The organism is Pseudomonas sp. AF32, from assembly GCF_022342325.2.
Taxonomy (GTDB): Bacteria; Pseudomonadota; Gammaproteobacteria; order Pseudomonadales; family Pseudomonadaceae; genus Aquipseudomonas; species Aquipseudomonas uvaldensis.
On sequence record NZ_RQJK02000008.1, the window covers coordinates 57,045 to 172,387 of the forward strand.

The window sequence follows — 115,343 nt, forward strand, 5'->3', positions numbered from 1 at the left end:
AGGTCCCCTGAGGATTTGTGCATTGAGGGCTATCCGCATACCGGTTCCCTGTCGGCGATTACCTCGCCACTGTGTCGTTCGATGCGTTCCACCAGTTGCTCACTGGCCTGGCGCCAGCTCAACCATTGCCATTGGTCCAAGGGGCGGGCGGCCGGAAATACACCGCTGTGCTCCATGCCGATGATCAGGTCCGCCAGGCTTTGAGGATCTCCGAGATCGAAATAGGCCATGAATTCACCTCCGATTTCGCGGAACACCTCGATGTCGCTGCCCATCGCCGGAAGTCCGCGCTGCATGGCCTCGACCAGCGGCAAACCAAAGCCCTCCACATAGGACGGAAACACCAATGCACTGGCCTGCAGGTAAGCGTGTTCCAGGCTCTGGTCCGAGGCGCTGTTGAAAACGAACAGACGTCGACGCAGTTGTGGATGGCGACGGATGCGTTCGATCAAGGCTTCGCACTTCCAGCCGATCTTCCCGATGATGCACAGCCGCGCCTGCGAGCCGACAGCCCAGGCCCGTTCGAATGCATCGAGCAGGTAGGCGTGGTTCTTGCGCGGTTCAATGGTGCTGACCATCAGGAACACCGGTTCGGGCTGCTCGAACAGGCGCTGTAGATCCCGGTCAATGGCGCTGTCGGCGTCCAACAGGTCCAGCTCGCTGCCCAGGTGGAAGTAGTCGAACCAGCGCTCATTCACGCGCTGTTCGCCGATGCGGCGCACCATTTCCTGGCGTACCTGGTCGCGGATGGTGGCGGAAATGGCGATATAGCCGTCAGCCGTGCGGGCGATCCAGTCGAACCAACGGTTGAACACCTTGACCAGCCCTTCGTCGCAGAACTGCGGATGGGTCAGGGGTATCAGGTCGTAGATCACCGAAACGATCCGGATGCCATCGCGCTTGAGCTGCTCGGCCAGTGGAAAGAAGTCCGCATGCCAGGAGGAATCCAGCAATACCAAAATGTCGCCGGCTTGGTGCTGCAGCGGCTCGATGCGTGTTGGGGCCGGTTTATGCTTGAGGAGGCGATCGATCAAGCGAATCGGAATGCTCAGGCAGCCGAAGGCAAACAGCCTGCAGCCGATATACAGCAGGCGTCGGGCCCATCGCGACTGACTGAAAGGACGTCGAGACTCCAGGGTCCGCTGCCGGAGCCAGAACAGATTGACTGCCTGTTCGAGCCGTCCGCGCAGGCTGACCAGATCCAGCCCTTTGACCGGCAACGGTGCAAGGCTTTTTACTTTGTACAGCTTGCCTCTGAGCATCACGACGGGAAGGCATTCGCGCTCCTCGTTCGCCGGCAGTTCGCGGATGACATTGCGCACGACTCGCTGGATCCCGGAATTGGCTTTCGGGTTTTCATAAACATAAGTGCACTCCACCAGCAGGCGGGTCATGGCAGCTCCTTTTGCGGTAATGCTTCGACGGTCGGCAGTGCCTGGCGTTGGATGCTGGTACGGGCCTGAAGCCAGGAACAGCCGACAAAGTCTTCCTGGCGATTGTTGATGACGTGGAACACCAGCCCGTAGTCGCGCCACTCGAAGTTGCGGTCCAGATGCGAATCCAGACGCGACAGGCTCAGCGCAATGGAATAGTTGCCTTTGCCCAGGCGCATGTCGAAACTGAAACGGAAGGTGACCTGTTCGCCCGCCGTAAGGTCGGTAACGGCCTGGTCCTGACGATGGGTGTTGATGCCGTACATGGGCTGACCGAGGCGATCCTTGATCAGGAAACCCAGCACCAGCCGTTCGATATCCTTGCGGACTTCAACACGGACCTGCAAGACCATCGGCTGGCCGACTTCAGCCACTTCCACCGGCTGTCCATGGCTATTGAGCAATTGCACATCCAGAATGCCGGCTTCGCCGGTACCGGAAATGGTGCGTACCTGGCCGTTGGCGAGCATTTCCTGGCGGACCACCTGGCCTTCGCGCTGAGCCAGCATGGCGTTGTAGTAGTCCATCACTTCTTCCGGCTTGCCGCGCATGGCCATGCGCCCGTGTTCGAGCAGGATGGCGGTGTCGCAGATCGATTGGATCGCCGAGCGGTCGTGGGACACGATCAACAGCGTGGTCCCGGCCTTGCGGAAGCTGCGGATGCGTTCGAAGCTTTTGTGCTGGAAGTACGCATCGCCCACCGACAGGGCTTCGTCGACGATCAGGATATCCGGGCGCCGGGCGGTGGCGACGCTGAACGCCAGGCGCATCTGCATGCCACTGGAATAGGTACGTACCGGCTGGTCGATGGCTTCGCCGATCTCGGCAAACCCTTCGATCTGGGGCATCAATGCTTCGATCTCCTCGACCTGCATCCCCAGCAACTGGCCCGCCATGAACGCATTCTGGCGGCCGGTGAAATCCGGATGAAAACCCATCCCCAATTCCAGCAGCGCGGCCACGCGTCCTTGGATCTGGATATGCCCGCACGTGGGTTGGGTGGTGCCGGTAATCATCTTGAGCAACGTGCTTTTGCCCGCGCCGTTCACCCCGACGATCCCCACGGCTTCCCCGGGCTGGATCTCGAAATCCACGCCCTGCAGGACCCAGTGCAACTGATGGCGTTGCCGGGAAAACGGAACCAGCCATTCGAACAGCCGGCTCCAGCGGTTCGGATACTGCTTGTAAGCCTTGCCCAGGTTACTGACGCGTAGCTGTCCCATCAGAGTTCATCCACCATTTCGCCGCCGCGTCGACGAAACATCTGCAACCCTGTGAAGCACAACAGCAAGCCGATGATCAGCAGCGGCGCCAGCGAACTCCAGACGGGCCACTGGTTGTACAGAAACAGGTTCTGGTAGCTCTGCATCAGCGCCGTCATGGGATTGAGTGCCAGCAATTGCTGGACCGAGGGAGGAAGGATTGTCATGGGGTAAACGATCGGCGTGAGCCAGAACCAGAATTGCAGACAAATGCCAAACAACTGCCCGACGTCACGGAAAAACACATTGAGAATCCCCAGCAACAAGCCCAGCCCGGCGGCGAACAGCATCTGCAGGATCAGCAATGGCACCAACGCCAGCAACGCCATGCTTGGCCAACGGCCGGAGATCAGCAGGAAACCGAGAAACAGCCCGAGGATGATCGCAAAATTGATCCCCGCATTGAGCAACACGATCAATGGCAGGCAAATCCTGGGAAAACTGATTTTCTTCAGCAGATTGGCGTTTTCCAGGAACATCCCTTGGCTTCGGGTCGTGACGTCCGCGAAGAAACCCCAGGTGAGCAAACCGGCGCAGAGATAGACGCTGTAGGCCATGCCGTCTTCCACACCCGGAAGACGCGCGCGCATGATGTGGGAAAAGATCACGGTGTAGACGAGGATCATCGACAGTGGATTGAGCACCGTCCACAGCGCGCCGAAGAGCGAGTTGCGGTAACGGGCCTGGAATTCACGCTTGACGCTGCCCAGAATGAAGCCGCGATAGCTCCACAGTGCGTGATGCAAGGACAGCAGCATCAGACGGCCCTGCCATAGTGATCTTCGAAGCGAACGATGTCGTCTTCGCCCAGGTACTCGCCGCTCTGGACCTCGATGATCACCAAGTCGATCACGCCCGGGTTCTCCAGCCGGTGGCGGTGCCCGGCGGGGATGAACGTGGATTCGTTCTTGGCCACCAAATGGGCTTCGGAGCCATTATTGGTGACCTTGGCCATGCCTTCGACCACCACCCAATGCTCGTTGCGATGGTGATGCATCTGCAGCGACAGTGCCGCGCCGGGCTTGACCACGATGCGCTTGATCTTGAAGCGCGGTCCTTGCTCCAGCACAGTGTAACTGCCCCATGGTCGGCTGACGGTGCGATGCAAGCGGTAGGATTCGTGCGCTTTGTCCTTGAGCTGGCGTGCCACGCTGCGTACATCCTGGGCACGGTCGGCGTGGGCAACCAGGACGGCGTCGGCGGTGTCGACGATGATCAGGTTTTCCACACCCAAAGTGGCCACCAGTCGCCCTTCGCCCTGAACGTAATTGTTCCGGCTGTCAATAAACAGGGCTTCGCCACTGACCCGGTTGTTCTGGGCATCGGCGGGCACCAGCCCGGCGACGGCGCTCCAGGAGCCGATATCGTTCCAATCGAAGGAGGCGGGAATGACCACGACGTTACTGGAGCGTTCCATCAAGGCGTAGTCGATGGAGATGTCTGGCATTTCGATGAAATGCGCTGCGGACAACTCCTGCTGCACACAACCTGAAGTTTCCACCGCGGTGCTGGCCGCCACGCATGCTCGGGCTCGCTCGAGCAGTTCGGGGGCGTGGATCTGCAGCTCCGCCAGCAGCGTCTTGACCGAAAAACAGAACATGCCCGAGTTCCACAGGAACCGGCCGCTTTCCAGATACTGAGTGGCTGTCTGCAGATCGGGTTTTTCGACGAAGCGCACTACCTTGGCCGCGCCTTTGGTATCCAGGGGGTTGCCCCTTTCGATATAACCGAAACCGGTTTCCGGCGTGGCGGGCAGTACGCCAAAAGTCACTAGATGGCCGCCTCTGGCCAGTTCAGTGGCGTGCTCTACCGAGGTCTTGAAAGCGGCTTCGTCGCGGATCAGATGATCGGCGGGCATGACCATCAGGATGGCATCGTCGCCATGCAGGGCTTGTACAGCGAGCGTCGCCGCGGCGATGGCCGGGGCAGTGTTACGGCCCGTCGGTTCGAGCACGAAGTGCCCGCGATGGCGCGTCAGTTGGGCGCTCTGATAGTGGTCGCGGCTCTGGAAGTAGTACTCGCGATTGGTCACGGTGACGATGTCACCCCGGCCTTCGAACAGGCTGGCGGCGCGACGGTAGGTCTTGCCCAGCAATGACTGGCCATCAGGCAGGTGCATGAACGGTTTGGGATGTCCTTCGCGAGATACCGGCCACAACCTCGTCCCGGCACCGCCGGAGAGAATCACGGGAATCAGCATGGCCTACTCCTTGGCGACACGTTTCATGTCCGCATCCATCATCATGCGAATCAGGGTGTCCAAATCGGTCTTGGGCTTCCAGCCCAGCACCCTCTTTGCCTTGGCCGGGTTACCAAGCAGCACTTCGACCTCGGCCGGGCGGAAAAACGCCGGGTCGATCTTCACAAAGTCACGGTAATCCAGGCCCACATGTTCGAAGGCGATCCTGCACATCTCTCGCACGGTCGTGGTAATACCGGTGGCGACGACGTAATCGTCGGGTTTGTCCTGTTGCAGCATCAGCCACATGGCTTCGACGTAATCGCCGGCAAAACCCCAGTCACGCTTGGCATCGATATTGCCCAGACGCAGTTCTTGCTGCTTGCCCTGCTTGATGCGGGCTGCCGCGTCGGTGACTTTGCGGGTCACGAACTCGATACCCCGCAAGGGCGACTCATGGTTGAACAGAATGCCGCTGCTGGCATGCAGGCCGAAGCTTTCGCGGTAGTTGACCGTAATCCAGTGTCCGTACAGCTTGGCCACGCCATAAGGGCTGCGGGGGTAAAACGGGGTTTGTTCATCCTGCTGCTCGGCCTGGATCAGACCAAACATCTCGCTGGTAGATGCCTGGTAAAAGCGAGTGCCGGGGCTGAACTGGCGGATGGCTTCGAGCAGGTGAGTCACGCCCAGCCCGTCGACGATGCCCGTGGTGACAGGTTGATCCCAGGAGGCGGCGACAAAGCTCTGGGCGGCCAGGTTGTAGACCTCGTCCGGGGCTGCCTTGATGACTGCCCGTTGAACCGAACAGGCGTCGGCCATATCGCCATCCAGGTAAACGATGGCGTCTTCAATACCTGTCTCTCGCAAACGCCAGCGCGAATCGCTGCTGCGTCGAGCCACCAGGCCATGGACTTTATACCCTTTGTCGAGCAACAACTTGGCCAGATACGCGCCATCCTGGCCGGTTATCCCTGTGATCAATGCACTTTTCATTCTTCTTGTACTCGTATCTCCCAGTCGGCCAGGATCGACCGCAGGGATTGTTGTGTTGTTGTTTCAGGTGTCCATCCAGTGGCTTGTCGGAGCTTGGCAGGGCTGCCACAAACGCGTCGTTGTTCCGCACGGCGAAGACGCTCGGGATCCTGGATCAGTTGCACATCGACCTGGGCGAGATCGCCCAGGTATTCGATCAGGCTACGAATGCTCTGCTCGCGGCCCGAGCAGATGTTGTAGATCTGTCCTGGCGTGCCGTGCTCCAGCAGCGCCAGATAGGCGCAAATCACATCGTCGACATCGAGAAAATCGCGGGTCACGTCAATGTCCCCTACATGCAGACGGGGCGGCTGCAGGCCTTGCTTGATACGACTGATCTGTCGAGCGGCACTGGCGATGACAAAACTGTCTTTTTGCCCTGGACCGATGTGATTGAAAGGCCGCGCCACGATCACGGGCCAGCCTTCGCTCATGCCCCATTGCAAGCTCAGCAGCTCGGCAGAAAGCTTGCTCACGGCGTAAGGGTTGCGTGGCGCGGGCGGGTGCAGCTCGGTAATTGGCAGTTGGTGGTCACCGACCTGGCCATACACATCGCCGGTGCTGACATACAGGAATGTTCCCTTGAATCCGCGGGCCTTGAGCGCCTGGAGAAGGTTCAAGGTGCCGAGCAAGTTGATTTGCAGGGTGCGTGCCGGATCGCGAAATGCCTCGGGAACGAATGTCTGGCCAGCGAGGTGAATGACGGCATCGGGGATTTGGGGCCAGAGACCCTCCAGGGTCCTGCTATCCGTGAGGTCGTAGCGAGTGCCCACGGGCATCGCCTGCCACGCGGAATCGGCAGCATCGAGACGCGATTTGATATGACGTCCCACGAAACCGCCCAGGCCCGTAACAAACAGACGTTTTTTCAAGCATCAGCCCTCTTGAGGCAAAACTTCGTCTATGACCGGTTTAAGTAGGAACTGTCCGTAAGTTCGAAGAAAACGTTCCTTAAAACAGTCAAGATGAAGTGTTTTGTAATTATTTGCTTATCAATCTGTGCCATTTCCGCGGCAATTTCAACACTGCAAGACGTGACCGGTCAGTTCTCATATTTATAGGCGGTTTATTCTCGCCGGGCGGTTCACGAACCGCTGGCGGATGTGTTTAGAATGCCCCTCGTCATATGGCTCGCCTGGGTTCGATTTCGGGTCGGAAGGCAGAGCGAAGGTCACTAAAAACAAGAACAAGACGGGTGCGTGGACGGTCGGCAAGCTCGGCGCGATCTACCATCCTCATGAAAGGAAGTTGCCTGGATTGCGACTCCTGATGGGATGCCATGAATTTCATTCTTTACTCGGACGTAAACGACCGCTCCATCAGCCAGAGCCTTGGCCGCCCTGAATACAGCTATTACTTTGTACTCAAGGCCTATCGCCCTGTGCTCGAAAGCCTGGGTCGGGTCCACGTGGTGGCATCGGTGGCCGAAGTCGATCCGCTGTATCAGGTACTGCAACAGGCAGGAGAGGATTGCCTGTTCCTCTCGTTTTCGCCGCCTCACAAGACGCCCACGAACCTGCAATGTCCGATGGTTTGCGTAGTGGCCTGGGAGTTCGACTCGATTCCGGCCGAGCACTGGGATGGCGATCTGCGTCATGACTGGAGCCACACGCTGGCCCGCCATGGTCGGGTCATTACGCTGTCCAGTCATACGGCCGAGGCGATTCGCAGGTCGCTGGGCGAGGATTTCCCGGTGCTGGTCCTGCCGACGCCCCTTTGGGAACGCTTCGCGGCGATTCGTGAACAGTACCCAAGTGCGCCGGTCAATCCCGGCACCGTTCTGCAGATCAGGGGGTGCATCATTGACAGCCGTCCCCTTGGCCTGTCGGCCGACGGCTTGATCGCGCCGCTCATTGAAGAAGAGCCGGTGGCGGGGCCCGTTGTCGCTGAACCGCCGTCACCTACCTGGCGACGTCGTGCATTCATCAGTCGACATTACCTGCGCGAAATCATCCGCGCCTTCTCCGCCGGGAACGGGCAGGGGCCGCTTTGGCTGATCAAGCACAACCTGTTGTGCTGGTATCGCGAAGCGGTTCGCGACCTGGTACCGGTGCCTGTACGCATCGTGGCGAGCAGGGCCCTGAGGGGACCTGGTACGCCCACACCTCCTGCTCCACCCGAACATCCTCAGGCGGTGCTGCCGGATACCAGCCAGGTCGTTGAAACCGAGGTCAGTGGGGTGGTGTACGTCAGCGTGTTCAACCCCGATGACGGCCGCAAGAACTGGCATCACATCATCACAGCATTCTGCTGGGCTCTGCGGGACGTCGAGGACGCCACGCTGGTGTTGAAAATGACCCAGAACGATCTCTCGACCTATTACGTCGAGTTGCTCACGGTGCTGTCCCAACTGTCGCCGTTCAGTTGCCGGGTCGTGGTGATGCACGGGTTTCTGGAGGACGAGCAGTTTGCGCGGCTGTACGGTGCGGCGAGTTTCTACGTCAATGCCTCCCGTTGCGAAGGGTTGTGTCTGCCCCTGATGGAGTTCATGTCCTGCGCCCGACCGGCGATCGCGCCGGACCACACGGCGATGCGTGACTACATCGACCCGCAGGTCGCCTTTATCGTCAAGTCCAGCCGTGAGCCGACCATCTGGCCGGAGGACTCGCGCATTTTGTACAGAACCCTGCGCCACCGCCCCGACTGGGGGTCGTTGAAGCTTGCTTACCAACAGAGCTACGCCCTGGCCCGACACCAGCCCGAGGCCTATCACGCCATGGCGGCGGCCGCTAACGAGCGCATGCGAGGCTATTGCGGCTTCGATCCGGTACAGCGTCGTCTCGCGGATTTCCTGGCGCTGCCGGACTGCGACGATTTGCTGCCGGACGTGATCGAGGCGGGGGCCGCCTCATGCTGATCATCATTTATTCGGAAACCAACCAGAGCAACATCCTGGAAAATCTCGGCAAGCCTGAATACAGCTATTACTTCGTGCTCAAGGAGTTTCGCCCGGTGCTGGAACGCCTGGGACGGGTGGTCGAGGTGACACGGCCGGACGACGAAGTGGATCGGCTCTATGCCCAATGCCAGGAACACGGCGAAGGGTGTGTGTTCCTGTCGTTTTCTCCACCCCACCGCACCGCTGTCCACTACGCCTGTCCCACGGTGCCGGTGTTCGCCTGGGAATTCAGCACCATTCCCACCGAGAGCTGGCAGGGTGAGCCCCGGCATGACTGGCGAACGGTTCTTCGTGCGACCGGCATGGCGATCACCCATTCGAGTTTTACCGTCAACACCGTTCGGGAAACGATGGGCGCGGATTTCCCTGTCGTCGCCATCGCCGCGCCGGTCTGGGATCGCTTCGCTGCCCGCGGTGCGATGCTGGCGCAAAGGCCGACGGTCGAGCACATGCGTCTGCAACTGCACGGCCTGTTGATCGACAGCCGCACCACCGACCTGCGACCCTACGGCCCGCCGTCCCATCGGGCTGGCACCCCCGTGACGCTTGACGGCCCGGCGCAGGACTGCGAATTGCTGCTGGACGGCGTGATCTACACCTCGGTGTTCAACCCGTACGACGGTCGCAAGAACTGGAAAGACATGATCAGCGCATTTTGCAGCACGTTTCGGGATGTTCCCGATGCGACACTGGTGCTGAAGCTGACTCATCACGATGTCGCCGAAGCGCTCAATGACATGCTGCACCACGTCTACAAGAACCAGTCGTATCGCTGCCGCATTGTGCTGATCCACGGGTATCTGGCGGATGCGGATTACGAGCGACTGGTGGAGGCCACCCGCTATGTGGTCAACAGTTCCTATGGCGAAGGGCAATGCCTGCCATTGATGGAGTTCATGTCTTGTGGCCGGCCTGCGATCGCGCCGCGCAATACGGCGATGGCCGATTATATCGATCACGACAATGCGTTCGTGGTGGATTGCACCGAAGAGCTGACCGCCTGGCCTCATGACCCTCGCGCCGCATTTCGCACCCTGCGCTATGTCACGGATTGGGACTCGCTGTGTTCAGCCTATCGCGCCAGTTATGACGTGGCGAAGAACGACCCCGAACGCTATCGCCGCATGTCGGCCCAGGCAGTGCGCAGCCTGGAGAGATTCTGCAGCCAGGCTAACGCCGAGCAGCGTTTGCGAGGCTTTTTGGAGCAGTTGCCCGAGCGTACTCGGAACGCGCAGCAACCATGATCCAGCGATTGCTTACCTGGTTCAGGCCCCCCGTTGAACCCCCTCCGCCAGCGACGGTGGCTGTTTCGCCTCGCGATGTGGGGCTCTACGATGCGATGCTCGATGGCTGGTTTCGCAGCGAAACCGGCGAATTGCTCGAGGGGTTCGCAATCACCGCCGACGATACTTTGCTGGATGTCGGGTGTGGCGAGGGGGTGGCGACGCTGTTCGGTATGCGCCAGGGGGCGTCGGTGATCTTTACCGACAGTGAGTACGACAAGGTGCGCGACCTGGCCCGTCGGGTCGAAGACCATGCCAGGACGAGCACAACGTCATGCCTGGGATTGGTCAGCAACAGCCTGCCGCTCCCTTTGGCCGATGGTTGCGCGAGCAAGATCGTGTGCATGGAAGTCCTCGAACATATCGACCAACCGGCGCCATTCATGGCCGAACTGGTGCGAATGGGGCGTCCGGGGGCACAGTATTTGCTCAGCGTGCCGGCGCCGGTGGGCGAGCGCTTGCAGCAAGGCATCGCGCCGCCGGCTTACTTCCAGGCTCCCAATCATGTGCAGATCTTCAGCGCCGAGCAGTTTGCCGCGCTGGTGGAGGACGCCGGGCTGGTCATCGAACACCGCCAGGCCAGCGGCTTTTTCTGGGTCATGAGCATGATCTTCTTCTGGGCCAGTGAACGAGCGGCCGGGCGTGCGCTTGAAGGCGCCGTTCGCGACCGAATCCAGGCCCCGTACCCACCGCTGATGCAAGCGTGGGCAAGCGCCTGGCAGTCCCTGCTGGCGCAACCCGATGGCCTGGCCATCAAGCAGGCACTCGATGGGTTCATGCCCAAGAGTCAGGTCATCATTGCCCGTAAACCCGACCTTGCATCCGAGGGGCAGTCGTGAACAGCAAGCGAATCATGGACATCGAGTTGCTGCGTGCCGTTGCCGTGATCGGCGTGCTGTTCCATCACATACAAGGCATGCCGTTTCCGGGAGGGTGGCCAAATCTGTCAGCCATGTCCGGTAGCTTCCAGCTATGGTGGGGCGTGGACCTTTTCTTCGCGATATCGGGCTTCGTCATCGGTCGTAGCTTGATCCCACAACTGCGCGGTTGCGACAGCTCCGGGCAATTCTGGGCCGTCACGCGTGCGTTCTGGATTCGCCGGGCATTCCGTTTGTTGCCGTCGGCCTGGCTCTGGTTGCTGTTGGTGTTGCTTGCAGCGTGTTTCTTCAACCGCTCCGGTGCGTTCGGTAGCGTGCAGGCCAACGTCCAGGCCACCCTGGCCGGTGTCCTGCAGTTTGCCAACCTGCGCTTTGCCGACGCGTTCATGCGCTATGAATACGGTGCAAGCTTCGTGTACTGGACGCTCTCGCTGGAGGAGCAGTTCTATCTGATCCTGCCACTGTTGGTGTTCGTTTCGCGTCGGTACCTGGTCTGGGTGTTACTGGCGGTGGTGCTGGTGCAATTCTTCACCTGGCGTGCGGTGTGGCTGTCGGTCATACGCACCGATGCCCTGGCCCTCGGGGTGTTGCTGTCTGTGTGGAGCCTGCGTCCCGGTTATTGGCGATTCGAGCCCAAGTGGCTGCGCTGGCCGGGGCTTGGCGTGGTGCTGCTGGCAGGCCTCGGTAGCATCATGGCCTGGCTTGCCACCGAGCAGTTCAATCTGTCGTTCTATCGCCTCGGGGTCATCGCCGCGCTTAGCGCCGTACTGGTCTGGGTCGCGTCCTACGACCAGGATTACCTGCTTCCCCGAAGCCCGCTGAAAACAGCGCTGGCCTGGGTCGGCAGCCGTTCCTACGGGATCTATCTGATCCACGTCCCGGTATTTTTCCTGCTGCGCGAACTGTGGTTTCGTTTTGCACCCTGGGGGTCGCCGGACATGTCCAGCCATCCCTGGCTGGCCCTGGCCTGTGGTTTGTCGCTGATCGGACTGCTGAGCGAACTCAACTACCGGCTGGTGGAAATGCCCATGCGTAATCGTGGCGCTCGACTGGTCGAGCGCCTTCGAGTCGCTCGTTCTGTCCTTCCCGTCTCTGGAGCCCCTTCATGCTGAGCCTTCTGAAGAAACTCACCACGGGCACGTCCGCGCCCGCAACGCCAGTGGCTGACAAGGTCGATCCTTATATGCTGGGGCTGCACGATGCGATGCTCAGCGGCTGGTTCAACCAGCAGAGTGGCGAGCTGTTCACCGGCTTCCCCGTGACCCCTGAGGACACGCTGCTGGACGTAGGCTGCGGCGATGGGGGCAACGTGCACTTCTGCGGCATGCGTGGAGCGAAAATCATCATCGCCGACATCGACGCCGCAAAAGTCGAGGCCACGCGCCAACGCTTGAGCGATACGCCGGCGCGAGACATTGAATGCTATGTGACTGACTGCAATCCGCTGCCCATCGCCGATGGCACGGCTACCCGCGTGGTGTCCACCGAAGTGATCGAGCATGTCGACGACCCGGCGCAGTTCCTTGGCGAACTGGTACGCGTCGGCCGGCCCGGTGCGCTGTACCTGTTGAGTGTGCCGCACCCCAGCTCCGAGGAATTGCAGAGGGACATTGCCGCACCGGAGTATTTCCAGAAGCCCAATCACATCCGCATCATCGGTGAGGAGCAGTTCAAAGCGATGGTCAGCGAGGCCGGCCTCGAAGTGTTGAGTCATAGCCAATATGGCTTCTACTGGTCGATGTGGATGCTACTGTTCTGGGAAGCCAAGGTCGATTTCAGCAATGCCGATCATCCGCTGTTAAACCACTGGGCCGACACCTGGCAGGCGGTGCTCAATTCGCCCCGAGGCGCGCAGATCAAACAGGCCCTGGATGGGGTGGTGGCCAAGAGTCAGGTGATCATCGCGCGCAAGCTTTGATCGCTGTCTGATTCCTCATAAAATGCCGCGGGGTGCCGGTACGGTTCCCCCCTTGGTATCGATGCGACGCGCAATGCAGTGAATCCTCATGACCTATTTATCCCGGCTGTCGCTGGCGCTCGCCGTTTTACTTTTATCGGGTTGCGAGCCACCTCCGGCTCACCCCCTCGATCAGCAGCTGTACATCTGGCAACGCCAATGGATCCCGGCCCACGGGCCGGCGCTGCGCCAGAGTCGCGAGGATTTTTCCGGACTGCGGATACTGGCGCTGCAGGCTTTTCCACAGGCGGGCTGGAGCCGGGCGCGGATCGATGCGGCGTTGCTCAGGGCTGATGGTCGACCGCTGATTGCCGTGATTCGGTTGGACGGCCAGCTCAGGACATTGGATCAGGACGAGATCGTCGCGCAGATCCAGCAGGTCCTGGAGGACTGGCGGGCCCAAGGCCTGGTGCCGACCGGGGTAGAGATCGATCACGACGCCGGTAGCGCACGACTGCCGACTTACCGGACATTCCTGGCCCGGTTGCGGCAAACCCTGCCGGCCGACCTGAAGCTGAGTATCACCGCGCTACCAGCCTGGCTCGACAGCCCTGCGTTGCCCGGCTTGTTGGAAACGGTGGACAGCAGCGTGCTGCAAGTTCACGCCGTCAGCGATCCGCGGCAGGGACTGTTCGACCCGAAACAGGCCCGGCGTTGGGCCGAACGCTGGAGCCGTGTGACCACGCGACCTTTTTATCTGGCCTTGCCGGCCTACGGTGTGGCGCTGTTGAGCCAGGAGGATGGCGCGGCGGTGGTGGAAAGCGAGGTGCCGATCGACCAGGGCGGCGAGCGCAAGGAGTTACTGGCAGACCCGCAACAAGTGGCCGGGCTGACCGCCGGCCTGCGGGCCGATCCGCCGGAACACCTGGCCGGCTTGATCTGGTTCCGCCTGCCCTTGAATGGCGACCGGCGTGTCTGGAGCCTGACAACCCTGAGTGCGGTGGCCCGGGGAGACAAACTGGAAGGCCGCCTGGGTCTGGAGCTCGAAGAGAAGGGCGGTTTGTCCGATATCCGCCTGGTTAACCGGGGTAATCTCGACAGCCCCTGGCCCCGGCGCCTGACGCTGGCCGCCGATGGGTGTGATGGTGTCGACGCCCTCGCTGGTTACACGTTGCAACAATCTCCCGGACTGCTTACCTTCACCCGCATTCAGGAAGGCCGCCTGGCCGCCGGTGCCCAGCGTCCTGTTGGCTGGGCGCGCTGTACAAAAATTGAACAAGGAACTTTCAATGTCTACCCCTAAGTGGCCTCGTTTTCTGCTCGGCCTGAGCCTCAGCCTGCCGCTGAACGTAGCATTGGCCTGCGGTCCGGAATTTCCCGTGCGCCTGCTGGACAACCGTGCCCAGTCGCTGAGCGAATTGCCCGAAGGCAGCTTTCGCTTCGAGGTCAGTCGCCTCGGCAAGGCCATCGCCGGGCTCAAGCCGGCCAGCGAGGCGACGCTCAACCCGGACTACAACTATGACGATCAGCCTGCCTACGTCGTTCAGCGCGACCAGGCCGAACGGATTGGCCTGACTCCGCCGCAGCAAGCGGTGGTGGAACGGGTTCGGGCGTTGAACGATATCGAACAGGTCGCTGCCGAAGCCGCAAATCTGCCTGCCGAGCTGCGCCTGTATGCCATCGGCGCGGCGGCGTTCAATCTCGGTGACCATCAACAGGCGGCGCAGGCCTTTCAGCAATTGCTGGCATTACCGGCCGACCAGCGCCCGCTGCGCAGTACCTGGGCCGCATATTCTTTGGGCCGGTCGTTGTTCGCGATGAGTACCGAGGCGGGACGCGGCGAGCCGGCGACGTTGCGCGAACAGGCGAGGGCGGCGTTTCGCCAGGCCCGCGAGCTGAGTATCGGCGGCTTCAGCGACCCTCTGGAACTGGGTATCGCCAGCCTTGGCGAAGAAGCCAGGGTGGCCTATACCTCCGACGACTGGGACAGTGCCATTGAGTTGTACGCGAGCCAGCTCCTGCAAGGTTCGCAGGTCGGCTACAGCTCGTTGTTGTACCTGGCGGTCGATCTGGCGGCGCAGCCGGACGAGCGCCTGGATTCGCTGCTTGAAAGCCCCGGAGTGCAGCGACTGCTGACCGGTTATCTGCTCAGTCGGGTCGGCTGGTGGGATGGCGAGGAGCCGTCAGGGGAAAAGCGCCTGGTCCAACGGCTGCAAGCCAGCACCCGTGGGAGCCTGGACAACGCCGACCGGCTGGCGGCGGTCAGTTATCAGCACGGCGATTACGCCAGCGCCAAGGCTTTCGTGGATAAGGCCGGCGACACTGGGTTGGCGTGGTGGGTACGGGCCAAGCTGGCGTTGCGCAACGCTGATAAAGCGGCGGCGGCAGCGGCCTATGCCAAAGCGGCCCAGGCTTTTCCCCAAGAGGAAACGTGGGGCGGTCGGCGCAACGCGGATTGGGATTACGAGGTCATACAGCCCAAGTGCCGGATCGAGGGCGAGAGTGCGATTCTGGCGCTGCAACGGGGCGACTATCTGCAAGCTTTCGATCAGCTTTATCGTGGCCAGAGCAATTACTGGTACGACGCCGCTACCGTCGCCGAACGGGTGCTGACGGTGGATGAGTTGAAACAGTACGTCGATCAGCAAGTCCCGGCCCCGCCGCCGTTGAGCCAGCAGGACCGTGACAATTACGTGCCATTGCCGGTGGCCGCGAGTCTGCGCAACCTGTTGGGTCGCCGCTTGCTGCGCGAAGGACGCTACGACGAGGCACCGGCCTACTTCGATAACACCGATCTGCAGGAGAAGGCCCGGACCTACGGCCAGTTGCTCCAGCAGGCCGAGTCCAAGTGGTGGCCGACTCGCCGGGCCGAGGCTTATTTCAATGCTTCCTGGATAGCGCGCCGATGGGGCATGGAACTGCTCGGCTACGAGATGGCCCCGGACTATGCGTCCTTGGGGGGCAGCTACAGTCTGGAGCCTGTCGAGCTGAAGGTCGGGCCGCTGGTGGCCGAGGGTGAGGTGCAACGCCAACAAGCCAGCGCCGCCCAGCCAGACATGCGCTATCACTACCGTTTTGTCGCCACGGCGTTGGCGAGTCGGGCGGCGGACAACCTGCCCCATACCAGCCAGGCGTTTGCTGCGGTGCTGTGCAAGGCTGTGGGGTACAACTCCAGCCTGGAAGATCAGAGCGCGTTGTATCAGCGGTATGTGAAGGAAGGGCCTTACGTGACCTGGGCCGGGGATTTCGGTCATCAGTGCCAGGAGCCGGATTTCCGCAAGGCGGACAAACGCTACGCGACCCAGGCCCTGGAGTCGATTCGTTCAACACTTCGGCCCTATAAGCTCTGGCTGCAGGCCGGCGGTGTGGTGCTGGTGATCGCGGTAGCACTGGGGCTGATCGGTCGGCGCCGACGCAAGAACCCGGTGTAACCAGCGCGAGGTGAGTATTCCGGTTGTGGAAGCGGACCTGCTCGCGATAAAGCGATCGCGAGCAGGTGTTGCCGGGAGTTAACTCCGCTACATCTGCGTCGCCATTCCCTCCACGTTCATCGCCGCCTGGCGTAACGCCTCCGAGCGGGTGGGGTGTGGGTGACAGGTCAGGGCGATGTCTTCGGCCGAGGCGCTGAACTCCATGGCCACGCAGTATTCCCCAATCATCTCACTGACGCTGGGACCCACCAGGTGTACGCCGAGAATCTGGTCGGTCTGCTCGTCGGCCAGCACCTTGGCGAAACCTTCGGTCTCATGATTGATTTTCGCCCGGCTGTTGGCCGTGAATGGAAATGTACCCACCTTGTAGGCGCGGCCTTGGGCCTTGAGCTGTTCCTCTGTCTTGCCAACGCTGGCCAGTTCCGGGCGGGTGTAGATGACACTGGGAATCAGCTCATAGTTGACCTCACCGGCTTTGCCGACGATCTGTTCGACGCAGGCCATGGCCTCGTCTTCGGCCTTGTGCGCCAGCATGGGGCCGGACGTCACGTCGCCGATCACCCAGATGCCGGGCGCTTCGGTGCGATGGTGCTTGTTGGCAAGCATGCCGCGTTGATCGGTACTCAATCCGACATTTTCCAGCCCCAACCCACGGGTGTAAGGCCGACGGCCGATGGCGACGAGCACGTAGTCGGCCTCCAGTATCTGCTTCTCGCCGCCGGTTGCCGGTTCGACTTCCAATTGCACGCCATTTGTCGAAGTGACGGCGCGGGTGACCTTGGCACCCAGCTTGAATTGGATGCCTTGTTTGCCCAAGGCTCGCTGCAGGGTTTTCGCGGCTTCGACATCGGTGCCAGGGCAAATGCGATCCAGGTATTCGACGACCGTTACCTGGGCGCCCAGCCGCCGCCAGACCGAGCCTAACTCCAGACCAATGACGCCCGCGCCAATCACCACCAGATGTCGCGGCACTTCGCTCAGGGAGAGAGCGCCAGTGGAGTCGAGGATGCGCTGGTTATCGATCTCCACCCCCGGCAAGGGCATGGGTTCGGAGCCGGTCGCGATGATGATGTCTTTGGCGCTCAGCTGGGTTTTGCCGCCGTCGTTGCCGGTGACGGTCACTTTTCCCGGACCGTCGATATGGCCCCAGCCTTTGATCCAGTCGACTTTGTTCTTGCGAAACAGAAATTCGATGCCTTTGGTGAGGCCGGCTACGCTTTCGTCTTTCTGTTTCATCATTTGCGAAAGATCGAGGGTCGGACTGACCTGGATGCCGAGTTTGGCGAATTCCTGACCCGTGGCCGCTTCGTAGAGTTCCGAGGCGTGAAGCAAGGCTTTGGATGGCATGCAGCCAACATTCAGACAGGTGCCGCCCAGGGTGGCCCGACCCTCGACGCAAGCGGCCCTCAAGCCCAGCTGGCCGGCCCGAATCGCCGCATTATACCCGCCGGGCCCGCCGCCCAGAATGACAACGTCATAATTGCTCATCTCTGCTCTCCTGCCCGGTCATAAAAATTACGTTCGTAATATGAGCGTGTTCGACAATTACGGTCAAGGCTTCAAAAGAGGTTCGTGGCGAACAGTCATGAAGAAAACAAAACAGAAATTTCACAGAAACCGTTATAGGGTAACGTTCTATAACGAAGCGGCCATGGTTTTGCCCACAGGCCCGATTTTGATCCCGTGAACGCTGGGGTGATATGCAGATCGATTTAGGTGACGAAGGGGGGAGGGCGGACGGATTACCGCGCTTCCAGCGAGCGCAGTTCCAAGGGCGGCGCTTGAAAAGTATGGCCTTGGTGCTGGGCGTGCTGGCAGGCATGGGCCTGGTGCTGGCATTTTTTATCGGACTGTTTGCACCACACTCGTTATGGTCGGCATTGCTGGTAAGCCAGTGCGCGGCCTTGCTGGTGCTGGTGGCGGGTTTGCAATCGGCCTGGTGGGTGACGCAGTGGCGTACCCGGGTTTTATCGCCCGTCGCAGATAGCCCGACCGCTGTACCGGAGCCCGTGGAAAATCCTGGCTGGTATGAACGGTTGCTCGAAGGTATCAGCACCCGTTGCGGTCGCCTGCTGGGTTACATCGGCGCGCCCACGTTGTGGCTGATTGGTTGGGCTGCGTTGGTGCTGTTGATTCTGGAGCAAGCCTGGAATCTGGAATTGCCGCCCGCGACGCTAGGCGTCTCAGCCAGCGTCGGCGCGATATTTTCTTTATTGCTGGCGTTCGGTCTGCTGGTTTTCGAACGCCAGTTGGGACAGCAATCCATCCTTGAGTGGCCTGAGGCACCGCCGCTGGCGCAACTGACTCGGCTGGCAATCATCGTCCTGGTGTTATGTGCGCTGTGCCTGTTGTTCGCCACGCAAACGTCCCTTTGGCCGGTTCGCATGGCGGTATTGGTAGGAGTGTTGCCGGGAGTGGTGGCGATCGAGTTGCTACTCAGGGCCTTGCTGTCGTTGTTCAGTCCACGCCGGGACTCGCTGGAGCCAACCCTGCTGGCTCGCAGTGTCATCGCCGACCTGCTGCGCTGGCCGCCGCGACCCTTGCAGGCGTTACAGCGTGAGTTATACAGCCGTTTCGGCATCGACCTGCGGCAGGCCTGGGCTTTGCGCTACATGCGTCGCGCCTTTTTCCCGGTACTGGTACTGGTCTCGCTGGTGGGTTGGCTGTTGACCGGCGTCCATGAAGTACCGATGCAGGGCCGCGGTATCTACGAGCGATTCGGGGAGCCGGTGAAGGTCTTCGGCCCGGGCCTGCATATCGGGTTGCCCTGGCCGTTGGGTCGGGTGCTGAATGTCGAATATGGGGTGGTGCACGAATTGGCTACCAGCGTGGGCAATGAACGCACGCTCGTACAAGCCGAACCGGCGGAGGGGCCCGCCCCGGAGGTTGCCAACCGGCTGTGGGACGCCAGCCATGTGAACGATAAATCCCAGGTGATTGCCAGCCGCCGCGCCGACCAGCAGAGCTTTCAGATCGTCAATATGGATGTGCGCTTCATCTACCGCATCGGCCTGGATGACGCCGCGGCCCTGGCGGCGACATACCACAGCACCGATGTGCCCGCGCTGATTCGTAGTACCGCCAGCCGGATCCTGGTGCACGAGTTTGCCTCGCGCACGCTGGACGGTTTGCTGGGCGCTGACCGTATCAGCCTGGCCGATGAGATCGGCCGTGCGGTTCAAGCGGATTTACAGGCGCTCGATAGCGGGGTGGAAATCCTGGCCACGGTGGTGGAAGCGATTCATCCACCGGCAGGTGCGGCCAATGCTTATCACGCTGTACAGGCGGCCCAGATCAGTGCCCAGGCGCTGATCGCCCGGGAGCGCGGCGCTGCGGCAGAGCAGACCCAACAGGCGCAATTGCAGGCCGCCATGGCGTATGACCAGGCTCAAGCCAAAGCCCATGAAATCAATGCCGCCGCCCAAACCGGCGACTTGCGCTTCGAGGCAGAACGCAAAGCCTATGTCAGCGCAGGTCACGCGTTTGTGCTGGAACAGTACTTCACCCAACTGATCCAGGGGCTGGGCAACGCCAGGCTGTTGATACTCGACCATCGCCTGGGCGGCAGCTCAAACGCGCCGACCATTGATCTGCGAACCTTTACGCTACCCGCGGACCCTGCCTCGCCGCGTAATCTTGTCCAGCCAGGAGCTGCCCATTGAGTCCTTCTTCTCACGGTCATCACGACCACGTCGGTCACGATCACGGCCATGCCGGCCATCATCACGGGCATCATCACCATCACGGCGACCCGCAGCATGCCGGGCCATTCCCTTGGCGGCGGATGGGCTGGGCGGCGCTGCTGGTGGCGTTTGCGGTTGCGGCGGCAAGCCTGGTGCAGGTGCGCTCGGGGGAAGCTACCGTCATCACTCGTTTTGGTAATCCGGCGCGGGTGTTGCTGCAACCGGGACTGGCTTGGCGTTGGCCGGCGCCGTTCGAGGCAGCGATTCCGGTGGATCTGCGGCTGCGCACGACCTCCAGCGGTCTGCAGGACGTCGGGACCCGCGATGGATTACGCATCATCGTACAGGCCTATGTAGCGTGGCAGGTTCAGAGCGAACCGGACAACGTACAGCGCTTCATGCGGGCGGTGCAGAACCAGCCGGACGAAGCTGCACGGCAGATTCGCACCTTCGTCGGTTCGGCCCTGGAGACAACCGCTGCCAGTTTTGATCTGGCAAACCTGGTCAACACCGATGCCGGCCAAGTGCGGATCGGCGATTTCGAGGCGCAATTGCGTCAGCAGATCGAGCAACAACTGCTCACCACCTATGGCGTGCGAGTGCTGCAGGTGGGCATCGAACGATTGACCTTGCCATCAGTAACGTTGACCGCCACGGTGGACCGCATGCGTGCCGAGCGTGAAACCATCGCTACCGAGCGCACGGCCATTGGCAAACGCGAAGCCGCACAGATTCGCTCCGCAGCCGAACGTGATGCGCGAATCGTGCAGGCCGATGCTACGGTGAAGGCGGCTGATATCGAGGCGCAGTCCCGGGTTGAAGCGGCGCAAATTTATGGCCGGGCCTATGCCGGCTCGCCTCAGCTCTACAACGTGCTGCGCTCCTTGGACACCTTGGGAACCATTGTCGGTCCCAGCACCAAGCTGATCCTGCGTACAGACGCCGCCCCGTTCAAAGTGCTGGTCGATGGCGTGCCTGTCATGGAACCCAAGGGTGGAACACAACGATGAGTAGCGTTCCACGTGGAACAAACGAGTTGTCCAGCCCATGGATTCAGGCGGGACGCTTGGCTTTTCTGGCGCTTTATGCAGTAACGGCCCTGGCCGCTGTGACTTGGGTTTTCTCCAACGTGCGGCAGATTGACCCCCAGGACCGCGCCGTGGTGCTGCACTTCGGCGCGCTGGACCGGATTCAGAACGCCGGTCTCCTGATGGCCTGGCCTCGTCCCGTGGAACAGGTGGTTCTGCTTCCGGCGGCGGATAGGGTTCTGGACAGGCGCGTGGAAACCTTGCTGCGCTCGGACGCTGCGCTACAGGCGGATCGGGTCGCCAGCTTCGCCACGCCGGTCAGCGATGCGCTGGCCGGTTCGGGTTATTTGCTGACGGGCGACGCAGGGGTAGTGCAGCTGGACGTGCGCGTTTTCTATAAGGTCACCGAGCCATATGCCTTCGTGTTACAGGGTGAGCATGTGTTGCCGGCCCTGGACCGTTTGGTCACCCGTAGCGCCTTGGCATTGGCCGCCGCTCGGGATCTGGACACTATTCTGGTGGCTCGTCCGGAGTTGATCGGCAATGACAGTCAGGCCGCCGAGCGCCGCGAACGCCTGCGGGGCGATCTGGTTCAAAGCGTCAACCATCGTCTGGCCGAGCTGGCCTCCACGGGGCAGGGGCTGGGGATCGAAGTGGTGCGGGCCGACGTTCAGTCGAGCCTGCCGGGCCCTGCAGTGAGCGCGTTCAATGCGGTGCTCACCGCCAGTCAACAGGCCGATAAGGCAGTCGCGAATGCACGAACCGAAGCCGAGAAGCTGACCCAGACGGCACGACAGGAGGCTGATCGGTTCCTGCAGGTCGCCCATGCCCAAGCCAGTGAGCGGCTCGCCAAAGCCTCGGCCGATACCGCGACGGTGCTCAGTCTGGCAAACGCTCAGGGCAGTGATCCGCAGATGTTGCTGCGCCTCTATCGCGAGCGTGTGCCCGCCATTCTCCGTCAGGCCGGTTCAGTGACGACGGTCGATCCTAAAGACGATTCCCGCCTGATCATTCAGGGAGCTGAACAATGACCCCACATACCGCCGCCGCTCCGATGCTGTCTCGTGCCGAGCAACGTACCGCTGCGCGGCAACTGACCCTGGCCATGGTCGCCTTGGGCTTGCTCGCGTTGGGCCTGGTGTGGCGAGGATGGTCACCGGAGCAGACAGGCGTCAGCCAGTTGCTGTTGGGAGTCGCCTCGTTGTTGGTGGCCGTGCCAGTGATGCGTTCAGCCTGGTACAGCCTGCGCTATCCGAGTCTGCATGGAATCACCGATCAACTCATCGCCTTGGCCATGCTGGGAGCGTGGGCCACCGGCGACCTGATGACCGCCGCGCTGTTGCCAATCATCATGATATTCGGTCATGTGCTGGAAGAACGCAGTGTCATCGGCTCCCAGGAAGCGATTCACGCCCTTGGTCAATTGACTCGTAGCCAGGGCCGCAAGGTGCTGGCGGACGGTTCGATCGTCGATGTCGATAACGCGACGCTCCTGCCGGGCGATCTGGTGGAGGTCCGGGCGGGAGACCGGGTGCCTGCGGACGGACGCGTGGTATCCGGCCAGGCGAGCCTGGACACCGCTCCCATTACTGGTGAATCGGTCCCGCTGGAGGCGGTGGTGGGCACGGAAATCTATGGTGGCGCGATCAATCTCGATGGGTTGCTGCGCCTTGAAGTGACGCGTACCGGCAACGACTCGACGCTGGGCAAGGTCATTGCCCTGATGCAGAACGCGGAACGTTCCAAGCCCCCCATTACCCGTTTGCTGGAGCGTTATGCCGGCAGCTATCTGGTGCTGGTGCTGATGCTGGCTGCGGTGACCTGGTTCATTACCAATGATGCCCAGGCGATGCTGGCCGTGCTGGTAGCCGCGTGTCCATGCGCGCTGGTGCTGTCGGCACCGGCGACAGCGATCGCGGGCATAGCGGTGGCGGCGCGTCATGGCATCCTCATCCGCAGCTCGGCTTTTCTGGAGGAACTGGCGGACCTGACGTCACTCGTCGTGGACAAGACCGGCACACTGACCTTCGGTGCCTTGCGCCTCAAATCCATCGAAGGCGACGAGGATCCAGCCTTTTTGCTGCCGTTGGCTGCCAGCCTTGGTTCGGCCAGCAGCCACCCGGTCAGCCGTGCATTAGCGGGACTGGTGGAACAGGAGAAACGGCCTTCGCTGACACACATTCAAGAACGGCAAGGTTTGGGTGTGGTCGCGATGACCTCGCAAGGCGAGGCGGCACTGGGCCGACCGGAACTGTTCGAGCGGCTGGGAATCACGACCTCGCCAATCCCCAACCATGATGGCCCGATTGCCGGCCTGGCTCTGGATGGGAAGTTCCTCGCCTGGCTGTTGCTGGCCGACAGCGTCAAGCCGGAAGCGCAAATGGCCCTGGGCGAATTACGGGCGCTGGGCCTGGGGCGCCAGTTGCTGTTGACCGGTGACCGCGAGAGTGTGGCGAATGCCCTGGCGCGGGATATCGACATTAGCGATGTACAGGCCCAAGCGTTGCCGGAAGACAAGCTCAAACGGGTCATGGCGGAGATCGATCACGGTTTCCGTCCCATGGTCGTGGGTGACGGCATCAACGACTCCCTGGCGCTCAAAGCCGGAGTGGTCGGGATCGCCATGGGGGCGGGCGGTGCGGACATTGCGCTGGCGTCCGCCGATGTGGTGCTGATTGGCAGCGACTTGAGGCGGCTCGGTACCTGCGTGCGACTCAGCCGCCAATGTCGCCGTACCCTGCAGGTCAACGTGATCATCGGCCTGGGCTGGACGATGGCCATTGTTGCCTTCGCGGCCTTTGGTTGGCTCGGCGCGGCAGGGGCAATGGTCGCGGCGTTGCTGCATAACCTGAGCACTCTGCTAGTGTTAGGTAATGCCGGGCGCTTACTGCGGTTCCATGAACCTCTATCGAAAATTTCACCGGAGGCAGGCGAGTAGAACTGCGCGACCGACATGCAATCAAGGGTGGAAGAGGGTGCGCACCAGGGCAGTCCCCGGCGCAGGAGCGGTTTCGGGAGGTAATAGAAAAAGGCTATATATTCGATAGGCAGCTATTTTTCTACAATGGTCTACCCTCATTTCAGACGTCTGAAACAAGGGGGATATCTCATGCTCGCGCAACTTCCACCGGCCTTACAGAATCTGCATCTGCCGCTTCGGCTCCGGCTCTGGGATGGTCACGAATTCTCGCTGGGCGCCGACCCCAGTGTCACGATCGTGGTCAAGGACCCTCAGATGGTCGCGCAATTCACGCACCCCAGCCTGGATGCACTGGGAGCGGCTTTCGTGGAGGGCAAGCTCGAGCTTGAGGGCTCGATCAACGAAGTGATCCGGGTGTGCGACGAACTGAGCCAGGCGCTTGTGGACGAAGACAGCGAGGACCTGCCGGTGCGCTCGCTCCACGACAAGGAAACCGACGCCAAGGCCATCTCCTACCATTACGACCTGTCCAATGCGTTCTACCAGCTGTGGCTCGACAGCGACATGGCTTATTCCTGCGCCTATTTCGAGACGGGCAGCGAAACCCTTGAACAGGCCCAGCAGGCAAAATTCCGCCACCTGTGCCGCAAGCTGCGTCTGCAGCCGGGCGACTACCTGTTGGATGTGGGTTGTGGGTGGGGCGGCTTGGCGCGCTATGCGGCGCGTGAGTTCGGTGCCCGGGTCTTTGGTATCACCTTGAGCAAGGCGCAGTTGGAGCTGGCCCGGGAGCGGGTCAAGTCCGAGGGCCTAGAAGGCCAGGTGGAATTGCAGTTGCTCGATTATCGGGATCTCCCCCAGGATGGACGGTTCGACAAGGTGGTAAGCGTCGGCATGTTCGAGCACGTTGGTCACGCGAACCTGGAGCAGTATTGCAAAACACTGTTCGGCGCCGTCCGCGAGGGTGGGTTGGTGATGAACCATGGCATCACGGCCAAGCACACCGATGGACGTCCGGTTGGTCGCGGTGCGGGTGAATTCATAGAGAAATACGTCTTTCCCAATGGCGAGCTGCCCCACTTGGCGATGATCTCTGCCCATATCAGCGAAGCGGGCCTGGAAATTGTCGACGTGGAAAGTTTGCGTCTGCATTACGCACGCACACTGGATCACTGGAGCGAACGGCTGGAAGATAATCTGGAGGCCGCTTCGAAGGAAGTGCCGGAGCAGGCCCTGCGAATCTGGCGTCTGTACCTGGCCGGATGCGCCTATGCGTTCGCCAAGGGCTGGATCAATCTGCACCAGATCCTGGCGGTGAAGGCTCATGCGGACGGCAGTCATGACTTGCCATGGACCCGCGATGACATTTACCACCCTTGATCGGACGCGTTCTACAGTATCGGGGAAATGAGCCGGGCGACCCGCATGCCGATTTTCTGCAGGCGATGGGTTTCCCGGCTTTCCTGTTTGGCGATTTCATGAGCCTGGGCGAAGTCCGCCTCAAGCATCTGCTCGACTTGCGTGGCGAACGGAATATCCACCGTTAACAGCATCACTTCGAAATTCAACCGGAACGAACGGTTGTCCAGGTTCGCGCTGCCGATGGCGCTGATCTCACTATCGATCAATACTACTTTCTGATGCAGGAAGCCTGGCTCGTAGCGGAACACCCGTACGCCCGCCCGTACTGCTTCAAACGCATAGAGGCTGGAGGCGGCATAGACGACCTTGTGGTCGGGTCTGGACGGCAACAGGATGCGCACGTCCACACCGCGCAACACTGCCAGGCGTAACGCAGCGAACACCGCTTCGTCAGGAATGAAGTACGGCGTTGTAATCCAGACCCGTTCGCTCGCCGCATGGATCGCTTCGACAAAAAACAGGGAACAGGTTTCACAGGTATCGGCCGGCCCACTGGCAAGTAACTGGCAGAGCACACCGTCCTCTGGATAAGCGTCGGGCAGGATCAAAGGCGGCAGTGAACGAGCCACCCAGAACCAATCCTCGGCAAACGACTCTTGCATGCTTGCCACCACTGGACCGCTGACCTGGACATGGGTGTCCCGCCACGGCGCGAGGGGCGGCATTTCTCCCATATATTCATCGCCCACGTTATGGCCGCCGACGAACCCCAGGACACCGTCCACGACCACGATCTTGCGATGGTTACGAAAGTTGACCTGGAACCGGTTGAGCCAGCCGCTGCGGGTCGCGAAGGCTTTGACGTGAACACCGCCGTCGCGCAGGGCCTGGACATAGCGATGGGGCAGGGAATGGCTGCCGATACGGTCATAAAGCAGATAAACCGCTACGCCTTCAGCGGCCTTCTTCAGTAACAAGGATTGGAGTCGCTGGCCCAGGTGATCGTCATGGACGATGAAGAACTGAACCAGCACGGCTTCCCGAGCATTATCGATGGCCTGAAAGATGGCCTCGAAGGTGACATGACCGTTCACGAGCAAGCGTACCTGATTGTTTGCCAGGCAAGGGGTACGTCCCAATTTGGGCATGGCGCGTAATGAGGCGTACGCCTGGGAGGCCCGTGCGGCCAACGCCTCTTCGACCCATGGACGCCAGTTAAGCTCGGAGACGGCCTTGCGCATCTCTTCGTTGGCTTGTCGGCGCGCCTGGATGTATCCGTCGAAGGTACTGCGACCGAAAATCAGATAGGGGATCAGTGTCAGGTACGGGATAAATACCAGTGACAGAGCCCATGCAATCGAGCCTTGGGCGGTTCGCACCGTCAGCACTGCATGAACCGCGGCGATGGAACCCAGCGTGTGAAGCAGCGCAATCAGGTAACCGAAAACATGCGGGCCGAAATAGTCCATCGGGTTGCCTTGCTCCTGAATTCCAATTGCTTAACAGACCATGTTCCAGCACGAATGTCGCTGATTAATTCAGCGGTGCCAAGCGTGAACCGAAGCCGACGGACGACGTCTAACGGCCACCTGTCCTCTGGAGTTCTTGCAATGAATGTTCGTCTGCTGGGTTTGGCCTTGGCGGTTGGCTTGTCTGTTCCTATGGCAGCTCAGGCGCAGATGCTTCAGCCAGGTTTGTGGGAGCTGACGACGAGCAATATGAAAGTCGATAACCAGAATCTGCCGGACCTGCAACTTATTCTTGGGCAGTTGCAGAACCAGATGACCCCGGAGCAACGGGCGATGCTGGAAAAACAAGGCATTACCATGGGCGGAAAAGGGATTCGGGTATGCCTGACTCCTGAGCAAGTCCAGACCAATGACATCCCTTTGCAGGATCCGCAGTCGGGATGCAAACAGCAGATCACCGAGCGCAGCGGTAATCAGTGGAAGTTTCGTTTCAGTTGTCCGAGAGCCCAGGGTAACGGTATCGCGATATTCCAGAGTGATCGTGAGTTCACTACCAAGGTCAACGGCACGTTCAACGCCACCGGTGTCCAGCAGAACGGTAGCCTGGATACCCGGGCCATCTGGTTGGGACAGGATTGCGGAACGGTCAAGCCAAGGGCGTGACCGTTAACAGACGGCGAGGTGCTTCACCTCGCCGGTTCTCGAAGCGTTGGCTCAAGGCTGTCCCAACGCGTCGTACAGGGTCTTCAGGTTGTATTCGAACAGCCCGATAAAAGTGCTGGCCGGCCCGCTGGCAGCGAGGGCATCGGAGTACAGTGTGCCACCGATCCGCGCGCCGCTTTCGTTGGCTATCTGCTTGAGCAGGCGCGCATCCTTGATGTTTTCCATGAACACGGCTTTGACCTTCGCCTGGCGGATCTGGGTGATCAGTGCTGCGACTTCGGCGGCCGATGGTTCACGCTCGGTGGATAACCCTTGGGGCGCCATGAACTCGATGCCATAGGCCTGACCCAAGTAACCGAATGCATCATGGGAAGTCACGATCTTGCGATTGCCCGGTGGCAGCGACCCGAACCGGGCCTTTGCTTCGGCAAGCAAGGCGTAAATCTTTTTCAGATAGGCCTGACTGTTGCGCTCATAATCCGATTTGTTTGCCGGGTCGGCGGCTTCCAGAGCCTTGCTGATGTTACGCACATAGAGCTCAGCGTTGGCCAAGTTGTGCCAGGCGTGGGGATCGGGCACCGTCTCGCCGTCTTCGTCCAGCGAGCGTGGAATCACTCCATGACTGGCACTGATTACCGGCGCACTGGTCTCGGTACTGGCGACCAGGCGATCCAACCAAGGCTCAAAGCCCAGTCCGTTCTTGATGATCAATTTTGCACCCAGTAGTGCCTTGGCATCATCGGGCGTGGGTTCGTAAGTATGCGCATCGGCGTCCGGCCCCACCATATTGATGATCTGGACATGCTCGCCGCCGACCTGCCGGGTCATATCGGCGAGGATGCTGAAACTCGTGACTACCTGTAGCTTTTCGGCGGCGGACGATGACAGGGACAGCAGCAGACTGAACAGCACGAGCAGAACGCGCATCGGGGGATACCTCATGGGGATGTGAGCAAAGGCGGGCGGCGCAACAAGCCATGCACCGGACCGAGTACCACGGACAACAGGTACAGCGCGCCGGCCACCAGCACGATGGCCGGTCCACTGGGCAGCGAAAAGTTGAAGGACAGCAACAGGCCGAATCCTACCGAGAGGCAGCCCAGGAGCGCCGCGACCAGCATCAGCGTCGGTAGGCGACGACTCCAGAATCGTGAAGCCGCTGCCGGAAGCATCATCAGGCCCACAACCATCAGTGCGCCAATGGCCTGGAATCCGATCACCAGATTCAGGACCACCAGGGTCAGGAATACGCCATGGGCCAACGGGCCTAGCCGGCTGATGGTTTGCAGGAACAGCGGATCCAGCGTGTCGAGCAGCAGGGGGCGGTAGATCAATGCCAGGGTCCCCAGGCTGATCGCCGAGACCCAGAGCATGCCCTTCAGTGTTGATTCATCCACCGCCAGGGCTGAACCAAATAACAGGTGCAGCAGATCAAGGCGCTTGCCTGCCACTCCAAGGATCAGCACACCGGCCGCCAGGGAAATAGGATAGATCGCGGCAAGACTTGCATCTTCCCGCAGACCGGTGCGACGGGTGATCCAGGCAGCTAATCCGGCCATGCCCAGACCTGCGCCGAGTCCTCCCACGGTCAAGGCGGGCAGGCTCAGACCGGCAAACCAGAATCCCAGAGCGGCACCGGGCAGTATGCCGTGAGCCACGGCGTCTCCGATCAGGCTCATTCGACGCAGGATCAGAAACACGCCCAAAGGGGCGGTGCTGCATGCCAGAACCAAGCCGCCGAGCAGGGCTCGCCGCATGAATACGAAATCCTGGAAAGGCTGCCAGAAGTGAAGGGCAGAGTGCATCAGGCCACCCTTGTGCAGGGTGGCTGAGCGATCAATTCGTGGCTACGACCCAAGGTACAGCCCGACTGTTTCACCACCAGCGTGTGAAGGATGTGCTGGCGCACCGCGGCCAAGTCATGGCAAACCACTACGAGCGTTCGCCCCTCGGTGTGCCAGTCGTGGATGTGTTTCCACAACAGTGCTTGGCCTTGTTCATCGAGGGCAGCATGGGGTTCGTCGAGAAGTAAAAGCGGTGCCTCCGTCAAACTCAGACGTGCAAGCAGGGCGCGTTGCAGTTCGCCTCCTGACAATGCCATCAGCGGTCGATGCTCCAGGCCGCACAGCGCCCAATCTTCCAGCACGGTTTTGAGTCTCTGGCTTCGCAGCACAGGCGCGTCTCGACGCCCCCAGGCCCCGGCGGCCACCAGCTCTTGCAGGGTGATGGGGAATTGTCGATCCAAATGTTGCTGCTGTGGCAGGAATGAAACCCCACCGCGATGAGGAACGCCCAGTCGGACTTTGCCGAATAGGGGTTTTTGCAACCCTGCGATCACTTTCAGCAGGCTGCTTTTGCCCGAACCATTGGCGCCGATAATCGCCGTCAGGCTGCCGGCAGGACGTTCCATATGCAGTGCAGGCGTGAGCGGTCTTCCCGGCGGTCCCCAGCACAAGGCTTGGCAGCTGATCATGATGGCTCCCGCCCCCACCGACTTTCAGCGACGGCATCATGAGCATGAAGGCTCTCGGCATGAACAACGCGAACGTCGAGCCCGACGATATCGTCTGACCGTCGCAAGGCCAGGCTGAGCCGCCTGGCAGCATCTTCACAAAACATCAGGTTCTGGCCGTTGGCGAGGGCGAATGCCTGTTCGTCGGCACGCTTGACTGCAGTTTGCACCGCGGTACCGAGTGCCGCTTCGGCTTCGTCGATGAGTAACAGCAACGGCAGTTCAGCGACGCCCTTAGCCAGACGTACGTTCAGTGTGGCCGTGCTGCGCTGGCTATGAGGCGTCGCCACAACGCCTTTGGCAGAGCCCAGCCATGCAAGGACGTCTTCGTGCTCAAGGGCTTTATTGGCAAAGTCGGTCACAAACTGCTGTTGAATTAGCTGACGGGCGAGTGCAGCCGAACAGGGGCAAGTGGATGAGTAGGGAATGTCGACACTGAGTTCCACGTGGAACATCTGATTTTTTAGATGGGCGCTGATGCTGACTGGGTAGCGTTTCCAGCCGCTCAGTGGACTGACAAGGGCCGGTCTTCTCAGTAGCCATTCGGTACGAATGGTCAGTGCAGCGGATTGGGAAAGGCCTTCATGACTGTCCAGGAATTGCTGCAAGATACGCTGCAGCAAGGGCGGTGAGAGTGTCTCTGTCTCTAGCATCTCCAGCGCAAGGTACAAACGTGACATGTGAATGCCGCGGGCCTGTTCGTCGTCCAGGCTGACACTTGCATCAGCCGTCGCACTCAGGCGTTGACCTTGGATCAATACCGGTACTGCAACGCCATGCATGCCCACCCAATCGAGAGGCAGAGCTTGGTGGGAAGCCTGCGCGGCAACGTCCGGCAGCGGCAGCGTTAACGCATTCATGAGCGTGGTCCATCGGGGAGTCGGATTTTATGTTATGTTATAACACCAAATCCTGCCAGACCTTTCATGAAGAGATTTTTATTTCTGTTCCACGTGAAACATCACTCGCCGACTTGGCAGCCGCTAACCCGTCCGCAGACGAATTTACCGGCAGTGCCGCCTGAACTGGAAAAGCGGTTAAGCGTCGTCCAGCCGACACGTCTGCTGTAGCCAATCCAAGTCTCGCCATCGGATGCCAGCCCGGTAAAAAAGGTCAACTGTCTATAGCGGCTGGTAGTTTGCGCCCAGTAGCGACGTCCTTCCGCTTCAAAGCCTCGAATATAGATAGTGCTTCCAGCCGTCATCACGCTGTAGGCGTTGCCTTGCCTGTCAACGCACACCAGCAAATTCGCGCTTCGTGTGCAGTCTGCCAATAAGGCTTTGCCTTGGGCCATCGCAAAGGATGAAAAAAGCATCAGCACGGCGCAAGGGAGTAGAGCTCTGACGAAACGGCGCATAGAGAAATTCTCAAGATGGGCATTCCAAGCTAATATGAACGGAATCGTTATACTATAACGTTGTTTAATGATATCACGCAGCCTGGCAAAACGAGTCGCTGCAACGCTGATACAGCGTTCAGCAGCGACCGCCCCGATGAGGATATACCTAATGCCCAATCGCCTTCCCGTTACAGTGCTGTCCGGATTTCTCGGCGCCGGCAAAAGCACCTTGCTCAACTACGTTCTGCGCAACCGTGAGAAGCTGCGTGTCGCTGTGATCGTCAACGATATGAGCGAGATCAACATCGATGGCAGTGAGGTCCAGCGCGACGTCAGCCTGAGCCGTGCTGAAGAAAAGCTGGTGGAAATGAGTAATGGTTGTATCTGTTGCACGCTGCGCGAGGACCTGCTGGCTGAAGTCGGGCAGCTTGCCAGGGATGGGCGCTTCGATTACTTGCTGATCGAGTCCACCGGCATTTCCGAACCCCTGCCCGTAGCAGAAACGTTTACGTTTCGTGACGAAGAGGGCCGTAGTCTGGCCGACGTCGCCCGACTGGACACGATGGTGACCGTGGTCGATGGTGTGAATTTTTTGCCCGATTATCAGGCAGCAGAGAGTCTGGCAACGCGAGGTGAAACCCTTGGCGAAGAAGATGAGCGCTCGATTACGGACTTGCTGATTGATCAGGTTGAGTTCGCCGACGTGATCCTGATCAGTAAGATCGACCTGATCGGTCGCCATGAGCGGGAAGAATTGATCGCGATCCTGACCCGTCTGAACCCCCGGGCACGGATCCTTCCCATGGTGATGGGCCAGGTGCCGCTGGAAGAGATCCTCGACACTCGCCGTTTCGACTTTGAACGTGCGGCCCAGGCCCCCGGATGGCTACAGCAATTGCGAGGCGAGCACGTCCCTGAAACCGAAGAATACGGCATTGCCTCGACAGCCTACCGGGCACGACGCCCGTTTCATCCGCAGCGTTTTTTCAGCCTGATCGACCGTCCATGGAGCAACGGCAAACTCCTGCGCTCCAAAGGTTTCTTCTGGCTGGCCAGCAAGCCGGAAGAGGCGGGTAGCTGGTCACAGGCCGGAGGTCTGTTGCGTCACGGATATGCCGGGCGTTGGTGGCGATTTGTTCCAAAAAGCCAGTGGCCACGGGACGAGGAAAGCATTGCCGCCATCATGACGAACTGGATCCCGGATACGGGTGACTGCCGCCAGGAGTTGGTCTTCATCGGCCAAGGCATTGACTTTGACCGCCTCACCGCAGCCTTGCATGCCTGCCTGCTCACTGACGAGGAAATGGCCTTGGGAATCGAGGGTTGGCGGCTGCTGCCGGATCCATTCGGTGCCTGGCATGACGAGGCTGCAGCGTGATGTCGGGCCTCTGCTTGAAACGCGCACAGATTCGCCAGGTCCAGGGCGATACCCCTGGAGTTCTGACGCAGATCCTGGAGGATGGCGTCAATCTGGCCGTCTGGCAGCGTCAACTTCCGCTGCATATCAGCGACTTTGCCGCGATGATGCTTTCCATGGATCAGTCGCTGGCGGAGTCATGGGTACTCGATCTGCCGGAGGAGGACTCCCAGCCGGAGCTGAACGGTTTGGCTGCCGGTTTCAGTGATCTGCACGGTTACGAAGGGTTCGTGGCCGACGTCACTTGGCTGGTCGGTGCGTTTGCTTGTTTGTTGGGCGCCCAGCGTGTCGGTCTACGCCTGCGAATCCTGGACAAGGCCATGTGCCCGCGCTTTCACGTCGATCACGTACCGGTGCGGCTCGTCACTACTTATGCCGGCCCTGGCAGTCAGTGGCTGGCGGAAGGCGCCATGGTCCGCCAATGCCTTGCCCGCCCTGAGGCGGAGCCCCGCGATCCGCGGTTGATCCAACAGTTTCGTAGCGGTGACGTGGCCTTGCTCAAGGGTGAGAAGTGGCAGGGCAATGAGGGCTTCGGTCTGATTCATCGTTCGCCGGAGCCGGCTCCGGGGGAGCGTCGGTTGATTCTGACACTGGACTGGCTGGCATAGTGGCCTGTGTGGCTAATTCGTGCACTCAAATTAACCTACAGGCCACTAGGGTTTGAGCCAGGTCCCTTGGTTCTTTCCTTCACAGAACGGTTGGAGATACGCCGCGTCGCCGGCCACGCCGTAATAGTGAATATCCTGGCGGTAGGGCATATTGGTGACCTGAGCGTTGCTGCAGACGCCGAACGCGCCGCCAGGACATTGATCGACGTATTGCACATCGACTTTCTGTCCGGCAAGGCTTGGCTGGCAGAATCCGTCGGCGAAGAGCTTTGGCGGAATACTGCGGTTCTGCTGACATACCTTGACGTCGAGCCGTTCCGCCTGGCTATGGACCACGCAAGCCTGGGCCAGTACCTGGTTCGAAGTCAGTGCCAGTAATAACCAGACAATCATCCGCATTTTCACCTCCATCGAAAGCTGTCGATCATGTTGCAGAACATTCCCACCCATGTCGTCGCAGGGCCCTTGGGGGCTGGCAAGACCAGCCTGATCAGGCAATTGCTCGCCCAGCGCCCCGCTGACGAGCGCTGGGCGGTGCTGATCAACGAGTTTGGCCAGATCGGACTGGATGCCGCGCTACTGACCCAGGCGGCCGATGGTATCGCACTGGGGGAAGTTGCCGGAGGCTGTTTATGTTGCGTCAACGGGGCGCCGTTTCAGATCGGTCTCGGTCGTTTATTGCGCAAGGCGCAGCCGGACCGTCTGTTCATCGAACCTTCAGGCCTGGGTCATCCGGCGCAACTGATGAGGCAATTGCAGCAAGCACCCTGGCTCGGGGTGCTGGCGGTACAGCCATGCGTGCTGGTGCTGGACGCCCGGGCGATGGCAGACGGCAGACTGTTGGCTGATGTGCAACGACAGGCGCTCGCCACCGCCGGACTGCTGGTACTGAACAAAGCCGAGCGCCTCACAGACGACGAACGTGCACGCGTCATCAAGCAGCTACCGGCGATTCCATCGTATTGGACGCAGCAGGCTGCGTTGCCCATCGACCAATTGCCGGGGATGTCCGCCCGGGGAAGCGGGGCTGTGGACAACTTGGATGTACCGACGGACGTGGGGCAGCTCCCGGCAATCTGGAGCGATCCGACGTTGCCGATCTGCCTGCATGGGCCGCAGGAAGGAGGCTGGAGCATTGGCTGGCGATGGCATCCGAGCCAGCGTTTCGACACGCAGGCATTGACCCGATGGTTGGAGGGCGAAAGCTGGCGACGGGCCAAGTTGATCATTCACAGCGCCGACGGTTGGGTTTCAACCAACGCCCTGGAAGGCGAAGCGCCGCAATGGCAAAGCAGCGAGTGGCGGCAGGACTCCCGGCTCGAATTGATTTTCAGCCAGCCGCAAGAAGTGACCATCCTGCACAGTGGCCTGGCGAACTGCCGACGGCCATGAGTCATTCCTGATTCAAGGCTTCCACTTGTTGTGTTCCTGTCGCCACTGGCTTAATTCGATGACTTCGGCCCGGTGCTTGGCCTGGACCGGTTCGGCCAGTGTCTGTGGCGATTCTTCGAACGGCATCGGGTACGGCGCCAGTTCGATCTGCGCGCTGTGGGCGCCGAACTGGGTGATGGTGCCCGAATGGCGCGATTCGCCGGTGACTGTGAATTCGAAATTGTAGATTCGCGCCAGGCGCCTGCGCCCGCTGGCATCCTTCACGAATCCGATCTTCTTCAGCGCAACGTTGCCGTCCAGCAGTTCGATTTTCAGGTTGGCGCAATGCTGCATGACCCTCGCCAACGCGCGTTCGCGCAAACCGTGGTTGTGCCACAACCAGGCGCCACCGGTAGCCAGCAGCATCAGCACGAAGATATTTCCAAGAGTCAGCATGAACGAAGTGCTCCAACAAGTTGCTATCAGCTTAACTGTGTCGCCGGTCTGTCGTACAGGCTGTGTTTAGTCGCATACTGCGCGGCTTGAATTTCAATCGTTTTACGGAAACCTTCCCCATGAAACGTACGCCTCATCTGCTTGCCATTCAGTCTCATGTGGTATTCGGCCACGCCGGCAACAGCGCCGCCGTGTTTCCCATGCAGCGGATCGGGGTCAATGCATGGCCGCTCAATACCGTGCAGTTTTCCAATCACACCCAGTACGGCCAATGGGCCGGGGACGTCCATGCGCCCCACCAGATACCGGCCTTGATCGACGGTATCGCAGCTATCGGTGAGTTGGGCAATTGCGATGCGGTGCTCTCCGGTTACCTCGGAAGCGCGGCTCAAGGGCGGGCGATCCTGACGGGCGTGTCCCGCATCAAAACCGCCAATCCCAAGGCGCTCTACTTGTGCGACCCGGTCATGGGGCACCCGGAGAAGGGCTGCATCGTGGCGCCCGAAGTGAGCGAATTCCTGCTGGAAGAGGCCGCTGCGGTGGCGGACATCCTGTGCCCGAACCAACTGGAGCTGGACAGCTTCTCGGGTCGAAAGGCGCAATCGTTGCTTGACTGTCTGGGTATGGCGCGTGCGTTGTTGGCACGCGGTCCGAAAGCTGTGCTGGTCAAGCACCTGGCTTATCCCGGCAAGCCCGAAGACAGCTTCGAAATGTTACTGGTGACCGCCGAAGGCAACTGGCATCTGCGCCGGCCATTGCTGGCATTCCCGCGTCAACCGGTGGGGGTGGGCGACCTGACGTCAGGTCTGTTCCTGGCGCGGATACTGCTGGGCGACGGCTTGGTGGCGGCGCTGGAATTCACCGCTGCGGCGGTGCATGAAGTACTGCTGGAGACCCAGGCTTGCGCCAGTTATGAACTGCAACTGGTTCGCGCCCAGGATCGGATCGCTCATCCACGGGTGCGGTTCGAGGCAGTACCCATCAGCCTCTGATCACACCGATCCCTGTGGGAGCGAGCCTGCTCGCGATAGCGGTTCATGGCCAACCTCAAGGTTGGTTTGGAGCCTTTATCGCGAGCAGGCTCGCTCCCGGACATCAATTGACCCCGTCCTCTTTGATCTCCTGATAACGCTTCTCCAGTTCCTGGCGAATCTGCCGACGCTGCTGGGCTTGTTTGTAGCGGCGCTTGGCTTCGCTGTTCTGTGGCTGTAAGGGCGGTACGGCAGCGGGTTTGCGCTGGTCATCCACCGCTACCATGGTGAAGAAACAGCTATTGGTATGGCGGACCGAGCGCTCGCGGATGTTTTCGGTCACGACCTTGATGCCCACTTCCATCGACGTGTTGCCGGTGTAATTCACCGACGCCAGGAAGGTCACCAATTCGCCGACATGAATCGGCTCGCGAAAAATCACCTGATCCACAGACAAGGTCACCACGTAGCGTCCGGCGTAGCGGCTGGCGCAGGCATAAGCGACTTCGTCGAGGTACTTGAGCAGCGTGCCACCGTGGACATTGCCAGAAAAGTTGGCCATATCGGGGGTCATCAACACCGTCATCGACAGTTGGGCGTTTCCGGGTTCCATAACGTTCTCACGGTCAAGGCAGCAATTAGGGAGGTGCACCTCTGCGGGCGCTGGTGGTGGCCTGTGCGACCTGTTGCAAACCCACCGATATCGGGACGCTGCGCCTGTGGCTGCCGTCACGCGCCGATGGATCTGTTTCCATATATTGCACCGTCTTTTTGTCGGAAGTCGCGGTGTTAACCTGCAAAAGCCCATCGCGAGGGCATTTCCTACAAGGGAAACGGACTTATCCAGTCATCGACAGGGAGCCTCATAGATGCATGCCATCAATTTCATTCAAGACCTGGCGATCATCATGCTGGCAGCGGGGTTGGTGACGGTTCTGTTTCATCGTCTCAAACAACCGGTGGTGCTGGGCTACATCGTGGCCGGCTTCCTGATCGGCCCGCATACGCCGCCGTTTGGCTTCATCCATGACGAAGACACTATCAAAACCCTCGCTGAGCTCGGGGTGATCTTTCTCATGTTCTGCCTTGGCCTGGAGTTCAGCCTGCGCAAACTGTTCAAGGTAGGCGCGACGGCATTCATCGCGGCGTTTCTCGAAATCGTATTGATGATCTGGATCGGTTACGAAATAGGCCGCTGGTTCAATTGGAGCACCATGGATTCGCTGTTCCTGGGGGCGATCCTGGCTATTTCCTCGACCACCATCATCGTCAAGGCGCTCAATGACCTGAAGATGAAGAACGAGCGCTTCGCCCAACTGATTTTCGGCGTGCTGATCGTCGAGGATATTCTCGGCATCGGTATCATCGCCTTGCTGTCGAGCATAGCGGTCAGCGGCACGGTGAGCTCCGGCGAGGTATTTTCCACGGTGGGCAAGCTCTCGCTGTTCATGATCGTCGCGCTAGTGATCGGCATTTTGCTGGTACCCAGGCTCCTGGCTTATGTGGCGAAGTTCGAGAGCAACGAGATGCTCCTGATCACCGTGCTGGGCCTGTGTTTCGGCTTCTGCCTGCTGGTGGTGAAGCTCGAATACAGCATGGTGCTCGGCGCTTTCCTGATCGGTGCGATCATGGCCGAATCCCGGCAACTGGTGAAAATCGAGCGATTGGTCGAGCCAGTGCGTGACCTGTTCAGTGCGATTTTTTTCGTGGCCATCGGCTTGATGCTCGATCCGGTCATCCTGCTGCAATACGCCTGGCCGATTGCGGTGATCACCGCAGCGGTGGTGTTGGGCAAGATGCTGTCCTGCGGCCTCGGTGCCTTTATCGCCGGCAATGACGGACGCACCTCACTGCGGGTGGGGATGGGCCTTTCGCAGATCGGCGAATTCTCCTTCATCATTGCTTCGCTGGGGATGACCTTGCAGGTCACCAGCGATTTCCTCTACCCGGTTGCAGTCGCCGTTTCTGTACTGACCACGCTGCTGACGCCTTACCTGATCCGCGCCGCCGATCCGTTATCCGTCAAGCTGGCGACGGCGATGCCGAAACGGCTGACGCGTGTGCTGGGGATGTATGGCGAGTGGCTGCGAAGTATCCAGCCCCACGGTGAAAGTGCGCAGATCGCCTCCATGATCAGGCGAATCCTGCTACAGGTCGGCGTCAACTTGGCGCTGGTCATCGCTATCTTTGTCTCGGGCGGTTATTTCGCCGAACGGATGTCGGTTTATATGCAGGCCTGGATCAGCGATCCGAGCTGGCAGAAGGCGTTGATCTGGGGCGCAGCGTTGCTGCTTTCGCTGCCGTTCCTGATCGCCGCGTACCGCAAGCTCAAGGCGCTGTCGATGCTGCTGGCGGAGATGGGCGTGAAGGCTGAGATGGCCGGGCGTCACACTCAGCGTGTGCGTCGAGTGATCGCTGAAGTGATTCCACTCCTCTCGTTGCTGGTGATTTTCCTGCTGTTGGCAGCCTTGTCGGCCAGCATTTTGCCGACCAACAAGCTGCTGGTATTGATTGCCGTGGTGGCGATTGCGGTGGCGGCCTTGCTCTGGCGCTGGTTTGTACGCCTGCACACCAGGATGCAGGTGGCCTTGCTGGAAACCCTGGACAATCACAAGGAGTCGTCCGGGCATTGACCGGCTGCTTCGGGTATCAGCTCTCCAGCCAGACGTCCCGTGCCCAGTGCCAGACGGATTCCCAGGTTTCCTCGGCGATCAACTCGTCCTCGGCCTGCCACAACACCACAGTTCCGTCTTCTTCCACGCAATAGTAGTCGTCGCCGTCCTGGCAGATCGGGATCAGGCTGCGATCCACGCCGGCATCCCAAGCGTTGGCGGCGACTTCGGGCAGGTAGGTGTGGGAGTGGGGGTCGGTCACGGTGACCGGCTCCAGGCTGCCGTAGACGACGTCGCTGACGGTCAGCAAAAACTCTCTGAAAACGAACGGGATATCGATGAACAGTTGCTCTTCGATCTCGACCAGCAAGTCCTCGTCGGGCAACTCCAGTGGAACCGGTACCGGTTCGTTGGCTTCACGCAATTGTTCGATGATTTCTTCCACGTCCGGGGATCCTCTTTCTCGTTGGCGCGGTTTTACATGAGGCGGTTTATACAGTAGCTCGCTGTAGATGCAACCGCGAAAATAGAAAACCCCGGCCTGAGCCGGGGTTCCTTTATTTCAACCTGCGAAACGCGCAAAGGTTCAACCGTTCTGGCGGATACCTGCCACCAGCCAAGGCTGGTTTTCGCCTTGGGCACGCTCCATGTTCCAGCTCTCGCTGAACGCTTCGCCCTGGTCGAAGCGGGAGTCCTTCGACACGCCGCTGAAGGTCAGAGTGGCGACGGTCTTGTCGGCACGATCATCGACACCGTCCAGTTGCACATGCAGGTTATCGATATAGGTGGACTGGTAGCCATCACCCAACTCGGCCCGTTCACGCTTGAGGAACTCCAGCAATTGCGGAGTCACGAACTCGGCGATCTTGTCCATTTCGTTGCCGTCCCAATGCTGCTGCAGGGACATGAAATGGCTGCGTGCGGCTTCGATGAAGCGTTGTTCGTTGAACCAGGCCGGTGCGTTGATGACCGGACGGGCGGCCACCGGAGCGGCCGAACCACCGAAGATCGAGCCAGCGGAAGGCTGTTGATTGAATACTTCACGCTGCATCGGCGCATGACCGGCCGGAGCGAATTGCTCCTGCTGCTTGCGACGACGGGCGGCAATGAAGCGAAAGACCAGGAAGGCGATAACCGCCATGATCAGGATGTCGAAGATCTGCATGCCCTGGAAGCCGTCGCCCATGAACATGGAAGCGAGCAGACCACCGGCGGCAATGCCGGCCAGGGGGCCGAGCCAGCGCGATGCGCCGCTGGCCTTGGTGGCGGCGCCAGCGGCACCGGCAGCGCCCGCAGTGGCGGCGGTGGACCCGGCCGCAGAGGACGGCGCCATCTGGCTGGTCTGGTGAGTCGGGGCCGCGCCCGAGCTTTTACCACCGCCAAAACGCTTGGCGGCATTGGCGTCGACGGCCATCGTCAGGCCGATGCACAACGCCATGGCGATGCTAAGAAAACGTTTCATATAAAGGCATTCCCATTTGTGAGTAGCACGCGCGCCATGTTGCACAGGTGAATTGTTACTGGCTAGCGGCAGAGTGTTTCGGGCTTTTACCTGACAGCTCAGGTTCAGCTTCAGGTGCGCAAGAGGGCTTGTTCGCTTTGGGTTGTAGGAAAGGGAGATAAGTTCGGTCAGAGAACTGAAGGCAACTTTAAATGTGGGAGCGGGCTTGCTCGCGAAGACGGCGGCACATTCAATCGCTCTACAGGCTGGCCCACCGCTTTCGTGAGCAAGCCCACTCCCACATAGCCTAGATAGCCTCGAGCTTGGCATACCCCAGCATCAGCCACTTGCTGCCTTCGCTGAAGTTCACCTGGACCCGGGCCTGAGCTCCCGCGCCTTCGAAATTGAGGATCACGCCATCACCGAACACCGAGTGCCGCACCGCCTGGCCGAGGGTGAAGCCGGTTTCCGGGATGTCGCTGCCGCCAAACAGGCTGCTGGAGCCGGTTTGCTGGCTGCCCCCGAACGGACGGCTGACGCTGTTGGACAACCGCACTTCCTGGATCAGCCCTTTCGGTACTTCACGTACGAAACGCGACACTTTGTTGTAGGTTTCGCTGCCATACAAACGACGGGTTTCAGCGTAAGTGAGCACCAGGTTCTGCATGGCGCGGGTAATGCCGACATAGGCCAGGCGCCGTTCTTCTTCCAGGCGTCCCGGTTCTTCCAGGCTCATCTTGTGAGGGAACAACCCTTCTTCCATACCCACCAGGAAGACATAGGGGAACTCCAGGCCCTTGGCGCTGTGCAGGGTCATGAGCTGGATGCTGTCTTCGTGTTCCTCGGCCTGGGTATCGCCGGCCTCCAGGGAGGCATGGCCCAGGAAGGCCGAGAGTGGTGACAGGTCGGCGTCTTCTTCGGTGTTCTCGAAGTTGCGCGCGGCGCTGACCAGTTCTTCGAGGTTTTCTACCCGAGCCTGGCCTTTTTCGCCTTTTTCCGCCTCGTGATAAGCAATCAGTCCGGACTGTTCGATAACCGTCTGGGTCATCAAGTGCAGTGGCATTTCCCCGCACTTGGCCGCCAGCTCGTCTATCAGGTCCATGAAGGCCTTCAGCGCGCCGGCAGCGCGACCGGTCACACCCTTGTTGGCGACCAGTTGGCGCATGGCTTCCCACATGGAGACATGGCTGTGGCGTGCATGATCGCGAATGGCTTCGACAGTTTTTTCGCCGATGCCACGGGTCGGCACGTTGATCACCCGCTCCAGGGCGGCATCGTTGCCACGTCCCTCGATCAGGCGCAGGTACGCCATGGCGTTCTTGATCTCGGCGCGCTCGAAAAAGCGCTGGCCGCCGTAGATCCGGTAGGGGATCCGTTCGCGCAGCAAGGCCTCTTCCAGGACCCGCGACTGGGCGTTGGAGCGATACAGGATGGCGATATCGCTGCGGGCGAGGCCGGTTTTCAGCGCGCTCTGGATGGTTTCCACCACGTAGCGGGCTTCATCGTGTTCGTTGAATGCGGCATACAGGTTGATCGCCTCGCCTTCGCTGCCGTCGGTCCACAGCTCCTTGCCCAGGCGTCCGGTGTTATTGGCGATCAGCGCGTTGGCAGCCTTGAGGATACCGGCGGTGGAGCGGTAGTTCTGCTCCAGGCGGATGACCTCGGCGTCGGGAAAGTCCGCCGAATACTGATGGATGTTTTCGATCTTGGCTCCGCGCCAGCCGTAAATCGACTGGTCGTCGTCGCCCACTACCATCAGGCTGTCGCCACCCTTGGCCAGCAGGCGCAACCAGGCGTATTGCACGGCGTTGGTGTCCTGGAACTCATCCACCAGGACATGCCGGAAGCGCTTCTGATAATGCTCCAACAGGCCCGGATGATCGCGCCACAGGTCCAACGCGCGCAGCAGCAGCTCGGAAAAGTCGATGACCCCGGCACGCTGGCACGCGGTCTCGTAGGCTTCGTAGATGCTGCGCATGGTCGCCAGGAACAAGTCGCCGCTGGCTTGAATGTGTTGCGGACGCAGGCCTTCGTCTTTCTGGCCATTGATGAACCATTGGGCCTGGCGTGCCGGCCAGCGTTGTTCGTCCAGGCCCAGCTCGCGGATCACTCGCTTGACCAGCCGCTGCTGGTCGTCGCTGTCCAGGATCTGGAAGGTCTGGCTCAGGCCGGCTTCCTGCCAGTGCGCCCTCAGCAAGCGGTGCGCCAGGCCGTGGAACGTACCGACCCACATGCCGGCCGGGTTGAGGCCCATCAACTGCTCGATGCGATGGCGCATCTCGGCAGCGGCCTTGTTGGTGAACGTCACCGACAGGATCGAATGGGGCGAGGCGTTCTCGACCTGGATCAACCAGGCGATACGGTGCACCAGCACTCGGGTCTTGCCGGAGCCGGCACCGGCCAGGACCAACTGACGACCCACGGAGGCGGCTACGGCCTGGCGTTGGGCATCGTTGAGGGAGTTCAGCAGAAGGGAGAGATCATCGCGCATCGGGGCATTCTAGGGCGCGACGCCACCTCGGGCAAACCAAGCTTTGCGGCAGCCGATAAAAGACCGGCAGGGGATGACCGGTCAGTCATGGGCCAGGGCCGTTGCCGGGGCTCGTTCGGCGCCTTGGCCGTTCATTGAAGCAGCGAGTTTTTTGCGTATTTTTATGAGCTACAGCAGTGTGGGATGGCCCCGTGCTTGTGTATGCTCGTGGTCGCTTCGGGTTCTCCGTGCCCTCGTGATAAGAACAAGAACAGTGCCTATGACCCTCAATTCCGATCTGGCAGGCCCCTGTGTGGAACCACGGATCATCTGCAAGCAGTACGCCACGGAGATGGCGGTGGAGCGTACACGGTTGCTGTACCAGGGCTCGCTGCTGCCAACGTTGTTCATGCTGGTCAACGGCCTGGTCTGCGCAGTGCTGTTGTGGGAGCCGTCGCGCTATTTCCTGGTCACTGTCTGGCTGGTCTGGTTGTTGTCGCTGGTGGCCCTGCGGGTGATTCAGGTGGCGGCCTTCGACTCTGCGATGCCAAGCCGCCAGGCACACCCCATGTGGCTGCGAATGTTTTTGCTGGGTTCGGCGATGACCGGACTGACGCTGGCCGGCGCCGGCATCGCCCTGGTACCGGCCGACAGCTTCCAGCAGCAGGCCTGGGTGTTTGGTCTGATCGGCGCGGCTACCTTGTCCGCCAGTGTGGCCTATGCCGTGAGCCTGCCGGCGTTCCTGTCCTTTACCTTGCCCTGCCTGTTGCCGGCGATCGGCTTCCTTTTCCTGGGCGATGATGCACAGCAGCACGGTTGGGGTTGGCTCGGGCTGGTGGTGCTGGTTTCGTTGAGCGTGGTGGCCTGGCAGGTCAACCGTTTGATGCAAAGTGGCATGCTTCGACGGTTTCAGAATCAGGCGCTGATCGAGCATTTGCAGCAAACGCAAACCCGTAGCGCCCAGCTCAACGAGGCGTTGGCCAGGGAGGTGGAGCAACGTCGTCTCGCCGAGGAACAGTTGCGCGCCGCCCAGGTTGGCCTCGAAGCGAGGGTGGCTCAGCGGAGCCTTGAGCTGGAGGTGGCCAGCCAGGCCCTGAGCAAGAGCGAAGCCCGCCTGGCGTTGGCCCTCAAGGCCAGTGAGCTGGGGCTCTGGGACTGGAACCTGCAAACCGATGAAGTCCACCACACCCAGCTCAAGGAGCTGTTCGGACTGGAGCGTGAATACGTCACGGCCATGCTCAGCCATCTCACGCCTCGCCTGCATCCGCAAGATTTGCCGGCACTCAAGCGGGCTCTGATCGAACACCTCAAGGGCCGCAGCGAGGATTACCAGATCGAATACCGCATCCGCCACAGCGATGGGCACTGGGTCTGGATCGAAGACCGTGGTCGGGCCGTGGAGCGCAGCGCCAGCGGACGGGTGTTGCGCATGGTCGGTACCCGACGGAACATCAGCGCCAGTAAAGAGCTGGAGCAGCAGCAACAGTTGGCGGCCACGGTGTTCGAAGCCGCCAGTGAAGGCATCGTGATCTTCGACCCTAATTACGCATTGCTTGCCGCCAACCAGGCGTTCACTCGGGTTACCGGTTTCAATATCGATGACATGCTGGGACGCAATGTGGTGGATCTGCCCTGCAGCCGGGATGCGCGTCGGCACTATTCGATCATTCGCCAGGCCCTCAAGGCACACGGCACTTGGCAGGGCGAGCTGGTCGAGGCACGGGCCAACGGCGAGCTGTATCCGCAATGGCTACAGCTGAATATTGTGCGCGATATTCGAGGAAATGTTAGCCATATCGTGGGCTTCTTCGCGGATCTTTCCGCCCGGCGCCAATCCGAGGAACGGATGCGCTACCTGACCCACTATGATGATCTGACAGGACTGGCGAACCGTTCGCTGTTCCGTGAGCGCTTGCATGAGGCCCACCAGCGTGTGCGGCAGGGAGCGCGGCGCAGCCTGGCCTTGCTGCATATCGATCTGGATCGTTTCAAGTTGCTGAACGACAGTCTGGGGCATGACATTGCCGACCAGTTATTACAGAAAATCGCCCGGCGGCTGATCAACGCACTGCCCGAGGCCGATACCATCGCCCGGCTGTCGGGCGATGAGTTCGGGGTGCTGTTCGATGCCTATGGCAATCTTTCGAGCCTGGCGCGGGTGGCGACCCGTCTGTCCGCCAAGTTGCGCCTGCCGCTGACCATCGAAGGCCATGAACTGGTAGTCAGTGCCTCCATCGGCATCAGCCTGTTACCCGACAACGCGCGCGAGGTCGCGACACTGGTCAGCCAGGCGAACATGGCCATGCAACATGCCAAGCATCTGGGAGGCAATAATTTCCAGTTCTACACCGACAGCCTCCAGGCCAGCACGCTGGAGCGCCTGCAACTGGAAAACCAATTGCGCAAAGCCCTGGAAGAGCAGCAACTGAAGGTGTTCTACCAACCCAAGCTGTGTCTGGAAACCGGTCGTTTGAACGCCGCCGAAGCCTTGGTACGCTGGGATCATCCGACCATGGGCCGGGTGCCGCCCGCGGAGTTCATCGGTTTGGCCGAAGAGACCGGGCTGATCGGACCGATTGGCGAGTTCGTACTGCGTCAGGCCTGCTGGCAGGCCTGCGAATGGCAGCGCCAGGGGCTGGCGCCGATCAGGGTATCGGTGAATCTGTCGGTGCATCAGTTACGCCAGGGCAAGTTGGTCAGTCTCGTGCGGCAAGTGCTGGAAGAAACCGGTCTGGCGCCTCAGTACCTGGAACTGGAGCTGACCGAGAGCCAGTTGCTCGACAGCGTCGAACACATCATCGCCACCTTCCAGCAACTGCGTGATCTCGGGGTCAAACTGGCGATCGACGATTTCGGCACCGGCTATTCTTCCCTGAGCTACCTCAAGCGTATCCCGGTGGATTACGTGAAGATCGACCAGGCATTCATACGCGGGTTGGAGGAGGGCGGTGAGGATGCCGCGATTACCCGGGCGATCATCGCCATGGCTCACGGGTTGTCGCTCAAGGTGGTTGCCGAAGGCGTTGAGCGGCAGGGCCAGCTGGCATTTCTCAAAGCCGAGCATTGCGATGAAGTCCAGGGCTACCTGGTCAGCCGCCCGGTCGAGGCGCAGAGCCTGGCTGTGCTGTTGAGCGGCAGCCCTGGCGATTTATGGCCCACCTCTGCTACATGACGCGCATGCGGCATGGAATCGGGAGATCGAGTTACGCATTGGGCGGGCAAAAAGGTAATTCATGTAGTATAACTACAAGCTTGGCTACATCATCGCTGCTTCCTGGCACCTGCCAATAACGCCGCCAATAACAAGAGTCCAGCCCCTTGAACCTGTTGCAACACATCGCCCAGTCACGCCACCTGCTGCGCAAATCGGAACTGAAAGTCGCCGATCACGTACTGCTCGATCCCGCGGCCGTGATGCACAGCTCCATGGCTGATCTTGCCCACAGCGTCGGCATCAGCGAGCCGACGATCGTGCGTTTCTGCCGCGCCATCGGTTGCTCGGGCTTCCAGGATCTGAAACTCAAGCTTGCACAAAGCCTGGCGGCCGGTGCGAGCTTCGGTCAGTTCGCGATCCATGAAGACGACTCGGTCGCCGACTACAGCCTGAAGATATTCGACACGACCCTGCATACCCTGATGGAGGTTCGTGAGAAGCTCGACCCGGTGGCCTTGCAAAAAGCCGTCACGGCCATGTCCCAGGCCCAGCGTGTCGAGTTCTATGGCTTCGGTGCATCGGGCGCGGTGGCGGCCGATGCGCAACACAAGTTTTTCCGTCTGCTGCTCACGGCAGCTGCCTATTCCGACCCGCACATGCAGGCGATGTCGGCGGTCACGTTGAAACCCACCGACGTGGCGATCTGCATTTCCCAGTCGGGTCGCTCCAAGGACCTGTTGATCACCGCCAACCTGGTGCGTGAAAGCGGTGCCTCGCTGATCACCTTGTGCCCGAGCCAGACGCCATTGGCCGAGCTCTCGACGGTAAACCTGGCCATCGATGTGCATGAAGACACCGAAATCTACACGCCCTTGACTTCGCGCATCGCGCACCTGGTGGTTATCGACGTGCTGGCAATGGGTGTCGCCATGGCCCGCGGTCCGAGCCTGGTCAACCACCTCAAGAGCGTCAAGCGCAGCCTGCGCAGCCTTCGGCTGTCTCCCAAGTCGGTGAAGGCGCTGGACGACTGAGTTCCATATCATCAGGGCGCGCGCTTGTGGCGAGGGGATTTATCCCCGCTGGACTGCGCAGCAGTCCCAAGCTTTTCTCCGGTGTATTTATTTTGCAGGTGTGGCGTTCTCGGGTGAGGGCTGCTTCGCAGCCCAACGGGGATACATCTCCTCGCCACAGATTTAACCCTCCAGAAGGATCTCATTCCCTTAATTCATCGTTCTGTCACCCGTACGCCGCCAAACCGTCATCCCGCGCGTTCATCTTGAAATTCCCGTATACGTCTTGGGAGTCTCGACATGACCCAGTCCTACGAAGAACGCAGCGCCGTCAAAACCCGTCGTCAGCAGGAAGACCAGCGCCGCATGGCGTTCCGTCGTGCAATCGAAGACCGCTTTGAACAGCGCCAACTCCTGGCCGAAATCAGCGAATTTCCTGACGCAATGGAATTCAATTACTGGCAGGCAACGCCGGTGGCTTCCCGTCGAAACGCTCAACCAGGCCAATGATCTGAGCCCGTTCGCCGCGAACGAACGCCAGGAAGGCGTGGGCCACCGGCGACAATCGTTTCGCCCTGGCCTGTACCAGGCACCAGCTTCGATACAGTGGCAGTTCCTCCACCGGCAGCTCGATGAGTGCGCCAGAGGATAGTTCGCGGCTCACGGCGTGGCGTGTCAACAGCGCCACGCCCAGTCCGGCCACTACGCATTCGCGTTGGGCCTCCGCTGAGGCGACTTCCAATGTCTGGGTGAAATGCACCCGCTTCTCCTTGAAGTATTCTTCGCAGGCCAGCCGCGTGCCGGACCCTGGTTCGCGCAACAGCAGCGTGTAGGGCTCCAGGTCCTGCAAGCGCAGCGGTCCCACGTGGCACAACGGGTGGTCCGGTGGTGCGACGGCCACGATTGGATTGTTGAGAAACGGCAGGAATTCCAAGCCCATGTCCTGGGGCACCATGGACATGATCACCAAGTCGTCACGGTTATCCGAAAGCCGGCGTATCACCTGGCCACGGTTGACCACTGTAAGACTCAGGTTGACCTCCGGATGCTGGCGCTTGAACGCGGCAAACAGGTGCGGCACGAAATATTTAGCGCTCGACTCCACCGCCAGCTTCAATTGGCCTTGCAAAGAGCCCTGCATGTCCGACAGCTGCATATCGAGATTTTCCAGACGCCCGAAGATGTCCCGGCTGGCGCGTTGGAGGGCTTCGGCGGCTTCGGTCATGTAGAGTTTTTTGCCTACATACTCAAACAGCGGCTGGCCGATCAGCTCTTCAAGGGACCGAATCTGTAGGCTGACGGCAGGTTGTGTGAGTGACATTTCGTCGGCTGCACGGCTGTAGGACCTCAGGTCGCACACCTCATTGAAAATCTGCAGTTGACGCAATGTCATACGCATCAATGACTTACGCACGATTCAGCTACCTCGACCCAAAACGATTGGCTTAACTATAAGTCCTGGTTTATGCATGACCCAATAATTATTCATTTTTGTTAATCAACGGCCAGTACTAGTGTGGAGCTGCGACCGATTGTTACATCTGGTCACGCGTCGGCCTGATCTTCAGGCCGTGGTATCACCGGCTCAAGGGAACCTCCAATTGATAACAAAGATCCTGATCGCCAACCGTGGTGAGATTGCCGTCCGCATCGTGCGTGCTTGCGCCGAGATGGGCATCCGCTCGGTCGCGGTCTACTCCGACGCTGACCGTCATGCCTTGCATGTCAAGCGTGCGGACGAGGCCCACAGCATCGGCGCCGATCCGCTGGCCGGCTATCTCAATCCGCGCAAACTGGTGAACCTCGCCGTGGAAACTGGCTGTGATGCGTTGCATCCTGGTTATGGTTTCCTTTCGGAAAATGCCGAGCTGGCCGACATCTGTGCCGAACGTGGCATCAAATTCATCGGCCCTGCGGCGGAAGTCATCCGGCGCATGGGTGACAAGACCGAAGCGCGCCGCAGCATGATCAAGGCCGGTGTCCCGGTCACTCCAGGCACCGAAGGCAACGTGTCGGGCATTGAAGAGGCGTTGGCCGAAGGCGACCGGATCGGTTATCCGGTGATGCTCAAGGCCACGTCCGGCGGTGGCGGTCGGGGTATTCGTCGCTGCAACAGCCGCGAAGAACTCGAGCAGGCCTTCCCCCGCGTGATTTCCGAAGCCACTAAGGCGTTCGGTTCGGCGGAAGTGTTCCTGGAAAAGTGCATCGTCAATCCCAAGCACATCGAAGCGCAGATCCTGGGCGACAGTTTCGGCAACGTGGTGCATCTGTTCGAGCGCGACTGTTCGATTCAGCGTCGCAACCAGAAGCTGATCGAAATCGCCCCCAGCCCCCAGCTGACTCCCGAGCAGCGCGCCTATATTGGCGACCTGTCGGTGCGCGCCGCCAAGGCCGTGGGTTATGAGAATGCTGGCACCGTGGAGTTCCTGCTCGCCGAGGGCGAGGTGTACTTCATGGAGATGAATACCCGGGTGCAGGTGGAGCACACCATCACCGAAGAAATCACCGGTATCGACATTGTCCGCGAGCAGATCCGCATCGCTTCCGGACTGCCGCTGTCGGTCAAGCAGGAAGACATCCAGCATCGCGGTTTCGCTTTGCAGTTCCGGATCAACGCCGAGGACCCGAAAAACAACTTCCTGCCCAGCTTCGGCAAGATCACTCGTTACTACGCCCCTGGCGGCCCGGGTGTGCGCACCGATACGGCGATCTACACCGGCTACACCATTCCACCGTTCTACGATTCGATGTGCCTGAAACTGGTGGTCTGGGCGTTGACCTGGGAAGAAGCCATGGACCGTGGTTTGCGGGCTCTGGACGACATGCGCCTGCAAGGGGTCAAGACCACCGCCGCGTATTACCAGGAAATCCTGCGCAACCCGGAATTCCGTAGCGGCCAGTTCAACACCAGCTTCGTCGAAAGCCACCCTGAACTGACCAACTACTCGATCAAGCGCAAACCCGAAGAGCTGGCCTTGGCCATCGCCGCCGCCATTGCCGCCCACGCAGGCCTGTAAGGAACCATGACAATGTCCAAGAAGATCCACGTAACCGACACAATCCTGCGCGACGCTCACCAATCGCTGCTTGCTACCCGCATGCGCACTGAAGACATGCTGCCGATCTGCGACAAACTCGACAAAGTCGGCTATTGGTCGCTGGAAGTCTGGGGCGGCGCGACATTCGACGCCTGCGTGCGCTTCCTCAAGGAAGATCCGTGGGAGCGCCTGCGCCAACTGCGCGCCGCGCTGCCCAACACCCGTCTGCAGATGCTGCTGCGCGGCCAGAACCTGTTGGGCTACCGCCATTACAGCGATGACGTGGTCAGGGCGTTCGTGGCCAAGGCTGCGGTCAACGGCATCGATGTGTTCCGTATTTTCGATGCGATGAATGATGTGCGTAACCTGCGGGTCGCCATCGAAGCGGTGAAGGCTGCCGGCAAGCATGCCCAGGGCACCATCGCCTACACCACCAGCCCGGTGCATACCATCGACGCTTTCGTGGCCCAGGCCAAGCAGATGGAAGCCATGGGCTGCGACTCGGTCGCCATCAAGGACATGGCCGGCCTGCTGACGCCATACGCCACGGGCGAGCTGGTGAAGGCGCTGAAGGCCGAGCAATCGTTGCCCGTGTTCATCCACTCCCACGACACTGCCGGCCTGGCTGCGATGTGCCAGCTCAAGGCCGTGGAAAACGGCGCCGACCATATCGACACCGCGATCTCCAGCTTCGCCTGGGGCACCAGCCATCCGGGCACCGAATCGATGGTGGCGGCCCTCAAGGGCAGTGAATTCGACACCGGTCTGGACCTGGAGCTGCTGCAGGAGATCGGCCTGTATTTCTACGCCGTGCGCAAGAAGTACCACCAGTTCGAAAGCGAATTCACGGCGGTGGATACCCGTGTGCAAGTCAACCAGGTGCCGGGCGGGATGATCTCCAACCTCGCCAACCAGTTGAAAGAGCAGGGCGCGCTCAACCGCATGAACGAAGTGCTGGCGGAAATCCCGCGCGTACGCGAAGACCTCGGCTTCCCGCCGCTGGTGACTCCGACTTCGCAGATCGTCGGCACCCAGGCGTTTTTCAACGTGCTGGCCGGTGAGCGCTACAAGACCATCACCAACGAAGTGAAGCTCTATTTGCAGGGCGGCTACGGCAAGGCGCCGGGTGCGGTGAATGAGAAACTGCGTCGCCAGGCCATCGGCAGCGAGGACGTGATCGACGTGCGTCCGGCCGATCTGCTCAAGCCGGAAATGACCAAGCTGCGCGGTGAAATCGGCGCGCTGGCCAAGTCTGAAGAAGACGTTCTGACCTACGCCATGTTCCCGGACATCGGTCGCAAGTTCCTTGAGGAGCGCGAAGCGGGCACGTTGACGCCGGAAGTGCTGTTGCCGATCCCCGAGGCGGGCGCTGTCAGCTCTGCCGGCGGCGAAGGCGTGCCGACCGAGTTCGTCATCGACGTGCACGGCGAAACCTACCGCGTCGACATTACCGGCGTCGGTGTCAAGGCCGAAGGCAAGCGTCACTTCTACCTGTCCATCGATGGCATGCCGGAGGAAGTCGTCTTCGAACCGCTCAACGAGTTCGTCGGCGGCGGCAGCAGCAAGCGCAAGCAAGCCACTGCACCGGGCCACGTCAGCACCACCATGCCGGGCAACATCGTCGATGTACTGGTCAAGGAAGGCGATGTGGTGAAGGCCGGCCAGGCGGTATTGATCACCGAAGCCATGAAGATGGAAACCGAAGTGCAGGCCGCCATCGCTGGCAAGGTCACCGCCATCCATGTGGCGAAGGGCGACCGGGTCAATCCGGGCGAAATCCTGATCGAGATCGAAGGCTGATCGAACAGCCTCGATGCAACGTTTAACCTCGGGGGGGCATGTGCTCCCCTTTTTTTTATGCCCGTTTTTTCTGCAGCCCCCTGTAGGACGGAGCCTGTGGCAAAGCTTGCCCGCGATAGCCGCGCCTCGGTACAAGCGGGATCCGAGTCGCTTGCATCGCGAGCAAGCTTTGCTCCCAGAGGGATGAAGGGAAATGGATCAGAACATCATCCGCCACTGCCCCATCAAGGCATGGCTGCGGTTGTCGTTACCCGTTTCACCGTTATAACCCACCCCCAGCGTATGCCTTGGCGAGATCGTCAGGTCCAGTCCTGCTTCGAGAAGCAAGCTGTCACGATCCAGCTCGGTGCCTTCAACTGTATAGGCGTCTCCCCCGGCTACCAGGCTCTGGCGGGCGCTGCCCGTCACATCGCCGTAGATGTGTTTCCAGCCGACATTGAGGCGGGGCGTCAGCTGTACGCCTTGATCAAGGGCAAAGGTACGGGCGAGGCGCAGGCCCAGGGTGCTGTTGTAATAGTCCTGGGTCTGGCCGTCGACTTTCAATGCCGCGTCGCCACCTTTTTCCGTATAGCGGTCGCGTTGATAGCGCTGGTAACCCAGGAGGGCATAGGGTTCGGCCACCAGAGGGGCGCTACCCAGGTTGTAGCCGATTTGCCCGAACACCTGCTGGGTGCTGGCATCGTAACGTCCCTTGAGACGGTCGCTGAAACCGTTGAAAGCCACGTGACGCTTGGTACTGCCGTCATGGTCGCCATAAACGGCGCCCAGGCGCAGGGCCCATGGCCCGCCCTGACGCAAGGCGTAGGCGCCCAGGTACCAACTGTCGAGTTCGCCGTCGAATCGATAACCGTCCAGGCGTGTTTGCGTCTTGCTGCCGATGATTCCCAGGCGCCATTCAGGACTGACAGCCCAATCGGTTCCCAGCATCAGGCCCTTCGTTGAATGTTTCAGGGCCTCGCTTTCCCATTGCCTGCCAACCACGCCGCTGTTGCCGATGGCCTGGACCCAGACCTGACCGTCGGGAGGCGCGCTTCCCGGCGTTTGTCGACCCATGGCGGAAAGCATGCCGGTGCTGATCGGGGCGATGCTGTTCAGGGTGGCATTGGCCAGGTCTGCCGTGGGAGAGCCGGTCAGTTGGTCGATGGCATCGGCGGCGACGATTCGGTTGCTGCCCAGCAGGGCGGTGATGGCGGCGTTGGGCTTGGCAACGGGTTGTGCGGCGTGTGACTGGTTGACCGCTGCTGCTGGTGCGGCGGGGGCTGTGATGGGGGGCTTGGCGGGTTTGGGTATCGGTACAGTTATTCTCGTTTTGTCGACAGGCGCCTGTGCGACGGCCGGCGTCTGCACCGGCCTGGGCTCCGGTGCTGGGACGACTTGCGGTTCTCTGGCGTTCACTGCGAACTCCCGCCCGTTATCGGACGTTGCCCCCGCGTCGAGTGGAACGTCGTTGCGGGCGTAGATCAGATTCACCTGTGTCGCCTCGTAACGGGGCGTCGCGGTCATGTAGGCAAGCTCATTGACGACGTTTCCGAATTCACCCTCGACCCTGGAAGCCTTGATGACGGTGTGTTCGCGGGTGTCGAGGTATTCCCCCGCTGCGGCATCGATCTTTAACGTTGCGTTGTTGAGCGCTGCGGTGCCTTCGACATTGATCGTGGCGCTGTCCCCGGCAGGGTTGACGCCGTAGACCAGCACGGCGGTTTCCGACAGTGAGAAATCCCTCATCACCGAGGGGGCGCCAGTCGTTGGACCGACTTCCAGGATTCCCCCCACATGCAGGTCGCCCACCGTTCCTTTGCCGGCGAACCAGGCGTTTTCGCGCACATCGACACGGCCGCTCACCGTGCCCGAATTCGTCATCCGGGCACCGGGCTCGACGGCCACGCCGTGTGTCACGGTCCCTTGATTGTCGAACCCGCCGAGGACCCCGACCTGACCCTGTATCCGGCCGGTATTGAGCAGCGTGGTGTCGGGCTCGATCACGCCCCAGCCATTGAAATCACCGGTGTGCTCCCAGTTGCCGGCGGTGACATGCAGAGCCTCGAAATTAATGGCTTTATCCAATTGGGGGTACTTGGCGGCATCCAATCGCAGGACGTTGGCTCCACCGCCTCCGTCCAGGACTCCAGGAAACCTCCCGCCGGCACTGATGATGACCAGGTCGTTGGACTTGTTCCATATCGCATCGCCCTTGCGCGGTTTTTTCGCGTGGGTGCGCTTGGTGTCCGCGGCGTTTGCGATTGCTTCGAGGCGCTCTTTCTGCGCAGCGGTCGTGGAGATATCGGCAGGCTGCTGGGCCAGGGAAATGTCGGCGAAGCCGAGTACCAGAGCAACCGCCAGGGCAAGGTGTTGGGGCGGGTATAAGTGTTGGGTAGGCATCGAATGTGGCCTCTCATGGGAAGAAGCCGCACTTTAGAAATTCCAACCCTGGGCGCGATGCCGGTAGTTTCCTCGTTTCTGGCGGGACATGAGGGAGGCGATACGTAGGCTGGATCGGATTGCGTTCAAGTCATTGCCGGTTGACTTCCATGGCGTGAGGCGTTGCCCTACAGCCTGATCGGACCTGTCTGTTTGACCACCTGGAAATCTTCAACTCCGCTTGAGATACGCCTTCCCGTAATGCCGCTCCATCCGCGCCTGGATCAGCTCCAGGGCGATGGACATCAGCCAGTAGATGATCGCCGCCGTGGTGAGCATTTCGATGTAACGGTAGCTGGAGCGGCCATAAGACTGCGCCAGAAACATCACCTCCCAGACGCCCATCACCGAAATCAGGGAGGAGTCCTTGAGCATGGAGATGAATTGGTTGGTGGTCGGCGGGATGATGGTACGCATGGCCTGGGGCAGGGTGACACGCCAGAAGATCACGGTGTCGCTCAGGCCCAGGGCCAGGGAGGCTTCGCGCTGTCCATGAGGCACGCCGAGGATGCCGGCGCGGAAGATTTCGCTCAGGTAGGCGCCGTAGTTCAGCGACAGGGCGATCACGCCGGCGGCGATTGCGCCCGGAACCACGCCCAGTTGTGGCAGGCCGAGGTAGATCAAAAGGATCTGGATCAGCAGGGGGGTGCCGCGAAAGAACGATGCGTAGAAGCTGGCAATGCCGAACGCCACGGCGCTGCGGGACAGCCTTGCCAGGGCGGCTGCGAAGCCCAGCAGTGACGAAGCGATGATCGAACACAGGCACAGGAACAGGGTTAGCGCCGCCCCTTGCAGAAATCCATTGGGTGCCAGGTGCAGGCCGACCAGGTTTGGCAGCTTATCGAGGATGATGGAGAACTTCAGATCGAAGGTCAGGAAAAAACTCGCGAACAGCACCAGCATGGCGGCCCAGGTCAGGTACAGCCGTGTGCGAAAGCCGAAGATTTTTTGCAGGCGCGACTGAGCCACCGCTTGCGGTGGCTCGGAAGGGGACGGGAAAGAGGTCATTGGGTGATGTCGGCGCCGATCCATTTTTGCGAGAGTTTGCTCAAGGTACCGTCCTGTTTCAACTGCGCGAAGACTTCACGCACCTTGCTGTTCCACTGGGCGTCGCCCTTTTCGATGGCCACCGAGTTCGGTTCGGAATACAAAGGCTCGCCCGCCAGCTTGAAGCGCTTGTCTTCGGTCAGGCGTGGCTGGGCGGTCACCAGGTTGGTCAATACCGCGTCCAGTCGCACCCCGGCGCCCAGGCCCAAGTCCTGGAAGGCCACGTTGTCGGTGTCGTAAGGGGCGATCTGCACGTTTTCGAAGGGGTAGCTCAACTGAGTGTCTTCAGCGCCTTCAATCACCAGGTTCTTGTTCAGGTAGCTCTCGTAGCTGGAGGCACTGGTCAGGCCGATTTTCTTGCCGCTCAAGTCCTTGGCGCCATGGATGCTGTCGTCCTTGGCGTTGACCACGATCACCGCTGGTGAAGCGTAGTACTGCACCGGAAAGTCGAAGACTTCGGCGCGTGCCTTGCTCGGAGTCATGGAGCAGATGCAAATGTCGTAGCGGCCGCTCCAGTGCCCGGCGGCGATCACGTCCCAGGACGGCGTTTCCAGGCGCAATTTCACGCCGAGTTTCTGCGCCACCGCCTTGGCCACATCCACATCGAACCCGTCGAGCTGGTTCTGCTCATTCAGGAATGAGAAGGGCGGGTAGCTTTCCATCAAGACGCCGACCAGTTCCTTTTTCTGTTCGATGCGGTCCAGCGTTGCACCGGCGAACGCTTGCGATGTGGCGGCCAGCAGTGTCAGGCCGAGGGCCAGCAGTGGTTGAAGTTTCATGTAAGGCCCCTGGCTGAAAATACAGGTTGTGGTTAACTAAAGAGTGCGTATTAAATAGTTATAAGAACGGCTCCGGTAGTGAGTAATTTTCATAAGCTTATGAGTGAATCGCATATGGGCTCAGCAAAGACAGTCATTCTGGATGGCGGCATGGGCCGCGAACTGCAACGCCGGGGCGCGCCGTTTCGACAGCCCGAGTGGTCGGCGCTGGCCCTGAGCGAAGCGCCCCAGGCGGTCGAGGCGGTGCATGCGGCTTATATCGCCAGTGGTGCCAACGTCATCACCAGCAACAGCTATGCAGTCGTGCCGTTTCATATCGGCGAAGCGCGTTTTGCCGAGGAAGGCCAGGCATTGGCGGCGCTGGCCGGAGAGCTGGCGCGGCGGGCCGTGCAGGCGTCCGGCAAGGCGGTACGGGTGGCCGGGTCCTTGCCACCTTTGTTCGGGTCTTACCGGCCCGATCTGTTCGATGCGTCCCGCGCGAGCGAATTGCTCACGCCTCTGGTGACCGGACTGGCCCCTCATGTCGATCTGTGGCTGGCCGAAACCCAAAGCTCGACGGTCGAAGCGAAGGCGATTCACGCCGGCCTGCCAAGCGACGGCAAGCCGTTCTGGTTGTCGTTTACCTTGAAGGATGAAGACACCGACGAAGTGCCACGCCTGCGTTCCGGCGAGCCCGTGGCGGACGCGGCAGCGGTGGCGGCGGAACTGGGCGCTGAAGCGCTGCTGTTCAACTGCAGCCAGCCGGAGGTCATCGGCGCTGCGATCGATGCCGCGCGGGAAACCTTCGAACGCCTGGGTGTGAAGATCCACATCGGTGCCTATGCCAATGCATTCCCTCCACAACCGAAGGAAGCGACGGCCAACGATGGCCTGGATCCATTGCGCGACGATCTCGATCCGCCGGGCTACCTCCAGTGGGCGGCCGACTGGCAGAAGCGCGGCGCGAGCCACCTGGGCGGTTGCTGCGGGATCGGACCGGAGCACATCGCGGTGTTGGCGCAAAAGCTGGCCTGAACCCTTAAGCAGACATGGCGGCTTACATTTTCCCGCCGCCGCGATACATATGTATGTCATCGCTGATCGAACGAGGCGATAGGTTCCCGGTTCCTCAACAACAACCGGGACCTCTCCTTGAAACCCATCAGCCTGTTACCCAACGGTATTCGTTTTCAGCCGCACACATTCGCCGATCAATGGCTCGGTCAATGGGGCCTGACCGGTGATGCGCAGGTTCAAGTCACTTATCAGGAAGTGACGACAATCGATTCGGCCGCCGAAAGGAAAACCGCCTGGGTTCCATTGCGCAGCGCCGTCACCCAGGGTTTCCTGGCGGCTCATCAAAGCCGGGCCTCTTCTTCGGCGTTTTCGCCCCGCGACGGCTGGGCCTATCCCCACCGAAGTCACATGGCCCTGGACTACTCGTCGCTACGGGCCAACGGTAAAGCCCTTTCGCAAGAGGTCTTGCAGCAATTGCGAGCCGGCATTGCGCCCGGTTACCAGGGCATCGGACAAGCCGTTGTCACCGAGGTGGATGCCCAGGGCAATCTGCTCGGCGCCCGTGAAAAAGAGCAACTGCGACAACTGGGACTCCTGGATGCCAATCAGGTGAAGCTGGCCCGATTGTTCGCCGCGCTTCCAACGTTCGACACGGTGCTCAAGAACCTGCTGGTGAGCAGGATCAGGACGAGGATGCCCGAAGGGAAATTCCGAGCATCGGCACTCAAGCACTTGGACCCGGATCACTGCTATGTCAATCACTTCACGGTCGACTCGACGGGGCAGCGTTCGCTGATTTCCTCGCAACGCTTTACCGACGTCCTGCTGAGCTGCCTGGCATCGGATACACCGCCCACCTACACGGTCGCTGGCGTGGGCTTCTTCGCTCGTCCGGATGCGGTGGAAGAAGCCGACAGCCTGCTGACCAGCCCCCTGGACCAGAAGACCGCGGCGACCATGGAGTCGGTTTTCCACATCGCTCAACCGGTGACTGACGAAAGCCTCAAGCGCCAGTTCCTCGATGACCTTATCGCGTTTCGCGCGAACAAAAGTGTAGGGGCCACACTTGGTACGCCACCCCCATCCACGGCAGAAGCGGCGCTGGCTCATTTGTTGAGCCGACGTTTTCTGTATCTGTTCGATCTGTACAAGGCCGATCGGGATCCGACCCTTCAACTGACCCAGAGTGAGCGCAACGTTCGCAACGACGAAGATCGCCTGCTTGACCTCATCACGACCCATCCTGCCATGGCGGACCGAAACCGCCTGCTGCGGGCGCCCATTCCCCATGCCTACGCCGTCATGCTCGACATGGGGGCCGCGACGCCCCGTAAATGGCCGGGTGCAATGGTGATCAAACGGGCCGATCAGTCTTTCTTGTTCCTGTATTCGCTGGAAGGCGGGATACAAAGGTTCCGCTCCTTCCAGGAACTGATCCAAAAAACGGAACCCGTCTTCGAGGGACAAAAGCGCACGATCAGGGATATCTCCTCTGAATTGTCAGGGCATGTCTTCGAAACAGCGGCCGATGACCTGCTGCGCTGGCAAAGCACTGCACTGGACGCCTATCTGAGTGCTTCGGCAACCGAATTGCTCACCTTGCCCGCCTTCGCCCTGGGTGTGGACGATGCGCTCGAGCTGCCCATGCTGTCCCTTGCCGGCCCCCTGGCTGTCCGGCAGGAGACGCTGGTTGAGGACAATCGCCCCGACTTCTTCAAAGCGGCGAGTTCATCGCAGAAATCCCATTATCGCAGTCTGGAACTGCGGGTATTGGAAGCCGCGTATTCGTGGGCAAGCGGCGATATCAAGACTTTGCTGCAGTTCACTCGCCAGAAGATCAGGCAGTACCTGCAAAAAACCGTGCACCCGGCCATAGAGCCTGATCCGGACCAGACCCTGGTCACGTTTTTCTATGGGCAGCGGGCCAACCCGAGACAGTCCCGTGTTACCAGCCTGACCCAGTTGCTGTTGGACAACCTGCGGCCGTCCCAGTACCCGAACGCCATGAGGGAAGTGCTGAGCGCCTACCTCTTCGATGCGGACGGCGATCGCATCCGCAACCCGGCCAACGGCTATTTCATCACCTTAAGCGGGCGCGAACTCGCCAGGATGGTGACGAGCATCGATGCCGGTGGAAGTTACGAAGCCATGCTCAGGGAGGAAATGAACAAGCCTGCCTACAAGAAGGCCTGGCAGGCAGCATATCTGGCCAATCTGAAGTTCAAAGGCTATGAGGCTTCGCTCAAGGGCGACGCAGTGTTCAAGGCTCAGGTGGTCGACCCGGCATTCAGCCCGCCCAAATCAACGAAGCAACTCTGGCTCTGGCTGGAGGCTGTCCTGCGCTCGCCCTCGACAGGGACGCGTACGCCAGTAATGGGCCGCAGCGTGCACGTCTATGGTCTGGTGTTGGGTGGCAGCATAGCCGCCGCAGGCCGGCACGCCCGTATGGGCAATGCGGTCAGCATCAACGGCGTGCTGGTGTTTTCCGACCAGGAGGGGCCGGATATCAAGGGCACCGTCGGTGTCTATTTCCCCGACAGTCCCGAGGGCGAGGATTTCCATGAGTTCGCCGACCTGAGCGATGGCATTGCCGGGCTGTTGCCAAGGGAAGAGTGGCAGGCCTATTTCCGTTCGCGTATCTCTACGAACGACCCATCACAGATAAAGCGTACCCTGGGCCAACAGGGTGGTCGTCCGCTGATTCGCGGCGCGTTGATCAGCGGAAACCTTCTCGACGTCCTGCACCGGGCCCATGTCGATTTTCACAGTGCCCATGCCGATCACCGCTCCAACAGCAATCGCAATGTCCGCCATCAAACCTATGGCAGGCTGGGGCAGATGGTGATCGAGATCGTCATGGAACTGGCCGGTATGTTCCTGGCACCGGGCTTCCAGATGCTCAAGAGCGCCGTCAAGACGGGTTTGCTGGTGTACAGGACCGGGGCTATCCCGCTGAACCTGAAGACCCTGGCATTCGTGCATGCCGTGGCGAACCATGGCGGATGGCGCCTGACCCGCAACGCGACTTTGCCAACACGGGGTCAGTCCTTTTTCCGAGGGGTGACGGCTCGTCAGAGCCAGGATGAAGCCCTGGCCGGGTTGCCGCTGGACGGGGCGATCTACGGTCCTTATGCCGTGAAGGATCTGTCGGTGATTCAAGGGCTCATGGCCGATGCGCAGGGCTTTTACCGTGCGACGGTCAGCAACGTCGCTACCGGAAGCGTTACGGCGCGCCCGGTGTACGTGCGCCAGCCCGACGGGACGGTGTTTCGGGTCCACGACTATACGAGACTGAATGCCACCGAGGCCGAGTTGGTCGATCCGCTAACGGGGTTGAACATCCGCTCCAGCGGGGTGATGAGAAGTACGGTGGCAAGAATGTCGGACGGAGAATGGCGTGCCGTGGGTTTCGGTCGCGGAGGCGGCAAGCGTCCGGCGGACTCATCGCCTCAGCCCGGGCCATCCAGACCCAAGATCCCGGCCATCGCGCTCTCAACCGTTGCTGCTTCGATTCGGACCCCGGGTACCTGGAATACTCAAGTCATGGACCTGGTCCCATCGATCATGACACGCCTGGCGAGTTGGCCGCAAAACCGAAGCCTGTTGATCATCGATGAGTTGACGCCTGAGCGTGTCTGGTCCGTGCGCTATACCCCGGGTCAGCACGAAACCATCTATCCGATGGGCACTCACCCGGATCGAACAGAGACCGATGTGGTATTGCGTCGAACGGCTCAGGATCATTACAGCGTGGTGCTGGGTGAGGAGGTCGTCGAGATCCCGGCCGACGGCGATTGTTTTTTCAACGCGATCATTCGCGGGTTGAACGAAGGTCAGGCGCAGGAAACGTTTTCCATGCAAGGTTTGCGAAACGAAGTGGCCGGCTATGTCGATCAACATCCGCAACTAGGCCATTACCTGGCACCGCAAGCCACCCGGACACAGGAAGCGCTTTTTGAAAATGCGCCTTCGCTGGTCAACCTGATGGGCCATGCTGCGATGCTCGATCTCACTCGGATCGTTTATGGCGCACCCAATCCGCATCGCTTGTTCCAACCGGTCTTGCGTTACCTGGATCTGCATGCAAACAGTTCGGTGCGCACGGCGATCACTGCAGATCCTGGAACCCGATTGCCGCCGGAAATCCTCCAGCAAGTGGGGCGCATATTGTCCCAGAGACCTCCGGCCAGATTGGTGCCAAGTATCAATGCGCCGTTTTCCGGGCAGGAAAGGCAGTCCATGGAGCAACTGTTCCAGGACCTCCTGGTGGGGCCTGTCGAGCATGAGCTGGTCCAGGAGCTGCTCAATGACCAGTTCCTGCTGATCACCAATGACGTGGCCCATATCCTGCTGGAATACGGCGTGACCGCAAGGCAGTTGGTGAATCACCACCCGAATAACAACTCGGCTTATATCTTGTATGACGAAGCGCTGCACGGTCATCTGGACGAAGATCAGATGGAAGCCCTGCTCGATGGGGCCTATCTGGTCAACAGCGACGATCTGGATGATGCCAAGAGTCTATTAGCGACTGATGCCGGCAAGTACATCGAAGATACCTCAGACTTGTTCGATCATTTCATCTACACGGACAGGGCCGAAAGAACCGTCGACCTGTTCAAGACCGCTCTAGGGCGTTTTCCCGCCCTGCTGAGAAGGGCGAATCTGCTCCTCAGATCGCCGATCATCGCGCATAACCTGGGCGGCATGTTGCGGGTGAGCGAAGTGGCCCGATGGATACGTAACCCGGTTCTGTCCGATAAGCGTTTCCAGCTTCTCGCGGAGTATGCGAGCACCCGCTACAGCGAATTGCAGCGCACCGAAAGCATCGATGTCGACTGGATGCAGTTGTTTGACGATCAGAACCTGCAGAGCATCGTCACGCGTCAGGAAGAGTTGGCGGATTTCCTGGAGTTCCAGGGAGGCGCGTGGGGAAACATCATGGACAACGATATACCGGCTCTCGCAAAACTGTTCAGCGTTCCAGGGCAGCCTCCGTCCAACAGCAGGGTCGCGTTGTTATTCGACACCCCGAATCTCTGGAGCTCTTTACAGAAACTCCGCCAGGAGTATGCGCGTCAGATCTGGGCCGACCTGATCGGGCCACACTTCAGCGACGCCACCATCCGACGGGCACTGGCCGAACCCAGGGCATTGAATTCCGAGCTGCATCTTGCCCTTGCCTTGAGAAGCAGCCTTGCACCGGAAGAGTTCCGCGCCAACCAGATCATCCAGCGCCTGCTTTCCATCGGCCAGCGTCGGGCCCAGCAATATCTCTACAATTTTGATTTCCCCACCAACCGCCTGGGTCATAGCCGTCTGGATTTTGCCGTGTACCTGGAAAGTCATCTGGCCATACCGGACTGGGCCTGGCAGTACGCAAGACGCGGTGTTACATCCGATTCGCTGAAGCAGATTGGTGAGATGAAGCCAAAGCCTGAGTAATTGCTATTGGCTTGTGGTGGCTGAAGTGCCGCCATCGCGAGCAAGGCTCGCTCCCATAGGGCATTGCGGTGGATACAGGATCTGTAAGCACAACTAACCCATATGGGAGCGAGCCCTGCTCGCGATGACGGACCTTCAATCAACCACCTGCGTGCGGCACTCCACCAGACTGCGCACCTGCCCACCCTCGCTCTGGTTCTCCTCGCTCAACCACCGCTCGAACCCTGCGCCGATCGCCGGCCATTCCGAGTCGAGCATCGAATACCAGGCCGTGTCGCGGTTCTGCCCCTTGACCACCATGTGCTGGCGGAACACCCCTTCGAAGGTAAAGCCCAGCCGTTCGGCTGCGTACCTGGAGCGGGCGTTGGCGTTGTTGCACTTCCATTCCAGACGCCGATAACCCAGGGCGAAAGCCTCTTTGGCCAGCAGGTAGACCGCTTCGGTGCTTTTCGGCGAGCGCTGCATCGGCGCACCAAAGGTCACATGGCCAATCTCGATGCGACCCTGGGCCGGTACGATGGACATCAGGCTGAGGATGCCCTGCACATCGCCACTGGCGCGGTCGATCACGGTGAAAAAATAGGGGTCGGTGTTGGCGGCGTGGTTATCCAGCCACGCGTCGAAAGCCTTGCGCTCCGGGAAGGGACCATAAGGCAGGTAGTCCCACAGCTTCGGATCGGCGCCGGGGCCTTCCAGGGCGTGCCAAAGGCCATCGCCATGGCGCGCCGGATCGAGCTTCTCCAGGCGGATGAAACGGCCTTCGATCAGCCGGGTGGACGGCGCCGGGACACCTTTCCAATCGGCGAGTGAAATCGACATGCTGTGCTCCTTACAGGGCTTTGCGAAATTGAATGAAGCCTGGGCGTTCGGCGATGCGTTCATAGAGCTGGATCGCCGTTGCATTGGTCTCGTGGGTCAGCCAATGGACCTTGCAGCACCCGTCGGCCTTGGCGGTGGCATAGACGAATTCGATGAGCTGGCGGCCGACCCCGGTGCCCCGGCTTTTCTCGGTCACCAGCAGGTCCTGCAGGTAACAGGAGTTCTCGATGCTCCAGTTCGAGCGGTGATAAATGAAATGCACCAGGCCTACCGCGACATCACCGTCCCAGGCGAGTGCGCCGTGGGTCGGTTCGCGGTCATCGAGCAGGCGTTGCCAAGTGCTTTGGGTCACCGCGTCCGGCAGTTCGGTCTTATAGAACCGCAGGTAAGCCTGCCACAACGGCAGCCAGGCGGCGTAATCGTCAGCAGTAACGAGACGGATCCGGGGTTGGCTCATATTCATTCCTCGGTCGGTGGGGCAGGCATCAAGCGTGAGAGCGCCTGATCCTGTGGGTCGGGGCTGGCGGCGAGCCCGTTGCGCACCCCGGCTGCATCGGCAGGCGTGCGGTTCTGGCTGAGCTTGCGTTTGCCCTCCAGGCGCTGGATTGGCAAGGCGAAGCCGACGATGGCCTTGAGCATGCTGTCGATGTAGTCGGGCGGCGCGTCATCGACTTTCCACGGCTGGGCGCGGCCGGCTTCGTGGCGGTCGGTGAGGGCGCTCACCAGGTTGCGCAAGCGATGGGCATCGCTGAAGACCTCGGCGGTGCCGTAGGCATGGACGGCCAGGTAGTTCCAAGTCGGCACGACTTTGCCGTGCTCCGCTTTGCCAGGATAGAAAGCCGGGCTGACGTAGGCGTCGGCGCCGGCGAATATCACCAGTGCCTCGGCGCCGGCTTCCAGGTCGCGCCATTGTGGATTGGCTCGGGCCAGATGCCCGTACAGGGTACCGTTGGGACCTTGCTGCGGGTCCAGCAGCAGCGGCAAGTGACTGGCCTGCAAACCCTGCTCGCCCTGGGTGACCAATACGGCCAGGCGGCATTCGCCGATCATGTGTTGCAGTTGGGTCAACTCTTCAACGGCAAAGGCTTTGGGGTTGTACATGGCGATTTTCCTTGGCGAATGCGCACATCCTAGGCAGGCTATTGGTCTGTTGTAAGAGCCACTTCCAGCCAATTCAATCGGACCATTTCGGGTGCTGTGATGACCAATGCCGTGCCGCCGCTGTCCTTCAATCCCGCCGGAATCGAGCTGGACCGCCGTCACGGTTTGAGTCGTCAGCTTTACCAGGCCTTGCGTTCGCGGGTGCTGGACGGGCGCCTGGCCAGTGGTACGCGCCTGCCGGCCAGCCGCGATCTGGCGGCAGCGCTGTCGATATCGCGCAACAGCGTGGTACGGGCCTACGATCAGCTCTATGCCGAGGGTTTCATTGAGGGGCGAGTGGGGGACGGTACTTATGTGGCGACGCTGTCTTCCTCGGCGTTGCCCTTGAAAAATATATCCACAAAAGTATCCACAGGGTTTTCTACAGGCTTATCCCCAGGGTTATCCACAAAAACCTCGCCGGATTGGCTCGATTTGCCGGTGGCGCCCGTCAGTAAAGTTATCCACAGCGGTGGGCTGGAGCGGGTCGAAAAGCATCATCTGAACCCGCCGCCCGGTGGGCCGCCCCGGGCGTTCCGGGTCGGCGTACCGGCCTTCGATCTGTTTCCGTTCGACGTCTGGGCCAAGCTGAATGCGGCTTTCTGGCGCAAACCGGATCTGCAGCAGTTGTGTTATGGCGATTCCCAGGGCGACGCACGTTTGCGCAGCCTGATTGCCGCTTACATGCGCAGCTCCCGAGGCTTGCACTGTACGGCTGAACAAATTGTGATCACCAGTGGGGCGCAACAGGGCATCAGCCTTTGTGCACAGCTGTTGGTGGATCCTGGTGACATTGTCGCTGTGGAAAACCCTGGCTATCGCGCCGCCGGCCATGCGTTTTCGGTCGCCGGCGCCGAGGTGCGCGGGGTGCCTGTGGATCACGAGGGGCTGGATTGCGCGGCGCTCGGTACGTTGAGCAACTGTCGACTGGCGTACGTCACCCCGTCCCACCAGTATCCACTCGGTGTCGTCATGAGCCTGGCCCGGCGGCTGGAACTGCTGACCTGGGCCGAACGCAACGACGGCTGGATCGTCGAGGACGACTATGACGGCGAATACCGCTACAGCGGCGCGCCGCTGGCTCCGCTGGCGGCACTGGATCGCCAGGGACGTGTCCTGTATGTCGGGACGTTCGGCAAAGTCGCGTTCCCGGCCTTGCGCCTGGGTTATCTGGTGTTACCACCCGGTCTGGTGGACGCCTTCGCCCGTCGTCGTGCGGTGGATGTGCGCCATTCGGAAGTCAGCACCCAGGCGGTGATGGCCGAATTCATGGCCGCCGGGCATTTCCAACGGCACATTCGGCGCATGCGACGGGCCGCGTTGGTGCGGCGCGATGCGTTGCTGGCGGGATGGCCGAAGGCCGCAACAGGTGTCGGAACCCTGCCCACGGTCGTGGCCGGGCTGCATGTCACGGTGCCGGTGGACAGTGTCGAGCGTGAGCGCGAACTCATTGCCCAAGCGGCTGGCGCAGGTGTTGAAATCAATGGTTTGAGCAGTTATTGGTTGCCCACCACCCTGGCGTCGAACGTGCGTGCCGGGCTCGTGCTGGGGTTTGCGGCTGTCCCGCCAGTGGCGATCGATGCAGCACTGGCGAGCCTGGCAATGGTTTGGGAAACCTGAGGGCTGAAACCTGGGCATCGGCGGATGCCCAGGTTCAGGGATTTATGACGGCCGTTTAGGAAAGAATATTTCCTTGGCCTGGTCCACGGCGATTTCACTGCGGTAATGGTCGATCAACTGGCGCTGGTTGAGCACTTCGGTGTGTTCGAGGGCGACTCCTTTACCCACTTGCTCTGGCGTTCTCAAGTGTGCGGAAAGGAAGGCGTGCGCGGGCACCCAGTCTGTCGAGTAACGAAAATCGGCGAACCAGAGGGTTTTGTTTTCCTTCACATCCTTGATCTCATACCTGTCGAGATAACCGTAGGACTGGCTCTTGATTCGTTGCCGGCTTTTCTGCTTCTTGATGGAAATCAGATTCCGGCTTTTAAGCCAGATGACGCTGCTTATGGTGGGGGGGCGTTGTTTGATGATGCTCAGGACCGTTTCGAATCCTTCATCGAAGAGCGCCTTCGATTCCTTCTTGAGTTCCGCGCGCAGGGACTCGGCGGCACGCCGGTCTTTTTCGGCAATTCCAACCGTTTCGTTCGAGGCACTGTCGAGGGCTTTTTCTATCGCAACGCCGACGGTTTCCATCCGGCTCGCATGCGCGTTCAGAATCATTCCGATGCCGGCAGGGGTTCGGCGAGGCTGCTTGGCGTACACCTGGATCTGCGTCCTGAATGCAGCCAATTCGTCGATCAGGGTTTTACCCTTGCTCATGCTGGTAGCCAGGGTAGGGATGATCAGTGACGCACCCGCTTGTGGCGTGTCGGTGTTCATATGAGGCACCCATTCGCCGGTTTCCTTGCGATGGAAAGTGGCGATGATTTTGTCGGAGAACGGGTTTTTCACGTCGACCCAATCCGTCTCTTCCCTGGTTTTCGTCAAGCGGGGTTCTCCGCTGATGAGGCCCCAATAGCGCGCCCTGATGAACTTTTTTCGCGGGCGTGGGCGCTCTACATAGGGGGCGCCGGTGCTTTGTCGGTTGCCCCGTTCGTCAAGGGCGAGCGCCAGATGGTCGAGAGTCCGCTCCCTGTGGTTGCTGAGTTGCCTGCGCAGTCGGGTGATCGCCGCCGGGCGGGCGTGGTCCTGATACTCGTTGCCGATGTACTCCAGGTGCTCCTCGATGGCCGTGAACTGTTCTGTCAGGCTGCCAAATGCGTCGATTTGTTCGTCCAGCCGAATCACGCTGCGTTCGTCGATGGCGTCGTACAGGCTTTGAAGCGCGACCGTTGCGTTATCGATCAACCGGTGAAGGTTTGTCCAGCCCTCGGGAATCGTGTTGACGCTGTCTGGCGCCAGGCAGAGGTGGCGATACATGTCCACTTGGATAAGCCGAATAGCGTCGCTTTTGTAGGCTGGCATTTTTCCGCGATGTTGGCGGATAAACTCATAGCCTTCGCGGCCCAGCTTCTTGAGATTGACAAAGCGCGTTTCCATGTAGTCCAGGCGCTCAATCATGTCGTCTCCGACGCGGATCATCTCATCGGCCGCATCGACGTGCTCCTGCTCCACGGCCTCGACTCCGGAGCTGATCATGTCCAGGGATTTTCTCAACGCCGGGGTGAAGCGTTCCTTCAGGGCGTCGATCTCTTCGAACGTGAAATTGATCTGCGCGTTCAGGTAGCCAAGCCTGGCTTGAGGTGCGTCGGGCCGCGTCTGGAAGACGGGCCATTGCGTCAGTATTTTCAATGCATCTTCATAGCTGTCTCGCTGCGTTTTCAATGTGCTCAGATACACTTGGCGCTTGGTGTCCCGGGCGGATCCCGAGGCCTTGCTCATTTCCTGCGCATCCATCATGAGCAGTGTCTGGTTCTGTGGCTTCTTTGCTTCGAACCGGTTCAGCTCACCCAGTAATCGGGTGCTGAGACTTTTCGCCTCTTCGATGACTTTCTTCCGGGCGCCTCTGGATCCGCTGCCCCGTAACCGCAGTCGCGTGTCGATATGCCAATCGCCGCGGGCATACCGCACCAGGGCAGGGCCCACGCGTGTGGGATCTTTTCCATCGACGATGGCGACATGATCCCCCTCCACCGAGACCTTGAACCATTTACCCGCCGACTTCGCGTACCAATCTTCGCCTTGCTTGTAGAGCCCACTGAGAGGGCCCTCGGCTTTGAATTCCTCCAGTTGTCCGGGAGTGTCCACGCTGAAGGTTTCCAGGAGCTTCACACGATGGCCGGACTTGTCCGCCAAGGCACCGCTGCTGTGGATCGAATCATAGTGCTCGGGTGGCACGTCCTTGCTCGTGAGCGGGGCGAGCTTTTCAATGATGAGTGCAGGTTTCACCAGGTCTTCCAGCTGGGGAACGGCCTCAGGCGCCGTTTTTCGACGACGAATAGTATTTTCCCGGGCGCGGTCGATGGCATGGGCGGTGATCGCCATCGCCAGGTTAAGCAGCAGATCGACGAAGGCCTCCTGGTTGACGCGGCTGTCGAACGCTTCGTTGTCTTGTGTCAGGGTTTCAACGTCGTTCAGGATTTGCCAGAGCCAGGTCGCGGTACCCACGGCGGCTCCGAGATACGGTAGGGCCAGGTTGAAGATCAACCAACTTGCCTGCTCGAAGGTCTTCCAGCGGCTTTCGCTATTGGAAACCGACTGACGGTCGGCAAGCTCGGCCAAGGCATTGGCGTTGGCTTTGAACAACAACGGCAGGAAATCCGTGCCCAGGGTGGCGTCGCTCAAGCTGACAGGCGCGCTGTTGGACATGGCTGAAAAAGGGTCCGTTGCAAACTCCATGATCATCCAGGGTGAAGGCAGCGGGCCGGAAAAAACGTAGCGGCTGTAGTTGTCGCGTACCCCATCGGGTAGCCAGGCCAGCACCGATTGACGCAGCGAAGGCGTCTGTCGGATCGCATACAACAGGTTGCTGGGCGTTGGATACTGGGACAGTTGCGGTTCAAGCAAGGGGCGATAAAGCACGCAAGGGCCGGCGCTCAGGTCTTGCGGGCCAATAACGAACATATTGGTCACGACGTCTTCGTCCTCCGACTCCCCGGAGACGAAAGCGAGTTTGCGCAGGACGATGGTTTGCCCGTCTACCTTGCGATCAGCTTCGTCGGTTTCCATCAGCGCGGCGACATAACGGTAGCCTCGATCGTCCAGGTTGGCCTTGCCGCGGATCTTGCTCTCGAGCGCCAGCATGGGGAGCTGAATACGTAGCTGAGAGATGTACAGGTTCTGGCGGCGTGCAGATTCTGTCGGATCGTCGAGCAGCTTGCTCTTGATCAACTGCGGATAAACGCGGCCGATATCGATCTTGGTAATGAGTTTCTCGATGTAATCGACGTCCATCCAGCCAGGCAGCTTCTGGCCATCGAGGGATCGGATAACCTTGTCACCCAACGGCAACGAAATCAGGTTCTGCAAGGCCAGCTCAACAAGGCTGAGCCGCGTGGTTTCGATTTTGCCCGGGACAACGAACGTGCCCCAGATAACGGGGCTGCGTATCTGGATCTCGATCTTCGCCGGATCGAGGGTCGAGGCATCGGCGTGATCGACCTGTATCTGCCGCTTCAAGGCATTCAGCGTGTAGACCTTGATGTCGGGAATGTCGTCCAGATATGTTTTGCCGGCATGAGTGCTGCTCAGCGCCGACAGGTTTTTCATATGCTGGGCCAGTTGGACCTGATCGGAGGTCGACGCCTCCCGCAGCCAGTCGGGCATCTGACTTTGAAACCAGCCCGCACTGGGGCCGTCATCGATATTCAAACCGTTATTGGCGGGTGGGTCGCCTTCACGGATCATGAATCGATCCAGCACCTCGGGAGAGCCGAGGATCCTGATTTGCGTGGCGATCAGTCCACAGGCCTTGTGATCGAAAATATTGCCGTCCGGCTCATACAGTCGCCACTGGAGCTTACGACTCCTGAGGTTGCCCAGATGGCCCGGGAGGGACTGTCCCAACGCCTGTTGTGAATCGAATTTTTCGTAACTGTTGCGCAGCGAGTAGGTCAGGATGACTTCCTTTTGGTCGATGGTTCCAATCAGCACCACCAGCAGGTTGTCGATCAAACGTTTCGCCTTGTCGCCCTCGACCTCATCGATATCGACCAGGTAGGCATGGGTGTCATATGGGTCATGTTTTTTCCGATCCTGGAGGTTGGGGTAAAGGAACAATAGCCTGGCCATTTCGCATTCGGTCGCAGTCCAGCCCTTGATATGCCTGATGTCCCAGAACCTGCGCAGCGTATTGGCCAGGCTGTGCCAGCGAGGGTTGGTCGAGCCCAGCGAAGCATTCCAATACGCCAGTTGTTGCTCCTGACACGCCGGTGTCATGACGGGGACAAGCTCGTTGATCAGCCGTCCTATCTGCCCGATACGCACCGGCAGGTGCACTTCAGGGGTCACCAGCGGCAGTTGGGTCAGGTAGTGGAACCCTTCGGTCAGTAGGGTCTGGCCTCCCTGGCTCAACTGCGCCGCCAACATGTTGCTGAGTGTTTGATAACGGGTGGAGAGCTGCACGATCTCGCCGTCGATGACGGCCCACGCCGGCTCGCCGACCACGATACTGTTCGGATCGAGGTGCAGGTCGGGGTACATTTTTCTGAGGGTCTGGCGCAGAAGCCTGGCGGCCACCTCCGGGGATGTGGGCCCCGCGAGCATTTGATTGAGCAAGGCATCTCCGAGGCTGATATCAGGCTCGGAGGCAATGGTTGTAGGGGGTTGTGCCATTTGAATCTCCCTGTCTCGCGATACATGGAATCCCCGGAGCCGGACGCTTCGGGGATTCCATGCTAGGAAGGGGCGAGACAGGGAAGGTGGTAACTATGTATAGGCTGCAGTGAATTACTGTCCGGATTTGATCCGCGTCCAGGCCCGGGTTCGGGCGCGCTCGGCATCTCTGGGCAAGGGTTGCAGGGTATAGAGCGTGGCCATGGCCGCTTCGGTCGGGTACAGGTTGGGGTTGCCACGAATGGCCGGATCGACCATTTCCGTGGCGTCCTTGTTCGGATTCGGATAGCCCACGAAGTCGCTGACCGGAGCGATAACCTGCGGCTGCAACAGGTAGTTGATGAAGGCATAGGCGTCGTCAGGGTTCTTCGCGCCTTTGGGAATGGCGAGCATGTCGAACCAGATCGGTGCGCCTTCCTTGGGCAGGCGCATGTCCACGGTCACACCGTTCTTGGCGTCCTTGGCCCGGTTTGCCGCCTGGGAGAAACTGCCGGAATAGCCCACCGCCACGCAGATGTCGCCATTGGCGATGTCAGCCATGTACTTGGAGGAGTGGAAATAGGTGATATGCGGGCGGATCTTCATCAACAGCGCTTCGGCCTTGGCATAGTCCGCCGGCTTCTTGCTATTGGGGTCCAGGCCCAGGTGCTGCAAGGCCAGGGGCAGGATTTCCGAAGGCGAATCCAGCAGCGCCACGCCGCATTGCTTGAGCTTGCTGATGTGCTCTTCCTTGAAGATCAGGTCCCAGCTGTCCACTGGCGCGCTGTCGCCCAGGGCTGCCTTGACCTTGTCCGGGTTGAAGCCGATCAGGATGGTGCCGTACATGTAGGGCACGGCAAATTTGTTGCCCGGATCGTTGGCCTCGATCAGCTTCATCAGCTTGGGATCGAGGTGGTTCCAGTTCGGCAATTTGCTGCGGTCCAGGGGTTGGAATACCCCGGCTTCGATCTGCTTGGCGAGGAATACGTTGGACGGCACCACGACGTCGTAGCCCGAATTGCCGGTCAGCAGCTTGGCCTCCAGGGCCTCGTTGGTGTCGAAGATGTCGTAGACCAGCTTGACCTGGCTGTTCTGCGCCTTGAAATCTTCCAGGGCCTTGGGCGTGATGTAGTCGAACCAGTTGTAGACGCGCAAGGTGCGCTCTTCAGCCTGGACGGCACCGCAAAGCAGCGCGGTGCAAAGGGTGGGGACCATCAAACGCTTGAGTCTGCTCATGCTTGTTTTCCTCATTGGGCGCTTTGAAAACCTTCGAGAACGTTCACCGCATTGATGCCGATTTCGGCCACTGCATAGCCGCCCTCCATCACGAACAGCGTCGGCTTGCCGAGCGCGGCGATGCGCTTGCCCATCGCCAGGTAATCCGGGCTGTCGAGCTTGAATTGGGAAATCGGGTCGTCCTTGAAAGTGTCCACGCCCAGGGAGACGACGATCACATCGGTGTCGTAGCGCTGGACTTCGTCACACGCCTGTTCCAGGGCGGCGCTCCAAGTGTTCCAGCCTGAACCGGCCGGTAGAGGATAGTTGAAGTTGAAACCTTCCCCGGCCCCTTCGCCGCGCTCATCCGCGTACCCCAGGAAAAACGGAAACTCAGCCTCCGGATGGCCGTGGATCGAGGCGAACAACACGTCGCTGCGCTCGTAGAAAATCGATTGGGTACCGTTGCCGTGGTGGTAATCCACATCGAGGATCGCAACCTTCTCGTGACCTTGGTCGAGGAACGCCTGGGCGGCGATGGCGGCGTTGTTGAGGTAGCAATAGCCGCCCATCAAATCGCTGGCGGAGTGATGCCCCGGCGGTCGGCACAAGGCGAAGGCGCTGCGGGCGCCGCGCTGGATTTCGGCCTGGGCGGTGAGGGCCACCTGAGCGGCGCTGTAGGCTGCTTGCCAGGTGCCGGCGGTGATCGGCGCACCGCCGTCGAAACTGTAATAGCCGAGCTGGCCGTGCAGGCTTTTCGGGATGACCGTGCGCAGGGTCCGGGCCGGCCAGGTATAGGGGAGCAAATCGCCTTCGCGGTTGTACTCGACCCAGCGATCCCAGGCCCCGCGGAAAAACTCCAGGTAGGCCGGGCTGTGGATGCGCTGGATCGGTGTGAGGCCAAAATCCGTTGGCGCCTCCACCGGGCCCAATGCCCGGGCCTTGACCCGTTCCAGCACATGATCGGCCCGGGAGGGCATTTCGAAGCAAGGCATCAGTTGCCCGTCCATCAACTCGCAGCGGCCGTGGTGCAAGTGGTGATCGTCTGAGTAGATCGTCAGCATTTGTTGTTCTCCGCAAAGGGCTGATCGGTTGACCACAGTCTTGCGGCGGGCGGCGTTTCAGAGAACGGCAGGAGAGGCCAAAAGGGGATCGAAATGGCCAAAAGGTTTGACCGGAAAGGGCCCCTTGATGGCGCAGGAGCGCCCGGGGCAGTGACTGATGCTTGGATGGTTGTCCGCCACTCGTGGCGAGGGAGCTTGCTCCCGCTCGGCGGCATAGCCGTCGCAAACGGTTAATGCGGCTGTCTGGGGAATGCGTCAGCCTGTTTTCTCCCCGTGCGTGTCGGGAAAAGTCCACAGGCTCACGCCTTCCAGAGTGCGTTATCGATCAAGGTAGACGCTGTATATTCCTGGGCCTTTCCGAAGGTCGTCGACCGTTACTCTAAGATCGTCAAGTTTCTTTCTCGCTTTTTCTTTTTCTGTCGCGCTGGCTCCACTTCCCAGAACCGTCTGTGCTTGCTCCATCTGGAATTTTGCGTTTTTCAGCAAGGTAGCCCGGGCTTCAGCCTGGGTAGCCATTACCTTGTCGCACCAAGCCGAGAATTTTTGCTGGCCTTCATTCGGCGTTGGCAACATGAGAGCTGACATGCACAGTTGCTGTTCATCATCGGAAAGCACAACGTTATTAACGATCCCTTCGACTGTTTTGGCTATTTGTTGTATGTGGGCCTCTGATCGTTGGCTGCCCATGCCAGTGGTTTCTATTTTTACTTTTGTTTCGCCATCTGCCAGTACGCCTTTTGTTTCGGCTATTGCGCTGTCAATGACGCTTCTATCGTCTTTCAGATTTTTTATTTTTTCCGCTAAAGCCGATGCGGTTTGATCCATTTCCGAAGTATTGGTCTGGGGATCCGCTTTTTTTGCATCACTGATTTTCTTGTCTACTGCCGCCTTCTCTGCTTCCAGGGCTGAAATTCTATCGCTGACTTTCTCTCTTTCGGCTCTTTGCTCGGAAAGAGACTTTGTCGCTTCGGCCCGTCCACTTGTCGTGAGGGCTACTGGAGGCGCTTTGATCGTTCCGGTCAGCTGTTCGATCGCCAATAGGGCTACGGTGTTTTTTTGAAACCGCCTCATGAGAAGCTCATATTGTGCGGCGCTTATCGCGCCAGACATGTAGCTCTCACACAAGCGATAACCGAAATCACGTAGCATCTGGATGCTTTGTGTGCGGATGCCCGTAAATGCGGCCCCATCCTGCATGGCGAAAGCCAATTCACCGCTTGCCTTACCTGGATACCCCCCTTTTGCCGCCAGCTCATAAGCAAGGGAGGCCATTGCATCGGGGCTTGGTTCTGCACACACAAACGTCCCTTTCTTGATGTGTTCCTCTGAAACGAACTTTCCGGTCGAGTCGTATTTTTTAGTCATGGTCTCATTGGGGGCGACCAGTATGGCTCTCTGTCGAATATCGCTCATGGAGCTTTCCCCACGAGAAATATCAAAAGTTCGGTAGATACTGTTCAGGTTGGCGCATCCGGCGATAGACATAATCATTAAAGCTGACAAAGCCCCCTTCATGGCGCATGCTCCCTTTGCTTACCGATGATGGCACTTTGGTATAGCTCATAGAATCACTGCGTGCGACCGAGCAGAGCAAAAAGATTTTTAAAGGCCCACCCATGGCGTATTTTTCCAGTAAGCAGCGTCTGCTGAGCGCCCAGCGGGAGCAAGCTCCCTCGCCACGAGAGGCAGCGAAAATCTTGAGAAGGGGTGGGGCAGGGGACGGCGTCCTGCATGTGGATTCAGCGCGGCGCAGCCGCAGACCAGAACGCAAGAATGCATGGCCTGCGTTAGCTGTCACTTCTCCAGTTGCTGCTCCCTGAGCAACGACTGTGTCACCTTCTCGATGTAATCAAATACCTCGGCCGGAACCGAGTATTGGTACTGCTTACGGCGGTTATTCGAAACGGTCCCATTGTTCGTCAGGCACATCATCACAAGGTTGGCCAGATCGCTTCCGCGCACGTCGTAGGCCTCGTTGACGGCTCGAACGACCTGGTCGTAGTTCGCAAGGAAGATCGTTTCCTCTCGAAGCTCGACTTCAATCGCTCGCTTTGCCATTTCCAAGGTAAAACGGACCCCGGGCGTGGCATCCCAGAAGCGGTAGATTGCAGGATCGCCGGTAAAGTCGAAGGTAAGTTGGCCGTGATCGATCCATCGGACCTCCCAAAATTCTCGCGCTGGTCGGGAAAACTGCTCCAGCGTCTCCAGATACAGCCGCTCCTCACGTTTCATCGCGACTGAGACAGGCAGCAGCAACCCGTTCTCCAGAGCGCCAGCGCGACATAACGTCTGGTGAATCAGAAAACGGGACAGTCGACCGTTCCCATCCATGAACGGGTGAAGGAAGACGAAGCCAAATGAAACGACTCCGGCGGCTACTAAAGGATCAATACGCCCCGTCGCGTTGTTACTCAACGCAATGAGCTGTTCCATCAGCTCCCGGCAGAGCTCCGGTGCAGGTGGCACATAGGTAACCCCTGCCGCCCCCTGCAGCGGGCCCGCTAAATGGTTCTGAGCGTGTCGAAATGCTGCAGCCATGTCGAGCGGGTTTGAAATCGTCGCGTTCTGAAGATGCACCAGGTAATCCTCACTCAGCGCGATACGCTCATGAGCCTGTCGCAGCAGCTGAATGAACTTCCGTGCCTTGTCTTCGCTTGGCGACTCCTTCTCTATCGCAAACGAATCCTTGGTTTCGTGCAGGTAGGCCCAACTGATGGTCCGATCCATCATTGCTGATGGCAGGCTTTGGATGAAGTCTTGAGCACGGGCCAGAATGTCATGTTCCAAGAGAGCGACTATCTCAGGGGTTCGCTCAACAGTGGCGCAATAGGCTAGCGTTCCGATACCGTTGAACTCCACCCGCCAGCGCGAATTGCGTTCCCCTGGCATTGTCACGTAAAGCTGCGGGTCGAACAGTGGGATGAACGCTCCCCGCACCGGCGACTTTTGACTAAGTTGTTCTGCGGTGAAGGCTTCACGTAGATAACAGGCTTTTCGGATATATATGCCGTTAGGGGCTCTTTCTAACTCAGCCTCCAGAGCCGCAGCCGGTATTTGTGGAAGCGCCTGAGCGAGAATGGCGAGGTTGACGCCCTCATGCTTGAGCGCAAATAACACGTGCCCCACGAGATCATCCGATGCGGGGGCGGTGTTGGCGGGTATAGCCAGGATTTCCCCGATCCGCTTTATCCGGGTGACTGGCTGCACTCTTGCCGGTCGGCGCAATGGGAAAGTGGAAAGCCGTAGGGTTTCCTGTAGCCAAGCGTATCCAACAAAGGTCATGGCGCAATTCCTTGATTTTCTGTCCCGCAGCGGAGATTTTTTTCAGTTTGCCAAGAAAATCTTGATTTGCACCTATTAAGTGGATTTTTTCTTAACTCCACAGTACGCCTTTAAAGGACGCGGCGCTGGGGCCTCAGATCCTGAACTGACTCGGCGCCACGCCACTCCAGCGCACGAAGGCGTGGCGGAAGCTGGCGGTTTCGCTGAAGCCCAGCTTTTCGGCGATTTGGTGGATCGGCAGTTGGTCTTCGCACAGCAACTGCTTGGCCCGCTCGAAGCGCAGTTCATCCAGCAGCTCCTGGTAGCTGCAGCCTGAATCCTTGAGGTGTCGGCGCAGGGTGCGTGTCGAGCAGTTCATCTGTTCGGCCAGGCCGTCCAAGCCTGGGGCGGCGTCCAGTTGGGCGTCGAGCAGTTGGCGGATCCGTCCCAGCCAGGCCTGGCGTCCGGTGAATTCGATGTTCTGCTTGCGGCAGCGTTCGACCATGGCGTGGTGGGTGACAGGGTCGGCCAAAGGCAGTGGTTGATCGAGCCAGTGCCGGTCGAAGGCAAAGGCATTGTCGAGGGTATTGAAACGTATCGGGCAATAGAAATGTGCGGCGTAGCGCGTTTGATAATCGGGCGCCGGATGCTGGAAGCGCGCGCTGCGCAGGGGCAAGACATGGCCGAGCAGGTCGTTACAAATAACTCGCAGCGAGACCATGCAGAATTCGGCATTGAACGCCGCCAGGGCGGGGTTTTCCCGGTAGTTGCTGGCGCTGAACCAGACGTACTGGCCGTCGTCGTCCAGCCTCAGGTCGAAGAGTGTTCCCAATAGCGCCGGATAACGCAGGGCCAAGTGCAAAGCGTCACCTAAGGTGGCACTGGTGAGCAGGGCATAACCGAGCATGCCGTAGGACGACACGTGCATGCGCAGGCCGAGGTCCAGGCCAATGTCATGCTTGCGGGCCACGGCATTGGCGCAGACCTGCATTTCCTGGTTGGTGGTGATGCGCGTGTCGGCCCGTTCCAGATCCGCCGTACTGATGCCGCTGCCGGCCAGCAACGCTTCACTTGGCAGGTCTTCGTGCTTGAAGGCATCGAGCACCAGGGAGACGGCGTTAAGTGTAGTGAGGTGGGAATGAAGCATGTTCGTTTCCAGCCTGGGGGAGGCTGGATAACGAGCAAGTTGTATGCCGGGTAAAGCGATAACCCGATACCGCACAACGCCCCAAAGGGCTGCTTACGCTCGCAGGTAACGGTCGCGGCTCGCTTCTTTACGCGGGCTGAAGACTTTCAATCATTGCCTGTCAATGGAAACAGCCATGTCGACTGCAAACCCCCCCCCTTCGATCACAAGCTCGCCACGCCCCCTGCGAACCGATAATGAGATCACCTCATGGGCCCTGAACGTACATCTGTTGTTCGCATCACGCCCGTCGCTGACGGACGTCGCGCGGATGACACTCCAAGAACTCCTCGATGAGCATTACCCAACGTTGGCGCCAGTCGCCGCAACCGCCGTGATCCTTGAACCTCAATGGCGCCTGGAAGGTGGGCAACCGCACAAAGTCGGGTACAACACCCATGGGGTGACCGACCTGTTGCTTGAGCGCTGCAGGGGCGTGGGCGCAAGGACGTTCAGCCAGGGCAGTTTTCTTGCGAAATTCCCTGGCGCAGAGACACCCCAGGGCGAAAAGGTCCCTTTGAGTGAAGTTCAGCAGATGCTCGATGAAGGGGCCCTCATGCTGCTTGAGGGTTATCAACAGCACCTGGTGGATTTCTGGAGCACGGGCGCTCCCAGCGTCTGGCGACGATTGTCCGATCTGTTCAAGGCGCAATTGCAGCAGGCCGCTTCGGCGCTCGTAGGCGAGGCGCTCGCCACCGTCCAGGCCGTCCTCGACTACCCGGAGCCGGCTCGGCGACAACAGGCCCTGGGGCAGGGCGCCACCCAAGCCTACGTCACGTTTGTCTACGAGGGTGACAGCAATGTCCCTCATCCGGAGGATGTGCTGGTGCTGACCATGACGCGCCGGCTGGGTGAGCGAGAAATCGCTTTGCTCTACACATTGACGGGCGGGATCGAGGTGTTCGGCTCGGTGGCGGCGATGGAAGCGTCCTGGTTCGGCGCGCGTCGGGCGGACGATTCGAAGCTGAGAAACTACACCCCCGAACAGGACATCTTCGATGCCTTGACTCTCTGTCTCCTGGAGCGTCAATTGCAACAGCTCGCCAGAATCAAACCCTCGGCTTATCCCGACGCGGCCAGTCTTGAGCGCGAAGTGGCGCTGGTTTCCGGTTCCGGCACGCTGCTGGGGGCCTTTCGCTCGGGGCATGAGGCCAGACTGTCGAAACTGCAGCAGGTGCTTCCCTCCTGGCTGAAGAATGCACCGTTGGCGGATCGCGGTGCCTACAGTCGTTTGCTGTCATCGCTGGCGGAGCAGCATCGAAGGTCCGTGTCGTTCATGGCGGGTATTGCGAACATCCTTGAGTTCGCTGACCAGGCCTTGAAGGAAAAGATGCTGGAGGATGACCCCTCGCGCACGAACATCTCGGTGAGCGAAATTGAAGTGACGTTATCCCGGCCGAGCAATTCCCCGTTCGAGATCATCGATCCGCCGTTTCCGGCGCCTCGCAGTGAAACTCAAACCCGGACTTTCCCGGAGATGGCGATCAGAAATCTCGGAGCTTTTCCCTGGGTCCCCTCGAAGATCACCTACCGGGGGGGCGAACCACCTGCCTGGATGACCTATGAGTATCTGCGGGACCTGACCTCGCGAGCCGACATCGGCCAGCACTATCCCGAGCTGCTGCAGCGCAAATTACTGAACGATCCCCTGGATGTGGCTCGCAGGCAGCAACATTTCGCTGATCGCCTCGCCATCCTGCTGCCCTTGCAGGCATTGGAACTGAAGATCAAAAAGAACCTGACGGATCTGGCTTATCGCTTTGTCGTGGCGGTGTTGCGGCCGGCCCTGTCGGCCGGTTTCGCTGCCGGGCAGGCACCGGTCATCAGGCCTCTGGCTTTCCTGACCGAGGCCCAGGCGACGCCCGATGTGGTCGCTGACATGTTCGTGATCGGCCCCGAGGACGTCAGCCTGGGCCCTCATGTGCTTTACAGGCCTGCTTCGTCCACGCCCTTGATGGAATTTGCCTCGCGAGCCGCTCTTTTCGATGCCATCAAGCAGGCCGGAGCGTTACAGGACAGCGTGCTTGCCGGGCTTGAGCCTTCTGCCCGTCGGGTCTATGCCAACGGTGGTTTCCAGGAGCCGCACATCGGCCGGGTGCTGCTTTCCGATGCCACCACTCCCCGGACTCCGGAACCTGCGTTGCTCGGCCGCGAGCCGTTACAAGGCGATATCGTGGGTGCGTTGTACAAAGCCTGTGCCCAGGCATTGATCGAACAGGCCAAACGGGCCTCGGTGTCTGACTCGCAGGCGCGCTGGGACAATTTCATGCAGTTTGGCTGGGTTGCGTTCAACCTGTTGCTGCCGCTGCTGGAGGGGCCGGTAATGATGCTCGGCTTCCTGGTCCAGCTCACGGAGCGGCTTGATGAGTTCGTTGACAGCGAGGGGGTGGAAAACAGCGGGGAAGCCTTGGCCGGGGCGCTGATGGGCCTGGCGCTGGTGCTGGTCCATGGAGGGGCACGCCTGGGCGCGATAAGCCAACTGGAGGAGCGGGCAATGACCGAGCGTGGGGCTCCGGTTGTCTCGCCGGGCAATGCGATTATCAAAGACCCGGCGTTACCTGCTTCCGCCAGCCCTTACGGGGCGAAAGCGCGGCTGGTCTATGGCTGGTCGAGCCCTCGTGCCCATTTTTCCGCCCCTGAGCTGGCCCGCCTCGATACCTTCAGGCTGACGGCTCCTACTACGTTGCAAGGCTTGGTAGTTTCGGGTGAATACCAGGGGCTCTATCAACGGGGCAGTCTGTGGTTTGCCCAGGTCGAAGGCCAGTGGTATCGAGTGTCACGCCGGCTTGAGGGGGTGGTGATCATCGACGCCGCCCACCCGGCGCGGACCGGTCCCTGGCTTGAGCAGGATGGACAAGGTCGCTGGAACCTGGGACACAGCCCGCGATTGCTCGGTGGTGCGGGTGGGCTGAGTGTCCGTGGCGCAAAAAAACTCAAGAGCCTGGAGAAGCAGGGGCGCGATCTGCTGGGTACTCTTGATCAACAAATGTCTGATGCCGGTTGGTTGTCCAGAAGCGAGCGTCCGCCCATCGACGTAGAGGATCTGATCGTCGGCAAGGCAACCGAGTTCGAGCGCTGTGCCGGGGAGATCGAGCAGTTGACGCAAGCGCTGGGTAACCAGGCCCCGCGACTGTTGATCAAGGATCTGAGAGCCGGTGCCAGGCGTTTGCGGGAGTTGGGGCGAACCACCCGCATCGCGATGACCAAGGCAAAGCTGCCCAACGTTGGCGCGGTGGAGTATTTGCTGCAGGAGCAGGAGGTCAGCATCCGCAAGGCCGGTGGCCGGGTGGATATTTCAGACAATAAAGGCAACGATTTCCTGCAGGTCTACGAGATTCGCGAGAGGCGCAACAACCGCGTGCTGTGGTTCGCGCACTTCCATTATCTGAAGCAGGATGCAGCGGCGGATGCCTTTACCAAGGCTCACCTGAAGACGTTCGAGCAGGGCGGGCGGGGGCTTGAGTTCCAGAAAGCCCAGCAGAAGGCCGGCCAGGCGGTTGAGAGGATCTGGCGTGCCGACATCGGCAGCGCCGCCGCCAAGGCATTGTTCCTCTCGGCATAGCGGTGTGAGGCGCGAAGAGATTCGCGCCTCAGCGGTTTGCAGGGCTCAGCTCAGCTCGCCGCACAGATCCAGCTCAACCAGCCGGCGGACATCTTCCACGGCCAGCCCGGCGCCGATCAACGCTTGCAGCTTGCCGAACGCCGCCTCGCGGGTCATGCCGCCGCCGGACAGCACGCCGACGCCGCGCAGACGACTGCCGGCCTCGTACACGTCCAGCTCCACGCCACCTTCATGGCATTGGGTCACCGCCACGACTACCACGCCACTGTCCCGCGCCCGCTGGAGGCTGGCGAGGAAGGCCGGATTGTCGCTTGGGCCGGTGCCGCTGCCGTAGCATTCCAATACCAAACCCTGGATACCACTGCCTAGCAAGCCGTCGAGGATCTCGGCGCTGATACCGGGAAACAGCGGCAGCGCCGCCACGTTGGCCAATTGCTTCGGTTGGCGGTAATCCAGCTGCGCTGGCAAGGACGAGGCTTTCACGCCGCCGCCCTGGCGCTCCAGGCGCTTGAAAGGATGACGACCAAAGCTGCGCACCTTGGCGCAACGGGTCGGCGCCAGCAATTCGCCATGGAAGTACAAATGCACCCCTGGAGCCAGGCCTTGGCCGAGGGCAACCAGCGCGCCGCTGAGATTTTCCCAGGCATCGCTATCGGTCACGCCGGCCGGCAGCATGGAACCGGTGAAACAGACCCGGGCGTGCAGGCCCAGCAACTGGAAGCTCATCGCCGCGGCGCTGTAGGCCAGGGTGTCGGTGCCGTGCAGGATCAGCACGCTGTCGCAACCCTGCACGTCCACGGCATCGACCACCGCTTCGCGCAGTTGTTGCCAGTAAGCCGGGGTCATGTTGGCGCTGTCGATCAGCGGCGACATTTCCCTGAAACGCCATTGTGGGACGACGAGTTCGGGTTGGCTGTGCAGGTAGTCGCGCATCCGCGCTTCGAAACCGGAAGCCGGGGCCAGGCCGTGGGCACTGGCCTGCATGCCAATGGTGCCGCCGGTGTAGAGCACCATGACGTGCTGCGCGGCAGGGTAAGAGGCGGAATTCATTGATGGGTCTCCTGGACGAATGCACCTTGCGCCCAGCATGCCTGCGTGCGCAAGGTGTGTCACGTCGAGTGGCAGGACGCCACTCGTTGCGGTCTGTCGCGGCGGGTGGCGGGGAGCCACCCGCCAGTGCGATCAGCGTTGCGTGGCAGGCGTGCCCTGGGCTGCGCCTTGCTCGCGTGGAGCCGATTGGCTTGGGCTGGTCGGCCAGGCCTTCAGGTCCAGGTCCAGGTCGGTGAATTTGCTGGAGTCGAACACTGGCTGCTGGACGCCGGCGCGGCGCTGCTCGTCGTAGTCGCGCATTACGCGCAGGCCGACCTTGAACAACATGGCCAGGGCCATCAAGTTGACGAAGGCCAGGCAGGTCATGGTGATGTCGGCGAAGGCGAACACGGTCGAAAGGTCCTGCATCGAACCCCATACCACCAGCGCCAGAACCAGGCCGCGGAAAATCATCAGTACGGCGCGGTTGCGGCTGAGGAACTGCAGGCTGTTCTCGCCCAGGTAGTAGTTATAGAGGATGCAGGTGAAGACGAACAGCGACAGCGCGACGCTGACGAACACGCGACCCCAGTCACCGACCACGGCGGCCAGCGAGTTCTGGGTCAGGACGATGCCGTCACCTTCAAAGCCCGGGGTGTAGAAGCCCGACAGCAGGATCAGCAGCGCGGTGCAGGTGCAGATCACGAAGGTGTCGAGGAACACACTGAAGGCTTGGACCACGCCCTGGGCGCCCGGGTGTTTCACGGCGGCCACGGCGGCGACGTTCGGCGCACTGCCCAGGCCTGCTTCGTTGGCGAACACGCCACGCTTCACGCCCATCACGATGGCGCTGCCGAGCAGGCCGCCGAAGGCTGGGTCGAGGCCGAAGGCGCTCTTGAAGATGGTTTCCAGCATGGCTGGCACGTGTTCGATCTGGGTGCCGATCACGTACAGGGTCACGCCGATATAGGCCAGGGTCTTGATCGGTACCAGCAGGTCGGACACCGCGGCGATGCGTTTGATGCCGCCGATGAAGGTGATGGCCAGCAGCACCGCCAGGACGATACCGGTGTGGCTTGGGTCGAAGGCAAAGGCGTTCTGCAGCGAGTGGGTCACGGTGTAGGACTGCAGGCCGATGAAGGCGAAGCCGTAGGTGACCAGCAGCAGGATGGAGAACACCACCGCCATGCCTTTCAGCTTCAGGCCGTGCTGGATGTAGTAGGCCGGGCCCCCACGGTACAGGCCGTCGCCGTCGGCGCGCTTATAGACCTGGGCCAGGGTGCATTCGAAGAAGCTGCTGGACATGCCCACCAGTGCGGTGACCCACATCCAGAACACGGCGCCCGGGCCGCCGAGGGTTACGGCGATACCGACACCGGCGATGTTACCGGCGCCGACGCGGCCGGCGAGGCTCAGCATCAGGGCCTGGAACGAGCTCAGCTGGCCAGCCTGGCCGTGAAGGGACTCTTTGAAGACACTGAACATGTGGCCGAAATGGCGGAACTGGACGAAGCGCGAGCGGATCGTGAAGTAGCCACCGAGTCCCACAATAAGCAGGATCAGCACTTTCCCTGAAAGGAAGTCGTTGATGACTTCGAGCATGGATTATTCCTCGCTGTTTTTTGTTAAGCAAATACTGGCCGCTGGAAACATCGTGTTACGACGGCCGACAGGCGGCCAGGCAGGTCAAGCGATGTTTCGTCCCGGTCCATTTCGCGGGTTGTTATTAGTTCGGGTTCGCATGTTTTAAGGGGCGCTTGTTTACGACCACGCATGCGAGAGGGGCGGCACTATACCTATCAGTGCGGTGCCCGTCTGCACAGTTGTGGTGCGTCCGACGAAACAGCCTCTTTAGTTACCTGGCCTTTCGGTCAGGTTCTTGTGGGGCGAGTCGGCTCATGATGGCTGACGGCGCGGATTACAACGGCAGCGCGGCGTCGTTTATCACGAGTGGTCTCGGTCCTACAGGTTCGGTCATCCTTTCGCTATCAATTAAAAAAAGGGCTTGGGGGAAATCCCCAAGCCCTCAAAAGGTGAGAGGTGTCTAGTCCCTCGACCTGGTGAGCGTTAGGCTTTGTACGCAAAGTGCCTGCGCGACGATCATGCTGCGTTGAAAACAGGCTAGGAATGCTCATTGACAGCCAGTCAACTCCGCTTCCTCGCCTGTTTTCGCCTTGCCTGATCGCCGCTCGGCGACTTTTCGTACAAACCCTAGTCGCGTCGATCACGCTTTGAGCGGGACCAGACGCGGAGCAATCATGTTTTCGGGGCGCAGGATGTCGTCGAGCATCGCCTCGTCGAGCAGGCCTTCCTCACGCACCAGTTCCAGCACGCCGCGACCGCTTTCCAGCGCGACGCGGGCAATGCGGGTGGCGTTTTCATAGCCGATGTACGGGTTCAGGGCGGTGACCAGGCCGATCGAGTGCTCGACCAGCTCGCGGCAGCGCGCTTCGTTGGCGGTGATACCGACGATGCAGTGCTCGCGCAGCATGTCCATGGCCCGTTGTAGCAGGCGGATCGAGTCGAAGATCTTGAAGGCGATCAGCGGTTCCATCACGTTCAGCTGCAGTTGGCCACCTTCGGCCGCCATGGTCAGGGCCAGGTCGTTGCCGATAATCTGGAACGCCACCTGGTTGACTGCTTCCGGGATCACCGGGTTGACCTTGCCGGGCATGATCGAGCTGCCTGGCTGGCGGGCCGGCAGGTTGATTTCATTGATGCCGGTACGCGGTCCGCTGGACAGCAGGCGCAGGTCGTTGCAGATCTTCGACAGCTTGACCGCGGTGCGCTTGAGCATGCCGGAGAACAGTACGAAGGCGCCCATGTCGGAGGTGGCTTCGATCAGGTCGGCGGCCGGAACCAGTGGCTGGCCGCTGATGGTCGCCAGGCGCTGTACGGCCAGGGCCTGATAGCGTGGATCGGCGTTGATGCCGGTGCCGATGGCGGTGCCGCCCAGGTTCACTTCGGTGAGCAGCTCGGGCGCCAGGGTTTTCAGGCGCGCCAGGTCTTCGCCCAGGGTCGTGGCGAAGGCACGGAATTCCTGGCCGAGGGTCATCGGCACGGCGTCTTGCAGCTGGGTGCGGCCCATTTTCAGGACGTGGCTGAATTCTTCGCCTTTGGCGGCGAATGCCTGGATCAGGCTTTCGAGGCTGGCCAGCAAAGCATCGTGGCCCAACAGCAGACCCAGGCGGATCGCGGTCGGGTAGGCGTCGTTGGTGGACTGCGCCATGTTCACATCGTTGTTGGGGTGCAGATACTGATACTCGCCCTTCTGGTGGCCCATGGCCTCCAGCGCGATGTTGGCGATCACCTCGTTGGCGTTCATGTTGGTCGACGTGCCGGCGCCGCCCTGGATCATGTCCACCACGAATTCTTCGTGGAAATCACCGCGGATCAATCGTGCACAGGCTTCGCTGATGGCTGCGTGCTTGGCTTCGCTGAGTTGGCCCAGCTCGCGGTTGGCGTCAGCGGCGGCTTGCTTGACCATGGCCAGACCGACCACCAGTTTCGGGTAATGCGAAATCGGAACGCCCGAGAGACGGAAGTTGTTTACCGCTCGCAGGGTCTGGATGCCGTAGTACGCTTGCGCAGGTACTTCGAGTACGCCAAGCAGGTCTTTTTCTGTGCGGAAAGATGCAGCGGAGGACATGACGGAAATCATCTCGATAAGGACCCGGTCTGAGCCGGAACGCTGGGGATGCTAGGCCTTCGAGAAAATTAGGGCCAATGCTGTTAAACACTGCCCTATGCAGATTCGGCATAATGTCGGTGTGACGTCGCGTGGGCGGCGAACGTGTGACCTGTTTTGGTGCATGGGTCGGGAGGAATGATGAATCTTGAAAGCAAATGGCTCGAGGACTTCAGTGCCCTGGCCGCTACCCGCAGTTTCTCCCAGGCGGCTGAGCGTCGCTTCGTGACGCAACCGGCCTTCAGCCGGCGCATCCGCAGCCTTGAGGCGGCGCTGGGGCTGACGCTGGTCAATCGCTCTCGCACACCGGTCGAACTGACAGCGGCGGGGCAGTTATTCCTGGTGACCGCACGCACGGTGGTGGAGCAACTGGGCGAGGTGCTGCGTCATTTGCATCACCTGGAAGGCGGGCAGGGCGAGGTGATCCAGGTGGCGGCCGCTCACTCCCTGGCGCTGGGCTTCTTTCCGCGCTGGATCGCGCAACTGCGCAACGAAGGCATGAACATCGCCACGCGGCTGGTGGCCACCAACGTGGGCGATGCCGTCCATGCCTTGCGCGAAGGGGGCTGCGACCTGATGTTGGCGTTCTACGACCCGGATTCGGCCATGCAGATGGACCCCGAAATCTTTCCGTCGCTGCACCTGGGCCAGACCGAAATGCTGCCGGTGTGTGCCGCTGGCGCCGACGGCAAGCCGATGTTCGACCTCGAAGGCGAAGCCAGCGTGCCGTTGCTGGCCTACAGCGCCGGGGCATTTCTCGGTCGCTCGGTGAACCAGTTGCTGCGCCAGCGGGCGCTGCGTTTCACCACCGTCTATGAGACAGCCATGGCCGACAGCCTCAAGAGCATGGCGCTGGAAGGCCTGGGCATCGCCTGGGTGCCGCAATTGAGCGTGCGCGCCGAACTGGCCCGGGGCGAACTGGTGATCTGCGGCGGTGCGCAATGGCACGTCCCCCTGGAAATCCGCCTGTACCGTTGTGCCCTGGTGCGCAAGGCCAATGTGCGGTTGTTGTGGCGTAAGCTTGAGGGCGGAGTGGCCCAAGGCATCACCGGTTCCTGATGACAACGCCAAACCCCTGTGGGAGCGAGCCTGCTCGCGATGGCGTCGGATCAGCAACATTGATGCAGACTGACCCACCGCTATCGCGAGCAGGCTCGCTCCCACAAGGGGATTTGCGGTGGGATTTCGCTGACTCGCAGGTCAATAAGACCGCTGTTTAACTGCAAATGACAGATGGTCGCGACGGGGGCTGTTTATCTGCTTCATTGCGGTATACTGCGCGGCCTTCGGCCGGTCCAGATCGGCCATTATTCGTACAACAAGCCACGCCGGTTTCCCGCGTGGCTTGTTGTTTTTTGACGCGCCCGCGGGCGCCCAGAGAGAAGAGGCACGACGATGAGTGCACTGGTTGGCGTGATCATGGGCTCCAAGTCCGATTGGTCCACCCTTAGCCACACCGCCGATATGCTGGAAAAGCTCGGCATCCCCTATGAGGTGAAAGTGGTCTCTGCCCACCGCACCCCGGACCTGCTGTTCCAGTACGCCGAAGAAGCCGAGGCCCGTGGCATCGAGGTGATTATCGCCGGTGCCGGTGGCGCGGCTCATCTGCCAGGCATGTGTGCGGCCAAGACCCACCTGCCGGTGCTGGGCGTACCGGTGCAGTCGTCGATGCTCTCGGGTGTCGACTCGTTGTTGTCCATCGTGCAGATGCCGGCCGGCATCCCGGTCGCGACCCTGGCCATCGGCAAGGCCGGCGCGATCAACGCGGCCCTGCTGTCGGCGAGCATCCTGGGCGCCAAGCATCCGCAATTCCATACCGTGTTGAAGAAATTCCGCGCTGAGCAGACAGACAGCGTCCTGGACAATCCAGACCCGCGCATTGCCTGAGGTGGTTGACGAATGAAGATCGGTGTAATCGGTGGCGGCCAGTTGGGCCGCATGTTGGCCCTGGCGGGTACGCCCCTGGGGATGAACTTCGCTTTCCTGGATCCGGCGCCGGACGCCTGTGCCGCTGCATTGGGCGAGCACCTGCGGGCCGATTACGGCGACCAGGATCACCTGCGCCAACTGGCCGATGAAGTCGATCTGGTGACCTTCGAATTCGAAAGCGTCCCGGCCGAAACCGTTGCTTTCCTGTCCCAGTTCGTTCCGGTCTACCCGAGCGCCGAAGCCTTGCGAATCGCCCGTGATCGCTGGTTCGAAAAGAACATGTTCAAGGACCTGGGCATCCCGACCCCGGCTTTCGCCGACATCCAGTCCCAGGCCGACCTGGAAGCCGCCGTTGCGTCCATCGGCCTGCCGGCCGTGCTCAAGACCCGCACCCTGGGTTATGACGGCAAGGGCCAGAAAGTCCTGCGCAACCCCGAGGACGTGGCCGGCACGTTCGCCGAGCTGGGCAGCGTGGGCTGCCTGCTGGAAGGCTTCGTGCCGTTCACCGGTGAAGTCTCGCTGATCGCCGTACGTGCCCGCGACGGTGAAATCCGTTTCTACCCGCTGGTGCACAACACCCACAAGGACGGCATTCTCAAGCTGTCTGTCGCCAGCACCGACCACCCGCTCCAGGCCCTGGCCGAGGATTACTCCAGCCGGGTGCTCAAGCAGCTCGATTACGTGGGCGTGATGGCATTCGAGTTCTTTGAAATGGATGGCGGCCTCAAGGCCAATGAAATCGCTCCTCGGGTGCACAACTCCGGCCACTGGACCACCGAAGGCGCCGAGTGCAGCCAGTTCGAAAACCACCTGCGGGCGGTAGCCGGGCTACCGCTGGGCTCGACCGCCAAGGTCGGTGAAAGCGCCATGCTCAACTTCATCGGCAAGGTGCCGGACACCGAGAAGGTCCTGGCCATCGCCGATTGCCATCTGCATCACTATGGCAAGGCGTTCAAGGCCGGGCGCAAGGTCGGTCACGCCAACTTGCGCTGCGCTGACCGGGCCACCCTGGCCCAGCAGATTATCAAGGTCGAGACGCTGATCGCCGAGCAATAATCCGCAACATTATTGGAACCATTCGTCGGTCGGATTCTCTCATGGCAAGGTGCCAAAGCCTGACTAGGCTTTGGCATAGCTCCTACTTAAAAGAGGAAATGCCATGGGAATCATCGGAACCATCTTTATCGGCTTGATCGTTGGCCTGCTGGCGCGCTTCCTGAAACCGGGTGATGACAGCATGGGTTGGATCATGACCATCCTGCTCGGTATTGGCGGTTCGTTGGCAGCCACGTATGGCGGCCAGGCCCTGGGTATCTACCAGGCGGGCGAAGCTGCCGGCTTCATCGGTGCCCTGGTGGGCGCGATCATATTGCTGGTGATCTACGGCCTGATCAAAAGAAACTGACTCAGAATGCTGATGGCTCTCTCTGCGAGGCGCGCAGAGAGAGCTAGAATGCCCGGCGTTTCACTGACTCTTTCCATTGCCGAGCCTTTTCATGCGCCGTCTAGTGTTGACCCTTCTACTATTGGGCAGTGGCCTTGCCCATGCCGCCGAACTGCCGGAAACCGATTGGCTCGAACTGATGCCCAAGTCGGACCAGAAAGCCCTTGAGGCGATGCCGGAGATCGACCACAACTCCCCGGAAGCCAATGGCACCTTCACCCAGAAAGGTGGCCTGAAGCAGAGCAAGGGCTTGCCCGCGGTGATGTATTCGACCAAGACCGTGGCGTCGATGAATGACAAACACATTCGCATCGGCGGTTATCCGGTGCCGTTGGAAACCGATGCCAAGGGCCACAGCACGCTGTTCTTCCTGGTGCCTTACCCCGGCGCCTGCATCCATGTCCCGCCACCGCCGCCCAACCAGTTGGTGCTGGTGCGTTATCCCAAGGGCCTGAAGCTGGATGACATCTACACGCCGTTGTGGGTGACCGGCACGCTGAAGATCGAAAAGGTCGACAACGACCTGGCGAGCGCGGCGTATGCGCTGGATGCGGAGAAGGTGAGGGTGGTGCAGGAGGCGGATCTATAGCGCTTAGATCGACCTGACACAGATCCCCTTGGAGCGAGCCTGCTCGCGATTTCGGACTGTCAGCCACCATTATCCTGGCTGACCCACCGCTATCGCGAGCAGGCTCGCTCCCACAGTGTTTTTGTGGTGTCGGTTAGAGCGGCTTGCTGCCGATGCTTACGCCCAGGGTATGACTGCCATCAGGCAGCAGCGTCACCACGTCATCCATCACATTCGCCGTCTCGATGCACAGCATGCGCTGCCAGCCGTCGTCGGCCATATCGCTGAAGGCCTTGGCCCGTTCGATCCAGGGGTTCCAGATGACGGCCGAGCGTGAGCCGCTGCTGGTCAGTTCGATCCGTCGCGACCAATGCGGGTCGACGATGCTCAGTGTCGGCGGAGTGTCGAGGTAGATGCGGTCGGTCTCGCCGGTAAAGTGCAGGTCGCCGGCCTGGGTGACGGTTTTCCAGTCGTCCAGGGTTTCGATATAGCTCAAGCCGTCTACGCCTTCGACGTGTACGTTGCGCACGTCGCTGACTGCGAAGTAACTGTGCAGCGCCTGGCTGAGGCTGACGGTTTCGCTGCCGCGGTTATGGCTGGTGAGGCTGATATGCAGTTGTGCGTCCATCACGATGGTCAGCGTCAGGTCCACCTGATGGGGCCAGCCGGCGAGGCCGTTCTCGGGGTAGGGCAGCACGAACTCCACCTTCAGGCGTTCGCCCTCGGCTTCGATGCCCTGCAATTGCCAATCCATTGCGCGCACCAGGCCGTGGGCCGTGGCCGGTTCGTTGCTCACGCGCATGGCCTGGACGCTGTCGGGGTTGCGGGTCAGGTTGCCGAACCAGGGCCAGCACACCGGCACGCCGGCGCGGATGCTTTTGGCGGCCTTGAAAGTCGCCTGGTCATTGAGCCAGATCAGCGGCGGTTGGCCGTCCACTTGATAGCTGAGGACATGTGCGCCTTGCTGGGCCACCAGCAACTCGGCCTGGCCGTGGCGAATGCGCCATCCATTGAGTTCATCCAGTTTGACGGCTTCGACATTGGGCGTAGGCATGCTGCTAATCTCGCTCGGGAACAGGAACTGCAATGGACCGTGAAACGGCCACCATGTTTAGGCTATGTACGAAATCGCTTGAAACTTGATTATGCGGCGTTAAAAACCGGCTCGGAATGCTCGACAACCAGTCAAGTCGAGCGCGACCCCGGCCGTTCCTCGCCGATTTTTGCCTTGCCTAACCTGCGTTTCAAACAATTTCGTACACAGCCTAACGGGCGCGGGGTGGAACCGAACGGGTACGGCCACTGCCATCGATGGCGACGAACACGAACACCGCTTCGGTCACCTTGCGCCATTCGCTGGACAGCGGATCGTCGCTCCAGACCTCGACCATCATCTGGATCGAGCTGCGACCGATTTCCAGCGTCTGGGTGTAGAAGGACAGCTGTGCACCCACCGCCACCGGCACCAGGAACGCCATGCGATCGATCGCCACGGTCGCCACGCGCCCGCCGGCCACCCGACTGGCCATGGCCGTGCCGGCCAGGTCCATCTGGGACACCAGCCAGCCGCCGAAAATATCGCCGAAACCGTTGGTGTCGCGGGGAAGGGCGGTGATTTGCAGCGCCAGGTCGCCTTGCGGGATTGGATCTTCTTGTTCGAGCTCTATCATGCCGGGGGTGCCTCTGACCCGTAACTCTGTCGTGTACTTCAGGTGAATAGCCGTCTTTGTAAAAAACGATTCAGCCCGAACCTGCGTTCGTCACGTTTTTCGTAAAGGCGTGCCAAAGGGATACTCTGCGAAACCGGCTGGTTCTTCATGACGCCCCCAACGACGTTTTCGCACAGCAACCCCTTACAGAGTGTCGCAAGCCTGGGAGTATATCGGGCGATAGGCGTCGAGACGACCACCCGGTTCCGATTTCGACTATCAATAATGCACCTCTATGTGCTTTTTCGAACAATTTGCTATCGTGCCGAACCGCTCCAGCCCGTATTGACGGGTTGCAGAACCGACTATAAGAGAAGCCCCCGCCATGACCACTGCGCCTTCGAGCACGGCAAGCCCCGCGCAACCCGCCCGTCCGCTGACACGCAACGACTACAAGACCCTCTCGCTTTCCGCTCTCGGCGGTGCGCTGGAGTTCTACGATTTCATCATTTTCGTGTTTTTTGCCACCGTGGTCGGCAAATTGTTCTTTCCCGCCGAAATGCCCGAGTGGCTGCGCCTGATGCAAACGTTCGGCATTTTTGCCGCCGGTTACCTGGCGAGGCCGCTGGGCGGAATCATCATGGCGCACTTCGGCGACCTGCTGGGGCGCAAGAAGATGTTCACGCTGAGCATCTTCATGATGGCCGTGCCCACCCTGATCATGGGCCTGCTGCCCACTTATGCGCAGATCGGCATGTGGGCGCCGATCCTGCTGCTGTTGATGCGGGTGATCCAGGGGGCTGCCATCGGCGGTGAAGTGCCGGGTGCCTGGGTATTCGTTTCCGAACACGTTCCGCCGCGCCATATCGGCTATGCCTGCGGTACCCTCACTTCCGGCCTGACGGCGGGGATCCTGCTGGGGTCGCTGGTCGCCACGGCCATCAACAGTCTTTATTCCCCTGTGGAGGTGGCCGATTACGCCTGGCGCATTCCGTTCCTGTTGGGCGGTGTGTTCGGCCTCTTCTCGGTGTACCTGCGCCAGTGGTTGCACGAAACCCCGGTGTTCGCCGAACTGCAACTGCGCAAGGCCCTGGCTGAAGAAGTGCCGTTGCGCGCAGTGCTGCGTGACCATCGCGGGGCCATCGTCCTTTCGATGCTGCTGACTTGGTTGTTGTCCGCCGCCATCGTGGTGTTGATCCTGATGACCCCGACCGTTCTGCAGACGGTTTACCACTTCGCACCGACCACCGCATTGCAATCCAACAGCGTGGCGATTGTGCTGCTGAGCGTAGGCTGCATCCTGGCCGGCGCCCTGGCGGATCGCTTCGGTGCGGGCCGCGTCTTCGTGTTCGGCAGCGCCGCGCTGCTGGCCAGCTCCTGGACCTTCTACCACAGTCTGGCCGACCATCCCGACTGGCTATTCCCCCTGTATGCCCTGACCGGCCTGCTGGTGGGTACCATCGGCGCGGTCCCGTACGTCATGGTCAAGGCCTTTCCGCCGGTCGTGCGATTCAGCGGCCTGTCGTTTTCCTACAACGTCGCTTACGCGATCTTTGGCGGCCTGACGCCGATGATTGTCAGCCTGTTGCTCAAGGAAAGCCCGATGGGGCCGGCGTATTACGTGGCGGCGCTGTGTGGGATGGGGATTGTGGTGGGGGCGTATCTCTGGAGGAAGGGGCGCTGACGAACCGGAGGGGATTGCGGCCTCTGTGGCGAGGGGATTTATCCCCGATGGGCTGCGAAGCGGCCCTGAAGTCAGCGCCTTGGTATATCAGACAGACTCCAAACAGCAATGGGGGGCTGCTACGCAGCCCAACGGGGATAAATCCCCTCGCCACAAGAATCATTCTGCAAACCTCAATACTGGCCTTTCATCCAATTGTCATATTTCAGCCATAGAGTGTTCACACGGCTTACCGATACTTGGCCGACTTAACACACCCTATCTGCTAGGAGTAAGGCATGAAACTGAAGCGTTTGATGGCGGCAATGACGTTTGTCGCTGCTGGCGTTGCGACTGCCAACGCGGTTGCCGCTGTTGACCCTGCGATCCCGAGCTACACCAAGACCACTGGTGTGTCGGGCAACCTCTCCAGCGTCGGCTCCGATACCCTGGCCAACCTGATGACCTTGTGGGCCGAGAACTACAAGAAAGAATACCCGAACGTAAACATTCAGATCCAAGCCGCCGGTTCCTCCACCGCGCCGCCCGCACTCACCGAAGGCACCGCCAACCTGGGCCCGATGAGCCGCAAGATGAAGGACAACGAACTGCAGGCCTTCGAGCAGAAATACGGCTACAAGCCAACCGCTATTCCGGTGGCCGTGGACGCCCTGGCGGTATTCGTGCACAAGGACAACCCGATCAAGCACCTGACCATGGCTCAGGTCGATGCCATCTTCTCGTCCACCCGCCTGTGCGGTGCCAAGGCTGACGTCAAGACCTGGGGCGACCTGGGCGTGACCGGTGACTTGGCCAACAAGCCGATCCAGTTGTTCGGCCGTAACTCGGTATCCGGCACCTATGGCTACTTCAAGGAAGAAGCCCTGTGCAAAGGCGACTACAAGCCAAACGTCAACGAACAGCCTGGCTCGGCTTCGGTTGTGCAATCGATCAGCAGCTCGCTTAACGGCGTCGGCTACTCGGGTATCGGCTACAAGACCGCCAGCGTGAAAACCGTCGCCCTGGCCAAGAAAGAAGGTGGCGAGTTCATCGAGGACACCGAAGAAAACGCCCTGAACGGCAAATACCCGCTGTCGCGTTTCCTCTACGTCTACGTCAACAAGGCACCGAACAAGCCTCTGGCTCCGCTGGAAGCCGAGTTCGTGAAGCTGATCCTGTCCAAGCAAGGCCAGGAAGTCGTGGTCAAGGACGGTTACATCCCGGTTCCTGCCAAGGTTGCCGCCAAGGCACTGGCTGACCTGGGTCTGTCGGAAGGCGGCAACGTCGCCAAGAAGTAACACCTGAGCCCGGGCCAGTGCCCGAACTGCTGTGGGGGCAGGGTTGGCCCCCACAGTCCAAATTCCTCTCCGCTGCCGGTACCCACGGGCGGCGGATTTGTTGCGTCACTGCATTGTCATCTTTCTGTCATACAGGATCGCTAGGGTGTGCGCATGAATGATCTGGCCAATTCCACAATGACTACGACTTCCCCTCCCAAGCGCATTGATTTCAATACGCCTGAGCTTCAACGCAAGCGCCATCTCCGTGCGCTCAAGGATCGCCTGACCCGCTGGTACGTTCTGGTCGGTGGTCTCGCCGTCCTGGCGGCCATTACGTTGATCTTCTTCTTCCTTGGTTACGTGGTGATGCCGCTGTTCCAGGGCGCGGAGCTGACTTCCAGGGATTCGATCACCCCGGCCTGGATGCAAGACGCCGGCAAGCCGCTGATGATCTCCATCGAAGAGCAGAACCAGGTCGCCATGCGGGTATCCGACAAGGGCCAGGCACTGTTCTACAACATCGACAGCGGTGCGGAGCTGCGCCGCGTCGACCTGCCGCTTCCGGCCGGTGCCAGCGTGACGTCCATTGGTGAAGACCAGCCCGGCAGCCCGCTGGTGGCGATCGGCCTGTCCAATGGCCAGGCCCTGGTGTTCCGTCATACCTATAAGGTCAGCTACCCGGACGGCAAGAAAACCATCACCCCCGCCGTTGAGTACCCCTATGGCGAAACGCCGATCGCGTTGAACGAGCAGGGCGCGCCCCTGGAGCATGTCAGCCTCAACGCCACCGATTCGACGCTGCTGATCGCCGGTTCCAGCGGCGCACAGTTGCATGTGTTGTCGGTCACCAGTGAAGAAAACATGATGACCGGTGAAGTCACCAGCGAGCAGACCCGCATCGAGCTGCCGCAGATGACCGAACCGGTGAAAAACATCTTCGTCGACCCGCGCCAGCAGTGGCTGTACGTGGTCAACGGCCGGGCCCAGGCCGACGTGTTCAGCCTGCGGGACAAGAGCCTCAACGGTCGATACAAACTGCTGGAAAACGCCGACGTCCAGATCACCGCCGCCACCCAACTGGTGGGCGGGATCTCGCTGATCGTGGGTGACTCCAAGGGTGGCCTGTCCCAGTGGTTCATGGCACGCGATGCGGATGGCGAACAGCGCCTGAAGCAGATCCGCTCCTTCCAGATGGGCACCACGCCCATCGTCGAAATCACGGCCGAGGAACGCCGCAAGGGCTTCGTCGCTCTCGACGCCGCGGGCAAGCTCGGCGTGTTCCACAGCACTGCCCACCGCACCCTGCTGGTGGATCAGGTAGTGGACGGACAAGGCGTGTTCGGCATGTCGCCACGGGCCAACCGGCTGATCGTGGAGCAGGGCGGCAAGCTGCAACCGTTGACGCTGGATAACCCGCACCCGGAAGTGTCCTGGAGCGCGCTGTGGAGCAAGGTCTGGTACGAGAACTACGACGAGCCCAAATACGTCTGGCAATCGACCGCCGCCAACACCGACTTCGAGCCCAAGCTGAGCCTTTCGCCGCTGACCTTCGGTACGCTCAAGGCCGCGTTCTACGCGATGCTGCTGGCCGCGCCGCTGGCCGTTGCCGCCGCGATCTACACCGCTTACTTCATGGCCCCGGGTATGCGCCGCAAGGTCAAACCGGTGATCGAGTTGATGGAGGCGATGCCAACGGTGATCCTCGGCTTCTTCGCCGGCCTGTTCCTGGCGCCGTACGTCGAAGGGCATCTGCCGGGTATCTTCAGTCTGCTGATGTTGCTGCCCATCGGCATCCTGGTGGCCGGCTTCACCTTCAGCCGCCTGCCTGAGTCGATTCGCCTGAAAGTGCCGGACGGCTGGGAAAGTGCGCTGCTGATCCCGGTGATCATCTTCGTGGGCTGGCTCTCGCTGTACATGAGTCCGTACATGGAAGCCTGGTTCTTCGGCGGCGACATGCGCATGTGGATCTCCCATGACCTGGGCATCACCTACGACCAGCGCAACGCCCTCGTGGTCGGCCTGGCGATGGGCTTTGCAGTCATCCCGAACATCTACTCCATTGCCGAAGACGCCGTGTTCAGTGTCCCCCGTGGCCTGACCCTGGGCTCCCTGGCCCTGGGTGCCACCCCGTGGCAGACCATGACCCGCGTGGTGATCCTCACCGCCAGCCCGGGCATTTTCTCGGCGCTGATGATCGGCATGGGCCGTGCGGTGGGCGAGACCATGATCGTGCTGATGGCCACCGGCAACACGCCGGTCATGGAAATGAACCTGTTCGAAGGCCTGCGCACCCTGGCGGCCAACGTGGCGGTGGAAATGCCCGAGTCGGAAGTCGGCGGCAGCCATTACCGCGTGCTGTTCCTGTCGGCGCTGGTGCTGCTGTTGTTCACCTTCATCATGAACACCCTCGCCGAGCTGATCCGTCAGCGTCTGCGCAAGAAATATTCGTCGCTTTAAGAAAGGTAGAAGTCTGTGAAACAGCACTCCCTGAAAGGATGGTTCAAGAGCGGCGCCCCCGGCGTCTGGATCAGCGGTGGCGCGGTGTCCATCGCGGTCATCATGACCATTGGCCTGCTGGCAGTGATTGCCGTGCGCGGCCTGGGTCATTTCTGGCCGGCGGACCTGATCCACGCCAGCTACAACGTGCCGGGCATGCCCGCGCACCTGGTGGTCGGCGAAGTGGTGCAGAAAGAAGAAGTGCCCCGTGAGCGTCTGAAAAGCGCGGGCTTGCCGGTGCCTGATGAGGGCCCCGAGTTCATGACCCGTGAGCTGATCAAGGTGGGCAACCGGGACTTGAACGGCACTGACTTCACCTGGATCGTCGGCGACTGGCTGACCAACCAGACCACACCGCCGGAGCTGATGGCGCTTGAGCGCCGTGAGTGGGGTAACTTCTATGGTTACCTGGTCAACGTCAAGGAACAAGGCAAGGTCGTGGCCGAAGGCGAAGCCGCCTGGCCGCAGTTGCAGGCGCGCATTGCGCGGGTCAATCAGCTCGCCGCCGAGCTCAAGACCCTGGAAAAAACCGACATTGGTGCAATCAACGCCGGTTTGGAGCGCATCCGTCTGCATGGTCGCAAACTGGAGCTGGACGGCAAGCTCGACGCCGCCGCCCAGGCTGACCTCGCCAGTGAGCGCGCCGAGCTTGACGCACGGTACAAGGAAATCGAAACGCGCCTGGCCGACCTGCACGCGCAGTTCAACCGCGACAGCCTGACGGCCCGTGATGCCAACGGCAAGGAAGTGGAGATCGAGATCGGCAAGGTGGTGCATGCCTTCCAGCCGAACGCCATGGGCACCTTTACCAAGCTGGGTTTCTATTTCAGCAAGGTCTGGGAATTCCTCAGCGATGACCCGCGTGAAGCCAACACCGAAGGCGGGATCTTTCCGGCGATCTTCGGTACGGTGATGATGACCCTGATCATGGCGATGATCGTGACCCCGTTCGGCGTCCTGGCGGCGGTTTACCTGCGCGAATACGCCCGTCAGGGCCCGATGACCCGCCTGATCCGCATCGCGGTGAACAACCTGGCCGGTGTACCGGCCATCGTCTACGGCGTGTTCGGCCTGGGCTTCTTCGTCTACGTGCTGGGTGGCTCGGTCGACCGTCTGTTCTTCCCGGAAGCCCTGCCGGCGCCGACCTTCGGTACCCCAGGCCTGCTCTGGGCGTCCCTGACCCTGGCGCTGCTGGCTGTGCCGGTGGTGATCGTCGCCACCGAAGAAGGCTTGGCGCGGATCCCGCGGACCGTGCGCGAAGGCTCCCTGGCCCTCGGTGCGACCAAGGCCGAGACCTTGTGGAAGATCGTGCTGCCGATGGCAAGCCCGGCGATGATGACCGGCATGATCCTCGCCGTCGCCCGTGCCGCCGGTGAAGTGGCACCGTTGATGCTGGTGGGTGTGGTGAAACTGGCGCCGTCGCTGCCGCTGGATGGCAACTACCCCTACGTTCACCTGGACCAGAAAATCATGCACCTGGGCTTCCATATCTATGACGTCGGTTTCCAGAGCCCGAACGTCGAGGCGGCGCGGCCATTGGTCTATGCCACGGCGCTGTTGCTGGTGCTGGTGATTGCCATATTGAACCTCTCGGCGGTGTGGATCCGTAACCACCTGCGAGAAAAATACAAAGCACTGGATAGCTGAGTCCTTAGCTACAAGCGGCAAGCTTCAAGCTACAAGCCGCTTTTGCTCAAACTTGCAGCTTGCAGCTCGAAGCTTGCAGCTACGAACGGAGTGAGACCATGCAACACGAAGCACATACACACGGCATCAACATGTCGGCCCTGGGCCGCGACAAGCAGAGCCTGAACCTGGCCGAAGAAACCGTTGCCATCGAAGTACCCGGCCTGAATCTGTTCTATGGTCAAAAGCAGGCGCTGTACGACGTCAGCCTGAACATCCCGAAACAACGCGTGACCGCGTTCATCGGCCCGTCGGGCTGCGGCAAGTCCACCTTGCTGCGCACCTTCAACCGCATGAACGACCTGGTGGACGGTTGCCGCGTCGAAGGCGAGATCAACCTCTACGGCAACAATATCTATCGCAAGGGCGAGGACGTGGCCGAGCTGCGTCGTCGCGTGGGCATGGTGTTCCAGAAGCCCAACCCGTTCCCGAAAACCATTTACGAGAACGTGGTCTACGGCCTGCGCATCCAGGGCATCAACAAGAAGCGCATTCTCGACGAGGCCGTGGAATGGGCCCTCAAGGGCGCCGCATTGTGGGACGAGGTCAAGGACCGCCTGCATGACTCGGCCCTGGGCCTGTCCGGTGGTCAGCAGCAACGCCTGGTGATTGCCCGTACCATCGCCGTGGAACCGGAAGTCCTGCTGCTCGACGAACCTTGCTCGGCCCTGGACCCGATCTCGACGCTGAAGGTCGAAGAGCTGATCTACGAGCTCAAGTCCAAGTTCACCATCGTCATCGTGACCCACAACATGCAGCAGGCGGCACGGGTCTCCGACTACACCGCGTTCATGTACATGGGCAAACTGGTGGAATTCGGCGACACCGATACGCTGTTCACCAATCCGGCCAAGAAGCAGACCGAAGACTACATCACGGGCCGCTATGGCTAGCGGCAGCGGCGAGCCGCAAGCTTCAAGCGGCAAGTCAAAGCGGTCCGAGTCACGACACACATCAGCTTGCAGCTTGAAGCTTGCAGCTCACAGCTTTTGCGGAGCAAAACCATGATTTCGAAGGAAGGCCTTACTCACCACATTTCCGCCCAGTTCAACGCCGAGCTGGAAGAAGTGCGTAGCCATCTGCTGGCCATGGGCGGGCTGGTGGAAAAGCAGGTCAACGACGCAGTGACCGCGCTGATCGAGGCCGATTCCGGCCTGGCTCAGCAGGTTCGCGAGATCGACGATCAGATCAATCAGATGGAGCGCAACATCGACGAGGAGTGCCTGCGCATTCTGGCCCGTCGCCAACCAGCGGCTTCCGACCTGCGCCTGATCATCAGCATCTCCAAATCGGTGATCGATCTCGAGCGGATCGGCGACGAAGCCACCAAGATCGCCCGTCGCGCCATCCAGTTATGCGAAGAAGGCGAAGCGCCGCGCGGTTACGTCGAGGTTCGTCACATTGGTGACCAGGTGCGCAACATGGTACGTGACGCCCTGGACGCCTTCGCCCGCTTCGACGCCGACCTGGCCTTGTCGGTGGCGCAGTACGACAAGATCATCGACCGTGAATACAAGACAGCGCTTCGTGAGCTGGCGACCTACATGATGGAAGACCCGCGTTCGATCTCCCGGGTGCTGAGCATCATCTGGGTGCTGCGCTCCCTGGAGCGTATTGGCGATCATGCGCGCAACATCTCCGAACTTGTGATCTATCTCGTGCGTGGCACCGATGTGCGGCACATGGGGCTCAAGCGCATGAAGGAAGAAGTTGAGGGCACCCCGTCCGAAACCGCTAATGTTCCGGGTGAATCTGACGATAAGTAAGATTGCCCAAGAAAAGCGCCCGGCCTTCTGGTCGGGCTTTTTTTTGCAGGCCTTTTTAATCGAAAGCAGCACCCCGCGAACGAAAAGTCCCGGCGTGACTGACGGTTTTTGGCAATATGCCATCAGTAAAAGCGGTATGCTTGCCGGGATTTTTTAGAGGTGTATCTGGATGAGTAAGGTCAGTGTGTTGGTCGTGGACGATGCTTCGTTCATTCGTGACCTGGTGAAGAAGTGCCTGCGCAACTACTTCCCGGGCGTGCGCATCGAAGACGCGGTGAACGGCAAGAAAGCCCAGGCACTGCTGGCTCGCGAGGCGTTCGACCTGGTGCTGTGCGATTGGGAGATGCCGGAAATGTCCGGCCTGGAACTGCTGACCTGGTGCCGTCAGCAGGACAACCTCAAGGGCATGCCGTTCGTGATGGTCACCAGCCGTGGCGACAAGGAGAACGTGGTCCAGGCGATCCAGGCCGGCGTTTCCGGCTACGTCAGCAAGCCCTTCACCAACGAACAACTGCTGACCAAGGTCAAGCAGGCCCTGCACAAGGTCGGCAAGCTCGACACCTTGATGAACAGCGCCCCGACCAAGATGAATTCGGCGTTTGCCAATGACTCCCTCAACGCCCTGACGGGTGGCAAAGCCGCTCCGGTGGCCGCAGCCGCGCCTGCACCAGCCGCCAGACCAGCCGCAGCCCCTACCGCCGCCCCAGCCGCAGCGGCCGCGGCCGCTCCGGCCCGTGGCTTGCTCAACAGCCCGCCCGTCAAGGCGCCCGCCGCCTCAGCGCCGGCCGGCAACCGCGGCCAGGGCCAGTTGCGCCTGTCCAGCGGCACCCAGCAATGCGTGATCAAGGCCCTGAGCCTCAAGGAAGCGCTGCTGGTGGTCAAACGCACCGACACCCTGCCGCAAGTGCTTGAAAGCTCCGTGCTGGACATGGAGCAGGGCGACAACGCCGAAACCGCACGCCTCAACGGCTACCTGCACGCCATCGTCGCCCACGAGCAGACCCCCGACAGCGAATGGCTGCAACTGACTTTCCGCTTCGTCGACAAAGACCCGCAGAAACTCGACTACATCTCCCGCCTGATCGCTCGCGGCACGGCGCAGAAGCACTTCGTACCGGGCGCCTGATTCTGTAGCGCCCTTGGGTCCGTCTTCGCGAGCAAGCCCGCTCCCACATTCGATCTTGCAAACGCTGAAGATCCTGTGTGGGAGCGGGCTTGCTCGCGAAGGGGCCAGCGGATTGAGCGCCAATACCTTGCCGATTTGAAACATCCGTCGAATACGCTGGTCCATCCCAGCTGCTAGGCTGCTGTGCAGGCCTTCATTTTTCGACAGAATCCTTACCCATGCTCGTGCCCTTGTTGTTCGCCTGTGGTCTTGTCCTGGCCTCCACCTCAGCCGTGGGCATGACAATCTACAAGTCCACCGATGCCAATGGCGTTGTTTCCTATAGCGACCGCCCCAGCAAGGGGGCCCAGGTCTTCGTGTTCCGTGATCGCATGGTCGAGCATCTGGAGCGCCAGGTGTTTCTCGATATCAAGAAGCAGAAAGGCGCCGATGCGGTGTTCGTGCGCAACGACTTGTACGCGCCGGTGGAGATCGAGTTGAGTTTCACCGGGTTGAGCAATGTGAGCGGGGCGCCGAGCCGGCCGATTCGGCGGGTCCTGCCGGCGCGCAGCAACCTGCGCCTGGCGCTGCTCACGGCCTCGCAGCCCGGAAAGCCGCTGGTGTATACCCCCAGGTTCGAGTATTCCCTGGGCGACCCCGCCGGTACGGCGCAAGCCTACCGCTATCCGTTACCGTGGCGTGGCGGGCCGTTTCGCCTGAGCCAGGGCGCCAACGGTCAGTACAGCCATTACGGCCCCAAAAGCCGCTACGCAATGGACATCGCCATGCCCGAAGGCACGCCGATCATCGCGGCGCGGGGCGGTGTGGTGATCAAGACGGAAAACCAGCAGACCGGCCGAGGCGACGACCCCTCGGGCAACTTCGTGCGGATACTGCACGACGACGGGACCATGGGCGTGTACCTGCACCTGCAGAAAGGCTCGGTGAGCGTACGGGAAGGCCAACGGGTGGTGGTAGGCACGCCGCTGGCGTTGTCGGGCAATACCGGCAACAGCACCGGCCCTCACCTGCACTTCGTGGTGCAGCGCAATACCGGGTTGGGGCTGGTGTCGATTCCCTACCAGTTCGATCAGCCGGTAGGGGAGTTGCCCAACTTTGCGGTGGGCAAGCAGTAGACCCTGGCTTAAGCGGTAGGGCTTTTGTGGCAAGGGGATTTATCCCCGCTGGGTTGCGCAGCAACCCCAACAAAGCTGGACACATACACCTGACACCGAGGCGGCTGGCTTTGGGGCTGCTTCGCAGCCCAGCGGGAATAAATCCCCTCGCCACAGGGACTGCGCATTTCAGCCTGCTCGAAGGCCGCGCCACCGACCTTGAGCCAACGACTCAATCGACCATCAACACCTTCGCCAGGATGATCTTCGGTCCTTTCATCTTCTTGATGATGATCCGCAGGCCTTCCACCTCCAGCACTTCTTCCTCTTCCGGCACCCGATTAAGGGTTTCGTAGACCAACCCCGCCAATGTCTCGGCCTCGATATGGTCCAGGTCAATCCCCAACAGGCGCTCGACCTTGAACAGCGGCGTGTCGCCGCGTACCAGCAACTTGCCCGGCTGATAGGCCAGGATGCCGCGCTCGGCCTTGCGGTGCTCGTCCTGGATATCGCCCACCAGCACTTCCAGCACGTCTTCCATGGTCAGGTAGCCGATGATGTTGCCGTCGGCTTCCTCCACCACGGCGAAGTGCGACCCCCCCTTGCGGAACTGCTCCAGCAATTGCGACAGCGGCATGTGCCGCGACACGCGCTCCAGGGGCCGGGTCAGCTCGGCCAGGTTGAACGACTCGGGAATGTGGTCCAGGGCCGCCAGTTCCAGCAGCAGATCCTTGATGTGCAGCAGGCCGACGAATTCCTGGCGCTCGCTGTCGTACACCGGGTAGCGGCTGAATTTGTGACGGCGGAACATCGCCAGGATTTCCTTGAGTGGCGCGTTGAATTCCAGCGTCACCAGGTCTTCGCGGGAGTTGGCCCAATCCACCACTTCCAGCTCGCCCATTTCCACGGCCGAGGCCAGCACGCGCATGCCTTGGTCGCTCGGATCCTGGCCCCGGCTGGAGTGCAGGATCAGCTTCAGTTCTTCACGGCTGTAATGGTGCTCGTGATGAGGGCCGGGCTCGCCCTGGCCGGCGATGCGCAGGATGGCGTTGGCGCTGGCGTTGAGCAGGTAGATCGCCGGGTACATCAGCCAGTAGAACAGATACAGCGGCACCGCCGTCCACAGCGACAACAGCTCGGGTTTGCGGATGGCCCAGGATTTGGGCGCCAGCTCACCGACCACGATGTGCAGGTAGGAAATGATGAAGAACGCGGTAAAGAACGAAACGGCTTTGATCACTTCCGGCGACTGGACGCCGACCGCGCCCAGCAGCGGCTCGAGGATATGGGCGAACGCCGGTTCACCCACCCAGCCCAGGCCCAGGGAGGCGAGGGTGATGCCCAATTGGCAAGCAGACAGGTAAGCGTCGAGCTGGCTATGGACGGTGCGCAGGATATGCCCGCGCCAGCCGTTCTGATCGGCGATGGCTTCGACCCGGGTCGAACGCAGCTTGACCATGGCGAACTCCGCCGCAACGAAAAAACCGTTGAGCAGGACCAGGACAAAAGCAAAAAGAATCATGCCGAATTCGGCGAAGAGTGTGACGAGGGACAAGCCAGGGGAAGGGTCCATGATGGGGTTTTGCGGGTTCCATGTGTGCTTAAGGGGTGAAAACAGAGTGCCTGGAAAAGCAGGCGCGAGTCAGCCAATGTAGCGGCTGACTCGGCGATTGCCTAGGGGGGGGCTCAATCGGCGGGGCTGGCGAGCCGCGCACGCACCACCTGCGCCGGTGCGAAATGGCAGGTGAATGTGCTGCCATGGCCGGGCACGCTGCTGATTTCCATGCGTGCGCGATGACGCAACAGCACGTGTTTGACGATGGCCAGACCCAGTCCCGTGCCGCCGGTATTGGAGTTGCGGCTGGAGTCGACGCGGTAGAAGCGTTCGGTCAGGCGCGGCAGGTGTTTGCTGTCGATGCCGATGCCCGAATCCTGCACGCTCAGGTGCGCGCCCTGCACGTCACCCCACCAGCGGATGTGGATCCGGCCTTGCTCCGGCGTGTATTTCACCGCGTTGAACACCAGGTTGGAAAACGCGCTGCGCAGTTCTGCCTCGCTGCCCTTGAGCTGGACTGTCGGGTCGGCTTCCAGGGTGATGGTCTGTTGCTTGGGACCGGATAACTCCCGGGCATCTTCGCTGATGATTTGCAGCAGATCGTCGATGGCCACTGGCTGGTTGTCCGACGGATAATCGGTCGCCTCCAGCTTTGCCAGCAACAGCAAGTCATTGAGCAGTGTCTGCATGCGCCCGCCTTGCTGCTGCATCTGTTGCAGGGCGCGGCTCCAGCGCGGGTTCACTTCCTCGACGTTGTCGAGCAGGGTTTCCAGGTAACCGCAGATCACCGTCAACGGCGTGCGCAGTTCGTGGGATACGTTGGCAATGAAGTCCTTGCGCATCTGTTCCAGTTGATGGATGCGCGTCACGTCCCGCACCAGCATCAGGTGCTCGTTGTTGCCGTAGCGGGTGATGTACAGCTGGATGCGCAGCCGGTCATTGGTGGGCGACGGAATCTCCAGCGGCTCGGCGTAATTGTCCTGCTCGAAGTATTCCTTGAAGCGTGGGTGGCGTACCAGGTTGGTCACTGGCTGTCCGCTGTCCTGAGGGGTTTTGAGGCCCAGCAGGGTTTCGGCAGCGCGGTTCCACCACTCCAGATTGCCCTCGCTGTCGAGCATGATCACCGCGTCTTTCAGCGCGGCGGTGGACTCCTGGACACGGTCGATCACCGCTTGCAAGCGGCCGCGAACGCGTTGGTCGCGTCGTTGCAAGTGATAAATGCTGTCGAAGACCTCGCCCCACAAGCCATAGCCGTCGGGTGGGGCTTCGTCGGGTTGGTGCAGGCGCAGCCATTCATGCAGGCGCAACAGCTGCTTTAAGGTCCAGGCCAGGTAAAGCCCCAGGCCCGCAGCCAGGCTCCAGCCGTAATAACCGCTGATCAGGCCGATCACCAGACAGCCGGTCACCAGCAACAACATGTGGCGAATCAGGGTGCCATGCCAGTTTTGATTCACGGGGCTTCCTTTGGAAGCAGCTGAAAGCTGCAAGCTTCAAGCTGCAAGTTTGAAGCGGGTCGGTAGTGGCTTTTGCTTGCAGCTTTGTCGCTTGAAGCTCGCAGCTGCTTTTCTCATGCCTTCGTCGAAAAACGATAACCGGTGCCGCGCACGGTTTGTACCAGATTCTCGTAGGCGTCGCCGAGGGCCTTGCGCAGGCGGCGGATGTGCACATCCACGGTCCGTTCCTCGACATAGACGTTGCCGCCCCAGACTTGATCCAGCAATTGCCCGCGCGTGTAGGCGCGCTCCTGGTGGGTCATGAAGAACTGCAGCAGGCGGTATTCGGTAGGGCCCATCTCGGCGGGCTTGCCGTCGATGGTCACCCGATGGCTGATCGGGTCAAGCAGCAGCCCGCCGACTTCGATCGGCGCTTCGCCATCGGTTGGGCCTGCGCGACGCAGCACGGCCTTCAGGCGCGCCACCAGCTCCCGTGGGGAGAAGGGTTTGGTGATGTAGTCGTCGGCGCCGACTTCCAGACCCTGGATCTTGTTGTCCTCTTCGCCCTTGGCGGTGAGCATGATGATCGGGATGTCACCCGTCAGCTCGTCGCGCTTGAGGCGTCGCGCCAGCTCGATGCCGGACGTGCCGGGCAGCATCCAGTCCAGCAGGATCAGGTCGGGCTTGCGGTCGATGATGATCGCGTGGGCCTGTTGAGAGTTTTCTGCTTCCATGCAGTCATAGCCGGCCATCTCCAACGCAACGGCGATCATCTCGCGGATGGGCGCCTCGTCGTCGACGATCAGAATGCTCCTGCCAACCATGGGGTAATCCTCTTGTCATTTAACTGTCTTGCGCCGCATTAGATAACGGAATTATTGCAGTCGTGTGACAGATATTCCGCCTCCCGGCAGCGAAACGGATCCTGGACTAAGCTTTTCAGTCCGAATCCTGACAACCACAAAAGAAGGTTTCCATGACTTACTTCACCCAAACCACCAAGGCGCTGGCGCTCATGGCTGCCCTTGCGTTGCCGGCGATGGCGTATGCGGCTGAGCCGGCGATGGTCGATGAAAAGAACAAGATGCTGACGGACCACCAGAGCATGACGTTGTATACGTTTGCCAAGGATGCGGACGGCAAATCGATGTGCAATGGCCAATGCGCGACCAACTGGCCACCGCTCATGGCCAAAGACACCGACAAACCCATGGGCGAATGGACCGTGATCAAGCGAGACGATGGCTCGATGCAATGGGCTTACGATGGCAAGCCTCTGTACACCTTCATCAAGGACAAGGCGCCTGGAGACAAGACCGGGGATGGCCTGATGGATGGCGCCTGGAAGGTCGCCAAGCCCGATTGACAGGCCTGGCGAAGATCATTGTGGCGAGGGGATTCATCCCCGCTGGGCAGCGCAGCGGCCCCAAAGCAGCAAACTCAGTCTGCCTGACACTCCGAGGCGTCTGACTTCAGGGTTGCTGCGCAACCCAGCGGGGATGAATCCCCTCGTCACAAGGCCAGGTTATGGCTGTGAGACCGGCGGGCCTCAGCGCAACGCATAATCCAGCACAATCCCCACGAAAATCGCCAACCCGGCCCAGTGGTTGTGCAAGAACGCCTTGAAGCAGCGCATCCGGTCCTTGCCACGGGTGTACCAGAACTCCCAGGCAAAACACGCGGCGGCGGCCACCAGCCCCAGGTGGAACCAGCCGCCCAGCTGGAATTTCGCTCCGGCCAACAGCAGGCAGCCCAATGCCAGGCCCTGCAACGTCAGGATGATCACCCGGTCGGCATCGCCGAACAGGATCGCGGTGGATTTCACGCCGATCCGCAAGTCATCGTCGCGGTCGGTCATCGCGTAGTAAGTGTCGTAGCCCACCGTCCAGAGCAGATTGGCGATGTACAGCAGCCAGGCGGCCGCCGGCAGGTGGCCGGTTTCGGCGGTGAACGCCATCGGCATGCCCCAGGAGAACGCCGCGCCCAGCACCACTTGCGGGTAATAGGTATAGCGCTTCATGAACGGATAAGTGCAGGCCAGCGCCAGCCCGCCGAGGGACAGCAGGATGGTCGGTGCATTGGTGCACAGCACCAGCAGGAAACTCACGGCCATCAGCACGGCGAAAAACACCAGTGCTTCTTTGGAGCTGATCTTGCCGCTCACCAGCGGGCGTTGTTCGGTGCGCTTGACGTGGCCGTCCACCTTGCGGTCGGCCCAATCGTTAATGACACAACCGCCCGCGCGGGTCAGCACCACGCCGAGGACGAAAATCACGATGTTGGCGAGGGAAGGCGATCCCTCACCGGCAATCCACAGCGCCCACAGGGTCGGCCACAGCAGCAGATAAATGCCAATGGGTTTGTCCATGCGGGTCAGTTGCAGGAAGTCCCAGGCCCGTGGGTTCAGGCGATTCAGGGATTTGAGCAGTTGCAGGTACATCAGCAAGTCTCCGAATAGGCGCGGGCGACGCTCCACAGGCGCGGCAGAAAAATCTCCGCCACCAGCACGCTCAACGTGCCGCGGTCGAAGCGCGAACGCCGGCCCCACAGCTCAGGGGCGCGTATCTCCACCGGCAGCCATGGCTCGGGGTAATGACAGACCTCGATGTCGCCGCGCTGGAACGCCTGGTCGCAAAACAGCAGCTCCCCCAGGGAGCGGCTGCCCAATTCATCCATTTGCAACCCGTCACCCTCCAACGCGCTGCGCGCCGCCACGCTGCGGGCGAACACCCAGGGCTCGCCGTGACCGCGCAGGTACACTTCGCGCACCCAGCCTTCGCTGCCTTCCGGCAGATCCAGTGCGAGGCATTCGTCGGCGCGCAACGGCTGCCAGCCTTCGAACACCGGCGTTATGCTGAAGCGCTCATCGGACAAGCGCGTGAGGCGCCGGGTCAGGGAGCCCTCGTCGAACAGCCAGTCGAGCACACAGGCATCGGGGCGGGGCGACAGCAGGTGTCGGGGCCGCCATTGAAGTGTAGGAAATATCGAATTTGTATGCGGCACGGGGGTCTTGATTGGCAGCAAAGGAGGCCGCGAGCTTACCATGTCGACCGGCGGTTTTGCCTGGCCCGGCCCACGTCGCGCCGATCATGCTTGCATGTGTCGCGATCGATCAGTACAAAACGCCCTGAGCCGGAAGGGCAGCAACCCATTGACCCAAGCATGCCGGCAAATGCCTGACACCTGAGGAAGTACCTGAATGAAGAAGTGGCAATGTGTTGTCTGCGGCTGGATTTATGACGAAGCCGTGGGTTGTCCCGAGGAAGGCATCGCCCCCGGCACACGTTGGGAAGATATACCGCCAGACTGGCTTTGCCCGGACTGCGGCGTGGGTAAAGCGGATTTCGAAATGATCGAAATCAACTGATCATTTCTTGAAAAGGAGAGCAACATGAGCGCACCTGTCGTCATCGTCGGTACTGGCCTGGCCGGTTATAACCTGGCCCGGGAGTTTCGCAAGCTCGATAGCGAAACCCCTTTGGTACTGATCACTGCGGACGACGGTCGCTCCTATTCCAAGCCGATGCTCTCCACGGGCTTTGGTAAAAACAAGGACGCCGATGGCCTGAGCATGGCCGAGCCGGGGGCCATGGCCGAGCAACTGAAGGCCGAGGTACGGACCCATACCCGCATCAGCGGCATCGACCCGGGCCACAAGCGCTTGTGGATCGGTGAGGAGGCGGTGAACTACCGCGACCTGATCCTGGCCTGGGGCGCCGAAACCGTGCGCGTGCCGGTGCAGGGTGATGCCGCTGACTTGATCTTCCCCATCAATGACCTGGAAGACTATGCGCGCTTTCGAGCAGCGGCCGCCGGCAAACGCCGTGTCCTGCTGCTCGGTGCCGGTCTGATCGGTTGCGAATTCGCCAACGACCTGATCCTCGGTGGCTACGAAGTGCACCTGGTGGCGCCGTGCGAGCAAGTCATGCCAACGCTGCTGCATCCGGCCGCTGCCACGGCAGTGCAGGCCGGTCTGGAAAGTCTCGGGGCGCGCTTCCATCTGGGGCCGGTGCTCAACCGCCTGCAACGGGTGGCCGACGGGCTGGAGGCGCACCTGTCCGACGGCCAGGTGATCGCCTGCGACCTGGTGGTTTCGGCCATCGGCTTGCGTCCGCGGATCGATCTGGCGGCCGCGGCAGGTCTGGTGGTCAATCGCGGTGTGGTGGTCGACCGTCACTTGAAGACTTCCCATGCCAATATCTACGCCCTGGGCGATTGCGCCGAGGTCGATGGCTTGAACCTGTTGTACGTCATGCCATTGATGAGCTGCGCGCGTGCCCTGGCCCAGACCCTGGCCGGCAACCCGACCGCCGTCAGCTATGGCCCGATGCCGATCACCGTCAAGACGCCCGTGTGCCCATTGGTGGTTTCACCTGTGCCACGGGGGCGCGAAGGTGAGTGGCACGTCGAAGGGCAGGGCGCCGACATCAAGGCGTTGTGTCGCGATGCCCAAGGCAATCTGCTGGGCTATGCCCTGACCGGTGCGGCGGTGATGGAGAAACTGGCGCTGAACAAGGAACTTCCGCCCTTGTTGGCGTAAATACTGGTCGTTCTGTCGCAAAAACCCTACTTTTGGTCTCCCAAAGCTCGCTCGGGTACTGGCGTCGTCCTCGGCCCCGTGCCATCCTCACTCCGGTCTGCCGCAGAGTAGAGCCTGCGGTGCCTTAGGGGCTGTTCCCATGAGACCAGTCCAGACATAACAACAAAAAATCGTCAAAGGGGCTTCATTCATGCGTAAACCAGAACTCGCCGCCGCCATCGCGGAAAAAGCAGACCTCACCAAGGAACAGGCCAACCGGGTCCTCAACGCCGTCCTCGAAGAAATCACCGGCGCCCTGCACCGCAAGGACAGCGTTACCCTCGTAGGTTTCGGCACCTTCCTGCAACGCCACCGCGGCGCCCGCACCGGCAAGAACCCGCAAACCGGTGAGCCAGTGAAAATCAAGGCCAGCAATACCGTTGCATTCAAGCCGGGCAAAAACCTGAAGGATCAGGTGAATTAATCATTGCCCCGGGGCCCTCGTTCAGAGGAAAAAAGGGTAGTAAAAAGGGTACGCCGATGAATCGGGTACCCTTTTTTATTTTGATGCCCCACTGCTCGCGTCAATCGAAAACCAGGAGATCGCAGCCCTTGGCGTCAAGCATGTCGGTAAACGATGGCAGCCGGGCGACGAACTCCGTTTCGAACGCCAGGTAGCGATCCTGTGTCGGCAGATAACGAATCTGCGGTTTGATGCGCCGGATATCCTGGGAAGACAGCTTCAGCACCTGATGGCTGCTCTGGTTCCAGAACCAGGCCAGGGTATGGGAGCCGAATGTCTGGGTCTCGTAATTCCAGACCCACCAATCGCCATGTCCACGGGACACATGGATCTTGCCGTGAAACGTACGCAGCGTGATCACCCGCTTGGGTTGCGTGACGAGCAGACGCGTGTCCTGGCGCAGCTCGCTGCCGAAGCCGTCCAACACCGCCTTCGTCGCGGTGCCGGTCACCACGTTGAAGCGCCACGCCAACAGCACCGTCTCGTGAAAGCGCGGGTCTTCGAGGTTGGGTCGCTTGTCTTCGCTGAACAGCAGGACTTCGTCGTCCCCCAGGTATGCGCTTGAGGCCCTCAGGGTATAGCCATCAACCACTGGCATTGGCTTGGCGGGCAGGGCGGGTTGCCCGGTGTCCTGGTGCCAGATCCAGCACGCCGGCCCGTTGTGCTGCATGAACAGCAAGCGGCGGGAGCCGATGGGCAGCAGGGTGAGTTCATCCGGGTGTTCGAAGATCACTTCACTGCCATGGGCCGTGATCCGCCAGATACGCGTCAGAGGTTCTGGCTGGTAAAGACGCTGGCGTTCGAATATTTCATCGTCGACCACCACGCAGGGTTGTTCGAACTCTGGCCATTCCATCGCGCAGGGACCGAAGGCCTGAATGGTCTCGCCTTGGCGGACCTCGTACTGATACCGGTCCTCCGAGCTGTAGTCGCCCCTTTTGACCTGGCGTCTCCACAGGCTGCGTTGAGCGTTGGCATCGATGAGCGTCAGATCGGCACCATCGACCCTGTCGTTGCGGTGTTCGAGCATGTCCTGTTCGGTGGGTGGCCACAGGTTGTAATCGACCAGAAAGCACAGCCACTGATCGTCGTCCTGCTCGGTGACAGCTGCCCAACCGTTGCGGTAGTTGTATTCATGGACATAGGTCGGGCCGGGATAGTCATGCACGTCCTGCAGCCAATTGAGCTTGCTGCGTTTGGGCTTGGTTTTCTTGCGATTCGAGGAGGCAGGCGTGGACGGCTCGATCAACGTCGGGCCGAGGGGCAACTCTGTGGCACGGTCTTGCCAATGACTGGCAAACGCCTCGCGCTGGTCGGCCGCAACGATGACCGGTCGATAATCATCGCCACCGGCGTCCAGGTTCCAGAGATCGTAGCCCTGGCGCGTGAGGACGCCTGCCAACGCCTGGAAACAGACCTCCGGCATCTCGTTGGCGAGTTCATCCAACAGCGCTTCGAAAGACGGGCCGGAAAAGACGTCGATGTCGGGGTAGTAATGCTGGAACAGCGCAAGCAGCTCGCCACCCGGGGTTTTCCAATCGATATGGATCAGCGGATCAAAACCAGTTGGCATCGCGCCTGCTTCCCTTTGATGGAGTGTATGCCCATCTTAGCCTTGGACGGGGCATACGATGCCAGGCCTTGCGAGTGATCGTGCGCGAAGGCGATGCAAAGTGAGACGGGGGTCATGGCCCGGAAAATGACTCGCCTGGGTGCCTTGATTGTTACCATCCATTGCTTGAAGATCTGCCGCTTGCCAAAGCCTCTCTCTTGCCTGGAAACGATCCGAATCATGACGCTCTATCGCCTTCAAGAAGCCGATCTCGATATTCCTGACAGCTGGCATGACCAGAGCATCAATATTTTCAAGTTGCCTGCCGTGGGCGGTGCCAAGGAAGCCAGTTTCGTCATCAGCCGTGACCCGAGCAGGGGCGACACGCCGTTCGATGACTACGTGGCTCAGCAATTGGCGAGCGCCGAACAGCAATTGCCCGGTTTCAACCTGATCAAGCGTTGGGACTTCTTTCTCCATGGCTATGCCGCCGTGCTGCTCGATTACAGCTGGCAGCGCGAGGGCCGCGAGTTGATGCTGCGCCAAGTGTTCATCGACCGCCAGCCCGTGGGGTTGATCACCACGCTGACGACCACGCCGAACGACCTGGTTCACCACGAGCCGGCCTGGAAAGCGGCGATGCATTCCTTTAAGGTCCTGCCTCAGACCGCTTGATCACTCCGGGAAGATCACAACGCAATGGATATGCTGGCCGCTGCGCGTCTTGGCGATGAAATAGCCCACGGTTTTGGTGTCGCCGCGATGGTGGCGGGTGCCGTCGCGGGGGCGTTGATCGGTGCCGCGGTGGTGGCGGCCACCGTGGCGACCGGTGGCGTGGCGTTGGCGATCATGGCCGGTTCGATTGCCGCTGGCGGCCTGTCGATGTTCCAGATCCTCAAGGGCCTGAACACGATTTTCAACCTGCCCGAGCCCACGACGGGGGCGTTGATCATGGGCAGCCTGAATGTCCAGATCAACCGGCGCAATGCGATGCGCGCCGGCATGGACACGGCGGCCGGCTGCACCGGCTTGCCCATGAATCATCCGATCTGGCCATTCCCGGTGTTGATCGCCGAAGGCAGCGCCACCGTTTTCATCAACGGCAAGCCGGCTGCACGCTTGCAGAGCAAAATGGTGTGCGGCGCGCACATCAAGACCGGCAGTTCCAATACGTTCATTGGCGGGCCCACAGTGTCCGTGGCGTTTGTGCTCGACCTCGAAGGCTGGTTGCACACCGGTCTCGAAGCGTTGGGGATGCTGGCCGCGGGCGCTGCACTGGTATTGGCCGCCATGGCAGGGGCCGCTGCCCTGGCCACCGCCGTTGCCATAGGTGCCGCTGCGATGGGCGGCATGGCCTTGCTGGGCGAACTGGGCGATCGCCTGGGGCCGGGTTATCGCGACCTGCTGCAGGGTGTGGCGGGGATGGCTTTGCTGGGCATAGGGCCGAAGTTGGCGAAGCTGGGCAAGCCAGCCACCCCGCCCAAGACGCCCAAGACCTTTGAAGAGGTTTACGCAAAGGCACCGGCTGCCAAAGCGGAAATCGATGCCGTCGCCGATGAGATCGCTGCCCAGTATGGTGGCAAGGTTGCCAAGGCACCGGTCAAGTCCGAGGCGCGTGCCCGGCAGAAAATCGATAACGACTACGGTGGGGATGCGACCCGGATCAAGGACCTGGCCCGCAACACGATCATCGTCGAGTCCGACCAGATCAGCGCCGTTGCGACGGAACTTGGCAAGCGAGGCGCGAACGTGAAGGTCATTGAAGGCGCCACCAATGAAATGGGTTATAGCGGCGTCAACTCGACCTTGCCAACCCGTGCGGGCATACCGGGGGAGATCCAGGTGAACTCGCCGGAAATGATCTACGCCAAAGAGCCGGAACCACTGGCACGGGCACTGCTGGGGAACGAAACCTATGATGCCGTTGCCGCTAAAACCGGCGTGCCTGGAGGGCTGGGTCATAAGTACTACGAGGACTTCCGGGTCTTGGACAAGGCCAGCCCGGAGGCGCAAGCTATTGCGGATAAGAGTAAAGCCTATTACGACGCGATAAGGGGGAACGGTGGGAATTAAGGATCTGAGCGCCTTCGCGAGCCGGGATGTGTTTCTGGATTACGACTTCGAAGAGGTGACCTACCGCTGGGACCATCGCACCAAAACGGTCTTCGTGAAATTCTACGGAGCGGCTGAAAGCGACCGGCCAGTACCGGCGGATAACCGGCTGTACAACGATGCAATCTTGTACGGCCGCGAGATTTCCAAAGAAGAATACGAGAAAGGCTTCGAGCGCCGATGAGCATTCTGGATGCTGCAATCGCCCTGGCTGCACGGGTTCACGCGGGCCAGGTAGACAAAGCGGGCAAACCCTACATCCTTCACCCCCTGCGCCTGATGATGGCGTTCGAGGGGCTTGAAGAACAGTTGGTCAGCTTGCTTCACGATGTGGTCGAAGACGGCGATGTCACGCTCGATGAGTTGCGTGCGCTCGGTATTCCGGAGACGGCCGTGACCGCCATCGATTGCCTGAGCAAGCGCCCGGGCGAATCGTACGAACAGTTCATTGCCCGGATTCGCCCCAATCCGCTGGCGACCAAAGTGAAGATCGCGGACATCCGTGACAACCTCGATCTCACCCGACTGCCCGTGGTGCGCGACAAGGATCTTGAACGCGCTGCGAAATACCATCGGGCACTGCTCTACTTGCAAACGCCGCTTGGGTTGTAGCGCAGGATCCAATGCGGTGCTCAGGCCGCAGTGTCGAACACCAGTGAGCCCTTGATCGTCGCCCAATGCGCGGCTTCGGCATCGCCGAGCTTTTCGGCTTTCACATAGCTCAGCGCCAGCAGCTTGCGGGTGCCGGGCAGGACCAGGGCCAGTTGGTACTGGAAGACCTTTTCAGTGCCCTTGTTGAACTGGCTGCGCAGCTCGATGCCGTCGACATCCTGCTTGGGGCCCAGGCGCACGGCGACGCCGGGCTGGCAGCGCAGATCCTGGACCTGTTTTTCCAGGCGCTCCAATTGGGCGTCGAGGTTGCTTTGCAGGGTTTCGCCTTCAGCCAGCAGGCTGCGGCTGACGATCAACGAGGTGCCCAGCTCAGGGAACTTGAGGATGTTGATCGTCGCGTCGAGCAATTCGCCGGGCGGCAACTGGAACTGGAACTCATTGATGCGGTAAGTCATGGCGCATGGATCTCGGAATTAGCCCTTGGACGACGGGAACGCGGCCTTGATGTTGGCGTCGATGCTGGCTTTCACGCCCTGGCCATCAGGCGTGGCGCCGGGGCCGCCGCCGTTGTTCAGGTGCAGCACGCCGCCGGTGTTGAATTCGGCATCGCCGCTGGCATAGAAGCTGATCTGCACGCCCGTCAGGTTGATCTGGCCGCTGGCGTTGAGCTCCAGGATGCTTTCACCGCACACCAGGCGCAGGTTCTCGCCCACCTCGATCACATAGCTCTGGCTGATGCTGTCGGTCTTGCGCTGGCCCACCGACAGGATGTCCTCTTGCTTGACGATGCGCAGGCGGTTGTTGCCGATGGTCACCGTCT

At 60.6% G+C, this 115,343-nt stretch carries 94 protein-coding genes (2 of these 94 cut by a window edge); 48 read left to right on the forward strand and 46 right to left on the reverse strand.

The window, feature by feature from the left end:
• The 7 genes in view from EGM97_RS09810 to EGM97_RS09840 are tightly spaced (at most 3 nt apart) and all read right to left on the reverse strand, a layout consistent with a single transcriptional unit that may run on beyond the window.
• Positions 1 to 39, reverse strand: partial view of a glycosyltransferase family 4 protein gene (locus EGM97_RS09810; RefSeq protein ID WP_238964906.1) — the 5' end (the start) only. It extends 1,092 nt beyond the left edge of the window; 39 of the gene's 1,131 nt are visible here — the first part of the coding sequence; it begins with the start codon at positions 37 to 39; its stop codon lies beyond the left edge, outside the window.
• Positions 30 to 1,394, reverse strand: coding sequence for a glycosyltransferase family 4 protein (locus tag EGM97_RS09815; RefSeq protein ID WP_238964905.1), 1,365 nt, complete (start codon positions 1,392 to 1,394; stop codon positions 30 to 32). Before EGM97_RS09815 ends, EGM97_RS09810 begins: the two co-directional genes overlap by 10 nt.
• Complete coding sequence (locus tag EGM97_RS09820; RefSeq protein ID WP_238964904.1) at positions 1,391 to 2,656, reverse strand: ABC transporter ATP-binding protein; 1,266 nt, start codon at positions 2,654 to 2,656, stop codon at positions 1,391 to 1,393. The genes EGM97_RS09815 and EGM97_RS09820 overlap by 4 nt, the downstream gene beginning before the upstream one ends.
• Positions 2,656 to 3,453: an ABC transporter permease gene (locus EGM97_RS09825; protein ID WP_238964903.1), complete on the reverse strand. Its 798-nt coding sequence runs from the start codon at positions 3,451 to 3,453 to the stop codon at positions 2,656 to 2,658. The genes EGM97_RS09820 and EGM97_RS09825 overlap by 1 nt, the downstream gene beginning before the upstream one ends.
• Entirely contained in the window at positions 3,453 to 4,895 is a 1,443-nt protein-coding gene (locus EGM97_RS09830; protein WP_238964902.1) for a mannose-1-phosphate guanylyltransferase/mannose-6-phosphate isomerase, read from the reverse strand. The genes EGM97_RS09825 and EGM97_RS09830 overlap by 1 nt, the downstream gene beginning before the upstream one ends.
• Positions 4,896 to 4,898: 3 nt before the next feature.
• On the reverse strand, positions 4,899 to 5,867 hold the full coding sequence (gmd, locus tag EGM97_RS09835) for a GDP-mannose 4,6-dehydratase (protein ID WP_238964901.1): 969 nt from the start codon (positions 5,865 to 5,867) through the stop codon (positions 4,899 to 4,901).
• The gene (locus EGM97_RS09840) at positions 5,864 to 6,778 is read right to left on the reverse strand and encodes a GDP-mannose 4,6-dehydratase (RefSeq protein WP_238964900.1); all 915 of its coding nucleotides are present in this window, start codon (positions 6,776 to 6,778) and stop codon (positions 5,864 to 5,866) included. The genes gmd and EGM97_RS09840 overlap by 4 nt, the downstream gene beginning before the upstream one ends.
• 407 nt (positions 6,779 to 7,185) lie before the next feature.
• Here EGM97_RS09840 and EGM97_RS09845 point away from each other — a divergent pair, with 407 nt between their 5' ends.
• The 7 genes from EGM97_RS09845 to EGM97_RS09875 all read left to right on the forward strand — a co-directional run bounded on the left by EGM97_RS09845 (position 7,186) and on the right by EGM97_RS09875 (position 16,294).
• Entirely contained in the window at positions 7,186 to 8,763 is a 1,578-nt protein-coding gene (locus tag EGM97_RS09845; protein ID WP_238964899.1) for a glycosyltransferase, read from the forward strand.
• A complete protein-coding gene (locus EGM97_RS09850; protein ID WP_238964898.1) occupies positions 8,757 to 10,049 on the forward strand; it encodes a glycosyltransferase in 1,293 nt (430 codons plus the stop codon). The genes EGM97_RS09845 and EGM97_RS09850 overlap by 7 nt, the downstream gene beginning before the upstream one ends.
• Positions 10,046 to 10,927 carry a class I SAM-dependent methyltransferase gene (locus EGM97_RS09855; RefSeq protein ID WP_238964897.1) on the forward strand — a complete coding sequence of 294 codons (882 nt, stop codon included), beginning with the start codon at positions 10,046 to 10,048 and terminating at the stop codon, positions 10,925 to 10,927. Before EGM97_RS09850 ends, EGM97_RS09855 begins: the two co-directional genes overlap by 4 nt.
• Positions 10,924 to 12,078, forward strand: coding sequence for an acyltransferase family protein (locus tag EGM97_RS09860; protein WP_238964896.1), 1,155 nt, complete (start codon positions 10,924 to 10,926; stop codon positions 12,076 to 12,078). Before EGM97_RS09855 ends, EGM97_RS09860 begins: the two co-directional genes overlap by 4 nt.
• The gene (locus EGM97_RS09865; RefSeq protein WP_238964895.1) at positions 12,072 to 12,884 is read left to right on the forward strand and encodes a class I SAM-dependent methyltransferase; all 813 of its coding nucleotides are present in this window, start codon (positions 12,072 to 12,074) and stop codon (positions 12,882 to 12,884) included. Before EGM97_RS09860 ends, EGM97_RS09865 begins: the two co-directional genes overlap by 7 nt.
• Before the next feature lie 88 nt (positions 12,885 to 12,972).
• Complete coding sequence (locus EGM97_RS09870; RefSeq protein WP_238964894.1) at positions 12,973 to 14,166, forward strand: DUF3142 domain-containing protein; 1,194 nt, start codon at positions 12,973 to 12,975, stop codon at positions 14,164 to 14,166.
• On the forward strand, positions 14,153 to 16,294 hold the full coding sequence (locus EGM97_RS09875; protein WP_238964893.1) for a hypothetical protein: 2,142 nt from the start codon (positions 14,153 to 14,155) through the stop codon (positions 16,292 to 16,294). The genes EGM97_RS09870 and EGM97_RS09875 overlap by 14 nt, the downstream gene beginning before the upstream one ends.
• An 87-nt stretch (positions 16,295 to 16,381) precedes the next feature.
• Here EGM97_RS09875 and lpdA read toward each other — a convergent pair whose 3' ends face one another.
• Complete coding sequence (gene lpdA / locus EGM97_RS09880) at positions 16,382 to 17,782, reverse strand: dihydrolipoyl dehydrogenase (protein ID WP_238964892.1); 1,401 nt, start codon at positions 17,780 to 17,782, stop codon at positions 16,382 to 16,384.
• Between the two features lie 212 nt (positions 17,783 to 17,994).
• Here lpdA and hflK (EGM97_RS09885) point away from each other — a divergent pair, with 212 nt between their 5' ends.
• From hflK (EGM97_RS09885) to cfaB, 5 genes are all read left to right on the forward strand, one after another.
• A complete protein-coding gene (hflK, locus tag EGM97_RS09885; RefSeq protein ID WP_238964891.1) occupies positions 17,995 to 19,956 on the forward strand; it encodes a protease modulator HflK in 1,962 nt (653 codons plus the stop codon).
• Positions 19,953 to 20,987, forward strand: coding sequence for a protease modulator HflC (gene hflC, locus EGM97_RS09890; protein WP_238964890.1), 1,035 nt, complete (start codon positions 19,953 to 19,955; stop codon positions 20,985 to 20,987). Before hflK (EGM97_RS09885) ends, hflC begins: the two co-directional genes overlap by 4 nt.
• The gene (gene hflK, locus EGM97_RS09895) at positions 20,984 to 22,036 is read left to right on the forward strand and encodes a protease modulator HflK (RefSeq protein WP_238964889.1); all 1,053 of its coding nucleotides are present in this window, start codon (positions 20,984 to 20,986) and stop codon (positions 22,034 to 22,036) included. The genes hflC and hflK (EGM97_RS09895) overlap by 4 nt, the downstream gene beginning before the upstream one ends.
• Positions 22,033 to 23,943: a heavy metal translocating P-type ATPase gene (locus tag EGM97_RS09900; RefSeq protein WP_238964888.1), complete on the forward strand. Its 1,911-nt coding sequence runs from the start codon at positions 22,033 to 22,035 to the stop codon at positions 23,941 to 23,943. The genes hflK (EGM97_RS09895) and EGM97_RS09900 overlap by 4 nt, the downstream gene beginning before the upstream one ends.
• A 171-nt stretch (positions 23,944 to 24,114) precedes the next feature.
• Positions 24,115 to 25,302, forward strand: coding sequence for a C17 cyclopropane fatty acid synthase CfaB (gene cfaB, locus EGM97_RS09905; protein ID WP_238964887.1), 1,188 nt, complete (start codon positions 24,115 to 24,117; stop codon positions 25,300 to 25,302).
• 11 nt (positions 25,303 to 25,313) lie between these two features.
• On the opposite strand, the gene cls is transcribed toward cfaB, so the two are convergent.
• A complete protein-coding gene (gene cls / locus EGM97_RS09910) occupies positions 25,314 to 26,753 on the reverse strand; it encodes a cardiolipin synthase (RefSeq protein WP_238964886.1) in 1,440 nt (479 codons plus the stop codon).
• A 141-nt stretch (positions 26,754 to 26,894) separates the two neighbouring features.
• Here cls and EGM97_RS09915 point away from each other — a divergent pair, with 141 nt between their 5' ends.
• Positions 26,895 to 27,416 carry a DUF3617 domain-containing protein gene (locus EGM97_RS09915; protein WP_238964885.1) on the forward strand — a complete coding sequence of 174 codons (522 nt, stop codon included), beginning with the start codon at positions 26,895 to 26,897 and terminating at the stop codon, positions 27,414 to 27,416.
• A gap of 51 nt (positions 27,417 to 27,467) precedes the next feature.
• On the opposite strand, the gene EGM97_RS09920 is transcribed toward EGM97_RS09915, so the two are convergent.
• From EGM97_RS09920 to EGM97_RS09940, 5 genes are all read right to left on the reverse strand, one after another.
• On the reverse strand, positions 27,468 to 28,343 hold the full coding sequence (locus EGM97_RS09920) for a metal ABC transporter substrate-binding protein (protein WP_238964884.1): 876 nt from the start codon (positions 28,341 to 28,343) through the stop codon (positions 27,468 to 27,470).
• Positions 28,344 to 28,354: 11 nt separating this feature from the next.
• Positions 28,355 to 29,221, reverse strand: coding sequence for a metal ABC transporter permease (locus EGM97_RS09925; protein ID WP_238964883.1), 867 nt, complete (start codon positions 29,219 to 29,221; stop codon positions 28,355 to 28,357).
• Complete coding sequence (locus EGM97_RS09930; protein ID WP_238964882.1) at positions 29,221 to 29,889, reverse strand: metal ABC transporter ATP-binding protein; 669 nt, start codon at positions 29,887 to 29,889, stop codon at positions 29,221 to 29,223. Before EGM97_RS09930 ends, EGM97_RS09925 begins: the two co-directional genes overlap by 1 nt.
• Positions 29,886 to 30,788 carry a GTP cyclohydrolase FolE2 gene (folE2, locus tag EGM97_RS09935; protein WP_238964881.1) on the reverse strand — a complete coding sequence of 301 codons (903 nt, stop codon included), beginning with the start codon at positions 30,786 to 30,788 and terminating at the stop codon, positions 29,886 to 29,888. Before folE2 ends, EGM97_RS09930 begins: the two co-directional genes overlap by 4 nt.
• Before the next feature lie 101 nt (positions 30,789 to 30,889).
• Positions 30,890 to 31,243 carry a glutamine synthetase gene (locus tag EGM97_RS09940; protein ID WP_477788798.1) on the reverse strand — a complete coding sequence of 118 codons (354 nt, stop codon included), beginning with the start codon at positions 31,241 to 31,243 and terminating at the stop codon, positions 30,890 to 30,892.
• Between the two features lie 193 nt (positions 31,244 to 31,436).
• On the opposite strand from EGM97_RS09940, the gene zigA reads away from it, so the two are divergent.
• On the forward strand, positions 31,437 to 32,645 hold the full coding sequence (gene zigA / locus EGM97_RS09945) for a zinc metallochaperone GTPase ZigA (protein ID WP_238964880.1): 1,209 nt from the start codon (positions 31,437 to 31,439) through the stop codon (positions 32,643 to 32,645).
• Positions 32,645 to 33,292 (forward strand): DUF1826 domain-containing protein, encoded by a 648-nt coding sequence (locus EGM97_RS09950; RefSeq protein WP_477788796.1) that lies wholly within the window; start codon positions 32,645 to 32,647, stop codon positions 33,290 to 33,292. The genes zigA and EGM97_RS09950 overlap by 1 nt, the downstream gene beginning before the upstream one ends.
• Before the next feature lie 45 nt (positions 33,293 to 33,337).
• On the opposite strand, the gene EGM97_RS09955 is transcribed toward EGM97_RS09950, so the two are convergent.
• A complete protein-coding gene (locus EGM97_RS09955) occupies positions 33,338 to 33,691 on the reverse strand; it encodes a hypothetical protein (protein WP_053149087.1) in 354 nt (117 codons plus the stop codon).
• Positions 33,692 to 33,718: 27 nt separating this feature from the next.
• On the opposite strand from EGM97_RS09955, the gene EGM97_RS09960 reads away from it, so the two are divergent.
• The gene (locus EGM97_RS09960; protein ID WP_238964878.1) at positions 33,719 to 34,684 is read left to right on the forward strand and encodes a CobW family GTP-binding protein; all 966 of its coding nucleotides are present in this window, start codon (positions 33,719 to 33,721) and stop codon (positions 34,682 to 34,684) included.
• A gap of 12 nt (positions 34,685 to 34,696) precedes the next feature.
• On the opposite strand, the gene EGM97_RS09965 is transcribed toward EGM97_RS09960, so the two are convergent.
• Positions 34,697 to 35,119 carry a DUF3301 domain-containing protein gene (locus tag EGM97_RS09965; protein ID WP_053149081.1) on the reverse strand — a complete coding sequence of 141 codons (423 nt, stop codon included), beginning with the start codon at positions 35,117 to 35,119 and terminating at the stop codon, positions 34,697 to 34,699.
• A gap of 119 nt (positions 35,120 to 35,238) precedes the next feature.
• Between EGM97_RS09965 and pdxY the strand changes: the two genes are divergently transcribed.
• A complete protein-coding gene (gene pdxY, locus EGM97_RS09970; protein ID WP_238964877.1) occupies positions 35,239 to 36,111 on the forward strand; it encodes a pyridoxal kinase PdxY in 873 nt (290 codons plus the stop codon).
• A gap of 103 nt (positions 36,112 to 36,214) precedes the next feature.
• On the opposite strand, the gene EGM97_RS09975 is transcribed toward pdxY, so the two are convergent.
• On the reverse strand, positions 36,215 to 36,703 hold the full coding sequence (locus EGM97_RS09975) for an acyl-CoA thioesterase (RefSeq protein WP_238964876.1): 489 nt from the start codon (positions 36,701 to 36,703) through the stop codon (positions 36,215 to 36,217).
• 256 nt (positions 36,704 to 36,959) lie between these two features.
• Here EGM97_RS09975 and EGM97_RS09980 point away from each other — a divergent pair, with 256 nt between their 5' ends.
• Positions 36,960 to 38,723: a cation:proton antiporter gene (locus EGM97_RS09980; protein ID WP_238964875.1), complete on the forward strand. Its 1,764-nt coding sequence runs from the start codon at positions 36,960 to 36,962 to the stop codon at positions 38,721 to 38,723.
• Positions 38,724 to 38,739: 16 nt separating this feature from the next.
• Here the strand turns inward: EGM97_RS09980 and EGM97_RS09985 are convergent, their stop codons facing one another.
• The 3 genes from EGM97_RS09985 to uvrD form a co-directional block, all read right to left on the reverse strand.
• A complete protein-coding gene (locus EGM97_RS09985) occupies positions 38,740 to 39,147 on the reverse strand; it encodes an SMI1/KNR4 family protein (RefSeq protein ID WP_238964874.1) in 408 nt (135 codons plus the stop codon).
• A gap of 141 nt (positions 39,148 to 39,288) precedes the next feature.
• A complete protein-coding gene (locus EGM97_RS09990; protein WP_238964873.1) occupies positions 39,289 to 40,164 on the reverse strand; it encodes a Tim44 domain-containing protein in 876 nt (291 codons plus the stop codon).
• Positions 40,165 to 40,450: 286 nt separating this feature from the next.
• Positions 40,451 to 42,634, reverse strand: a complete 2,184-nt coding sequence (uvrD, locus tag EGM97_RS09995) for a DNA helicase II (protein ID WP_238964872.1) — start codon at positions 42,632 to 42,634, stop codon at positions 40,451 to 40,453.
• Positions 42,635 to 42,893: 259 nt separating this feature from the next.
• On the opposite strand from uvrD, the gene EGM97_RS10000 reads away from it, so the two are divergent.
• From EGM97_RS10000 to EGM97_RS10010, 3 genes are all read left to right on the forward strand, one after another.
• Positions 42,894 to 45,785 (forward strand): EAL domain-containing protein, encoded by a 2,892-nt coding sequence (locus EGM97_RS10000; RefSeq protein ID WP_238964871.1) that lies wholly within the window; start codon positions 42,894 to 42,896, stop codon positions 45,783 to 45,785.
• Between the two features lie 146 nt (positions 45,786 to 45,931).
• Positions 45,932 to 46,798, forward strand: coding sequence for a transcriptional regulator HexR (hexR, locus tag EGM97_RS10005; protein ID WP_003187110.1), 867 nt, complete (start codon positions 45,932 to 45,934; stop codon positions 46,796 to 46,798).
• Between the two features lie 279 nt (positions 46,799 to 47,077).
• Positions 47,078 to 47,287, forward strand: coding sequence for a PA3496 family putative envelope integrity protein (locus tag EGM97_RS10010; RefSeq protein ID WP_238964870.1), 210 nt, complete (start codon positions 47,078 to 47,080; stop codon positions 47,285 to 47,287).
• Here the strand turns inward: EGM97_RS10010 and EGM97_RS10015 are convergent.
• On the reverse strand, positions 47,229 to 48,191 hold the full coding sequence (locus EGM97_RS10015) for a LysR family transcriptional regulator (protein WP_053149057.1): 963 nt from the start codon (positions 48,189 to 48,191) through the stop codon (positions 47,229 to 47,231). The two genes, EGM97_RS10010 and EGM97_RS10015, sit on opposite strands and share 59 nt — an antisense overlap.
• Before the next feature lie 187 nt (positions 48,192 to 48,378).
• Between EGM97_RS10015 and EGM97_RS10020 the strand changes: the two genes are divergently transcribed.
• Positions 48,379 to 49,794, forward strand: a complete 1,416-nt coding sequence (locus EGM97_RS10020) for an acetyl-CoA carboxylase biotin carboxylase subunit (RefSeq protein WP_053149054.1) — start codon at positions 48,379 to 48,381, stop codon at positions 49,792 to 49,794.
• Positions 49,795 to 49,806: 12 nt separating this feature from the next.
• A complete protein-coding gene (gene oadA, locus EGM97_RS10025) occupies positions 49,807 to 51,615 on the forward strand; it encodes a sodium-extruding oxaloacetate decarboxylase subunit alpha (RefSeq protein WP_238964869.1) in 1,809 nt (602 codons plus the stop codon).
• 198 nt (positions 51,616 to 51,813) lie between these two features.
• On the opposite strand, the gene EGM97_RS10030 is transcribed toward oadA, so the two are convergent.
• From EGM97_RS10030 to EGM97_RS10040, 3 genes are all read right to left on the reverse strand, one after another.
• The gene (locus tag EGM97_RS10030) at positions 51,814 to 53,994 is read right to left on the reverse strand and encodes an autotransporter outer membrane beta-barrel domain-containing protein (RefSeq protein WP_238964868.1); all 2,181 of its coding nucleotides are present in this window, start codon (positions 53,992 to 53,994) and stop codon (positions 51,814 to 51,816) included.
• Between the two features lie 210 nt (positions 53,995 to 54,204).
• Positions 54,205 to 55,041: an amino acid ABC transporter permease gene (locus tag EGM97_RS10035; protein ID WP_238964867.1), complete on the reverse strand. Its 837-nt coding sequence runs from the start codon at positions 55,039 to 55,041 to the stop codon at positions 54,205 to 54,207.
• Complete coding sequence (locus EGM97_RS10040) at positions 55,038 to 55,859, reverse strand: ABC transporter substrate-binding protein (RefSeq protein ID WP_238964866.1); 822 nt, start codon at positions 55,857 to 55,859, stop codon at positions 55,038 to 55,040. The genes EGM97_RS10035 and EGM97_RS10040 overlap by 4 nt, the downstream gene beginning before the upstream one ends.
• Before the next feature lie 114 nt (positions 55,860 to 55,973).
• Here EGM97_RS10040 and EGM97_RS10045 point away from each other — a divergent pair, with 114 nt between their 5' ends.
• A complete protein-coding gene (locus EGM97_RS10045) occupies positions 55,974 to 56,873 on the forward strand; it encodes a homocysteine S-methyltransferase family protein (RefSeq protein ID WP_238964865.1) in 900 nt (299 codons plus the stop codon).
• A 117-nt stretch (positions 56,874 to 56,990) separates the two neighbouring features.
• Positions 56,991 to 62,300, forward strand: a complete 5,310-nt coding sequence (locus tag EGM97_RS10050; protein WP_343075408.1) for an OTU domain-containing protein — start codon at positions 56,991 to 56,993, stop codon at positions 62,298 to 62,300.
• 135 nt (positions 62,301 to 62,435) lie between these two features.
• Here the strand turns inward: EGM97_RS10050 and EGM97_RS10055 are convergent, their stop codons facing one another.
• The 3 genes from EGM97_RS10055 to EGM97_RS10065 are packed head-to-tail and all read right to left on the reverse strand — an operon-like array spanning position 62,436 to position 64,220.
• Positions 62,436 to 63,119 carry a GNAT family N-acetyltransferase gene (locus EGM97_RS10055; RefSeq protein WP_238964864.1) on the reverse strand — a complete coding sequence of 228 codons (684 nt, stop codon included), beginning with the start codon at positions 63,117 to 63,119 and terminating at the stop codon, positions 62,436 to 62,438.
• Between the two features lie 10 nt (positions 63,120 to 63,129).
• Positions 63,130 to 63,576 carry a GNAT family N-acetyltransferase gene (locus tag EGM97_RS10060; RefSeq protein WP_238964863.1) on the reverse strand — a complete coding sequence of 149 codons (447 nt, stop codon included), beginning with the start codon at positions 63,574 to 63,576 and terminating at the stop codon, positions 63,130 to 63,132.
• A gap of 2 nt (positions 63,577 to 63,578) precedes the next feature.
• Entirely contained in the window at positions 63,579 to 64,220 is a 642-nt protein-coding gene (locus EGM97_RS10065) for an FMN-binding negative transcriptional regulator (RefSeq protein ID WP_238964862.1), read from the reverse strand.
• 99 nt (positions 64,221 to 64,319) lie between these two features.
• Here EGM97_RS10065 and pdxR point away from each other — a divergent pair, with 99 nt between their 5' ends.
• Positions 64,320 to 65,879, forward strand: a complete 1,560-nt coding sequence (gene pdxR / locus EGM97_RS10070) for a MocR-like pyridoxine biosynthesis transcription factor PdxR (RefSeq protein WP_238964861.1) — start codon at positions 64,320 to 64,322, stop codon at positions 65,877 to 65,879.
• 42 nt (positions 65,880 to 65,921) lie between these two features.
• Here pdxR and EGM97_RS10075 read toward each other — a convergent pair whose 3' ends face one another.
• The 6 genes from EGM97_RS10075 to EGM97_RS10100 form a co-directional block, all read right to left on the reverse strand.
• On the reverse strand, positions 65,922 to 70,532 hold the full coding sequence (locus EGM97_RS10075) for a dermonecrotic toxin domain-containing protein (RefSeq protein ID WP_238964860.1): 4,611 nt from the start codon (positions 70,530 to 70,532) through the stop codon (positions 65,922 to 65,924).
• A 114-nt stretch (positions 70,533 to 70,646) separates the two neighbouring features.
• Positions 70,647 to 71,747, reverse strand: coding sequence for a polyamine ABC transporter substrate-binding protein (locus EGM97_RS10080; RefSeq protein WP_238964859.1), 1,101 nt, complete (start codon positions 71,745 to 71,747; stop codon positions 70,647 to 70,649).
• Between the two features lie 11 nt (positions 71,748 to 71,758).
• The gene (locus tag EGM97_RS10085) at positions 71,759 to 72,790 is read right to left on the reverse strand and encodes a histone deacetylase family protein (protein WP_238964858.1); all 1,032 of its coding nucleotides are present in this window, start codon (positions 72,788 to 72,790) and stop codon (positions 71,759 to 71,761) included.
• A gap of 318 nt (positions 72,791 to 73,108) precedes the next feature.
• A complete protein-coding gene (locus EGM97_RS10090) occupies positions 73,109 to 74,305 on the reverse strand; it encodes a hypothetical protein (protein ID WP_238964857.1) in 1,197 nt (398 codons plus the stop codon).
• Positions 74,306 to 74,584: 279 nt separating this feature from the next.
• Positions 74,585 to 76,072 (reverse strand): Fic family protein, encoded by a 1,488-nt coding sequence (locus EGM97_RS10095; protein WP_238964856.1) that lies wholly within the window; start codon positions 76,070 to 76,072, stop codon positions 74,585 to 74,587.
• A 133-nt stretch (positions 76,073 to 76,205) separates the two neighbouring features.
• A complete protein-coding gene (locus EGM97_RS10100; RefSeq protein ID WP_238964855.1) occupies positions 76,206 to 77,198 on the reverse strand; it encodes an AraC family transcriptional regulator in 993 nt (330 codons plus the stop codon).
• A gap of 310 nt (positions 77,199 to 77,508) precedes the next feature.
• Here EGM97_RS10100 and EGM97_RS10105 point away from each other — a divergent pair, with 310 nt between their 5' ends.
• Positions 77,509 to 80,799: a dermonecrotic toxin domain-containing protein gene (locus EGM97_RS10105; RefSeq protein ID WP_238964854.1), complete on the forward strand. Its 3,291-nt coding sequence runs from the start codon at positions 77,509 to 77,511 to the stop codon at positions 80,797 to 80,799.
• A gap of 45 nt (positions 80,800 to 80,844) precedes the next feature.
• On the opposite strand, the gene EGM97_RS10110 is transcribed toward EGM97_RS10105, so the two are convergent.
• From EGM97_RS10110 to aspA, 3 genes are all read right to left on the reverse strand, one after another.
• Positions 80,845 to 81,849 carry an asparaginase gene (locus EGM97_RS10110; RefSeq protein WP_238964853.1) on the reverse strand — a complete coding sequence of 335 codons (1,005 nt, stop codon included), beginning with the start codon at positions 81,847 to 81,849 and terminating at the stop codon, positions 80,845 to 80,847.
• Between the two features lie 132 nt (positions 81,850 to 81,981).
• On the reverse strand, positions 81,982 to 83,430 hold the full coding sequence (locus EGM97_RS10115; protein WP_238964852.1) for an alanine/glycine:cation symporter family protein: 1,449 nt from the start codon (positions 83,428 to 83,430) through the stop codon (positions 81,982 to 81,984).
• Positions 83,431 to 84,052: 622 nt separating this feature from the next.
• Entirely contained in the window at positions 84,053 to 85,477 is a 1,425-nt protein-coding gene (gene aspA / locus EGM97_RS10120) for an aspartate ammonia-lyase (protein WP_053148924.1), read from the reverse strand.
• 180 nt (positions 85,478 to 85,657) lie between these two features.
• Here aspA and EGM97_RS10125 point away from each other — a divergent pair, with 180 nt between their 5' ends.
• The 5 genes from EGM97_RS10125 to EGM97_RS10145 all read left to right on the forward strand — a co-directional run bounded on the left by EGM97_RS10125 (position 85,658) and on the right by EGM97_RS10145 (position 89,478).
• Positions 85,658 to 86,575, forward strand: coding sequence for a LysR substrate-binding domain-containing protein (locus EGM97_RS10125; protein WP_238964851.1), 918 nt, complete (start codon positions 85,658 to 85,660; stop codon positions 86,573 to 86,575).
• Positions 86,576 to 86,911: 336 nt separating this feature from the next.
• Positions 86,912 to 87,403, forward strand: coding sequence for a 5-(carboxyamino)imidazole ribonucleotide mutase (gene purE, locus EGM97_RS10130; protein ID WP_003196369.1), 492 nt, complete (start codon positions 86,912 to 86,914; stop codon positions 87,401 to 87,403).
• Positions 87,404 to 87,415: 12 nt separating this feature from the next.
• Positions 87,416 to 88,501: a 5-(carboxyamino)imidazole ribonucleotide synthase gene (locus EGM97_RS10135; protein WP_238964850.1), complete on the forward strand. Its 1,086-nt coding sequence runs from the start codon at positions 87,416 to 87,418 to the stop codon at positions 88,499 to 88,501.
• Positions 88,502 to 88,604: 103 nt separating this feature from the next.
• Positions 88,605 to 88,850, forward strand: a complete 246-nt coding sequence (locus tag EGM97_RS10140) for a GlsB/YeaQ/YmgE family stress response membrane protein (RefSeq protein ID WP_238964849.1) — start codon at positions 88,605 to 88,607, stop codon at positions 88,848 to 88,850.
• A 91-nt stretch (positions 88,851 to 88,941) separates the two neighbouring features.
• Entirely contained in the window at positions 88,942 to 89,478 is a 537-nt protein-coding gene (locus EGM97_RS10145) for a DUF3299 domain-containing protein (RefSeq protein WP_238964848.1), read from the forward strand.
• Positions 89,479 to 89,611: 133 nt separating this feature from the next.
• Here EGM97_RS10145 and EGM97_RS10150 read toward each other — a convergent pair whose 3' ends face one another.
• Positions 89,612 to 90,511 (reverse strand): D-hexose-6-phosphate mutarotase, encoded by a 900-nt coding sequence (locus tag EGM97_RS10150; RefSeq protein ID WP_238964847.1) that lies wholly within the window; start codon positions 90,509 to 90,511, stop codon positions 89,612 to 89,614.
• A 211-nt stretch (positions 90,512 to 90,722) separates the two neighbouring features.
• Positions 90,723 to 91,127, reverse strand: a complete 405-nt coding sequence (locus EGM97_RS10155; RefSeq protein WP_024777863.1) for an acyl-CoA thioesterase — start codon at positions 91,125 to 91,127, stop codon at positions 90,723 to 90,725.
• 364 nt (positions 91,128 to 91,491) lie between these two features.
• Here EGM97_RS10155 and EGM97_RS10160 point away from each other — a divergent pair, with 364 nt between their 5' ends.
• From EGM97_RS10160 to EGM97_RS10195, 8 genes are all read left to right on the forward strand, one after another.
• Entirely contained in the window at positions 91,492 to 92,790 is a 1,299-nt protein-coding gene (locus EGM97_RS10160; protein ID WP_238964846.1) for an MFS transporter, read from the forward strand.
• Between the two features lie 278 nt (positions 92,791 to 93,068).
• Positions 93,069 to 94,067, forward strand: a complete 999-nt coding sequence (locus EGM97_RS10165; protein WP_238964845.1) for a phosphate ABC transporter substrate-binding protein PstS — start codon at positions 93,069 to 93,071, stop codon at positions 94,065 to 94,067.
• Between the two features lie 405 nt (positions 94,068 to 94,472).
• Positions 94,473 to 96,506 carry an ABC transporter permease subunit gene (locus tag EGM97_RS10170; protein WP_238964950.1) on the forward strand — a complete coding sequence of 678 codons (2,034 nt, stop codon included), beginning with the start codon at positions 94,473 to 94,475 and terminating at the stop codon, positions 96,504 to 96,506.
• A 15-nt stretch (positions 96,507 to 96,521) separates the two neighbouring features.
• Positions 96,522 to 98,192 carry a phosphate ABC transporter permease PstA gene (gene pstA / locus EGM97_RS10175; protein WP_238964844.1) on the forward strand — a complete coding sequence of 557 codons (1,671 nt, stop codon included), beginning with the start codon at positions 96,522 to 96,524 and terminating at the stop codon, positions 98,190 to 98,192.
• Between the two features lie 98 nt (positions 98,193 to 98,290).
• A complete protein-coding gene (gene pstB, locus EGM97_RS10180) occupies positions 98,291 to 99,124 on the forward strand; it encodes a phosphate ABC transporter ATP-binding protein PstB (RefSeq protein ID WP_238964843.1) in 834 nt (277 codons plus the stop codon).
• Positions 99,125 to 99,235: 111 nt separating this feature from the next.
• Positions 99,236 to 99,997 (forward strand): phosphate signaling complex protein PhoU, encoded by a 762-nt coding sequence (gene phoU / locus EGM97_RS10185; protein WP_053148890.1) that lies wholly within the window; start codon positions 99,236 to 99,238, stop codon positions 99,995 to 99,997.
• A gap of 169 nt (positions 99,998 to 100,166) precedes the next feature.
• On the forward strand, positions 100,167 to 101,123 hold the full coding sequence (locus EGM97_RS10190) for a response regulator (protein ID WP_238964842.1): 957 nt from the start codon (positions 100,167 to 100,169) through the stop codon (positions 101,121 to 101,123).
• Positions 101,124 to 101,341: 218 nt separating this feature from the next.
• Positions 101,342 to 102,238 (forward strand): peptidoglycan DD-metalloendopeptidase family protein, encoded by an 897-nt coding sequence (locus EGM97_RS10195; RefSeq protein ID WP_238964841.1) that lies wholly within the window; start codon positions 101,342 to 101,344, stop codon positions 102,236 to 102,238.
• A gap of 211 nt (positions 102,239 to 102,449) precedes the next feature.
• Here the strand turns inward: EGM97_RS10195 and EGM97_RS10200 are convergent, their stop codons facing one another.
• The 3 genes from EGM97_RS10200 to phoB all read right to left on the reverse strand — a co-directional run bounded on the left by EGM97_RS10200 (position 102,450) and on the right by phoB (position 106,029).
• Complete coding sequence (locus EGM97_RS10200; RefSeq protein ID WP_238964840.1) at positions 102,450 to 103,790, reverse strand: hemolysin family protein; 1,341 nt, start codon at positions 103,788 to 103,790, stop codon at positions 102,450 to 102,452.
• 113 nt (positions 103,791 to 103,903) lie between these two features.
• A complete protein-coding gene (phoR, locus tag EGM97_RS10205) occupies positions 103,904 to 105,190 on the reverse strand; it encodes a phosphate regulon sensor histidine kinase PhoR (RefSeq protein WP_238964949.1) in 1,287 nt (428 codons plus the stop codon).
• Positions 105,191 to 105,339: 149 nt separating this feature from the next.
• Positions 105,340 to 106,029 carry a phosphate regulon transcriptional regulator PhoB gene (gene phoB, locus EGM97_RS10210; RefSeq protein ID WP_053148877.1) on the reverse strand — a complete coding sequence of 230 codons (690 nt, stop codon included), beginning with the start codon at positions 106,027 to 106,029 and terminating at the stop codon, positions 105,340 to 105,342.
• Positions 106,030 to 106,181: 152 nt separating this feature from the next.
• Here phoB and EGM97_RS10215 point away from each other — a divergent pair, with 152 nt between their 5' ends.
• Positions 106,182 to 106,571 carry a COG4315 family predicted lipoprotein gene (locus EGM97_RS10215; RefSeq protein ID WP_238964839.1) on the forward strand — a complete coding sequence of 130 codons (390 nt, stop codon included), beginning with the start codon at positions 106,182 to 106,184 and terminating at the stop codon, positions 106,569 to 106,571.
• Between the two features lie 183 nt (positions 106,572 to 106,754).
• Here EGM97_RS10215 and ubiA read toward each other — a convergent pair whose 3' ends face one another.
• Together ubiA and EGM97_RS10225 are read right to left on the reverse strand one after the other, a co-directional pair.
• On the reverse strand, positions 106,755 to 107,645 hold the full coding sequence (ubiA, locus tag EGM97_RS10220; RefSeq protein WP_053148871.1) for a 4-hydroxybenzoate octaprenyltransferase: 891 nt from the start codon (positions 107,643 to 107,645) through the stop codon (positions 106,755 to 106,757).
• Positions 107,645 to 108,208 (reverse strand): chorismate--pyruvate lyase family protein, encoded by a 564-nt coding sequence (locus EGM97_RS10225; protein WP_238964838.1) that lies wholly within the window; start codon positions 108,206 to 108,208, stop codon positions 107,645 to 107,647. The genes ubiA and EGM97_RS10225 overlap by 1 nt, the downstream gene beginning before the upstream one ends.
• A 196-nt stretch (positions 108,209 to 108,404) precedes the next feature.
• Here EGM97_RS10225 and EGM97_RS10230 point away from each other — a divergent pair, with 196 nt between their 5' ends.
• The 3 genes from EGM97_RS10230 to EGM97_RS10240 all read left to right on the forward strand — a co-directional run bounded on the left by EGM97_RS10230 (position 108,405) and on the right by EGM97_RS10240 (position 110,208).
• Positions 108,405 to 108,572: a rubredoxin gene (locus EGM97_RS10230; protein ID WP_238964837.1), complete on the forward strand. Its 168-nt coding sequence runs from the start codon at positions 108,405 to 108,407 to the stop codon at positions 108,570 to 108,572.
• Between the two features lie 24 nt (positions 108,573 to 108,596).
• A complete protein-coding gene (locus EGM97_RS10235) occupies positions 108,597 to 109,745 on the forward strand; it encodes an NAD(P)/FAD-dependent oxidoreductase (RefSeq protein WP_238964836.1) in 1,149 nt (382 codons plus the stop codon).
• A gap of 190 nt (positions 109,746 to 109,935) precedes the next feature.
• The gene (locus EGM97_RS10240) at positions 109,936 to 110,208 is read left to right on the forward strand and encodes an HU family DNA-binding protein (RefSeq protein WP_238964835.1); all 273 of its coding nucleotides are present in this window, start codon (positions 109,936 to 109,938) and stop codon (positions 110,206 to 110,208) included.
• Positions 110,209 to 110,308: 100 nt separating this feature from the next.
• Here EGM97_RS10240 and EGM97_RS10245 read toward each other — a convergent pair whose 3' ends face one another.
• Positions 110,309 to 111,820, reverse strand: a complete 1,512-nt coding sequence (locus EGM97_RS10245; protein ID WP_238964834.1) for a hypothetical protein — start codon at positions 111,818 to 111,820, stop codon at positions 110,309 to 110,311.
• Positions 111,821 to 112,039: 219 nt separating this feature from the next.
• Between EGM97_RS10245 and EGM97_RS10250 the strand changes: the two genes are divergently transcribed.
• From EGM97_RS10250 to EGM97_RS10265, 4 genes are read left to right on the forward strand one after another with little or no spacing between them, the layout of a single operon-like run.
• Positions 112,040 to 112,474, forward strand: coding sequence for a DcrB-related protein (locus tag EGM97_RS10250; RefSeq protein WP_238964833.1), 435 nt, complete (start codon positions 112,040 to 112,042; stop codon positions 112,472 to 112,474).
• A gap of 24 nt (positions 112,475 to 112,498) precedes the next feature.
• A complete protein-coding gene (locus EGM97_RS10255) occupies positions 112,499 to 113,872 on the forward strand; it encodes a PAAR domain-containing protein (RefSeq protein WP_238964832.1) in 1,374 nt (457 codons plus the stop codon).
• Positions 113,862 to 114,095: a hypothetical protein gene (locus EGM97_RS10260; RefSeq protein WP_053148849.1), complete on the forward strand. Its 234-nt coding sequence runs from the start codon at positions 113,862 to 113,864 to the stop codon at positions 114,093 to 114,095. The genes EGM97_RS10255 and EGM97_RS10260 overlap by 11 nt, the downstream gene beginning before the upstream one ends.
• Positions 114,092 to 114,523 (forward strand): GTP pyrophosphokinase, encoded by a 432-nt coding sequence (locus EGM97_RS10265; RefSeq protein WP_238964831.1) that lies wholly within the window; start codon positions 114,092 to 114,094, stop codon positions 114,521 to 114,523. Before EGM97_RS10260 ends, EGM97_RS10265 begins: the two co-directional genes overlap by 4 nt.
• Before the next feature lie 20 nt (positions 114,524 to 114,543).
• Here EGM97_RS10265 and EGM97_RS10270 read toward each other — a convergent pair whose 3' ends face one another.
• On the reverse strand, positions 114,544 to 114,978 hold the full coding sequence (locus tag EGM97_RS10270) for a DcrB-related protein (protein WP_238964830.1): 435 nt from the start codon (positions 114,976 to 114,978) through the stop codon (positions 114,544 to 114,546).
• A gap of 18 nt (positions 114,979 to 114,996) precedes the next feature.
• Positions 114,997 to 115,343, reverse strand: partial view of a type VI secretion system Vgr family protein gene (locus EGM97_RS10275; protein WP_238964829.1) — the final stretch only. 1,591 nt of this gene lie beyond the right edge of the window; 347 of the gene's 1,938 nt are visible here — the last part of the coding sequence; its start codon lies off the right edge, out of view — the gene reads right to left on this strand; it ends in the stop codon at positions 114,997 to 114,999.

Bases quoted from the DNA above. Each gene is read 5' to 3' on its own strand.
- aspA (WP_053148924.1), bottom strand. From the start codon at position 85,477: ATGTCCTCCGCTGCATCTTTCCGCACAGAAAAAGACCTGCTTGGCGTA.
- EGM97_RS10030 (WP_238964868.1), bottom strand. From the start codon at position 53,994: ATGCCTACCCAACACTTATACCCGCCCCAACACCTTGCCCTGGCGGTT.
- uvrD (WP_238964872.1), bottom strand. From the start codon at position 42,634: ATGCGCGATGATCTCTCCCTTCTGCTGAACTCCCTCAACGATGCCCAA.
- pdxY (WP_238964877.1), top strand. From the start codon at position 35,239: ATGAAACGTACGCCTCATCTGCTTGCCATTCAGTCTCATGTGGTATTC.
- EGM97_RS09850 (WP_238964898.1), top strand. From the start codon at position 8,757: ATGCTGATCATCATTTATTCGGAAACCAACCAGAGCAACATCCTGGAA.
- EGM97_RS09900 (WP_238964888.1), top strand. From the start codon at position 22,033: ATGACCCCACATACCGCCGCCGCTCCGATGCTGTCTCGTGCCGAGCAA.
- EGM97_RS09975 (WP_238964876.1), bottom strand. From the start codon at position 36,703: ATGGAACCCGGAAACGCCCAACTGTCGATGACGGTGTTGATGACCCCC.
- EGM97_RS10010 (WP_238964870.1), top strand. From the start codon at position 47,078: ATGACCCAGTCCTACGAAGAACGCAGCGCCGTCAAAACCCGTCGTCAG.
- EGM97_RS09865 (WP_238964895.1), top strand. From the start codon at position 12,072: ATGCTGAGCCTTCTGAAGAAACTCACCACGGGCACGTCCGCGCCCGCA.
- gmd (WP_238964901.1), bottom strand. From the start codon at position 5,867: ATGAAAAGTGCATTGATCACAGGGATAACCGGCCAGGATGGCGCGTAT.
- EGM97_RS10035 (WP_238964867.1), bottom strand. From the start codon at position 55,041: ATGACCTCTTTCCCGTCCCCTTCCGAGCCACCGCAAGCGGTGGCTCAG.
- EGM97_RS10045 (WP_238964865.1), top strand. From the start codon at position 55,974: ATGGGCTCAGCAAAGACAGTCATTCTGGATGGCGGCATGGGCCGCGAA.
- EGM97_RS10040 (WP_238964866.1), bottom strand. From the start codon at position 55,859: ATGAAACTTCAACCACTGCTGGCCCTCGGCCTGACACTGCTGGCCGCC.
- EGM97_RS09875 (WP_238964893.1), top strand. From the start codon at position 14,153: ATGTCTACCCCTAAGTGGCCTCGTTTTCTGCTCGGCCTGAGCCTCAGC.
- pdxR (WP_238964861.1), top strand. From the start codon at position 64,320: ATGACCAATGCCGTGCCGCCGCTGTCCTTCAATCCCGCCGGAATCGAG.
- EGM97_RS10065 (WP_238964862.1), bottom strand. From the start codon at position 64,220: ATGTACAACCCCAAAGCCTTTGCCGTTGAAGAGTTGACCCAACTGCAA.
- EGM97_RS10140 (WP_238964849.1), top strand. From the start codon at position 88,605: ATGGGAATCATCGGAACCATCTTTATCGGCTTGATCGTTGGCCTGCTG.
- EGM97_RS10190 (WP_238964842.1), top strand. From the start codon at position 100,167: ATGAGTAAGGTCAGTGTGTTGGTCGTGGACGATGCTTCGTTCATTCGT.
- EGM97_RS10170 (WP_238964950.1), top strand. From the start codon at position 94,473: ATGCAAGACGCCGGCAAGCCGCTGATGATCTCCATCGAAGAGCAGAAC.
- EGM97_RS10165 (WP_238964845.1), top strand. From the start codon at position 93,069: ATGAAACTGAAGCGTTTGATGGCGGCAATGACGTTTGTCGCTGCTGGC.
- EGM97_RS09940 (WP_477788798.1), bottom strand. From the start codon at position 31,243: ATGCTTTTTTCATCCTTTGCGATGGCCCAAGGCAAAGCCTTATTGGCA.
- EGM97_RS10250 (WP_238964833.1), top strand. From the start codon at position 112,040: ATGACGCTCTATCGCCTTCAAGAAGCCGATCTCGATATTCCTGACAGC.
- pstB (WP_238964843.1), top strand. From the start codon at position 98,291: ATGCAACACGAAGCACATACACACGGCATCAACATGTCGGCCCTGGGC.
- EGM97_RS10090 (WP_238964857.1), bottom strand. From the start codon at position 74,305: ATGAAGGGGGCTTTGTCAGCTTTAATGATTATGTCTATCGCCGGATGC.
- hflK (WP_238964891.1), top strand. From the start codon at position 17,995: ATGCAGATCGATTTAGGTGACGAAGGGGGGAGGGCGGACGGATTACCG.
- ubiA (WP_053148871.1), bottom strand. From the start codon at position 107,645: ATGTACCTGCAACTGCTCAAATCCCTGAATCGCCTGAACCCACGGGCC.
- hflK (WP_238964889.1), top strand. From the start codon at position 20,984: ATGAGTAGCGTTCCACGTGGAACAAACGAGTTGTCCAGCCCATGGATT.
- cfaB (WP_238964887.1), top strand. From the start codon at position 24,115: ATGCTCGCGCAACTTCCACCGGCCTTACAGAATCTGCATCTGCCGCTT.
- purE (WP_003196369.1), top strand. From the start codon at position 86,912: ATGAGTGCACTGGTTGGCGTGATCATGGGCTCCAAGTCCGATTGGTCC.
- EGM97_RS10200 (WP_238964840.1), bottom strand. From the start codon at position 103,790: ATGGACCCTTCCCCTGGCTTGTCCCTCGTCACACTCTTCGCCGAATTC.
- EGM97_RS10125 (WP_238964851.1), top strand. From the start codon at position 85,658: ATGAATCTTGAAAGCAAATGGCTCGAGGACTTCAGTGCCCTGGCCGCT.
- EGM97_RS10235 (WP_238964836.1), top strand. From the start codon at position 108,597: ATGAGCGCACCTGTCGTCATCGTCGGTACTGGCCTGGCCGGTTATAAC.
- EGM97_RS10150 (WP_238964847.1), bottom strand. From the start codon at position 90,511: ATGCCTACGCCCAATGTCGAAGCCGTCAAACTGGATGAACTCAATGGA.
- EGM97_RS10215 (WP_238964839.1), top strand. From the start codon at position 106,182: ATGACTTACTTCACCCAAACCACCAAGGCGCTGGCGCTCATGGCTGCC.
- EGM97_RS09915 (WP_238964885.1), top strand. From the start codon at position 26,895: ATGAATGTTCGTCTGCTGGGTTTGGCCTTGGCGGTTGGCTTGTCTGTT.
- EGM97_RS10265 (WP_238964831.1), top strand. From the start codon at position 114,092: ATGAGCATTCTGGATGCTGCAATCGCCCTGGCTGCACGGGTTCACGCG.
- EGM97_RS09925 (WP_238964883.1), bottom strand. From the start codon at position 29,221: ATGCACTCTGCCCTTCACTTCTGGCAGCCTTTCCAGGATTTCGTATTC.
- zigA (WP_238964880.1), top strand. From the start codon at position 31,437: ATGCCCAATCGCCTTCCCGTTACAGTGCTGTCCGGATTTCTCGGCGCC.
- folE2 (WP_238964881.1), bottom strand. From the start codon at position 30,788: ATGAATGCGTTAACGCTGCCGCTGCCGGACGTTGCCGCGCAGGCTTCC.
- EGM97_RS09855 (WP_238964897.1), top strand. From the start codon at position 10,046: ATGATCCAGCGATTGCTTACCTGGTTCAGGCCCCCCGTTGAACCCCCT.
- EGM97_RS09815 (WP_238964905.1), bottom strand. From the start codon at position 1,394: ATGACCCGCCTGCTGGTGGAGTGCACTTATGTTTATGAAAACCCGAAA.
- EGM97_RS10255 (WP_238964832.1), top strand. From the start codon at position 112,499: ATGGATATGCTGGCCGCTGCGCGTCTTGGCGATGAAATAGCCCACGGT.
- EGM97_RS09965 (WP_053149081.1), bottom strand. From the start codon at position 35,119: ATGCTGACTCTTGGAAATATCTTCGTGCTGATGCTGCTGGCTACCGGT.
- lpdA (WP_238964892.1), bottom strand. From the start codon at position 17,782: ATGAGCAATTATGACGTTGTCATTCTGGGCGGCGGGCCCGGCGGGTAT.
- EGM97_RS10195 (WP_238964841.1), top strand. From the start codon at position 101,342: ATGCTCGTGCCCTTGTTGTTCGCCTGTGGTCTTGTCCTGGCCTCCACC.
- EGM97_RS09845 (WP_238964899.1), top strand. From the start codon at position 7,186: ATGAATTTCATTCTTTACTCGGACGTAAACGACCGCTCCATCAGCCAG.
- EGM97_RS10100 (WP_238964855.1), bottom strand. From the start codon at position 77,198: ATGCTTCATTCCCACCTCACTACACTTAACGCCGTCTCCCTGGTGCTC.
- phoB (WP_053148877.1), bottom strand. From the start codon at position 106,029: ATGGTTGGCAGGAGCATTCTGATCGTCGACGACGAGGCGCCCATCCGC.
- oadA (WP_238964869.1), top strand. From the start codon at position 49,807: ATGTCCAAGAAGATCCACGTAACCGACACAATCCTGCGCGACGCTCAC.
- EGM97_RS10080 (WP_238964859.1), bottom strand. From the start codon at position 71,747: ATGAGCAGACTCAAGCGTTTGATGGTCCCCACCCTTTGCACCGCGCTG.
- cls (WP_238964886.1), bottom strand. From the start codon at position 26,753: ATGGACTATTTCGGCCCGCATGTTTTCGGTTACCTGATTGCGCTGCTT.
- EGM97_RS10095 (WP_238964856.1), bottom strand. From the start codon at position 76,072: ATGACCTTTGTTGGATACGCTTGGCTACAGGAAACCCTACGGCTTTCC.
- EGM97_RS10160 (WP_238964846.1), top strand. From the start codon at position 91,492: ATGACCACTGCGCCTTCGAGCACGGCAAGCCCCGCGCAACCCGCCCGT.
- EGM97_RS10110 (WP_238964853.1), bottom strand. From the start codon at position 81,849: ATGAATTCCGCCTCTTACCCTGCCGCGCAGCACGTCATGGTGCTCTAC.
- EGM97_RS09870 (WP_238964894.1), top strand. From the start codon at position 12,973: ATGACCTATTTATCCCGGCTGTCGCTGGCGCTCGCCGTTTTACTTTTA.
- EGM97_RS09825 (WP_238964903.1), bottom strand. From the start codon at position 3,453: ATGCTGCTGTCCTTGCATCACGCACTGTGGAGCTATCGCGGCTTCATT.
- EGM97_RS10055 (WP_238964864.1), bottom strand. From the start codon at position 63,119: ATGTCGATTTCACTCGCCGATTGGAAAGGTGTCCCGGCGCCGTCCACC.
- EGM97_RS09990 (WP_238964873.1), bottom strand. From the start codon at position 40,164: ATGAAACGTTTTCTTAGCATCGCCATGGCGTTGTGCATCGGCCTGACG.
- EGM97_RS10060 (WP_238964863.1), bottom strand. From the start codon at position 63,576: ATGAGCCAACCCCGGATCCGTCTCGTTACTGCTGACGATTACGCCGCC.
- EGM97_RS10240 (WP_238964835.1), top strand. From the start codon at position 109,936: ATGCGTAAACCAGAACTCGCCGCCGCCATCGCGGAAAAAGCAGACCTC.
- EGM97_RS10245 (WP_238964834.1), bottom strand. From the start codon at position 111,820: ATGCCAACTGGTTTTGATCCGCTGATCCATATCGATTGGAAAACCCCG.
- EGM97_RS10135 (WP_238964850.1), top strand. From the start codon at position 87,416: ATGAAGATCGGTGTAATCGGTGGCGGCCAGTTGGGCCGCATGTTGGCC.
- EGM97_RS09980 (WP_238964875.1), top strand. From the start codon at position 36,960: ATGCATGCCATCAATTTCATTCAAGACCTGGCGATCATCATGCTGGCA.
- EGM97_RS10075 (WP_238964860.1), bottom strand. From the start codon at position 70,532: ATGGCACAACCCCCTACAACCATTGCCTCCGAGCCTGATATCAGCCTC.
- EGM97_RS09955 (WP_053149087.1), bottom strand. From the start codon at position 33,691: ATGCGGATGATTGTCTGGTTATTACTGGCACTGACTTCGAACCAGGTA.
- EGM97_RS09920 (WP_238964884.1), bottom strand. From the start codon at position 28,343: ATGCGCGTTCTGCTCGTGCTGTTCAGTCTGCTGCTGTCCCTGTCATCG.
- EGM97_RS09930 (WP_238964882.1), bottom strand. From the start codon at position 29,889: ATGATCAGCTGCCAAGCCTTGTGCTGGGGACCGCCGGGAAGACCGCTC.
- EGM97_RS10155 (WP_024777863.1), bottom strand. From the start codon at position 91,127: ATGATAGAGCTCGAACAAGAAGATCCAATCCCGCAAGGCGACCTGGCG.
- EGM97_RS09950 (WP_477788796.1), top strand. From the start codon at position 32,645: ATGTCGGGCCTCTGCTTGAAACGCGCACAGATTCGCCAGGTCCAGGGC.
- EGM97_RS10105 (WP_238964854.1), top strand. From the start codon at position 77,509: ATGACACTCCAAGAACTCCTCGATGAGCATTACCCAACGTTGGCGCCA.
- EGM97_RS10145 (WP_238964848.1), top strand. From the start codon at position 88,942: ATGCGCCGTCTAGTGTTGACCCTTCTACTATTGGGCAGTGGCCTTGCC.
- EGM97_RS10230 (WP_238964837.1), top strand. From the start codon at position 108,405: ATGAAGAAGTGGCAATGTGTTGTCTGCGGCTGGATTTATGACGAAGCC.
- EGM97_RS10000 (WP_238964871.1), top strand. From the start codon at position 42,894: ATGACCCTCAATTCCGATCTGGCAGGCCCCTGTGTGGAACCACGGATC.
- EGM97_RS09960 (WP_238964878.1), top strand. From the start codon at position 33,719: ATGTTGCAGAACATTCCCACCCATGTCGTCGCAGGGCCCTTGGGGGCT.
- EGM97_RS10115 (WP_238964852.1), bottom strand. From the start codon at position 83,430: ATGCTCGAAGTCATCAACGACTTCCTTTCAGGGAAAGTGCTGATCCTG.
- EGM97_RS09820 (WP_238964904.1), bottom strand. From the start codon at position 2,656: ATGGGACAGCTACGCGTCAGTAACCTGGGCAAGGCTTACAAGCAGTAT.
- phoU (WP_053148890.1), top strand. From the start codon at position 99,236: ATGATTTCGAAGGAAGGCCTTACTCACCACATTTCCGCCCAGTTCAAC.
- phoR (WP_238964949.1), bottom strand. From the start codon at position 105,190: ATGTTGTTGCTGGTGACCGGCTGTCTGGTGATCGGCCTGATCAGCGGT.
- EGM97_RS10270 (WP_238964830.1), bottom strand. From the start codon at position 114,978: ATGACTTACCGCATCAATGAGTTCCAGTTCCAGTTGCCGCCCGGCGAA.
- EGM97_RS10085 (WP_238964858.1), bottom strand. From the start codon at position 72,790: ATGCTGACGATCTACTCAGACGATCACCACTTGCACCACGGCCGCTGC.
- EGM97_RS09830 (WP_238964902.1), bottom strand. From the start codon at position 4,895: ATGCTGATTCCCGTGATTCTCTCCGGCGGTGCCGGGACGAGGTTGTGG.